A 115343-nucleotide genomic window follows, 5' to 3' on the forward strand; every position below is an offset into this window, starting at 1 on the left:
TGGGGGTGGCGCGGATCTGACGCCTCATTTCCCAGTCGAAAAAGACACTGCTGATTTTCATACCGCTATGCAGGGCGCGTGTGATCTTTATGATGAGGAATACTACCCCAAATATAAAAAATGGGCGGATGATTATTTCTTCCTTCCCCACAGGAATGAACCGAGAGGCATTGGGGGAATTTTTTACGATTATCATAATAGTGAAAATTGGGAGAATGATTTTGCCTTTACCCAAGATGTCGGCAAAGCCTTTCACCACATTTATCCTGAAATCGTAAGACGGCATGTTGAGCGCACATGGACTCCCGAGGAAAGATCTCATCAACTCAAACGTCGGGGTCGATATGTCGAGTTTAATTTGCTGTATGATCGCGGAACCCAATTCGGATTTAAAACAGGCGGTAACACGGATGCAATTCTCATGTCTATGCCTCCTGTGGCCGAATGGCCAGCGCCTTGAGATTTAAGGAAGCCTAGTAACAAGATTCTGTGGCGTTTATTGGGTGAGTACGCAGAGAAACGAGAAAACGGTCCCCTCTAGACGGACTAGACATCTCTAGAAACCAGTTGCAAAACCGCCGTATGCGACATCCCGCGTACGGTCGTATGAGAGGGAGGGGCAAACTTCCCCTCTCTACTCGATTTTCTGACAACTCGTTGCTAGTTTTGAGGGTATTGGAATTATGTTCTAAGTCTACTTTTGGTCGGCGGCGTTGCATTTGAAGTTTGTGACAGAGATTTAAGGAAATTTAGTCGATTTTCGAAGGGTTTTGCCAAAAAGTAGACGTGCGGAATCGTGCCAGTAGCTCCGGCTATGGGGTCGCGATGCTCAAAACGTCAGGTGTTTACTGGCAATAATGCCGTAAATTGATCATTGTATACGCGAGGAGCTTGAAGCCAAAGTGGTGAAAGCTAATGTGCTCAAAGCGGAGCAAGAGTCTCTTAAATTTGTCCTCCCAGGCAAATACACGCTCAACGGTAAAGAAGCGTTCTTCAAAGACATCTGGATTGTAGAGTCTTTTACGGCCACGCTTTGTGTATTTGCGCTTCCTCGGATTTTCCTTGATATTGGGGATCATTCCCGCATTAAAGACAAGCTTGCGATTGGCCTTGCTATCATATCCGGCATCAAAGCTGGCCATAACGCCTTTTAAAGACATTCCAATGGATTTCAAAAAGCCTTTCAGATCATCTAAGGCTCTGGGCAAAAGCTTCATTTCACTGGCATTGCCAGGGGCTGTGGTGAAAGGAGACAGAACATTGCAGTTGCGATCTGTAAAGCATACGACCTTTTCCCCTTTGGTTTTTTTGTGGCCATTGTATCCGATTTGATCTCCGCCTTTCTTTGCGGCCGTTGTACTTCCATCTCCATGGATAATGCTGATATCAAGTTTTCCATCTTGAAAAAGACGCGCGACTGATTCCCCAAAAGCCTTATGAAACACTGCCTCTTCAAGCCATTTTTGATAGGCCTTAAAAACACGGCTATAGCAAATCTCTCGGACTCCACGGACATCTTTTTCAATGGGTAGTGCCTTCCACTGACATCCTGTATAAATCACAGTCATAATGTAATTGAAAATCTTATAAGGAGGCAATTTACCCTGGGGTCCACGTTTCGGTTTTGGAATGGCGTCTAAGAAAAATTCATCAAACTGTTCCGGCGTCAACTCCACAGGAATGCTATGTTCTTTACGCTTTTGATCCTTATCTTTCATTTTCACACTCCTTATCCAACAACACAGTAAAGAGTGTTCAATGCCTTGTTTTACCTCACTTTTTCAACATATTTATTTCAAACAAAAACTAGCAACGAGTTGCGTGGCTTCTCCAACGTTAAAAACCTTTGCAGCCTCCCGCTTACGGCCGCCGCTCGTAATGGAGGAGATGACCTTTTTTCGCAGCTCTTCCGAATATGCTTTTGCCATACGCTCCTTATACCTAAACTTTTCCTAAAAATCTATCTATTTATAGGGGGATGACTATAGGATGATCAACTTACGTCATTACTGCAAATAAACAGCTGATGTTTTGAGCATCAGCGATCCTGTGGCCACATTGATGATCCGATCCAACACGCCTACTTTTTCGTCAAACCCTTCAAAAATCGACTAAAAATAATGAAATGCATGACAAAATCTTCACGGCCAACGCTGGCGGCCTATATCCACTTTATGACAACCATTCCAAATCCAAAAAACTATAAACGAGTTGACAGTATCAGAACCGAACAAAAATTGATTGACGTTAATTATTTTTCGATGATATTATTAATTTTTATAAATTATGTATATTGTAAAAAATTAAATTAAAATTGAATCAGTTATTATTTTTTAATTGTCAAAAAAATGTATAAAACAAAGAGGAAAACAAAAATGAATAAGAAATTTTTCCAGACATTGACACATTTCACCATTTTTTTGTGGGGAGTGATTATAATATCAACTGAAAAGGCAGATGCCGCAACTTATATGAGTTGTAGTAATTGTACTTGTACTCAAGTAAGAGGTGCGAAAACTGGAAATATTTACAACACAGACTGTTACTATACCTTTCAATTGCCAGATACAGAAAAAAAAGATGGTAACATTACTATTTACGTTACTTCTCCACAGCAGCAATCTCAATTATTTCCGAATCTCTTGGATTGCCTAGATGACCTTAGAAAAAAAAATTGTTCATTTAGTGGACAAATTGTACAAAAGAAAGGGCGATCCAACTGATTTTTGCCCTGAGAGACAGTCTGGAAAAGCGTTTCTATCACAAAGTTTAATACCGATGGAATGGAAGTTTTTAAACCCAAGGGTGGGGCGCGTTAATTTCTTGATAAAACGACGTTCTGGCTCAATGATTTGATTGAGAAATTTTCCTCGGCGAATTTCCAATCTTTTTTCCCTAAGTCGCCTCTTGATTGAAAGCGACAAGCGCAGCCTTCTTACTACCACTTTTATCAATGTTAACCTTATCTGGACGTACATTTTGTTGAAAAGCCTTTTTAAAGAAAGCCCAAAACTCCGCGCATTCATCTGATTCTCGACAGTGGACCTTACAATAGCAACAAGGAGACACGACAAACTGTTAAAATATGAAATTATTTTACATTATCTCACCCCTTACAACCCGAATTTAAATCCTATCGAGCGATTATGAAAAGTAATGAACGCGTACGTGCACAATAATCGTGTGTTTGGTTTTGCAGCCAAGTTCAATAGGACCATCATGCAGTTCTTTGCCCAGTGGCCTCTCATGGCCCGCTCCATGATCGATCGCATTAATGACAATTTTTAGATCCTCAATAAGGCATCTTGATGTCCAAGGGGTATAGACTCTTCAATATTCCCTCGTGGGAGTCGCATGACAAAGGTTGTGCCTTGCCCCGAAATACTTTCAACAGCGATGCTGCCACCCATCATCTCTGTATAGCGTTTGACAAGGGTGAGGCCCAGTCCTGTGCCACCATATTTTCGTGTAGTCGACGTATCTGCTTGAACAAAGGGATTAAAAAGTTTTTTAAGTTGTTGAGGGGTGATTCCACAACCCGTGTCACGCACAGAAAAAACGAGCCAATCTTCTTTTTTGTTTTTTTCAATCCGAATGCTAAGAGAAATTTTTCCATTCTCTGTAAATTTGGCGGCGTTACTCAAAAGGTTGAGAAGGTTTTGACGCAGTTTCACAAAATCCGAATTCATTAGACCTAGGTTTTGAGAATCTTCCAAAATAAATTCATTGTGGTTTAGTTTCATTAAGGGTTGAGCCATCCCATTGACATTGAAAATCAGATCATCAACGCTAAAAATCTCATGATAAATTTCCGTTTTTCCAGCCTCGAGTTTTGAGACGTCCAAAATATCATTAATAAGAGAAAGAAGATGTTGACCTGCATCTTTAATACGATTGAGATCACCTGCGGTTTGTGTTTGATTTTCGTCTTGGGCTTGTTCCGCCAATAAATCGCTATATCCAATAATGGCATTTAAAGGTGTCCTCAATTCATGACTCATCATAGCCAAAAACTCTGATTTTGCACGACTGGCCTCCAGCGCCGCATCTTTAGCTTTCCGGAGCTCCTCCTCTATCTTTTTGCGATGAGAAATATCCTTGACAAAACAATAGGTTCCCAACAATTTCTTGTTTTTGTCAAAAGAGGACACAAAGGTCATGCTCATATAAAATTGGCTTCCATCTGCCCGAACACCGCGAACTTCGCTTCGAATTTTAGATTGATTCAAAGAAGTTTTATAAAGGTTTTGCGCTTTTTCCAAATCATCGGGATAAACAATAATAGGAAGTGCTAAGCCTATCATTTCCTCTTGGCTCCAACCAGCAAGCTCAGCAAATGAAGGATTTACTTCCTTAAACATTAAATGGCGATCTAAAAATGCAATACATTCTGCAGCGTTTTGAAGGGCAAGGCTAAGTCTTTCAGCTTCTTGTTCTGCAATTTTACGAGATGTGATATCAAAAATCGCACCAATAATTTGTTGCGGAATTCCTGCCTCATCAAAAATAAAATGCCCTTGTTCAAATAACCATTTTTCAGATTTATTTCTGTCAATGAGTCGATATTCGCACGAAAACCGCCCTTGCTTTTCAAGATTTTCAAGGATTGCACGAATTCTAAATTTACGATCCTCAGGATGGATGAGTGTTGTAAAGTCACTGGTGGATTGTCCTATAAAGTGAGACGTGGGAAAACCAGTAATATCCTCTATAAAATCACTTAAAAAAGTAACACGCCTTTCTTCATCTGGTGTGCAACTATAGATGGCGCCTGGCGTAGTATCGATGAGCTGTCGAATCCGAAACTCTCTGTCTTTAATGTTTCTACTCATTTCCTGAGCAATAATTGTGGCATGATCTTTTGTTGAGAAAAAGGAGAGCATCAAGAGACCGGAAAGCAAACTTAACACGAGTTACGCAGTTTGCAGGAGAAGAGAGAAGAGATAAGGTGAGAGGGAATATTTATTAAATGAGAAGAAATGATGTCTCGACACAAATGCACAAAATCACTTTATCGTTCATTTTTACAAGCCAGCAGTGTGCGCTATTCAGGGTTGGCACTTTCGGAGGTGTCACCGATTCCATTGTCGCATGACAGCGTCAATCGATGGTTGAGTTCTAGTGCATTGCGTCCGAGCGGAGTGTGGAATCTTACTCAATCTCTTATTAACAAGAAAGAACCTTGTTTTTTAGTATGTGACGATACAATTTTGGATAAAAATCGGAGCGAGAAGATAGAGCTTGTGCATTATCAGTATTCTGGGAATGCCCATGATGTTATTGCGGGGATAGGTCTTGTCAATTTGGTATGGCATGGCCTGAGGAGTCATGACTCTATTCCTGTTGATTATCGTATTTATGATAAAGCCAGCGATGGCAAAAGCAAGAATGACCATTTCAGGGAAATGTTAAAGCTGGCTCAAGACAGAGGGATAAATCCGGATGACGTGGTTGCAGACGCTTGGTACTCGAGCTTGAATAATCTGAAGGCCATTGAATCCATAGGCTGGACATGGGTGATGGGGTTGAAGAAAAACAGGAAAGTGAATCGTGGAGAAACTCTTGAAAAGCTGGACATTCCAGATGAAGGACTGAAAGTTCACTTACGCGGATATGGATGGATTACTGTTTTCCGGTTTGTTGCCAAAAACGGTCGCACGGATTATATCGGAACCAATAGGGATAATCCCTCTCGTGATCATATTGAACTGGTCATGAAATCGCGTTGGAAAATCGAAGTTTATCATCGGGAATTAAAGCAAACATGCGGTCTTGAACGCTGTCAGTCTCGCACGGGACGAGCCCAAAGAAATCATATATTTCTTGCCATTTCGGCTTGGATTCAAAGATTTAAAAGACGACTTGCTGGAGGCTTCTCTTTTTATCAGCAGCAGTGGGATGTTATTAAGCATGATATCTCTAGAGAAATAACAAAACTCATGTCTTTCGCTTAGATTCCCACCCTTTTGCTGCAAACTGCGTAACTCGTGCTTAAAAGTGTTCCAAATCCCAAAATGAGATAGCCAATGAAATGTACGGAATCAATTTCATAAAGTGCGGAGGGTGCACTGTAAATGATTGACAATTGACTGTTACTCAAGGGCAGAGTGGTACTGTGAGAAAATACATTTTCAGAAGAAGACAGTGCATTTTCATAGATAGAATTTACCTTGCCCTGATCATGAAGTGAAATTTTGAGAAAGTGTTTTTGATCAGGGAAGAACGTGCTCACGAAATTTTCCATATTGAGAGTCAGAATAATCCACCCTTGTGTACGGGCGACTGTTTCTTTTTGATTTTGAGGGGGCGAACCCTCATCGTATTGCGGTAAAATAAATGTCAGATGATTCTTTTCATTGCTCCCCACATAGGGGCGGTTCCAATCAAACGGGCGCAAAAGTAGCTCGTGCATTTGAGGGTCAGAACAAACGTCAAACTCTAAATATTTTGAATTTGAGTTTTGAGGATAACTATAGATTCGAGGGCAAATAAGATCTGCAGCACCTTTGGAGGACACTTTTTGAATATAAGAAATATTATCAATTGCTGGAAAATCTTCATTATGGGAGAGGGTGGACTTGACAAAATTCCCCCATTTTTTTGAGTCTACAGAGGGATTAGCAGCGTAAAAGCTTTGAATCGCAAAAACAACATCTTCATAGCGCTCAAGTTTTTCTGCAAAGGTCGAGATAAATGTTTTAGCCTCTTTTCCGAAATGATCTTTAGCGTCCTTATTTTCAACATAAAAAAAACCTTGATAAAGTCCCAACGTCAAAATAAAGGGGATGATCACACCTATCCAAAAGGCTTTCTTCTTCAAAATTTTTGAAGAGCAAAAATTAAGATTATCCTTTTGTTCAGGGGGGGGCAATTCTTTCATACGTCGTAAGCTGCTTCTTGTGGCATTTAAGAATGAGATAAGTATGCTACCAAAATCCTTAATTTTTTGTAAATTTTTAGATTTCTCTAAATCACTAAAATGATCTTGGAGGCTCATAAACGGGAAAAAATGTGATAATGTTGAGTTTTTTAAAAAAGCTTGATTGGAAATTTTCCCAGTATGATCACTCTTGGGCATCTTTTAAATTCAGGCACCACCTTGAACCTTTTGGTTTGAGTGGTGGGCGATGACGGGATTGAACCGCCGACCCTCTCGGTGTAAACGAGACGCTCTACCGCTGAGCTAATCGCCCTTGACTTCTACATGCTATATAACGACCTTCTGAGATTCTGAAAAGGCCTTTTTTCAGTTTTTTAGAATTTTCTGACAATACGAAACTAAAGAGAGGGGAGATGATATTTGGAATCAAGCAAGATATCGGTTTGATCAGGGCATCAAAAAATGTTTCTGTCGCATTTGTTAAAAATGAACGAAAAATGAAAAATCTGAATATCAAAAAATGGCGGAAATTGTCGACTAAAATGGGCTCACCAAGAATCGTTGTTGCAAATTAAGCGAGCTCTAAGGCTTGGTTTTGCTTGAAAAAGTGGTATCCCGAGATGTCGAGGAAGGCTCTTTGAAAGAGGTGATTTAGGTTCCAAATGCCATAACAGCGACGCTTTAAAACTTTCAATTTGTTATTAATGCCCTCTACAAAACCACTGCTGTAGCGGTTTTTAAAATATCCCACAATCTCAGTCTGGTATTTCTTGAGTGTCTTGATAAATGTATTGAAACAGGTGAGTTCAGAAGCCTCAACAGCTTGGATCCATTGTGTAATCTGTTCGTGAGCCTCCTTCACACTTAAGTGGCTGTTATAGATTTTTGTAAACTCACACGTGAAGCGATGTGCGGCTTTCAGTGCTGGGGAATGTTTGAAAAGACGTTTTAAGAGCTTTTTTTCATCGGCAGACGGGAATGGATTCTTGCGACATAACACAGCAATGGCTGGTTTTAATCGCTGATACTCCTCCCGACTTAGCTCTTTTTGGAGGCGTTTGAGTTCAGATTTTCGAATCTGCACAAACCCTTTACGGTAAAGCTGCGCCACATGAAATCGATCGATAATCACAGGAATGTCTTGTCCCAATGCCTCCCGTGCCCCATTAATAAATCCTTCATACATGTCTGTACAGACTGCTGAGATTGTCCGGCGCAATCTCTTGGGCATTGTCTTGAGAAAGGCCGTAACTGTTGCTTTTTCACGACCTTTGAGCACGCCCAACATCTGGACCTCTGCCTCTGTTTTCGCGGTCAGTACCGTCACAAAATCACGGAATCCCTTTTTCAGGCTGATCTCATCAATCCCCAATAGACCAATCTTCTTAATTTGATCCCAGTTCACCTCTGTGACCACATGCCGGTCAATGATCCCTTGTACGGCAGCGCAGCTCAGATCTTCCTTGATGGCAACATCCGCAATCGTACTATGGATGAGGGAAATCACGGCGTGCTTTTCATAAGCTTTTGTATACTCGCTGTTGCGCTCATACCAGTTGGCTTGCTGTGTCGTTGTGGCGCCGCCATCACAATCTTCGCATTTCCCCCGTCTTGGTGTGATTTCGATGAATGTTGGCCTCCCACAAATTGGCAAGTGTTTCATTCGACAGATTACGCTGCGCCCATGGGGACGTGTTGACTTCCCACACTAACGACACGGAATCTTTTCAACAGTACTTTCTACACGAACAATGATACGCCCATTTCGGTCCATCTCTGATGAAACTACCCGAATATCAGAAATGCCCAACAGCTCTTCTGTAATGTTCAATTTGTTCGTATTTTGGGAAATCATAAAAACACCATTCTCTGTTTAAATACTTGTTTTCCATATACTTTTAAACATTTGTTTGCAACAACGATTCTTAAAGAGCCCGTGCTTTTTGCAGCCTATGGATCAACTCTTTTGAGCAACTACTTGTGGCTAGGCGTTGTGCAAAGAGTCACGGCCTCAACTGTAACTCCCTTTATGCTGTTGCTCCCCATTTTTTCGGTAATCTTGTCGTATCTCTTTATGGGAGAAATTCCCACAGGATTACAGATTCTGGCAGGTAGTGTTATTCTATTGGGCGTCATGGTTTCCCAAAATTTACATCTCCGTGCGTATCATTTCTTGGCGCATGCGCTGTTGTCGAAAACGCGAAGGTATGTCATAAAAGAAAATTAAATTTTTAAACACTATGGAGAATTCTCATGTCTTTATCTTTTATCTCTGATGCGATGGCGCAAGGCGCACCTGGAGCTGCTGGCGGATTTGACTTTATGTCATTGTTGCCGCTTGTAGCTATTTTCGTAGTTTTTTATTTCTTTTTGATTCGTCCGCAACAAAAGAAAGTTCAACAGCAAAAAGATATGATTGGGTCCTTGCGTCGTGGTGATCGCGTTATAACGACAGGTGGAATTTTTGGGGTTATCACTAAAGTTGTTAGTGATCATGAATTGGAAATTGAAATTGCAGATGGGGTGAAGGTTAAAGTTGCGCGTGCGATGGTGGCTGATTGCGTTTCCAAAGGCCAACCTCTGGTTGAAAAATCAGCCTCTTCTGAAGACAAACCCAGTGTTGTGGAACGCGCGACAAAAGCTGCAACTAAACCCAAAGCAAAACCTGCGGCAAAAGCCAAAGCTCCCGCCAATAAGAAATAAATAAGCTGACTCAGGAGTCCCTCTCGCTATGCTCTATATCCCCCGCTGGAAAGAGTTTTTCATTTTTGCCGTCTGTTTGATTGGCATATGGTTCTCTCTTCCCAATTTCTTTTCTGAAGACACCGTCAAAGAATGGCCCACGTGGATGCCTAAAAAACAGGTGGTGTTAGGGTTGGATTTGCGGGGTGGGGCCCACTTGCTTTTGGAAGTGGATTTGGCCACCGTTCAAAAAGAGCAAATGACCACCCTGATGGATGCGGTGCGTACAACTTTACGTAAGGATCGCATTGGGTATACGGGCCTTAAAGTTCAAGGGGAGTCAGTGATCCTCACATTAAGGGATTCCCAAGATGCGGATAAGGCCAAAAAGCTCATCCGTGAATCTGACCGTGACATTGAAATTGCTGCGGGCGAAAATGGACAACTGACATTAACGCTATCCGGTCAAGCTATTGCCATGCGGAAAAAAAGAGCGCTTGAGCAATCCATTGAAATTGTCCGTCGTCGTGTGGATGAAACCGGCACTTCCGAGCCCATGATTCAACAACAAGGTGATGACCGAATTTTGGTGCAAATGCCAGGTCTTCAAGATCCGACCCGCATTAAAAATCTTTTGGGACAAACCGCCAAACTTCAATTTCGATTGGTGGATCTTTCTGGATCTCTCGAAGAAGCTTTAAAGGGACACGTCCCCCCAGGATCTGAGCAGTTACCAGATCTTGAAAAAAAGCCAGATGGCACGCCTAAAACTTATTATTTGATTCAAAAGCAAGTCAAAGTTAGTGGTGAAAATCTCGTGGATGCCCGCCCTGGATTTGATGATTACAATCGCCCTTCCGTTAACTTTGCCTTAGACTCTTTAGGTGCCAAGAAATTTGCTGATGTGACCAAAGAAAATGTGGGCAAACCCTTTGCTATTGTTTTGGATGGAAAAGTGGCAAGTGCGCCCGTTATTAATGGCCCTATTCCTGGTGGACACGCTAATATCACCGGACACTTCACAGTGCAAGACACCCAAGATTTGGCCTTGTTACTTCGCGCAGGTGCACTACCCGCCCCCCTTAAAATTGTTGAAGAGCGCACAGTGGGTCCAGGACTTGGTGCCGACTCGATTAATGCGGGAATTCACGGAACCTTGATTTCCATTGCCCTTGTTGTGGTCTTTATGTTTTTGGCCTACTCCTTCTTTGGTTTTGTGGCCAATATGGCGGTTCTATTCAACCTCGTCCTTTTGATGGCCGCCATGTCAGTCACGCAGGCAACATTGACGCTGCCCGGTATTGCCGGTATTGCTTTGGCTATTGGTATGGCAGTTGATGCTAACGTTTTGATTAACGAGCGTATTAAGGAAGAGCTTCGCCTGGGGCGCAAATTCGTAAGTGCTATTGATGCGGGATATAGTCGCGCTATGGCGACCATTGTGGACTCGAATCTCACCACATTAATTGGAACCACCATCTTGTACCAATTTGGAAGCGGTCCTATCCGAGGCTTTGCCGTGACGATTTCATTGGGTATTTTGATATCCATGTTCACAGCAGTTTCTCTCACAAAACTCGTCGTGGCGTACTGGATTCGGTGGCGCCGCCCCACAAAAATTTCAATATAGCAGAGGCGAATCGTGGCGATTAACTTCATTCCTCATGGCACAAAAATTGACTTTATGGGCATGCGCAAATGGGCGTTTTCCCTAACTATTCTTATGGTGGCCATCAGTATTGCGACCTTCTTATTTAAGGGGCTGAATTACGGCATCGACTTTAAAGGTGGACTCGTTATGGAAGTTCGTTCTCCAGGCGCACCCTTTGATTTGGGGCAATTACGGTCAGAACTCCATGGGATTGTGAGTGGTGAAATTGCTTTTCAGGAATTCGGATCTGCCCAAGACATTTTAATTCGAATCGAACGTCAACCTGGCGGCGATGAAGCTCAAATCCAAGCCCTGGATAAAGTTAAAGCCGCACTGGGTTCTGCTGTTGAATATCGCAAAGTCGAAACGGTAGGGCCTAAAGTCAGCCAAGATTTACTGCACAATGGACTTTTGGCGATCTTCTGGTCCCTTTTGGCAATCATGGTCTACATTTGGTTCCGATTCGAATGGCAATATGGTCTTTGTGGTGTAATCTCTCTCCTGCACGATTGCTTCAGTATTTTGGGCTTTTATGCAATCTTCAATTATGAATTTAATGAAACCTCGATTATTGCGATTTTAACAACCGCCACCTATTCCATTAACGATACAGTCGTAGTTTACGACCGAATCCGAGAGAACTTGCGCAAATACAAAAAAATGCCTTTTAAAGACATTATTAATTTAAGTTTGAATGATACGCTTTCCAGAACGATTCTCACGTCTTCAACCGTCTTGATGTCCCTTTTGGCACTTTATTTCTTTGGGGGGCCAGTGATTGCGTCCTTCAGTCTTCCCATTTTCATTGGAATTACGGTGGGTACATTCTCCTCGATCTTTATTTCAGCACCACTTTTGCTTTATTTTAAGATCCGCCCGCAAGCTCAAGACGCCATTGAAAAGGCGTAACCCATTTCCCGCCAGTTAAGGGTCGGGGGACGCCCGTGGTCATGGGGAGACTTAAAGGCAGGCCTTTCCGTGACCGTATTGCTAGGTAGGCAAAAATCTGGGCTTCAAGAGCATCCCCATTCCATCCCAAAGCCTTTGCCGTTACCACGTTGCATCCTGGAATTTTTAGGGCAAGTTTTTCTTCGAATGTATTGAGTATGACGGGGTTTTTCCAACCCCCTCCCGCCACTATCCAAAGTTTGGGGATTGGTTTTCCTTTGGGTATAAAATTAAGACTAGTTAAAATGGTTTCGGCCGTAAACTCTTCTAAAGTCCTTACCACATCATGAAAATTCATCTCTTCACTTTGGAGAGACATCGCAAAATCTGCAATATCTAGGGATTTCGGAGGGGCTTTTTGAACACGAGTTACGCAGTTTGCAGCAAAAGGGTGGGAATCTAAGCGAAAGACATGAGTTTTGTTATTTCTCTAGAGATATCATGCTTAATAACATCCCACTGCTGCTGATAAAAAGAGAAGCCTCCAGCAAGTCGTCTTTTAAATCTTTGAATCCAAGCCGAAATGGCAAGAAATATATGATTTCTTTGGGCTCGTCCCGTGCGAGACTGACAGCGTTCAAGACCGCATGTTTGCTTTAATTCCCGATGATAAACTTCGATTTTCCAACGCGATTTCATGACCAGTTCAATATGATCACGAGAGGGATTATCCCTATTGGTTCCGATATAATCCGTGCGACCGTTTTTGGCAACAAACCGGAAAACAGTAATCCATCCATATCCGCGTAAGTGAACTTTCAGTCCTTCATCTGGAATGTCCAGCTTTTCAAGAGTTTCTCCACGATTCACTTTCCTGTTTTTCTTCAACCCCATCACCCATGTCCAGCCTATGGATTCAATGGCCTTCAGATTATTCAAGCTCGAGTACCAAGCGTCTGCAACCACGTCATCCGGATTTATCCCTCTGTCTTGAGCCAGCTTTAACATTTCCCTGAAATGGTCATTCTTGCTTTTGCCATCGCTGGCTTTATCATAAATACGATAATCAACAGGAATAGAGTCATGACTCCTCAGGCCATGCCATACCAAATTGACAAGACCTATCCCCGCAATAACATCATGGGCATTCCCAGAATACTGATAATGCACAAGCTCTATCTTCTCGCTCCGATTTTTATCCAAAATTGTATCGTCACATACTAAAAAACAAGGTTCTTTCTTGTTAATAAGAGATTGAGTAAGATTCCACACTCCGCTCGGACGCAATGCACTAGAACTCAACCATCGATTGACGCTGTCATGCGACAATGGAATCGGTGACACCTCCGAAAGTGCCAACCCTGAATAGCGCACACTGCTGGCTTGTAAAAATGAACGATAAAGTGATTTTGTGCATTTGTGTCGAGACATCATTTCTTCTCATTTAATAAATATTCCCTCTCACCTTATCTCTTCTCTCTTCTCCTGCAAACTGCGTAACTCGTGTTGAAGAAAATCTTTCAAAGATTCAAAAAGTACTTGCTTCAATTCAGGATGAAAACTCCCCTGAAGTCCATAATGACCATCTTCATCAAACGTCTCACGACCTTGGGTTTTGCGTTTAATGTAAAGATCAATAAGTCCATTTCCAGGGCCTGTGTCAAAGCCAAGAAGATCATCTTCACTCCCCCCCAAAACAAAGGTGACGTTAGAAATACCTCCACAATTGACAATGGCTACAGGAGCCAAATGATCGCGAATGGCAAGCGCTTGATGATAAAGCGGGGCAAAGGGCGCTCCTTGACCTCCATTCTCCACATCATTTTTCCGAAATTGGTACACAACAGGAATTCCTGTTCGCTCTGCCAGGCGGGCACCGTCTCCGATTTGAATTGTGATTTTCTCGGAGGGAGAATGGTAAAGGGTTTGTCCATGGTATCCGATGACATCAATGGAGTGAGCGTTCATTTCAGCAGTCTTCAAAAGATTTTCTATAAGTTGGGCATGAAGGTCAGTAGAGTGCTCAATAACTTGACTAAATGTTGGAAATGCCCCTCCAAAATAATCACAAATTAATTTGATAATTGTATCCCCATCATTGGGGGAAAGTTTTAAAGAATCTAGGACGTAGTTATGAATCTCAAAGGCATAAGTTTCTTCGGCTTTTATAAGATTTCCTTTATACTTTCGTGCGCTGTATTCAGCAATTTTTAAAGCATGATGAAAGGCTTTATCGTATGAAAGGGATGCATTTGTGATGTCTTTAATAAAGTGAATTCCATCTGTTTTTATAAGGGCCGCATCAATGCCGTCCATGGAGGTGCCACTCATCAGGCCAATTGAAAACTGGGGTGTGGTCATAAAAATGAAAGAACCTTTTATTTAAGGTGAATTCTCAAAAATTATCTTAAACGTTTGCGCCACACAAAGGCCACTTATTTTTAGAGAGGGGTATCATGAGGTAGTCCTAATTCACAATCTCTTTCCCCTATAAGAAAAGCGAGATATGATCACAAAAATGTCTGACGCCAGGACCCTATGCGGAAAAATTTATCTTTTAAAATTATGGCTTATGGTTTTTTAAGTCTCTTTACAGCCCTTTTAGCCGCGGGATTTTATATCTTGTTTGTCCCGAATCCCTATCTGGCGCCCTATCTTTTGGGATGGATTAACGGCCAAGGGTGGGGAAAATTTGAAGTGGGTCAAATTGTTCTTCATCCCACCAAAATTTATCTTGAAAATGTGACGTATCGTCCCTCCCCTGAGGGTCCTCCTCTCAGCATCTATTCTGCTGTTTTAACGCTTTCCTGGTCCGGATTTACCCCTGAAATGGAGGAGGTGACTTTAAAGGATCTCAAAATTTCAAAAGACATGATCCAAAATTTGATGGCAGGATCTGGTGCTGAAGCATTCACAATTCCGCCACTGACTTTTCAAAATGCGATTTTGATTGCGGAAGACCCCAATTTTCCTTTCATGCTTACCTTTGATGGAAACTATCTGGACAGACAATCCGTCATTGGAGAATTCCATCTTCTTTTTGAAGATGGTGTACTTTTGGGAGATCTGGATATTGAACTTAATCCTGAGATGAAAGCCTCGCTTTCTAACCTTTCGTTGGAGCTCAAAGCGTGGCCCGATCTTACTTTAAAAGGAGAGGGGGATGTTGTATTTCAAGGTAAAAGTCTTGCCACTAGAATTTCTGGCCACAATGAAAATTTAAATTTAAAAGCCCAATGTCAATATAAGCTGCCAGCTCAAAATGGAGAGTGCCAAATCGTTTACGAAAGTCAAAGAGTCCAAAATCTCGCTTCCCCCGAAGTGCTCAAAAATTTATCTGGATCTCTTAAGGGCAAAGCAACAATCCCTTTTCAAAAAGGAACTGTTATGCCATTGCAGGGAAGCGCTGAATTTTCGGATATTTTCTTTGAGCATCAGCTTGTAAAAGTTCAAAATCTCACAGCAACCCTTCAGTATGGCTTTGAGAAATCACTCTCGTTTCCGGCTCAATCTTTGCAAATTCTTATTGGAAAGGCAGATATAGGATTGCCGCTTTCCAATATTCAAGCAAACCTCAAATGGGATGGAAAAAATGAATTTCAAATCCTTGAGGCTTTGGCCTTTTTGGAAGGCGGTCAAGTTACTACAAAGGAAGTTTCTTTCTCCCTTCCTTTTTCTCAAATTCGACTGCCACTTCTTTTCAATCACGTTCCTGCTCAATTTTTTATAGATTTGTCCCAAGTTCCTCATTTGAAAGTGTCTGGTCATGTGAATGGAAAGTTGGATGTAGAATTTACACCTGAAAATTATGGCATTCATGAAGGCTCTACGCTTCAAATCCAAGATGCCCCCGGCACCATTCAATACCGTCCCGGCGAGGCTCCTGCCAAAGTTATCACATTGAAGGGGGACGAAAATCCCATGGATTTGGTTTTTCTGGCACTTTGGAATTTTCACTATGAAAAGCTCTCTCTTGACCTTGAAAAACCTCTTCAAGGGGGGCTTCAAGGGACACTCCATTTGAAGGGAAAGAATCCTGACTTGTTTGAGGGGCACCCCTTCGAATTTAATATTAAAGCTTCTGGGCAATTAAAAGAGTTGATTGAAAACGTGTTTTGGAGCATAAGAAATATATGATAAAATATTTATACAATTTTAGATTTTTAATAGGAATCGGTCTCGTGCTTGCGGGCTGTCAGCCGACTGTTCAACTTCAAGCTCCCGAAAAGCCTATTGTCGTCAATATGAATGTGGATGTAAAACTTAAGGTAGAACGTGACGTTCAAGAGGCTATAAAAAGTAAACCCGGTGTATTTTAAAAAGGATTTCTATCATGCGTTATTTAACCCTCGCACTTGTGACTTTTTCCGTATTTATAGGTGTTGAACTGAACGCGATCTCTCTTGATGCTGCGCGTGCGCAAGGCGTTGTTTGCGAAGGCAACAATGGTTTTTTAGTCGCTCAAGGTGCGGCCTCATCGGATGTTCAACAATTGATCAGCACTGTAAATGCGCAACGCACTCAAGAATACCAAAACATTCAAAGTAGTAATGGTTCAAGTCTGACTGATGTCATGAGCATTGCCGCCCAACAAATTGCAGGTTCTGTTCCCTCAGGGACTTATATCATGGATGCAAGTGGCAATTGCGCGCCTAAGTAAGACGCTTTAAATCTAAAAATCCCTGAAGAATAAAACTGGCGGCCATTTTATCGACATTGTCTTTGCGTTTTGCGCGAGACATATCGGCCTCAAGTAATGTGCGTGTTACGGCAACTGTTGATAAACGTTCGTCCCAAAAAACAAGAGGGATGTCCATTTCTTTTAAAAGATTGCGCGCAACTTGACGCACGGATTGGCATTTGGGACCTTCGCTGCCGTCCATATTCAAAGGCAACCCAATGACAATGCCATAAATTTGATACTCGGAAATGAGATTTTGAATAATCGCAAGATCTTGCGTCCATTTTTTGCGTTGAATGACAAGAAGGGGAGAGGCTACCATAAAAAGGGAATCGCTTAAGGCGACCCCAATTGTTTTTTCCCCCACATCAAAACCACCCAAGCGCAGGCCTTTGGGAATAGTGCGAATGTCAAATTCGGATGTCGTTAATAAAGGCATAAGCTCTCATTCATCATTTCTTAAGGGTCGTGAGTGTAGACTAATTTTCAGCTAAACATGAAATGGGAGGTTGCTGCAATGACATTAACAAGACAGTCCCTTGAAATTATGCTGGATCTCATTGAGATGAAGATCGCAGCCATTCAAATTCAAGATCGGGATGATGCCCGTGAGCTCAATCGCTTGAGAAAATGTCGCCAAGAACTTCTTCAAGAATTGGGCCAGTCCCATTCCAAACGGGGCTCTCTTTTGATGAAATCTTTTGGCGATTTTCCAAAAATCAGTAGCAAATCAGATCACCGCGCTTGACGAATTTAATTTAATCGAGAAATCGTCCCTTGATTGGGTCCCGCCATCTCCGAGGCGTTATACCCTTGAGAAAAAGTGCCGAGGTTCTTAAAGCCCAAAACAAGCATAAAGACTTTCCCAGGTTTAATGTCACGGTCTGTGTAGTAATTTTGTGTGACTGAAAAATCGAGAGTGAAGCATTCATCTATATATTTTATACCAGCACCCCGCGAGAGAATTCCGCCACCTTCGCGTTTGGAATTCATGTCATGTCGCGATAATAGTTGAAATGACCAATGTTGTGTCATTTGAGAAGAAAACTTTAGGCTAATTTGATTAAAATCAAGATTTGACATTGTTCCGGTCGCTTTGTCTAAGAAAATATAATCGGCGCTAATTTTAGCGATAGAAGGGCCAAATATTGTTCCCACTTCAGCAAAACGTTGATCCCAAGAATCCTTATCATAACGGAATCGATAATGTGTACTAAAGTACTCTGGGAATGGGGATATATCAACAGATCCAACATAGTCAGAGGCGCGGCTTCCAAGGCCTTGAAAGGCATTCTTTCCATGGGGATCTACAAAACTATAGCTTTGGCCAAACAAAATGGAATTTGTGCCCAAAACACTTCCATCAGTTCTTAAAAGGAGTCCATAGTTTGTACGACTTCCACTATCCACTTGGTCAAATCCGGGTATACGATCAATGGCAAAAAGATTACCATCTGTGAATTCAAACCCGCCACCATCTTGGTTCGGGATTGTTCGTGGATTAAGACCATTTGGTGTTCCCACAATTTGGCCAATGGGCTCAAGAATTAAAGATTGATCCTTAAACTTTTTCATAAATGGCCAACGCCAATCAATTCCGGCACGCGGGAATGTGCGAGAATACGTTCCGGATTTCACAGGAGGTGTAATAATATAATCTTCAACGTGGTAAAGATCTGTCCGTACATTGGTAAAAAATGTAAAGGCGTGTCCCCAAGAGTTAATATAGGGAACTTTGAATCCGCCATTCATAATACCACGTTCCATCTTTATACCGATATCGCGGTACATATTCAAGAAATTGGCATCGAAATTAAAACGGCTTCCATAGCGTAATGCAGGACTTACATAATGATAGTCTGCAATAGGCAAAATTGTTGGGATCGTACTGGATTTAATCCCTGTGTTTTGTGCCTGAAAGCTATACATTTTATTTGAAAAATAGCTGCGGTCAAAAAAGCCTTCTTGATAAACTTTTGAAGTTAACGCGGGATCACTAATGGTTCCAAAAATGTTATAGTACCTCAGATAAGTGGGATCACTCGAGCGTGCACCTTTAAACCCCCACCGCCAATCATCATTGATGCCATATTGACCGTCGCCCATGATGTGCCACCTGTTTTTTGGAATATCTTTTTCGGCAAGGTAATTTTTATCACCTGGATGGACGGTCTTTTTTTGGGTGAAGCTTCCATTAACTCCTAATCGACCATTTCCAAAGGCTTGACGATAACTTCCCTTTAAAAGGGGGGGTAGTTCTGTGAAAAAAACGGGAGAGAATGTGGCATCTTTATCCGGTGAAATGGCCCAGTAGTAAGGGACTTCAAAATTAAAGCCCGTATCTTTTGTTCCAAATCCAAAAAATGGCATCAAAAATCCAGAACGTCGTTCTAAAGGTTGGGTTAAATAAGGTGTATAAAGAAGAGGGACATCAAACATACGCAATTGAGCGTCTGTGAAGTGAATATCTTTGGTACCGTCATCTTTAACAGTTTTTTGGGCATTAATTTGCCAGACTGGAGGGTGATCACCGCAAAAATCGCAAGGCGTGTAAACGGATTTGTCAAATTCCTCAATATCACCTTTAAGGCGGGATTCAACGGCAACAATTTTTCCGTCATCGGCCATAAGGCCGCGAAGATGGCGAGCAAATCCATCCTTTAAGTCGCCTTTAAGTTCCATATATTCAGCCAAATAAATGTCACCATCGGGTTGGCGCAAACGCACATTTCCAGAGGCGGTTACAATATCTGAATTTTCATTGTAAGTTACATAATCGGCTTCAAGTACGCTGTCTTTTTGGGAAAATTCGACATTACCTTTAAGAATCAGAATTCCAAGTTCTGAGTCATAGGTTTTCTCATCCGCATAAAAAAGAATGGGGGTATCTTCGTCCACTTGCATTTTGGCCGGATTGATTGCCAGTGTCTCCCCTATCTGGAGAGATAATAGAGCGAGTGATACAAGTAAAGTTCGTTTCATCTTAGCCATCTTCCAAATGCAAGAGGAGTGCAAGCCCCATAACAGCGGTGAGAATGCAAGGTAGCCACGCCGCCAAAATCGCAGGAACCACACCTGAGGTTCCTAAGGCATATGTAAAATCACGAATAAAGTAAAGAATAAATCCTGACATCAACCCCGCAATGGCAAGAATCACAGATCCCCCACTTCGGATGGGACGAAAAGAAAAGGCCGCGGCCAAAAGAATCATTGCGCCCAACCAAAATCCACGGGCAAGAGTGGAATGCCAATACATTTCATATTTTAAAGCTGAAAGTCCTGATACCTTGAGAAGATGGATATAGCCCGGAAGTTGCCAGAAAGAGAGGACAGCGCGATGCACGCCTACATTTTCAATGCTGTCTTGACTCAGTGTTGTGTCAATTTGAAGAGAAGTCAACTTTTGTGGGGCCTTGCCCTTTTCAAGTTTCCACACATCTTCAAGCAGAAGTTGATGATTATCAAGGAGTCGTGCAGATTTCGCATCATATCTTTCCATAAACTCATTGTTTTCCAGGAATCCATAAACGGTAACATCAGAAAACATTTTTTGAGGTAAATCCGCTTTCCCCATCCGGTAAACCCATTGACGATCATGATGTCTTTCACGAAGCCATAACCCATTTTCAGAAACCTTGAGCGAATTTTCTTTTTGATGAAAATATTTATCCTCAAGTTTTTCATGTTTTTGCATCATTACGGAGGAAATCGGATTGATAACCCCAATGTCGAGGAATCCAACGCTCAAGGCTGCAATCACTACGGGAAGGACGAGTTTGAGGGCTGAGACGCCAGCTGCGCGGGTAACGACAACTTCATTCTGACGATTGAGTTTCCAAAAAATAAAAAGAGAAGAAATAAAAACAATGAAGGGCAACACTTGCTCAAGGATATAAAAGAGCTTGAGGAGCACAAGCTTTAATTTAAGTCCCAATAAAATATCAGGTCGTATGGCAGCACGTCTTTGAATTTCTGAAAAATCAAAGAACGCCACAATAAGGGCTAGGCAAATGAGCGTGATCAAAAAGCTTTTGAGAAAAGTGCGATTACAATAATTGGCGAGGGTTGAGAAAAAATTCATTTTGATTTTCTCCTCAAAGACAAGAGATCCAAATTATCAATGAGAAACACACCTCGATCGCTCATCATATAAAACGCTAAGGCCACAATGAGTGTTATTAATCCATACGCAATCCCCACGGTGAATTTTCCGAACTTCACAGAGTTCAAAAGAATTAACGTCATAATCTGTAAAAAACATGCAGCAACGCCTGCCATTAAAATCTTTCCAGACCGTCCTCGCCTATTGTAATGACCTGACAAAAGACAAGCTGCCCCAATTAACGTAAAGGCAAACGCATAAAGGGGTGTGATGATTCGGTTGTGTCCTTCAGCCCAAAGTTGCAATTTGCTGTTTTCACTAAGGGTAGGATCGAGAGGAGTAAAAAGATCTCCCAAAAAACGCTCATAGGGTTTAATCGCGCGGCTCTTTGCAGTGGATTCAGGCTTTTTCACGACGATGGTATATTTATCGAAATACAAAATAGAGGGCTTCCCCGTTTTAGGACTTTTTTCCTGACGATTTCCATTTTGAAGGATCATCCGAAAACCATCCTCTTCCTCAATGGCAAAGCCGCGTTCAGAGAGGAGTGTTGCAGGTTTTTCGGGGTTGCTGCCATCATACACAACAAGACCTTGTAACACGCCATTTGTAGTACGGGTGCGGGCAAAGAAAGTATATTTGCCAAAGGTATTGAACTCACCCGGTTGCATCATGCTGGCGCTGGTTTCATTTTTTAAACTGACTTCAAGATCTTTGAATTTGGAGAAGGAGAGCGGCAAGAGGTAAAGCGTAAAACCATAAAGCAAAATGGTCAAAAGAAGCGCCAAAAAAAGGGCTGGTTTTAAAAGTTGAAAAGCACTGACACCAGAGCCTTGCATCACCATCAACTCATGATCGGACGCAAGTTTGTTATAGATAAAAAGAACTCCAATAAGAGCTGAAATGGGCAAAACAATAATGATGAGATTGGGGAGAAGAAAGAATACCATCTGAAAAAAGAGTGTTGCTGAAACGCCTTTATTGGCCACCATCTCCACAAATCGAAGAGATTGGGCGAGCCAGACAACGCAGGTCAAGACAACCGCTACAGAAACACTGGTGAAAAACAATTGCTTGAATATGTAACGATTGAGTCTGTTCATGCTTTGAAAAAATGAGTGAAAATATACAGGACCCAACATCGTAGACTTTGAGTAAAATTTCAATAGAGGATTTAAGGAAGAACTGTTTTTTCGGTGGTGACTCTTCTGATATCTTCAATAATTCGCTAATGTGAGAAGACACGAAAAAGAATTTTTTACTGAAATTGACTTTTTCTCAAGAAAAGATCACAGTGTAAAAAACATAAGGGGTTTCACATGAAAATAATTCAGTCAGCAATTGTCCTATTGAGTTTTTCTAACTTTACTCTGAATGCAGAAGATAGATTTCTTGTGGAATGTCCCAATTCTAAGGTAAATCCGATTGCTTGTAATGACACAGAGTGCACAGCAAAAATCCACATAGAGCTTCCCAATCAAAAGGAGACTTTTGTTGTGGCACACAAAACCATTGAAGTTCCGCCTTCAAAGGATAAATCGGTTACATTTACACAACCTTCAGCCTCTCTTAATGAAGGCAATCTTCGCTGTACCGTAACGCGAAATGACAAAATTCCGTTGGAATTTGATTGGACATGGTCTGAAATTCACGCTGAAGTGACAAAAATAGATCCGAGCTCTCGTCCCATTCCAAAGTGCGGTGCTACTGCAAATGGGATGAGCTGTCTATTAAACTAAATCTGAGAATTGGCGCGCCCTGCAGGATTCGAACCTGCGACCTGCGGCTTAGAAGGCCGACGCTCTATCCAACTGAGCTAAGGGCGCGTTTGAAAGTAACTTACATAATCTTACATCTGAGGTAAAGCGTCGAATTGAAGGATCGTATGTTCAGTATGGCTTAAGGACGTCGTGCCAAATTGCATGCATCTCTTTGTTAAGAAATGACTTTATAAGTATTTATAAAATTTATCTAAAATTCTTTATTTTTGCCGCCTCTTTTTAGCAACCCACAGCTTTAGTCTTTGAGATTGTGGTGCAGCTCCAAAATCCTCACTTAATCAATTGAAATTTTGATTTTGTTTTTCATTTGAGTGTTGGAGTGGGTTTATGTTGCGTATTGTAACAAGCACGTTTTTAAGTATGCTATTGATTGAAATCCCTTCTCTTTTTGGAAATCCAACTGAAAATGATACAGAAAATACATCCTCCTCAAAAATACGTAAAATTTCCGAATTGGACGCTCGTGATTTAGAAGTTGTTGAACCTAAAAAAATTAAAGTCGACGCCTCTTTTTTAAGTCCTAAAAAGAGAAGAAATCAATTCACATGTGCATCTCCCACGTCCCTTAAAACACCTGAAGGCGCCCTTAAAAAGCATTTCCTTGGAGTGCGAAAAGAAGTGGCTAAAAATAAAAACAATAGAAAGTTCATTTTTGATAAAGAAAATTTAAATGGCTCAATATTTCAAATGCAGAAGGAAGTTCAAGGCCTAATAAAAACGCCTGAAGATCTTAAAGTTGTTTATCAAGAAAAATTTTCGTCTAATCATTTTACGCACTTTGGTGTATTCCAAGACGTTCCTTATTATTTAGATATGCGCTTGATGGATCCACAACAAATTGTGATTGCCAAGAAAAATGGAATCACAATTTTTGAGACGAACCTTGAGCGTATGGAAAAAGGAACGGCCCCTTTTACGTATAAAGTGACGCCCATCGTTGAGCGTTTCTTAAATGAGCCTATTGTTGTAGGAAATCCAGATTTACCTTGGGGTGTGGACTACCATGCCATGTTAATGAAAGAACAATCTCGCAAGAGGTTGGATATTCATCATCTTCTCAAAACCATGGAAGATGGTATCATCCCATTGCCCAGTGATTTTCATCATGGAACAGACGTGGGAATTGTCGTGAAAGGTGATCAAGTTTTAGCGTCCAATATTTCAAGAAAAGACGCTAAAAAAGAAGGTCTTCTCAAAGAGGGTAGTTATTATGGAGATTGCCTTCACCCCGATTTTGGAAAATCCAAAATTGATCGTAAAGTGTTTGCAAAATGGCGCTCAGACTTTTGGAAATACATTGCCGAACTTATTAAGGCAGAAAAAGCACAAGGAACTTTCGACCTTAATCCTGAGATAGTCCCAGTGATTAAGATTTTTGACAAAGTCCCTTTATAAGGCCAAAGGTCGCGGATCTTCTGTGTAGGTATTGTAAAGCCTTTCATCAGCAGGGGCGATTATGGGCTCCTCAGCGATGTGGGCGGTTAAGAAGATCACAAGCTCATTAACTTTGCGGTCATCATCTTTGCCCCGCCCCAATTCGCCTAAAACGGGCACGGAATCGACAACAGGAACAGAAGCGCTGGAATTTTCCGCCCTGTCCTCCATAAGCCCCCCTAAGACCACAACTTGCCCTGATTTAAGTCTTAAGACTGAATCCATCTCCCGAACTTGAACCACTGGAATTTTGGATGTGACGGTATTGGCGGATTTAATAGCGACTGCGGGGTCATCTACAAATTTCTCAACACGTGAGATTGTGGGGCGCAAAGTCATGGCAATGTCCCCCGTCTCAAGATTGACAGAGGGTTGAACCACAAGCAGCATTCCAATAGGGACGGTCATAATTTGACTTGAGATATTTTCTGTATCAGGTTTGTCATTTCCGGCAAAAACACGCTCAAAATCCACCATAAAGAAGACCTCGTTGGTAGCGACTTTCAGCATGGCCGGTTGATTATTCATGACGGTTAATCTTGGGTTTGAAAGGGCCCTGACCGTTCCAAATTTTTTGATCATATTTAAAACGGAGGAAAAGTCTTCATGTTGGAAAGCAAAAGTCACCAAATCCCTCGAGGAGAGCGTGCTTTTCTTATAAGGACCTGGTGTCGTTGTGCTTCCGAGGGCTGCTGAGAAATTAAAGGATCCCCCCAACTGGCTCCAGTTGATTCCCGTTTTGTATTGATTGTTCAGTGTCACTTCGATGATCTTCGCTTCAATAATGACTTGTGTCGCGGTGGCCCGTGCCAATTGATTAAAATAGTCATAAAGCTGTTTGTGTTGCTGTGCTGTACCCTTGGCAGTAATGAGTCCCCCTTGTTTGTGGATTGTGTAATCAAGGGACGGCGTTCCTTTTTTCAAAGTACCGTCTTTTTGACTCAAAATCATCATAAGGTTTTGCTCGAGTTCTGACCAAAAATCAGTCAGCGTATTGCCTTGTAATACCGTGTCCGAACCATTATCCGCGCGATTTTGTTTGTCTTGAAGGACGGTGAAAATATCCGTTGAAATGGAGCTTTTATTATCGTTTTTACGGACTTGGCTTACAGTATGAAGATCGTAAGTCACAAGGTAAGGCTCATCCATTTCAATTTTAATCAGGTTGTTTGTGATTTGAAAACGAAGACCCGTCAGTTCGCACAAATCCCGAATCACTTCGATGAAGGGTTGTTTTTGAGCCGAATAGGTAATGCCTTCCGCTTTTCCGGAAATCCCAGGACTTAAGGCCAATCCCACGCCGGCTTGTCGTGAGAGCTCCAGCAAAATTTCTTTTAAAGGGACATTATCTTGAATGATCAAAGACACAGGCTTTTTCATCTCAGGCGTCAAGACAGGTTTTGGTTTTAAGGCTTTGGGTTGAGGTTTGAATTCAGGAATCACTTGGGGAGACACGGGTTCCTTTGTAATTGTTTTGTAATCCTCAGCTCTGAGTTTTAAGCCCGGATCATGATATTCGCGGTGTTCGATCAAATCGCAACTAGAGAGAATACACAGTGAAAACATTCCAAAAAGACGTGATAATTTTTTCATAAACCCTTTTGTTTCCTTATGATTTTTGCTACTGTATTCAAAATATTTAAAAAAATCCAGAGCTCTTTTGTGAACTATTCCTATTTTATCCTCTTATTTTTAATTGGCTTTTGGGGAGCTTCCATTGGTAGTTTTGCATTGTGTACGGCACAAAGACTTGAGGAAGGAGCTTCTCTTTTTAAAAGATCTCAATGTGAGGCTTGTGAAAAACCACTGGGTCCCCTCCAACTTATACCCTTATTTTCTTATCTCTTTCAAAAGGGGAAATGTGTTTATTGTGAAAGTCCGTTCTCGCCAAATTATCTTTATGCCGAATTGTTTTTAACAATTTTTGCGATGTTAGGCTTTTGGAAATGGGGATTATCTTTAGATTTTATAATTTATTTCATTTTTTTGCATTTTTTCGGGATTATTATTTTTTCAGATCTGCTCATCAAAAAAATCCCAATGTTTGCGAGTCTTGGGGTTGGGGTTTTGGGATTGCTTAAAATAAGTCTTACGGGGACGTATAGTTACGTACTCTCCTCCGTTATTGCCGTACCCGTGGTATGGGTGATTCAAAGGGCTATTACAAAATTCAAACATCAAAAATCTTTGGGAGAGGGAGATCTTTTATTGATTGGTGTTTGTGCCATTTGGTTGGCACCAAAGGAGCTTCCCTATTTCGCAATGGGAATAGGGGGACTGGGTCTTATTATGGCATTCATATGGCATAAAAAATTCAAAGAGGCACGTTTTCCATTTGCCCCTGCCATTCTTTTAGGTATGGTTTTAACGAAAATGATTTGAGGAGAGACTTTCACAATGCATCAAATGAATGGCCCCAGGCTTCAGCATGCTCAAGGCACAACACCTCAAGGACTTGTTGTAATTTTTCACGGTTATGGGGCCAGTGGGGACAATTTGATTTCTCTTGCCCATGAATGGCATCAAGATTTCCCAACCCTTGATTTTATAGCACCCAATGGTATTGAAGCTTGGGAAGGTGGAATTCCCGGGGGGTATCAGTGGTTTTCACTCATCGATCGGAGCCTCAAACGCATTGAAAAAAGTTTGGATGAATTGCGCCCGACGATCATTTCCTTTTTGGATGCTGAACTGCAAAAACGGAATTTGGCTTATAAGGATTTAATTCTTGTCGGATTTTCGCAAGGAGCAATGTTGGCACTTGATTTGGGACTTCATGGTCAGAATCCGCCTGCCGGCGTTATTGCCTATTCGGGAGGATATATTTCCACAAAAGACATTGATCAAAAAAATGTGCCAGTCCTTTTAATCCACGGCACAGATGATAGTGTTTTGCCACCTGAAAATTCCCATGCATCTCATGTCCTTTTAAAAGACGCCGGTGTTGCATCCCAACTTCACATTTTGGAAAATCTAGATCACGCCATCGATCATCGCGGTCTTCGTTTGGGAGAGGACTTTATTCGAAAAACTTTGGGCGCACTTTATTAAGAATAAAAGTTAATTTTTATGACTGCACCCCATTGACGGGGAGAAGCAATCACAATAGGTTCGCATGAGTTAAATTGTCATTTTTACTGTTGCTGGAGAAATGTTTATGATAAAGTTATTGAATGTTTTGGCTGTGTTAAGCGTTTTTGTAACGGGATCTCTTATGGCAAATGAAGAGCCTCGAGTTTTAAGAGCCGTTACGATCAAAAATCCACCCCGTGATGCCTATCCAGATTTTGAAGGAGACTTTTGTCCGCTAAGGCATATCCCAGGCAATTTTGGGTTTGTCGATCACACTAAATTTAATTCTAAAATTTATCAGTTAACAACTCCTGTTGGAATTTTTTGGAATGAGCAAGCTACTAATGCTTTTCAGGCGATTTCAGCTCTTGGAATTAAAACAGATTTTACTTCTTTGTCAGATGGTGCATTGATTGAGAAGGAAAAATTAAAAAATACCTCTATTAAAATTTCAATGAAACAAGACAATACTTCCACTGAATATACAATATACAAGGTAAATCTTCTCGAGGCCTTGAAATCGGATCCAGTCGGCACCGATGGGGTGCTTTACATTGATCTTAAAAAGCATTTCCCCGAAATCCACTCTTAAAACTCTTGTTTCTCGCCCTGTTCTCCATGTCTTGGAGGACGGGCTGAGTAAATGGGCGGCGTTTTAGAAAGTCGTAAAGGACTTGCGACAAGCTTGAGGCCTTCCAGAGAAATGGAAAGTTCCCGGGCCAAGGCTTGAGGATGGGAAAATGCCTCTTTTAAGGAATTCACAGGTCCGCAGGGAATGTCCAGTTTATCTAAAAGTTCAACCCATTCTTGAACAGTTTTTTTGCCCATAATCTCTTGAATAAGGGGAATCAGTATTTCCCGATTGAAAACGCGTTCTTTGTTTTGAGAAAATTTGGGGCTTTGGATGATTTCTGGTCGCCCTACCGCCTCACAGAATTTCCGAAATTGATCATCGGTGCCAATGGCCAGAATTACATGTCCGTTCTGTGCCTCAAAAGCCCCATAAGGCACGATATTGGGATGGGCATTTCCTGTACGAGAAGGTTGTTTTCCTTCCAAAAGGTAAGATTGAGCCGCAAAAGAGAGCATCGCCATTTGACAATCAAAAAGGGCCATATCGATATATTGCCCCTCGCCTGTGCGTGCACGATGATAAAGGGCAGTCATGATTCCTAAGGCACTATAAACGCCCGTTGAAATATCTGCCAAAGAAATGCCCGCCCGCAAAGGCGCCCCCTCAGGTTCACCATTTAAGCTCATGAGCCCTGACATCCCCTGGACTTGAAAGTCATATCCTGGTTTTTCCGCAAAAGGTCCTGTTTGTCCAAATCCCGTAATCGAGCAATAGATAATATCAGGCTTTATTTTTTGCAAAGCCTCATAATCCAAACCATAACGCTTAAGAGTCCCTGTTTTAAAATTCTCCACAAAGACATCAGCCGTTTTAATATAGTCAATCAGCTGGGATTTTCCCTCAGATGTTGTGAAATCCAAAAGGATAGATTTTTTGTTCCGATTGCAGCTAAGGTAATAAGCGCTTTCCGATGTTGGATTGCCCTCTTTATCCAGCTCAAACGGAGGTCCCCAAGATCGGGTGATATCAGGAATTTTGGGGTGCTCGATTTTGATCACATCCGCGCCCAAATCCCCTAAAATTTGGGTACACGTGGGCCCCGCCAAAACACGGGTCAGATCAATCACACGGATATTTTCAAGGGCGGCTGTCATGTGGCACTTTTGAGTTTGGGGGAAAACATTTGTTGATTTAAACATAAAAAGACGCCGGATAATACGAGGGCGGCTGAGATCATTTTGTTGAGAGTAAATGCTTCCTCAAAAAAGAGATGTCCAAAAATAAGTCCAAAAATGGGGACTAAAAACATGAGAAAACTTGAGGCATTAGGGCCCATTTTTTTAACCACATCAATCCAAACAAGACCGCCTAATAAGCTGGATCCCAGTCCCGTATAAAGAAGACTATAGATCGTACTTTGATCAAGATGCGCCAGTTGGAGTTTAACTTCGTCTAAGCCCAAGTCGATGAGCGAAAGTCCAAAAAGTGGGATTACGGCCAACCCTGAAACCCAGGTTACAACAGAGAGGGATGCAGTGACATTAAATTTTTTTAAAAGTGTAACGCCCAAAGCAATGAAAAAATTCGAGCCCAAAAGAAAGCCCACGCCAGACAAATAATTCAGATCAAATCCTTTTTCATAAGCAATAAATCCCATGCCTAAAAATGCCAGAAATGCACCCACTGCTTGGGTTTTTGTCAAAACTTCTTTGTTGATGAAGAATGAAAAAATAATCACAAAGATGCTGGAGGTGACGTACCCCAAAGCCAAATAACCGGTGTCAATTTCTGATTCTATAGCGCGGCCGATGCAATAAATATTGAGGCCAATCCAGACAAAAGCTAAAATCAAAATCTTAAGAAAAGAGAGTGACGGCTTTTTTAAAAAGAAAATGAGCGGCAAAAGGAATAAAAATCGAAGTCCATTAAAAACCGACATTGAAATTTGCGTAGAGGCAAGTCTCATCACCACATAATTGGATGACCAGAGGAGGATGGGAATGAGCGAAAGAAAAAATAATTGAAACGAAATATTTTCATGATTTTTGATCATAAAGTCTAGTGTTGCCCCCATATAGTTTTTCTTATTCATAGAGGGTTATGGGTTGCATTTCTAGGGGTAAAATCGTAAGTTTTTCCTAAATTTCAAAATTGTGGGTTTTTAGAAGTATGCGTTGGGTTTTTGTCTGTCTTTTCGTTTTTAAGTCTTCTTTAGTTCAAGGTCTTGTTCTTGAGAATTTAATTCAGAACGATTCTCTTAAGGATACGTTTTCTTATAAGAAAATTGGTTATTATGTGGGGTCTTTTGGCCCTCTCCATTTGGGCCATCAGGACGTTGCCCAGTTGCCTATTCAAAAGGCCTTGTGGATTTTGTTCTCGTCGTGCCGTCTTGGGGCGGGGACAATTACAAGAAAAGAGTTCCTGTTGCCCATCGTTTGGATATGCTGTTTTCAGCTTTTGAACATCATCCTCATGTGATTGTGACCCGTCTTTCCCCATTAGAAATGCAAAAGTCTTTAATGGTTTTGGATGAGGTACGATTTGTTTTTGGAAAACCTGCCGTCAAATCCGCATTCCCAGGAACCCAATTTATTGGGATTGTCGGATCAGACACGGCTTATTCTTTGAGTCCTAATCCTGAGGCCCTTGAGAGTTTTATGACCGGGATTGAAATTCCCGAAAAGTACAAAGAGCATACGTTGGGAGGACTCATGGCTGCCCCTGTGGACTCTTTTATTTTAGCATTGAGAGAAGGCAATGATATTTCTGACTTGAAAGGGAAAATTGGAGAACGTCCGATTATAGCCACAATTGAAAGCTCTTCTCAAAAAGACACGTCTTCCACAAAAATCAAAAAGGCGCTTCAAAGTGGTAAAAGCATTGAAAATACAGTAGGTCCAAACGTTGCTAAAATCATTGAAAAGAATAAACTTTACCTCCCTTCGAAATGAAGAGGATATTAAAATTAACTTTTTTTAACGCTTTGTGTGAAAAGATAAGAAGATTTTTTTAAATGATCATGGAGAAAAAAATGAAAACATCACGTTATCTATTTTCCTTCGCGTTTTTAACGATTTTAATCCCGGGCATAAACCTTCGTGCAGATTGTCAGTCTAATGCAGATTGTCCAGGTCAACAGTGCTGTTTTAGCCAATTTGGCAATTCTTGTGCACTCATGTGCGGAGGGGAACTGAAGAAAAACGAAGCGCCAAAAAATCATTAAAACTCTCAAAGACTCAATACCTTTTTCATCAAAGTCGGCAGTGCGTAATCTTTGAGATTTTCAAAATCTACCCATTCTCCCTGATTGAGGTGGCGGGTTGCGCCCTCCCAAACTTTGAGGTTGAGATGAAAATGAGTGAAGGTGTGATTTACCTCTCCCCGCAAATTTAGGTGTTCTGGCAATGAAATATCCTGAAGCAACCGTTTTGGTAAAGTGAGGTCCCAGTCCGTTGTGGGCACTTCATAAAGCCCACTTATAATGGCGGCGTTGAGCGGAGAAATCGCACATTTTGGGAGGATTTTTACAAACAAAACAACCTTCTGGCTGATTCTATAGGTTCTATGCGTTTTGAGCTCTCTCAAGCTGTCTCAAAGTATAATACTTATCGGCCTCATCGCGCCGCGAAAGGCCTCACTCCTTTGCACTATATTCACTCTCATATTCTCGAGGCCTCTTGAGTCTCATTCTATATGAACTCGTACACGCGTACAAAAAAGCTTTAAAAAAATGCATAGAAGCATTATAATATAAGAGTCGGGTAACTGACTATGGCAATAAACGGCTTATGGAATAGGCGTTTCGGACCCGGGGGCAGAGCCCGGCACCTCCACCATCAAGGCTCAGGTTTTACGGGGGTGAGTTAGGATCGACGTGCGTAGTAAAGATAAAACTTTTGCTCGGCATTGTACCGCCGTTATCGGGCTATTAAAATAGACGCAAAATCTTACAATGCGTTCGGTGGCATGGTTGCTAATCTCAACTGTGCTAACCTCAATGGAGACAAAGTGGCCGCGTCAGCAGCTGCCTAATTCTAAGGTAACCGCGGTTCGGGGGCACCGGGCAACAGAAGCCCCCACTGAGTTTTATAAAAAGGGAGTTTGAGGCGTGGATATGTTTGATTATGAAGAGATGGTCCAAGATGGTTTGCGAGGCGTTGTTCGTGAGGCTTTAGCTTATGCGGCTGAAAACGGTTTGCCTGGCGCACATCATTTTTATATTTCCTTTAGAACCGATTATCCCGGCGTTGAAATTCCCGACTTTTTAAGAGAGCGCCATCCCGAAGAAGTGACGATCGTCATTCAACATCAATTTTGGGATTTGGAAGTGGATGAGCGCGGTTTTTCAATTTTGCTCAGTTTTAGCGAAGCGCATGAAAAAGTCTACGTTCCTTTCTATGCACTTTTAAGCTTTATGGACCCCTCTGCCAAATTTGGTCTTCAATTCAATCCCCCTCCTTATGATGAAGTATTTTTGGAGATTGACGAAAGTATCGTCGAGCCCACATCCGAAGATGCAGGCCCTAAAGATAACGTCGTGACCTTGGACACATTCCGTAAAAAGAAGTAGCACCATTTTGATGAAAGAGTAGCATCCCCATCAACTTTTCGGTTGAGTTGAAAGTTTTTTCTTTGCGGTAGAAACTAATTTCTTTTTAGGTGAACTCAACTTCTTTTGAGAGGGTTTTACAGCCATTTTCGCAATGACCTTAGGTGTGCTAACTTTCTTTTTTGAAGTTACTTTGGTTTGAAACTTGGCTTTTTTGTCAGAAGCGGAAGGAACGGTAGTATCTTCCATCTCAATACCAAAGAGGGCGGACAAATCGCCCGTCAGTTGTGAACTTTGAGCATCATGATTTTTTGTGAACGAAAGGGCTTCAGCTTTTCCAATCAGATCCATATGATTTGCATGACGCAGTAAAAACAAAGTCTCAGGAGAGTTGTCTAAGCGATTCCCAACGCCGTAAAGGGCTGCGGCCACATGTTTGCACATGCTTGCATAATCATAGCAATCGCAATTGAATTTCATGTCGTTTGGATGCGGAAATAATCCTTTTTCAGGAGCTGCAATGATTTCCATCACGCCTTTCGAGAATTTTCCTTGTAAAAGCTCAATTAACGATGAGATCTTGCCCGAGCAGCCCTCAACAAGACTTTTCCATTTTCCGGGATCAATGGCTGTGATGAAAATTGTGACCGTGTAAATTGAAGATCCACTGACCATGGCGTTGATTTCGCCAACCCCAATTTTCAGGTCAATCACAGAACCATTGCGAACATAAGTGCGACCACGGGGCAGACGATTCTCATAATCGCTATAAGACTCAAGATTTGTGCACCACGATTTGCCCCAAAACGTTTTGGAAATCGTGCGTCCCTCAATAACGACGGGATGAATACATTGCCCCTTCTTTTTTAAGGCTTTCACTTTGCGTTCGGCTTGTGCTTTGCGTTCGGCCACAGATACGTATGGCGCCCATCCTCCCCAACTCATTGTTTTAATATCCCTATTTTAATCATGCTGCAGTTTCTCCAAGGACGCGGTGAATATCAAGTGACATCATACTTAAAAGTTCACTATTGGTTAATTCCGTTAATGACGACTCTTCACCTTTTGCAAGAACTTCATTGGAAAGGTCCTTTTTGGATCCAATGAGGGCGTCAATTTTATCTTCAATGGTACCTTGGCAAATAAATTTATGAACCAAGACGTTTTTCTTCTGGCCGATACGATAAGCCCGGTCTGTGGCTTGATTTTCAACAGCCGGATTCCACCAACGATCAAAATGAATCACCTGAGACGCATTTGTGAGGTTGAGTCCTGTGCCTCCGGCTTTTAGCGATAAAATAAAGAACGGAAAGCGTTCCTCGCTTTGGAAAGCTTCAACCAATTTCATACGGTCTCTAACGGCCGTTTGTCCATGAAGGGAGAGACCTTCTTGTCCGAATATACCCTCAAGAAAATTCTTTAAAACGGGTATGATTTCCCGAAATTGTGTAAAGATAAGTACTTTTTCTTGCTTGGCTGTAATTTCCTCACAAATTTCTCGAAGGCGTAGGAATTTACCACTTTCAGCGGCTTTATAATCGCCATGACCCAACCATTGACTGGGATGATTACAAATCTGTTTAAAACGCGTAATGAAAGACAAAACGACGCCGCGACGTTGAATACCTTCCATGTTTTGATTAAGACTTTTTTGAAGTTCTTGGATCGCATGTTGGTAAAGTGCAATTTGTTGCTTTGAGAGAGAACAATACGCATTTACTTCAGTTTTGTCCGGCAGATCCGCAATGATGGATTTATCACTTTTAAGGCGTCTTAAAATATAGGGACTCACCAATTGGCGAATAGCGGCGTAAAATTTACCTTCCCCGCTTCTCTCATTTTCCTGTGCGGTTATTTTTTTGCCATAATTTGAAAAAACACGACTGGACCCTAAAAGTCCGGGAGCCACAAAATCAAACAAGGACCAAAGATCCAAAAGGCGATTTTCAACAGGCGTTCCGGTTAAGGCAAAACGCACGCATCCTGAGAGTTTTTTAATGACTTGCGTTTGTCTGGCCATAGGATTTTTAATATTCTGCGCCTCGTCAAGGACGATGGTATTCCAAGAAAACTGGCTCAACCAAGGCAGGCGCGTCACATACGAATAGGTTGTAATGACAAGGTCGATTTGAGACAAATCAGGAACGTCTTTTGCTGTTTTAATTCCTGTGCCTGAATGATGGGCAATCCACACTTTAAGATCGGGTACAAATTTCAGAATTTCAGCCTGCCAGTTTCCGATCAGGGAAGCAGGGACAATCAAAAGATTGGGCTGCACTTTTTCAGAAGAGGGATGATATTTCGCGAGCATTAAAAGGGATAAGACTTGAATTGTTTTTCCAAGACCCATGTCATCGGCAAGACATCCACCTAAGCGAAGCGTATATAGCCACCACAGCCATTGCACACCGGAAAGCTGATAGGGCCTGAGTGTGGCATGGAGATGGGCGTGTAATATTTTTTCAAGGGTTGGATTCCCTATTTTTTCGGGATGACGCAGGTGAGTTAACATTTCATTCAACCATGAACCTTCAACGACTTTGGACCATTCAACTACGCTTTCAGAAGTTTCGTCTTCAGTCTGGGTTCCTGAGGCCCCCGCCAAAAGGCGAAGGCCTTCTGAGAAGGAAAGTCCCTCTTTTTTCACCTGTCGTTCAATTCCAGTCCAATGGGATAGAACTTGCTGTAACTTGTCGTGATTCACTTGAACCCACTGCCCTTTAATTTGGACGAATTGCTCCTGTGACTCAAGAAGATCTTGCAATTCCTCTTGTGTCAAAGTCGTACCATCAGGAAGTGTATAGCTCATATTAAAGTCTAATAAGGCGGTGAGTCCTACACCACTCGTACTGGCATTTCCCACAGCAACAGTAATTTGAGGTCGGGGAGGACGTTTGGGATTCCACCAATTAGGAACACGCACGATAACGCCAGCCTCTTCCATGAGAGGAATATCTTTTAAAAATTGATGGGCCTCATGAGAACCCCATGCCTGAGGATGAAATAGGCTTCCTGTTTCTACAAGAGATTTAATAAAAAGACTTCCTTCAGAAGCTTTTTGAACTGGTAAAAGAAGGGAAAGTAATTGGGCCCTTTTGTCATCTCCCGCATATTCTTTTAAGGCGCTCCCCAAAGGCAAATGTTTTGCATCAGAGGCGCCGGAAAGACGGGTTGTATAGGTCGCTAAAAACGCAAAAGGCTTTTGGGGATCTGCTTTGTTTTCTGCCAAATGAAAGCACACACGACCCACCTTATTCCAGGCGGCATGATGGGCTTTAAGATAGTTTTGAAGATTGCCCTGAAAAGGCTTGAGTTCGTTAGTAAGAGTATGCCGCAGTTCTTGCCAAAGCTCCAACATCATATCTCGATTTAAATACTCCCCTCCACGCATGAAGGGGGCTTGAATCAAAAGCTCATCAACATCACTAATGACAGGAGAGAGTTTCGCCAAATCTTGAGAAGACACATGATCAAGGCCTGAAAGTTTACAAACTTCTGTCACAAACAATTTTGAAAAGCTTTGCCAAAATGAAAATGTGGGAGGTAATGGCGCCTCAAAATGCGTGACTCCTAAACGCAAAAGACCAATGGAGGCATTCTTTGAAAAAATCTCTTTAAGTTTTTCGGCAAGGGAGAAGGGGAAAATTTCTTGGTTTTTGGGATCATTATAAAGATAAAGATGACCTGATGGTAAAATCGAAAGAGACAAGGAAGTGTTTTCTTTAGAAATCACGGATAACATCAAGGTTCTAAAAATATATAATTAATTTCATATGATAAACCAAAATTTTTGACAAGCGTTCATAAAAAAACAATTTTCATACCACATTGCGAATGGATCACTTTTCTGACATTCTGGAGCTAATTATAAAAACAGCTCGGGGAATACGTGCTTCAAAATATAAAAAAATATTTATTAATAATAGGAATTATTATGGCTCATCAGGGACTTGCATTAGCAGACATTATACCGGCCACTGATTTGAATCTTGAAAATGTTACAGTTCCTGAAACTGTGGAAGGCAATAAAAGTGCCACATTGAATGGTACGGGTTTTATCACTTATACAATTTCGCCTATCGCCCAAATGTTTTTGGGAGAAGAATGTCAGCCAGGAAAGCACGTCATTGAAATTGGGGCCGGCTATACGAATATTCCAATTGAGGCCTTAAAGCAGGGTGTTTCTTATTATACGGCCAATGATATCGCACTCGAGCATTTGAAAATCTTAACATATCGCGTCAAAAAAGATTTGGGGGAGGATGCTCTGAAAAATCTGTCTTTAGCTCCTGGAAAAGTCCCCGAAGACTTAAAGGATGTCCCAAATCAATTCGATGGGATTTTGGCCGAAAAAGTCATTCATTTTATGACACCTGTGGAGATTCATAACTTTATGAATTGGGTTAAAAACTCTCTTAAACCAGGTGGGAAGATTTACATTACGGCAGCCTCCCCTTACTCAGACGCCTATCGTAAAATTCTTCCGGCGTATCAGGAAAATCTTAAAGAAGGTTTAGAATTTCCTGGATATCTCACCCATTTTCCAGAGCGATTTGCCGATAATTTTATTCAAAAAATACTCATTAAAATTATGAAGCATCATCCCCGTTATAAAGTTCCTGATTATGTAACGTTATTCAGTCGCAATGATTTTGTGAAATTATTTGAAAAATATGATCTGAAAATTATCTCTTCATACTCATTAATCAGCCCCACAAGTCTGCAAAAAGACTGGGCACCTGCCCCTGATCAGGAAAGCGAAATCTCGGGAATTATCGCTGTGAAAAAGTAAGGATCCTTAAAACTTCAATCCTTATTTTGATTTTAAAATTCCTGAAACCCGCTTCATTTCAGCTTAAAATTTCCCAAGGTAATGGCACTGTTTCTGATTTTCATGTGATCTTTTTATAGGCCAAAACAATGACTGAAATCAGGATGCCCCGCACATAAAAATTCATACAATAAAAGAGAGTGTTTTTTTAAAAAAAACCAAAATCGGCCTCATATATGAAATCTTAATGCACCCCAAAAATCGGACCAGTGAATAAGAGAGTTTTTCGCGTAAGATTAAGAAAGAAAGGATCTAAAAAATGCGAAAGAGCCATAGTAAAGATTTTAAGTTCAAAGTGGCATTGGAAGTCATTCGGGGAGAGATGACGATTGCGCAAATTGTCTTAAAGTACCAGGTGGCAGACTCACTCGTGCACAAGTGGAAAAAGCAGCTTTTGTCTGATTTTGGTCCGATCCACGGGGAGCACTTCCAGTGTCTGAAAGCTTTCAAAAAGGTGACCTCAAAACCCCTATGTCCATGAGGCCTTTTCTATTGAATCACAATTATCACCAACCAAACTTTTCAGGCGTGAGGTTATTCCTTGTAAGGGCCTCTTTAAGGAGTTCTTTGAGGGCGGGATAGAGAAAGCGTGCTCCTTCCTTGGACCCTCCGCGTGTATGGGGGGCTTCAGTATGGATAGCTAAGCGCTGGACAGTCCCTTTTGTACTACTTTGAGATCGAAGGCGATTGAATTCCAATTCCTCCACGAATTCAATTGTCCCCTTTTCTCCTTTTTTGAGGAATACGGCAAATTGGCGTGAAGCGCCCCTTGTTCCATAGATCTTTCCCTTAAAGGCGGTCTTCATGAGATTTTTTAGAGAGTCCCACGCGATCTCGGAGTTTTTATCAAAAAGGCTTTTGAAAAATGCTTTATGCTTTGGGGAAAAATGAGAAGTATCGTAGGTGATTTTGACTTCTTCCTTTGGCTTTGTTTGAAGTTCTTTCTTCTGATTCTTTTTCACTTGGTGGTTTTTGTGATTTTCTAGCGGATCAAAGATCGTCGTGTCTTCGTCCTGCAGTGATGTTGATTCTTCTTCGGCTAGAATTGAATGTGTGGCAGCGGGGGAGGTAAGGCTCTCTTCTTTGCCATTATTATTGGAGAGAGTGGTCTCCTCAGCCGTTGATTGTGACTCAGCGACCGAAGCTATAATTTTCCCTTCACCTTCTTCAGAAGGAAAGAGTTCTTGGTTTACGTTGGTTTTCTTTTTTCCTATTTTTTTATTTTTCTTTGAATCTTTTTTAGAATTGTCACTATTTTCATTTTTCTGTAATTCGTAGTTTTCTGGTGAGCATTTCTCCTTGATTTTCTGCAAACTGAGATCACTTAATATTTTTGTGCGTTCAGAAATGTAGTGATCTGCGTTTTCTTTAAATTGAGCGCAATCCATCAGATATCCCAATGACAAAGACCAATGAGGGCGGCTGGCTTCCGCAATTTTTTCGTAAAATTCAATTTGATCTTCCAAGACCTTTTTATTGAAGTCGGCGTGTGGCCAGGGTCTCCTCTCTCTTTCGGCTTGGCGGGTTTCTTCCTCGTAGTTTTCGAGTTCGTTGGTGTGGCTTCTAATTTCTCCATTCGCCCAAGCGCTCACAAGATAGGCTCCAAAAGTGTTCCTGTGAACGACGTACTCTCCCTGAGACAGTTTGAGATAGAGATTATGTTTAAATATTTCCGCATTTTTGACGATAAACTCTTGGTGCGTCTTGATGGCTTTGGCGTGAGTGCGAATTATCAATTTGCGCTCCATTAGTTCTTTTGTTTGGTTGTCTCCTTTTTGATTTGAAAAGTATTCGTTAAGTGGTCTGCCTAAGATTGTTTCTAGTTTTTCTTGAGATTTTTTGACATCTATTTGTTTTTTTGAACAGGAATCATTGATGATTGAATCAAGCGCATTAATCATATGTTTTTTAATTGCGATATGTTGCTTGAGATAATCGTCGATCTCCTCGATCAATTCCTCTATAGAATCGTTCAGGAAGGGGAGGGCGGAGCGTTTTTCCGAAATCTGAGTTGGAACTTGTTCTCCAGACTGTTTTGCGGGGGGGCGCGCAGGAGTTATGTTCTTAGCTCCCTTTGAGTTTGGATCTTCCATTGCTTTGAGAAGTGAGCCGTTCAGGAAAATGAGCGCTGACAGCAGAGTTGTCATGCAGAGATTTTTTTTCATTAAACAACCGATAGAGAAACAGCAACAACTTTTGCATTCTTATGTTTTTTAAATTGGTTTTGCAAGTGAATTTTTTCATGGAATATACCTCTCGCCAATGAAAAGGCCTTATAAAGGCAGGGGAAAGCCAAAATAAGCGTTGTAATTCAATAAAATTTATGTAGTTGGGTGGGATAGGGATGTCCGAGTTCAGATAGAAGTGAGACAGGGTTAAGGCAAAGAAGGATAAGCTGAGCGCGCCCCCAAATTGCGCTTTAGCAAAGCTTATCTCCATTGCCACACCCAAACCAGGCCTCAAGAATAGGACGGCTAACACCCTATGACTGGAGGGCTCAATGCAAATCAAAGGATTACATAAAAATATGCATAGGCTTTATGCATATGCGCGTACACAAGATTGTTTGGACGTCTATAGTACTTCTCCATTATATGGATAGATATTGGCTGAGGAGTTTATCAAGGAGTTGATGAAGGTTTTCTGGGTTTTGCTGGACGAGGGGGCGGAGGATGGATTTGATTTTGTGCCACCAATGTTCGATAGGATTGAGGTCAGGAGAGTCAGTTGGGAGAAAGAGGAGATGGCAGCCAAATTTCTCAATCAAATCTTTCGTTTTTGGCGATTTGTGAAAGGCGGCATTGTCCATAATCAGGGTGGTATTTTTTGATAAACCCGGCAATAAAACCTACTCAAGCCAAGCATTAAAAAGATCTGCATGACATCCACCTTGAAAGGTGAAAGGCGCCACGAACGCACCCTTCATGAGACCGCCAATGATACTGACATGCTCTCTTTTTTGGCCCGGGATCTCCGCGTAAACCTTTTGCCCGCGCGGCGCCCAGGCATGCTCTCGATAAAGGCGATTATCAATCCCAGCTTCATCAATCCACACGATTGTTTCAGGATCTATAGTCATTCCCCTATAAATAGATAGATTTTTAGGAAAAGTTTAGGTATAAGGAGGGAATGGTAAAAGCATATTCGGAAGACCTGCGGAAAAAGGTCATCTCCTACATTACGAGCGGCGGCCGTAAGCGGGAGGCTGCAAAGGTTTTTAACGTTGGAGAAGCCACGATCTATCGATGGATATGTCTTCATAAACAAGGGGATATTAAACCGAAAAAACGCACTTCTTATCCGCGTAAAGTCGATGAGCAAAAACTCAGAGACTACGTCGCTCAAAATCCGGATCATACGCTCAAACAAATCGCCGAAGCTTTGGGGTTGAGATTCCAAAACGTGAGTAAATGGCTTAAACGTTTAAACATTACACGAAAAAAAGACGACGCTTTACAAAGAACGTAACGAAGACAAGCGGGCCGAATTTATAAAACAGCTTGAGAAAATAGATCCTGAAACAATCGTGTGGATTGATGAAGCTGGGATTGATAATCGCCTTTATCGAGAGCATGCCTGGGCGCCGCGCGGACAAAAGGTTGACGCGGAGATCCCGGGCCAAAAAAGAGAGCGTGTCAGTATCATTGGCGGTCTCATGAAGGGTGCGTTCGTGGCGCCTTTCACCTTTCAAGGTGGATGTCATGCAGATCTTTTTAATGCTTGGCTTGAGGAGGTTTTATTGCCGAATTTATCAAAAAATACCACCCTGATTATGGACAATGCCGCCTTTCACAAATCGCCAAAAACGAAAGATTTGATTGAGAAATTTGGCTGCCATCTCCTCTTTCCCCCAACTGACTCTCCTGACCTCAATCCTATCGAACATTGGTGGCACAAAATCAAATCCATCCTCCGCCCCCTCGTCCAGCAAAACCCAGAAAACCTTCATCAACTCCTTGATAAACTCCTCAGCCAATGTCTATCCATATAATGGAGAAGTACTATATCATAAATGGCACTGTAGTTTACCAAAAATTAATATCTTTCTCTTGGCTTTCTCTGCTTTTTAACCCCTACCCTAGCGGGAATTGCTGATTTCCCATAAGAAAAGATGACTCCAAAATCAAAGAGGTGTATGAAGGCATAAGAAATGGAGAATTCTCATGAAATCTTATCTCACTTTAGATGATGTCAATACCAAAGGCCTCCGTGTTTTGGTGCGCGCAGATCTCAATGTTCCCCTTCATGAGGGCGTCATTACGGATAACAGTCGTCTCGTCCGCCTTCTCCCCACATTAGAAGAGCTCATTCAAAAAGGCGCTCAAGTTGTTTTGATATCTCATTTTGGAAGACCCAAAGGCACTCCAAATCCTGAATTTTCATTAAAACCCGTGATAGAAAAACTGAAGTCCCTTTTACCCCATGCAAATCTGATATTTTCAGAAGATTATGAAACGGTACCCCCCCTTAACTCAGGAGACATCTTGGTTCTTGAAAATTTGAGGTTTCACGCCGGCGAAGAAAAGAATGATATGGATTTTGCCAAAACATTAAGTGCTTTTGGCGATATTTATGTCAATGATGCATTTTCAGCCTCTCACCGGGCTCATGCTTCCATTGAGGCTATCACCCATTATTTGCCGAGTTATGCCGGACGCTTGATGCAAGAAGAGTTAGAGGCCCTGGGAAAAGCGTTGGGAAATCCTGAACGCCCTTTGATGGCGATTGTGGGAGGATCCAAAGTGTCCTCAAAGCTCGCCCTTCTTCTTAATCTTATTGAAAAAGTAAATATCTTGGCAATTGGCGGGGCCATGGCCAATACATTTTTAAAAGCACAAGGTCAGTCCATTGGGGCCTCTTTAGTGGAGGACAATCTTTTAGAAACCGCCCAAAACATCATGATCAAAGCCCAAGAAAAGGGATGTCAAATTTTATTGCCATTGGATGTCATTGTTGCTGAAAGAATCGAAGTGCTTACAACTTCTCGTATTGTCTCTCTACACGATATTCAGCCTCAGGATATGATTTTAGACATTGGTGCTTTGAGTCGGGACAATATCGCCGAATATTTGGGAAACGCCAAGACACTCCTCTGGAATGGACCTTTGGGCGTTTTTGAAGTTCCGCCCTTTGATCAAGGGACAACTATAGTAGCGCAAGTCGCAGCCAAGCTCACAAAAAGTGGATATTTATTATCTGTGGCTGGAGGAGGTGACACGGTTGCTGCTCTTAATCATGCCAAAGTCTTTTCCGATTTTTCTTATGTCTCAACTGCAGGTGGTGCCTTTTTAGAATGGCTTGAAGGACGAGAGCTTCCGGGCGTTGCGTCTTTAAAACGCTCTTTCGGAAGAAGTACAAACACGGTCGTTCCTTCATTCAATTGACTTTGAATTTCAAGGACGCCACCGTGAAGACTCACAAAAGTATCGGTCAGGTGAAGCCCCAATCCCGTACCTTCTTGTTGTTTTCTGGAGAAGGGATTTTCGATGCGCCCAAAAGCCTCAAGGACTTTTGGAATTTCTTCCTGGGGGATGCCACTTCCGGTGTCAGTAATGGCCAAAAGACCATCGCCCAAAGGTGTGCGCTCTAATTGTAAGTGAACTTTTCCTGAATCTGGTGTGAATTTCAAAGCATTCGTGACCAAATTTGTAACAATCTGGCGCATTTTGCGTTCGTCCCCATAAAATGGAACTTCTGTTGCGTAGGCTTCATAAGTTAAATAAATGCCGCCTGCCTCAGCACGCAAAAGGGATAGACGCATGACTTCTTTTACAATTTCACAAAGATCACACCAGTTTTCTCGCAAATCCAATTGCCCGACTTCAGCTTTGGCAACTTGAAGAAGATCATCTATAATTCCCAAAAGATGTTTCCCACTTTTGAGAATATCGGTCACATATCTCTCATAATGGGAATTGTTTAAGGGGCCAAAAAGAGATTTCGACATAATCTCAGAAAACCCCATAATCGCATTCAAGGGAGTACGTAACTCATGGCTGACATGAGCCAAAAAAGAACTTTTCGTGCGATTGGCAGATTCCGCCAAAGTTTTTGATTCAATGAGCGCCAATTCTCTCTGTTTATGGTACGTAATGTCGGTGAAGATTGTGACCAAATTTTGAGATTCTGTTCTTTTAGAAAATCCTCGAATATATCTTCCGTCTTTTAAATGATATTCAACAGGAACACCCTCATTTCGATATTTAGTCCGAAAATGGTACCACGTTTCATAATCCATTCCTTCGACAAAATAGTCACCATGATCGTACGCCCATTTCACGAGATCTCGAAAATAAGGTTGATCTTTAGCAATCTCAATGGTTGAGGGAAACATGCCTTCAAAAATTGGATTCACGAGGACCAATCGATCCTCAGGATCATAAATGGCAACTCCTTCATCAATATTAAGAAATCCCTCCATGAGAAGAAACTCAAGGTTAGGTTTGTTTTGATGTTCCATTTTGAAGGTTTTGGCCAACATTTCCTGCTCTCCTTTTTGAAGAGAGCATAGCAGAAATCATCTCCACCAAATAGGCAGCGTTTTTTGAAGCAACGCCAAGTTTAAAATAAATAGAATGAGTGCGCCTGCTTGGTGCGTCAAAGCGAGATCTTGGGGCACAACAAGGAGCAATGTGAAAAGCCCTAACGCAAATTGAATCGCGGCCATTCCGATTAGCGCTCTTAATATGTTTTTAATTGTGTGAGGAAGATCCGCATTCCAAAACCCAAGAGTCAACCCAAAAATCAATGTTACTGTTAGTGTTCCCATCCACCGATGAATAAATTGAACGGTTGTGGGGTTGGCTAAAGTATTTTTCCATTCTGGAGATATAAAAAATAAATCACTGGGAAAAAAATCGCCCCCCATCAGTGGGTACGTATTATAAATAAGTCCTGCTTTATGCCCCGCCACAAGTCCACCATAAAAAATCGTAAGGAGAACACATCCAAAAGAAATGAATGCGACTATGGAAAGTTTGCGGAGACTCTTTCTTGAGTATCCCATATAGACTTCCCGTGGCCAAGTTTTCTTCATCGCAATTAAAAATGCGAGACCCAAAATCAAAACCCCCAAAAGAAGGTGCGCTGTCAAACGATAAGGACTGACATGGGGACTATCAATAAGGCCACTTGCAACCATATACCATCCCATGAGGCCTTGTCCTGCAACAAGAAGGCTTAAGACAATAAGGGGGACTCTGTAAGATCTCAATTCATGTTTTATGAATGACATAATAATAGGAATTAATAAAACAACGCCAATGGCGCGCCCCCACAAACGATGAATAAATTCAAGCCAAAAAATTCCCTGAAATTCCTCTAACGTCATTCCGAGATTTACTTTTTGATATTCGGGGGAGGTTTGATACTTTTGAAATAAGGATAGCCAATCGGCTTCGTTTAAAGGTGGGAGAGCGCCCATTAAAGGCTGCCATTCCACGATGGAAAGCCCGGATCCCGTAAGCCGCGTGAAGCCGCCCAGAAGGATCATTCCAAAAATCATAACTACCAAAAGCCACAGAAATGTTTTAAACATATTTACGCCTAATTCCTTTTTTGTTTATCACAAGACCATAGTCCAAACGTCCCCATTTGAGAACAGGTCTTTTCGATCAATTTCCAATGTGTTACCGTCCTGAAAAATGCATAAACAAGACAGGAAGTGCTAATGACACAATCTCAGGAGACAACCATGCCTTTTCCACCCACATTAACTGATTTTACCCCGGTTTCTTGGAAAGGTGCGAGTCTGATTCCGTCATTCCTCATTTTAGCTTTTGCCACGGCACTTTGGTTTTTAACCCCTCCTGAAGGGCTGAGTGCCAAGACATGGCATCTTTTTGTCATCTTCATTTCAACCATTGCTGCGGTCATTGCAAAACCGCTCCCCATGGGAGCCTTGGCTATTATTGCCATTGCATTTTTAACAGGCACGCGCACCCTTACGCTTAGCGAATGTCTTTCGACGTTTAGTTCAAACGTTGTGTGGTTAATTGTAATGGCCTTTTTTCTTGCCAAAGGATTTAGTAAAACAGGATTAGGCACGCGCATTGCTTATCTTTTTGTCCGCGCGCTTGGCAAAAGTACGTTGGGACTTTCCTATGGCTTCGTTTTAACCGAACTTTTACTTGCTCCCTTCATTCCCAGTAATACAGCGCGCGGAGGCGGGACAATTTACCCCATCGTCAGCGCTTTGGCTTTAAGGCAAGGAAGTGATCCTTCCAAAGGGACTGAACGAAAATTAGGAGCTTTTCTTATCAAGGTGTGTTTTCACGCCAATACAATTACGAGCGCCATGTTCCTCACCGCAATTGTTGGTAACCCCATGATTGCAGGGTTTGCAGAAAGTGCAGGAGTTAAAATCGACTGGTCACGAGTTACGCAGTTTGCAGGAGAAGAGAGAAGAGATAAGGTGAGAGGGAATATTTATTAAATGAGAAGAAATGATGTCTCGACACAAATGCACAAAATCACTTTATCGTTCATTTTTACAAGCCAGCAGTGTGCGCTATTCAGGGTTGGCACTTTCGGAGGTGTCACCGATTCCATTGTCGCATGACAGCGTCAATCGATGGTTGAGTTCTAGTGCATTGCGTCCGAGCGGAGTGTGGAATCTTACTCAATCTCTTATTAACAAGAAAGAACCTTGTTTTTTAGTATGTGACGATACAATTTTGGATAAAAATCGGAGCGAGAAGATAGAGCTTGTGCATTATCAGTATTCTGGGAATGCCCATGATGTTATTGCGGGGATAGGTCTTGTCAATTTGGTATGGCATGGCCTGAGGAGTCATGACTCTATTCCTGTTGATTATCGTATTTATGATAAAGCCAGCGATGGCAAAAGCAAGAATGACCATTTCAGGGAAATGTTAAAGCTGGCTCAAGACAGAGGGATAAATCCGGATGACGTGGTTGCAGACGCTTGGTACTCGAGCTTGAATAATCTGAAGGCCATTGAATCCATAGGCTGGACATGGGTGATGGGGTTGAAGAAAAACAGGAAAGTGAATCGTGGAGAAACTCTTGAAAAGCTGGACATTCCAGATGAAGGACTGAAAGTTCACTTACGCGGATATGGATGGATTACTGTTTTCCGGTTTGTTGCCAAAAACGGTCGCACGGATTATATCGGAACCAATAGGGATAATCCCTCTCGTGATCATATTGAACTGGTCATGAAATCGCGTTGGAAAATCGAAGTTTATCATCGGGAATTAAAGCAAACATGCGGTCTTGAACGCTGTCAGTCTCGCACGGGACGAGCCCAAAGAAATCATATATTTCTTGCCATTTCGGCTTGGATTCAAAGATTTAAAAGACGACTTGCTGGAGGCTTCTCTTTTTATCAGCAGCAGTGGGATGTTATTAAGCATGATATCTCTAGAGAAATAACAAAACTCATGTCTTTCGCTTAGATTCCCACCCTTTTGCTGCAAACTGCGTAACTCGTGCTGGTTCACTTGGACAGTCGCTGCCATCGTTCCAGGCCTTGTGCATCTTTCACTCCTTCCTTATGTCATTTATAAAATTTATCCACCTCACATTAAAAAATCCCCAGATGCGGTAATTCACGCCCAAGACAAGCTCAAAGAAATGGGGGATCTCAAGTCTGAAGAGTGGATCATGTTGGTTACATTTTTAATGGCGCTTTTATTCTGGATGTTTTCTGAAAGCTGGGGGATTGAGGCTACAACCACGGCTATTTTTGGAATTTCCATTCTTTTGTTTACAGGCGTTCTTGATTGGAAGGATGTCATCAAAGAGCACAGCGCTTGGGAAACCATGCTTTGGTTTGCTCCCCTTTTGATGATGGCCACATTTTTAACAAAATTTGGAATGATGAGTTGGTTTTCTGATCAAATGCAGGCTTCTGTTTCAGGATTTCATTGGGGGCAAGCTTTTATCATATTATCCCTGGTTTACTTTTATTCTCACTACGGCTTTGCAAGTATTACCGCCCGCGTCACAGCTTTATACAGCGCTTTTTTAGTAACCATGATCGCACTCGGTACGCCCCCAATGCTCGCCGCCATGAGTCTTGCGATATTGTCCAATTTGGCGGGAACTCTCACTCATTTTGGGACAGGTTCTGCTCCGATATTTTTTGGAGCAGGCTATGTGAGTGTGGGGGACTGGTGGCGTCTTAGTTTTATCTTAAGCCTTCTTGGGCTCACCGTTTGGGGCATTGTGGGTGGCATTTGGTGGAAAGTTTTGGGGTATTGGTAAGGGTTATTTCGTTAAAAAATTTTCAAGGAAAAACTTGACGCATTGAATTGTAAATTCTATGTAAATTTTATCTTAGAAAACTTATATTGATGTTTAATTATGAAAAAATTTAATTATTTTATATTTTCAACTCTTCTTCTTTCCTCGGCTGTTACATACGCAGCTCCTCCGGAAGGGGATTTGGATGTTGCGATTATTGGCGGTGGATTTTCCGGTTTATCCGCGGCAATCAAAATCAAAAAAGATACAAAAAATTTCGTTATTTTTGAAGGAAGGGACAGGCTGGGCGGTCGCGCTTGGACTCAAATAATCAATGAAAAACCTTTTGATTGTGGCGCTGAGTATGTTGATAAAAAAGAACAAAATGAAATGTGGCAATTGATTAAACGATATGGGGTCAAGACCACGGATGTACGTTTACAAGACGAGATTAAATTTTTGGTGGGGGGTGAGGCAAAAGCATTATCTGAAATGAAGTCCGCAATTGACTCTCTTGAGGAAAAATTACATTCAAAATTAAAATCGATTCGTAATGAAGATTATTCTGAACTTAAAAATGGAGAATATATCTCCACAAATCTTTTTCAAGCCCTTGATCTTAATGAAAATGAAAAAGGAATTTTAAATGCTCTGATTCAGGATGAAAGTGGAATTAATGGTGACGAAGCTCCTTTAACATCTATTTCCGCATGGGCTGAAAAACTCAAAGAGTATAAGTCAATCACAACTGCAAAAAAATGGTTTAATCCATTGCTGTCTTTATACCATGAACAATCTCGTATTGAGGGGGGCACGAAAACGCTTGTTCAGGAAATGGCAAAGGAGATTGGTCAAGACGATCATATCGTAACAGGCAACCCTTTAAAGCAAATCGTTTGGCAGTCAGATGAGAAGCTTTTTAATATGACATTCCAAGACAATTCTACACGACGTGCAAAATCTGTTCTCATGACAATTCCATTTTCAGTTCTTTCGGAAAATACAATTTTGGAAGATACATCTCTTGGAATCACCAACGAGATGAGAAAATACATTGATTCGATGGTCTATGGAACGAATAGCAAGGTTATCGTTCCTGTCTCAACACCCTTAAAATTAACATATGGGATCGATCTCAATGGACCCACTGCTTGGGCCAATGCAAATCAAGACATGCATATTTTATTGGGTGGCACACCTGGAAAGAATGTCACACAAGAATCTGCCTCAATTCATATCGGTCGCTTTTTAACTGCTACCGGAAAAATAATGCCGCAAGGGCAACAGGCGACAGTGATCAACTGGTCTCAAGACCCATTTTCAAAAGGAAGTTATCGAGCTTGGAAATCAGGCGTTACTTTTAGTGAGTTTGACCACCCAAGTCCATTGGATAAAAATCTGAATGCCTTTTCAACCTCACTTTTTGAGAAAAAAATTCCATTGATATTTGCTGGTGAACATATGGTTTATAGAGGTGGTGGTACCATGAATAGTGCCGTAAAAACTGGATTTGCAACTGCGGATCTTATGAGCCAATTTTTAAAGAAAAAATAAAATGTTCAGTTAAATTGCTGCTAAAAAAGCCCCGCTCTTGAGGAGGGTTTTTTTATGTCCTCCTCACCAATTTTCCACTCTCGGTTTTATCACGGTACAAGAGAGTGTATTATCTTTGATATTGCGCTGAATGTAAGCGTCATAGGACCCGCATCTTTTAGGTGTGAGGAAAATAGGACAAGGTTGACTCCGTAAAACAACTACGGAGATGAAAATGATGAAGGAGAAAAGGACGGAGCAACGTCAAACGCGAGATGAAAGATCCGCAGGGAAGCTGAAATATTGGGAAGAGCAGATCGAGAGCTGGCGTAAGAGCGGATTGAGTCAGGAAAAATTTTGTACGGCTGGAGGACTGAGTTATTCGTCCTTTAAGTATTGGTTTCCCCGCGTGGGAAGAAGGCTATTTGAGGGGTCATCGGTCGGGCGCTTTGTGGCGACTGCTGTGGTGGGGCACGAGAGTCCAGAAACATTAGATTTATTTGAGAGTCCTGCCCTTCAAGCAGAGGCTCGCCAAGCTCCCGTGCCCCTTGAGATTCGCTTTATGTCCGGGGAGAGGATTGAGATTGTGCCGGGATTTGATGGGATTACGCTTCAGCGTGTAATTGCAATACTGCGGAGTTGCCATGTTTGAGCAGACGCGAGGGGAGATTCTGTTTTATTCCGCCCCGATGGACATGAGAAAATCGATTGATGGACTTGCGGCTTACGTGGCCTCTAGCTTAGGTCGTGTGCCGTGTGACGGAACGATGTATGTTTTTTGCAACCGGACCCTGACCAAGATGAAGATCTTGTATTGGGAGACGAATGGATTTTGTCTTTGGTACAAACGCCTTGAAAAAGAGAGGTTTCAGGTGAGTTTGAGGGGAGATGTTTTGGAGTTGACCTCCCAGCAATTGAGATGGCTGCAAGAGGGTCTCAATTATCAAAAGCTCAAAGGCCATAAGGCGGTCCATTTTCAAGAATTTTCCTGAGGTTTTTACCTGAAAAAACTCAGAAATACATTGACGTTTTAGGGGGTTTTGGGTAGAGTTCCTCATGAAAAATGAGCCCCAAACTTCACTCAAAATCTCCTCTGTTTTCGACGCTGTGGCGCTCTATAAAAACTTGCAAAAATCAGAAAAAGACAAGGCTATTCTAGCCACACAAAATGAACATCTGGTGCAAGAGGTTGATCGACTGACTCATTTATTGCTTCAGATGAAACAAAGCAAGTTTGGGCGGAGCTCTGAGAAGATCAAGTTCGAGGAATTTCCCAAGCTCCCCGGGTTTGAAAACGTCTTTGATGAGGTTTACGAAGAGCCGCCTTTAGAAGCAGAAAAGGCTGGGGCTGAAAGTGAAACAGAGAATGACTCTGGAAAGGACAAATCCTCCTCGACTCTTCTCAAAAAAGGACGTCGTCCGTTGCCGGCTCATCTGCCGCGCGAACGTGTCATCCATGATATTGCTGGTGATAAAATCTGCACCTGTGGACATCCGTTGCATCAGATGGGCGAGGAGATCTCTGAGCAGCTGGATTACGTTCCCGCACAGTTAAAAGTCATTCAAAACGTGCGCTTGAAGTATGCCTGTAAATCTTGCACCGAAGGGGTGCGTGTGGCTGAAGTGCCCAATGCGCCTCTTCTCAAAAGCATGGCATCTGCGAATCTATTGGCCCACATCATCGTCTCCAAGTACCAAGATCATCTACCCCTTTATCGACAATCTCAGATGTGGGAGCGGTTTGAAGTTGACTTAGGTCGGGCCACGATGAGCCGTTGGATTCTTCAAATAGGTGATCTCTTGAGCCCTTTAAAAGAGCTTTTAAGATCTGAGATTCTCAAGGAGACTTATGTACGGGCAGATGAAACGCGGGCTCAAGTTTTAAAGGAATGTGACCGCAAGGCGCAAACGCAATCCTATATGTGGGTGTATATGACCGGGTCGTCATCTCATCACGCCATTTCTTATGAATACACGCCCACACGCAAAGGTGAAAATGCCAAAGAATTCCTGAAGGGTTTTAAAGGTTACCTTCATACGGATGGGTATGGTGGTTACAAAGCCTTGGCGCAAAGTCAAGACATCACGGCTGTGGGATGTTGGGCCCATGCGCGGCGCAAGTTTGCGGACATTATTAAAAGTACAGGCAACACCACGGGCAAATCTGCCGAGGCGCTCACCATCATCAGAAGCCTTTATAAAATTGAAAAAGACGCCAAAGAGGCTCAATACCCGCCCGATAAGATCCAAAAGCTCCGACAAGAAAAAGCCAAGCCCATCCTTGAGAAATTCAAGGTCTTGCTTAAGGAGCACAAAAAAGTGATTGTTCCCAAAAGTCCCTTGGGGCAAGCGGTTGGCTATGTTTTAAGGCAATGGGGCCCCTTGACAGAATACCTCAATGATGGCCGCTTGGATATTGACAACAACATGGCAGAACGCGCCATCCGTCCATTTGCTGTGGGCCGAAAAAACTGGCTTTTTATGGGCAATGTCAAAGGTGCCCTCGCCTCAGCTGTCATCTATTCCCTCATTGAGACCTGCAAAGCCAATGGCGTCAATGCTTTTGACTATTTCCGCTACGTCCTCGCCAACATCAATTCCACACCAGAAAATAATTATTCCCTCCTCCTCCCCTGGAATCTCAAGCATTCCCTTTCTAATTTACACCAATAAGACGCTTACAAATCTCTTTTCACAAGCCTTCCCAAAAATATTTTTAAAGATATAAGACAAAGATAATTTTAATAAACTATGTCAAGGCAATTTAGAAATGTCCGCTTTGAGTTGAATTATTATCCACAAGTCCATAGCCCTCTCTCGCGCTCTCAAGCGCAAGAGAGACTTGGGGCTGTGGACCCTGTGGGTAATAAGAAGTCTGGGTTTATTTTGGGGAAGATTTCCTGGTCAAAAACATGATCTAAGTCCTTACGATCAGCTAGAATGGGCCCCCTTGTCACCCTATCCAGCGCCATCACGCTTAAGACTTCTTCTCCAAGCATCACCTCTATTGCCCCCGTATAATGTTGATAAATTGTGACTTTTTTATTCTGGTAGCGATAGCCTTTTCCAGGCACTTGAACTTGATAGGCCTGCCCTTCCAAAGAGAATTCAAGGTTTTTTGAAAGCTTGCGCGTGACGTGATGAGATAAAATTCGTCGCAACCTTTGCGCGTCGATAGGTACGTCACGGTGCAGATCTTTCGGGTTTGCCGCATCAACGGCGAACTTTTGGTTATACTTCTCGATAAACGCCGGCAAATAGGCATTGGCAGTCGCAATATCGCAGATACCTCTCAAACGCATCTCTTTGATTAAGCGATCTTGCAGCGTTTGATTCGCCCGCTCGACACGGCCCTTGGCTTGGGGTGAGTAAGCGCAAATCAACTCAATTCCTAAATCTTTCATGGCGCGATGCAGCTCAGTAGCTTGGTAATATCCGTCAGTTGTGCGCGTTGTTTTAAAAATGCTGTGCCGGTCACTATAATAGGCCAGAGGCAGACCATGCTGCTCGAGGTGTGATTCCATGGCTCGGAAATAGCCGGCAGTGGTCTCCGATTCTTCAAATCGCATAGATACGATGCGGCTGGTGGCATCGTCTACAAAGACGAGCAAACAACACTTTGCACGCCGTCCCTCAAACCAATCATGGTGCGACCCATCAATCTGTACAAGCTCACCAAAGCACGAGCGGCGCTGACGGGATTGATGCAGAGGCGAGCTTTTCCGAATTTTCCCGCTCCATAATGCATCGGCTATCATCCATTGTCGCAGAGTTTCTTTGTTGATCTTAAGCCCCTCATTCTCCAACAGTTTCTCGCTGGCTAGCGTCGGACCAAAATCCGCATAACGATTCCGAACTGCCTCAAGAACTCTGGCTTTGAAGCCCTCTGAATGCGCACGATTACTGCCCGATATAGCACGCCGTTTAATCCCGGAAGGTCCCTCAACAGAAATTCTCGCCTGCAAACGCCTCACTTGCCGAGCACTCAAACCTAACTCTGCCGCACCTTCACCTTGGCGCAGCAGACCTCGTTTTATGTCATCCAATATCTTTAGTTTTTCCATCTCGGCCTCGCTATACAATGTCTCCATTCATCCTCCTGCTTGCTGACTGCATCAGCATAAAACTTAAGGACAAATCCGGACATTTCTAAATTGCTTAACCGGACATTTTCAAATTGCTCCTACATAATTTTAATAAACTATTGACAAAAAGCCAAGACAAACTATATGAAAATGAGGTACTAAAAAGTACAGTATATAAAAATTTATTATTTATTAGTTCATATTATTGATTTGAGGTTATTTTAAAAAATGAAAAAAGTATTTTTAATGGCGAGTCTTCTTGCCTTCTCGTGCTCAACAAATTCACTCTTGCTCGGGGTCATAGACAAAAAAATGGAAACGAACAATACCACCACACAAACTGTAAATTATAAATTTGAAGAGTGGTTTGATGGAAATCTGTTTACGAAATGCTATCCAGAAATAGGACATGATCCTTTAAATGATCCTTTAATCTACCTTAAAACACTGCCTAAAGGAACGGCCGAGCCAAATGGTGATGACGTTGTTGTCAGCATGACATCGCACCCTCCCAGAATCAAAACGACATGGCTTTCACTACTTTCCGTCCTCACACAAAACAAAAAAGCCAATAAAGTTATTCTTTATCTTGCAAAGGAAGATTTTCCTGATGAGAAGATTCCAATGAGCTTGGAGTTTCTCAAGACAAAGGGACTCGAAGTTCGTTTTTCTGAGGTGAATTATAAAGTTGCCACAAAAATACTCCCCGCTATTAAAGATTTTCACAAAACCTCAGTTATTGTAACGGGAGATGATGATCGAATTTACGAAAAGCACTGGCTGGGATCCCTTCTCGGAGAACATACAAAACACCCCAAAGATATTATTTCTCCTGCTGCACGCCACATTCTTTGGAATAAAGGAAATACGAACGGACTTGAGTCTCAGAACGGCTCCTACGTTTATCCATACCCCTATCCTTATCCGTACTCATACTTACCTTCAACGGACCAAAACTCAGAAGTTGTACAAAATTCCCTCAAACAAGATAAGGGAATGGAGATCCCAACTCAGCAAGAGGTGACAAAGAAATTCCCACACATTGATTACCTCAAATCCTTATTTCTGTATGAAGACCCAACGCTGGGCGCTATTTTCGAAGGTTTTGCAGGTGTTCTTTATCCACCAAACTCGCTGCATAAAAACGTTCTTGATTATGATACGTTTAAGCTTCTAACGCCGGTAGCTGATGACGTTTGGCTACAAACGATGGCGTTCTTGCAAGAAACTCCTGTCCGAGGCCTTCCTAAACCCCTCAACGACGCTCTCCTTTCCCCAAAAGAAATTGAGGATACTCAAGATTCCGGATTGTTTCATCAACATTTACTCGCCAATGATTGGATGCTCTATCGTGCCTTGTACTACTACGGTCTCCTGGACAAGTTGGGATTCCCCTCTCGTACGGATTTGCAATGTCAAGATTGCCGTCGAGACATCTGGCTGCCCAACCCTAACAATCCTACACCAAAATACACAGGCTCATCCAAGCACAAGTGCAAAACCTGCTTGAATACGGACAAACGAAAAGTTCTTTCTATCGGCGCTTATCCTTACGGCAATATCGGGGACAGGCTCTACAAGGAAGTTCTCGGAAATGAGCTGGGTGAAGACTTCGAGATGCACTTTGTTGGTGATAACTACCGCATCAACGAACAAGATAAAGCTGTGGGTCGCCTTTCAAAAGACAAGGATTTGCCCTTTGATGCCCTCATCGTAGGTGGTGGTGGAATCCTCCATAACTTCCCTAAAACCGACTTTGTCCACTACTACATGACGCAAGCTGTAGAGAAAGGAAAACCTTTCTTCGTCGTCTCAACGGGCCTTCAAACAAAGATCAAAGAACCCAATGAAGACAATGCAAGAACGATTCTTGGGGACTCCACTGAGCTTCTTAAAAAGGCTTCTCTCATCTTCTTGAGAAGTGCGCGCGATGGGCAACTCGTCAAGTCTGTTTTGGGACGTGATGTTGATCACAAGCTTTTCGTGGCGCCTGACTTGGGGTATCTGTACCCCCAAATTATGCAAGTTCCGTCCAACCTTTCCAAAAAATACGTTACCGTGATTCAAACCGGGTTCTGTTCGGTGGAGAAGGAATATACCCGAAACCTCATCAATAAGGCATTCAAAGAACATTCCGATGCTGAGCTTGTTGTGATGAACTGGGGTGGCCCTGAAGATCCCCTGAAAGAAAAGGATTTCGGGGAATATGACCTCTTTGCGAAAAAAACAAAGGAATATTATCCCAATGCCAAAGTCTTTATGGGAGATTCGATTGCTCCTGAACTCAAGGAACTGAGATACAAGAACGAAAAAACACGTTCTTCTGACTTGACTCCTGAGCAAGCTGTTGGGATCGTTGCTCAATCCCACATTGTCTTCACGGGCCGTTACCATGGCTACATCATTTCCAAAGCCTTGGGAATCCCTTGCGAGGCATTGGACTCCACACATAAACTCACTGCTGAACAGGAAACGCCTCTGGATATCACAAAAACGAACGTGCAACTGAAGAAAATCAGAGAATTCGTCTTGAGAAATAGCGTCTCGCTTCCAGATCCATCCACATGGAGTGAGGATGCGCGAAACACCTCCATTATCAAGCTTGCTCAATTCTCAGGCTTTCCGGTGCAGACCATCGTCTCCTTCATCCAGACCAAAGGGAATAAGCAGCTTTGGAGGGAAATGGCCTACGGAGGAAATTTGGATAAATAATTGGGTTCGCCCTATTTGAAATAAAAAGAGGCCCGCGAAAGTGGGCCTCTTTTTTTACCCCAACATATAGCACGAGCAAGATAAATTTGATATGATGTGATATGAGATGACATACAGCATAGATTTTCGACGTAAGGCATTAGATGTTTAGTCCCATGGTGTGATGGTGTATTATTTCAAAAAATACCATCTAAGGAGGCCCTATGGGACAAATATTACACGGGAGCGCCCGCACGACTGAGGCAGTGCGTTGAACAATACAAAATAGTAAAGAGAGCATAGCACGACTTGCTAAACGTTATGACTTAAACCCTAAAACCATTGCTAAGTGGAAGAAGCGAGATTATGTAGAGGATTCTCGTATGGGGCCGAAACGGCCTCATTCCACCTCTTTAAGTCAAGAAGAGGAAGCCATCATCGTAGCTTTTCGCAAACATACCCTTCTTCCTTTGGACGATTCCCTGTAGGCTTTGCAAAGCAGTATTCCTCATTTAACTCGTTCTTCCTTACATCGTTGCTTGCAGCGCCATGACATTAGCCGTTTGCCCGAGGTAGATAAGGATAAACCTAAGAAAAAGAAGTTCAAAAAATACCCCATTGGTTACTTCCACATTGATATTGCGGAGGTTTCCACAGAAGAAGGGAAACTCCAATTGTTTGTGGCCATTGATCGTACATGTAAATTTGCTTATCTAGAGCTTCATGCCAAAAAAACAAAGATGATTGCTGCTGAATTCTTGAAAAATGTGATTCAGTCAGTCCCTTACAAAATACATACGATTCTGACTGATAATGGCATTCAATTTACGAATAGGAGTAAAGATAGGAATGCCTTTGCGCATATATTTGATCGTGTCTGCTATGAGCATGGAATAGAACATCGTCTCACTAAAGTGAACCATCCATGGACAAATGGCCAGGTTGAACGAATGAATAGGACTCTAAAAGATGCTACAGTTAAACGCTATCACTATGAATCTCACGATCAATTGAAAGAGCATTTATACAACTTCATCAATGCTTATAACTTTGCAAAAAGACTCAAAACTATCAAAGGGTTAACCCCTTACGAAACGATTATTCAATCTTGGACAAAAGATCCTGAAAAGTTTACCATTAATCTAAACCATCACACCATGGGACTAAACATCTAGGCTCCCACTCACTATATCTACGTAATTTGCTGCAAATATCTCACGAATCAGCTCTCTCGTCCGTGTCGCCACGGGTCCTGTCAGTATCCTGAAGCGGTATTTTGTGCAAAACACAACATGGTATTTTAAGTCGTATAGACTATGTGAGCCTCTTCGATATTCCATTCTCTTATTATACTAAAGTCTTCGCCTAAAGGCGAGGGTGTTAACCCTATCCCACAGGGCCACCTCATGAAAAAAAAATAGCTAAGAGATAGAAAAAATGAGAGCCTACCTCAAAAAAACAGGAGGTAGAAATGGGAATAGAAGTTGAAATTAGTTTTTTAGATCATTTTAAAGATATAGAAGATCCAAGGTCTGAGCGTAATCGAGACTACACAATGTCAGAAATACGCCTTGTCACTCTGTGCGCTGTAATATCTGGAGCAGAAGGATGGCAGGATGTTGAAGACTTTGGAAAGGCAAAGATTGACTACCTTCGTCAATTCTTACCTTACAAGAACGGAATTCCCAGCGATGATACCTATCGTCGATTTTTTAGAGCAATAGATCCCAAGGAATTTCAAGAGCTGTTTCGAAGTTGGGTCGAAAGTCTTAAATCTCAAATGCAAAAGAAAGTTATTGCTATCGATGGAAAATCATCACGGCATAGCTTTGATGAGGGAACTGATATGTTACATATGGTTAGCGCTTATGCGTCAGAAGCCAGATTGGTGTTAGCGCAGGAAAAAGTCTCAGAAAAAAGCAATGAAATCACAGCGATTCCTAAGCTTTTGGAATGGTTAGACCTGAGAGGAACAACAGTCACCATTGATGCAATGGGATGTCAATATGACATTGCCGATCAAATCATTCAGAAAGAGGGAAACTATATTTTTTCTTTAAAAGGAAATCAGGGAACTCTTTGCGAAGATGTAACAACCTGCTTGAGTGATAGCGAATTGAAAACAATTAACAATATCAGCTCTTTTAAGGATTACGATAAAGGTCATGGCCGCCTTGAGACAAGGCAATGTTGGGTCACACATGATGTGGCCTGGCTGCGAGAGCGGCATCCTCATTGGAGCTCAATTCATAGTATCATTCGTATTGATTCTAAACGAGAAACCAAAGATAAAACCACTTACGAAACACGATATTATATCTCTTCTCTCCAAGAAACTCCTCAGAAGGTCCTGGGGGCTATTCGAAGTCATTGGGAGATAGAAAATAATCTTCATTGGGTTTTAGACATGTCTTTTGGAGAAGATCAATCTCGCATCAGGAAAGAAAACGCCCCTCAAGTTATGGCTATTATTCGACATATGGCTTTAAATCTTTTACAGCTTACCAAAGATAAAATGAAGCGTCAGTCTATTAAAAGGCTTAGAAAAATGGCCGGTTGGGACGACAACATTCTTTCCAATATCCTCACTCAAAAATTTTCATGAGGTCGCCCTGTCAAAAAACTTGACTTTCTTTGGGTCGATGATTATCTAGAGTATGGAAAAAATTGTTTCTTGTAAATTTTTGACATTCATTTTTTTTTAAAGTATACTGTATATAGTATAAGGGTAATGTATTTTTACTGGTCATATGTTAAATATCCTGGTGGTCAGGTAATTATTAAGGCCGGTGTTGTTAAGGAGTAAGTGTTATGGCGTCAGCTGGTTTGTTAGAAACATTAAGTGCTGCATTTTTGAGTTTGCTTGGTGGTGACACCGTTCAAGACAATATGGAAAAAGCTGCAAGTGATAACACGACGGTCATTACTGACTTGGGATTAGTTGGTGGAGGTGACACATATTCGGCTTCCTCTCCAAGTTTGGTCGCAGGTAAAAATAAAAAAGCCACTCGAAATCTTTTAAATTCAACGTCTCAACATGCCGATCTTGATTCAAAGGTTTCAGAAAATACTAAGCAAGTGCTTTCTGCAAAGGGTATGGAACGTCCAACCGTTAGGGGCGGTAATAGTGCTGAAAACGATCAAACTCAAGATAATCGTGAGCACAAATTTTCAACACAATTTCAGGATTCCAACGCGCGTTCGATTGTAAACCTCGAGAACTCTTCAAACACAAATGTTCAATCGTTAGCTTCTGCAAATTCAATAAATGAAATGTCTAGTGGCATCTCTTTTTCCCGTCCTTATTCCCCCGATATCAATCCTGTTATCACAGGGGCATCTACCGATACGGAATATATGAAATGGATGACTGATACGCTCACCCAAGCTATCAAAAACTATCACGAAGATAAAAATTCAAAAACTACAAAAGACACTGATATCAAAAGCCCTTCACACTCTGAAGAACAATCAAACGTAAACAAGTCATCGTCTATTCAAAATCTTTTGGAGACATCTGAAGGACAAGAGCCTCTTGGAGACATCCCACCGCCACCTTCTTCTTTTGATGAAGCGTCATCTGATGGCTTCCCACCTCCTCCCCCTCCAGAATTCAATATTACTAAGCTTAACACTTCAAAGTCAGAGATTTCTGATAGTGAAACCCCGAGAGAGAGAGCGGTTACACAATATGAGAATACTGCGGCTGGAAAACTCAGTGAGCATGGCGTTTCTATTTCCTCCACAGGTGTCGTAGGAAAGCTCCTTGAGACGACTTTTAAAACTTTGAAAGTAAGAGATCGCACAAAATTTCTCTCCAATCTTGCAAAACAAACCGATAAAGGTATTGAAAAAATATTTGGAAGTCTTGAGTCTTTGCAAAATCAAATCATCAAGAAGGCATTTCCCATTTATTCAAAAACCTATGAAGATTTGAATGCAGGTGAAAAATTATTTGTTGATGATGTTGTAAACGCTGTCAAAGGGTTATTCCTTTCGAGCTTTGTCCAAGGTAGTAAAATCAATCTTGAAAACATGATCGCTTCGGCAAAAGATAAAGCCATTGATCAAGGCCTTTCCCGAATTGTAAAAGTATCAAATTTTTCAGAAGCGGCCATGGGAGATATAAAATCTCTTTTAGGTCAGGTGATCAAAGAAACTTCTTATTTTATAGAGCATTCTGATAATTTGCGAAACAAAGTATTGGCCGAAATGAAAACTGCATTTATCGTTTATTTTGATAACCATGCAGATTTTAAAATACCTAGCTATATTGATGGCAAAGGCGACACAAGATTAGATCGTGAAGCCGCTATTATAAATGTTTTGCCAAAAATATTTAAACTTGCACAAGAAATGACTCTCCTTCCTCAAGACCATATTATACCAAAAGCCGCAGTCGCAAAGCAGGAAGAGCTTGATGACTCTCGCGTTGCAAATCTTCTTGCAGGTAAGCTTGGAAAATCTAAGACACCACCAACGCAAGACGATTTGAAATTATTGGAAGAAATTAAAAGTGCTTTTTATGAAAAATTTGAAAGGACGCTGCTGGAAATTCCACAAGATCAATCAGTCGAAGATTTCCTTGCAGATAAAAATCCTTTAAATATTAAGCTTCAAGAATTTATTGATTTGTCTCCGGAAAACTTTAAACAGAAATTAGAGACTTCTATCAAATCTGCCTCCTCGGGCCTTAAAGTCAGGGGAATTGAGGTAACTGCTAATAAATTTCTTCAAGATATGTTCAAAGCTGAAATTTCTTCTGAGACAGGTTTTTCAAGATCTGGCAAGCTCAATCGTGACGCACTCAGACAAACTGTTTTAACCCCTGTGGAGTATTTTGAAAAAATTGCAACAACGAGTTCAGATGATGTGCAATATGTAGATCCTAATAATAATAAAAATAAGGTCATTGGAACAGCTGCTCTTTCCTTAGCCCACCATATTGTTGCAACGCACAATGCTATGAAAGTTCATCGCCCCAAACTTCAACCTAAAACAACAATCACTGCTCCAGTTCACGTGAACGCCGTCTCAACAAGCCTTCAAGGCCTCGTAGCCTTGTTCAATCCCTTACTTAATATTAATGACGTCTCGGCGAAAGTTGTTGATCCAAACGCGACAACAGGTTTGAAGACTTTGCTGGAGAGAGATGGGATAACAGGGGTATCTGACTCTGTTGCAGAAGAGCTTTTGAAACTCAAAGGAACAACAGTAAATTCAGTCTTTGTAAGAAACTTTATTAAAAAAATTGATGGAAAACTTTTTGGAACGGAAAATCCAGAAAACCTCGTCAAACAAATCTTTCAAAATATTGGAATCAATAATCCAAATTCGTCAATTCTAAGAGCTCTTACAAAGGCCATTTCTGAATCTCTGAGAAAAGACGCTTTTGCAAAAGTGCTCACCAATAAAATGCCAAATACCTTTGACTCTTCAAAGCTCGAGTCCTTTGAAGATGCTCTTTTCTCTCAAATAGACAGTGGAATAAAAGTAGCCTCCCAAATTGGAGTTAAGATACAGGACTTAAAAATTGCTTTTCGTACCATTATTAGGAATATCGGAAACTCAATTACAAAAGATCAAAAGCAAAAATTACTCACCAACGTATTGTATAAAATTTTATTGAAGCACGAAACCAACCCTGAAAATTATAAACTTCCTAAAACCGAATCGGGTGCTTTGGATAGTACTGAATTTTTTAATATGCTTGTTCCAGAAGTCAACAAAGCCTTTGTTCAGCTAGGAATGGGAGCTCAAGGCCCCCTTAAACTCATTGAAAAAGAGGTTGAGGAAAATCTGGATTTTTCACCAACACTCCCTACATTAGAACGGTCCGTATATGATATACTTATGGACTCCGAAACAGGTACAGATGATGACAGGAGAAGAAAACTTGCTATAGTAAAATCTGAAGACCTTCTCAGAAGAGTCGCATCAAGGATCTCAGGGACTACAATAGAAAACGTTACCTTGACGCCTAAAATTATGGAACAGGTGAAGATTTACCTTAAGGATCGTATGAAATTTTTAACAGATGAATTTTCTCGCAAACTGGTTGCAAAAAGGGTGTTAGAGTTGGATGAGACTCCCACTGCTATTGTTACTGAATTAAAGTCTGGAGGGTTTAGATATAAAGTTTTCGGGAAGTCTTTCGATGCTTCTCTTCTTGATACTACAGGAAAAGGAACTAAGGAAAATCAAGTTGTAACAGTCACTGAAGGGGACATTCTTTTGGCATTGCCAGACTTGTGGAAACGCGCTCAAATACTTCGTGCAAAAGACCTGGCGGATAAAGCGGCTGCGGAAAAATTAAAGTTGAATAATGAAGCTATGAAGCCTCGCCTTGAAGATTTGTTGGTGGGTAAATTAGACGCGTTAGAAGAGCTTCTTAAAGAGGAAATTCAACAGGCTGACTCTAATAATACACAACCCAGCACTGCAAAACTAAAGGCAAAATACACATTGTCAGACCTTGAAAAACGACAAAAAGATGCAAAGACAAAGGGTGATGAAAACATGAAAGAACACAACTGGAAAATGAAGTTACAGCCAGTAAGCAAAGACCCTAACCAGATAATCTAATAAAAATCAAAAATATTCACCCCCCTGAGATTTACTCTCAGGGGGTTTTTCATGAAATTTTCAATACTCAATCTTCGTCAGATAAAGTCCTGAGGGAGGGGCTGTGGGGCCTGCAGCTCTGCGGTCCTTAGCCTCAAGGATGTCTTTAATTTTTGAAATCTCCCAGCTTCCATCCCCCACACGTTTCAAAGTTCCCGCCATATTTCGGACCTGATGATGAAGGAATGAACGGGATTGAGTTGTGAGGAGAATATGATCTCCTTGCCGCTCAATATTTAAAAAATCGACCGTTTTCAGTGGTGAGGCCGATTGACATCGCGTGTCTCGAAAGGATGTAAAATCATGATATCCCACTAGATATTGTGCAGCCTCATGCATGCGTTCATGATCCAAAGGCATGGGTACCCACCAAACACGATTCAATTCAATGGCGGGTTTGGCGCGTCGATTTAAAATCACAAACGTGTAGGATCTTTTTGTGGCTGAAAATCGTGCGTGAAAATCCTCGCTCACTTTTTCCACATGGGTAATTGAAATCGGATGAGGACCCACCCGGCGATTAATAGCGCCTTGAATAGCGATGGGGCTGTAATCTTTTTCTGAATCCACATGGGCCACTTGTCCTGTGGCATGAACCCCAGTGTCCGTGCGACCTGCTCCATAAATCATTGTTGGAATTTTAAAAAGAGACTCAAATGCGCCTTCGAGAAGCCCTTGCACGGTGGGGCGCCCCGGTTGTCTTTGCCAACCTAAAAAGGGGGTTCCGTCATATTCAATGGTCAGTTTATAGCGTGGCATGGATTTAAAGTTTCGTCCCTTTGGGAATAGGATGCCCCCTTAAAAAATCCTCTGTCAAAAGGGGGCTACCACCTTCCACTTGAAGACGGGTAGGTCTGAAAATTCCCTCACGGGTCTGAATTCCCAAATGGGAGTCCACAATGGTGCCAGGAACCTGGGAAAAGGAAGCTCCCTCATTCTGTGCTTCAAAGACTTTAATACGTTTACCCTGATACGTAAACCATACCCCCGGCCAAGGGTTGAGTGCACGCACTTTGCGGGTGAGCACTTCGGCAGAATCTTCCCATGTTAAAAGCCCTTCTTCTTTTTCAATTTTTGCGGCATATGTGATCCCTTCCTCGGGCTGAGGTATGGGTTTGAAGACTCCTTCCAAATAAAGAGGGAGGGTTTCGATTAAGGCTTCTGCGCCCACTTTGGCCATTTCATCATGAAGCCCGGACGTCGTTGTTATGGGAAGAATGGGAATCTCACGCTTTAAAATCATAGCACCTGTATCCAGTCCCTCGTTCATTTCCATAATGGTCACACCGGTGACAGAGTCTCCCGCAAGAATCGCCCGATGAATGGGAGCCGCCCCACGCCACCGCGGCAAAAGTGAACCATGAATATTCAAACATCCGTATTTAGGAGATTCTAAAATTGTTTTGGGGAGGATCAAACCATAAGCCGCCACGACCGCAATATCCAAATTGAGACTTTGAAACTCCGTTTGAGCATCTTTTGTTTTGAGTGATGTAGGGGTCAGCACAGGAATTCCCAAAGACTCAGCCAACGTGTGCACGGGACTTTCTTGAAGTTTGTAGCCACGTCCTTTGGGGCGGGGAGGTTGAGAATAAACGGTCATCACCTGATATCCGGCATCCACAAGGGCTTTGAGGGCCGGGACCGCAAACTCAGGAGTTCCCATAAAAGCCACACGGAGGGATGCAGGATGAATCACAGAGGTTTTCCTTAAAGGTCAATTCTTCATATGAGTTAGATAAATTATTTGGTCTTTCGTCAAGAGATTCTCAAAGAAAAGACTATTTCCCACGTCCGCGTAATTTGATCGCGCGTTGCACAAGAATTTGACGTTTAAGAGGGGAGAGGTGGTCTACAAAAAGAACTCCATTTAAATGGTCGATTTCATGGTGAATACAGGCGGCCAAAAGCCCCTCTGCTTCAATCTTTTGAAGGACATCGTTTTCATCGCGGAATTGGGCTTTAAGGGCGCGCGGACGCAAAGTTTCAGCATATTGTTCAGGTACAGAGAGGCATCCATCTGGAGTGATTTGTTTTTCATCACTCGTCCAAATAATCTCAGGATTAATCATTTTAAAGGGTTTGTCTTGAAATCGCTTTTCCCCGATATCAATCACAGCAATGCGTTTGGGGACACCAATTTGAATTGCGGCCAAACCAATACCGTCAGTGGCATACATGGTTTCGAGCATGTCTGACAAAAGCGTGCGTGTAGACTCATCTATACCCTCAACATCATGAGCGCGTTGACGGAGACGTTTGTCAGGTAATGTTAAAACTTCTAAAAGGGCCATATTTTTAAATATAATATTCGAATCATAATAATAGACATTACCATATCAATAAAATAAATCAAGTTATTTGGGGTGTGAATTGCCCAAACATTTATAGGAATTATTCACCCCAACCATTTTTCAGGGATATCATAGTTTCCAGAAACGGTTTGAACGTCATCATTATCTTCAAGGGCATCAATGAGCTTGAGCAAAGATTTGGCCTTGTCTTCCTCTGTGATGTCAATGAGATTTTGAGGTTTGTAGGAGCAATTTGAAAATGTCCGGTTAAGCAATTTAGAAATGTCCGGATTTGTCCTTAAGTTTTATGCTGATGCAGTCAGCAAGCAGGAGGATGAATGGAGACATTGTATAGCGAGGCCGAGATGGAAAAACTAAAGATATTGGATGACATAAAACGAGGTCTGCTGCGCCAAGGTGAAGGTGCGGCAGAGTTAGGTTTGAGTGCTCGGCAAGTGAGGCGTTTGCAGGCGAGAATTTCTGTTGAGGGACCTTCCGGGATTAAACGGCGTGCTATATCGGGCAGTAATCGTGCGCATTCAGAGGGCTTCAAAGCCAGAGTTCTTGAGGCAGTTCGGAATCGTTATGCGGATTTTGGTCCGACGCTAGCCAGCGAGAAACTGTTGGAGAATGAGGGGCTTAAGATCAACAAAGAAACTCTGCGACAATGGATGATAGCCGATGCATTATGGAGCGGGAAAATTCGGAAAAGCTCGCCTCTGCATCAATCCCGTCAGCGCCGCTCGTGCTTTGGTGAGCTTGTACAGATTGATGGGTCGCACCATGATTGGTTTGAGGGACGGCGTGCAAAGTGTTGTTTGCTCGTCTTTGTAGACGATGCCACCAGCCGCATCGTATCTATGCGATTTGAAGAATCGGAGACCACTGCCGGCTATTTCCGAGCCATGGAATCACACCTCGAGCAGCATGGTCTGCCTCTGGCCTATTATAGTGACCGGCACAGCATTTTTAAAACAACGCGCACAACTGACGGATATTACCAAGCTACTGAGCTGCATCGCGCCATGAAAGATTTAGGAATTGAGTTGATTTGCGCTTACTCACCCCAAGCCAAGGGCCGTGTCGAGCGGGCGAATCAAACGCTGCAAGATCGCTTAATCAAAGAGATGCGTTTGAGAGGTATCTGCGATATTGCGACTGCCAATGCCTATTTGCCGGCGTTTATCGAGAAGTATAACCAAAAGTTCGCCGTTGATGCGGCAAACCCGAAAGATCTGCACCGTGACGTACCTATCGACGCGCAAAGGTTGCGACGAATTTTATCTCATCACGTCACGCGCAAGCTTTCAAAAAACCTTGAATTCTCTTTGGAAGGGCAGGCCTATCAAGTTCAAGTGCCTGGAAAAGGCTATCGCTACCAGAATAAAAAAGTCACAATTTATCAACATTATACGGGGGCAATAGAGGTGATGCTTGGAGAAGAAGTCTTAAGCGTGATGGCGCTGGATAGGGTGACAAGGGGGCCCATTCTAGCTGATCGTAAGGACTTAGATCATGTTTTTGACCAGGAAATCTTCCCCAAAATAAACCCAGACTTCTTATTACCCACAGGGTCCACAGCCCCAAGTCTCTCTTGCGCTTGAGAGCGCGAGAGAGGGCTATGGACTTGTGGATAATAATTCAACTCAAAGCGGACATTTCTAAATTGCCTTGACATGAGATTTTGAGGTTTCCAAACGAGGGATGCAGATTCGGGATCCCCAAATTTTGAGATTAAATGATCACGCACGGTTGCAAATTCTTCCATAGAGGATTCAATTTCATGAAATCCGTCTTCGGATTCAACATTGAGAGCGCCGGCCTCAAGGGCCGCCTCAAAAATAGCGTCATGATCGGCTGTGGAGTCGGGATAACGCATAAGGCCCACGCGATCGAACATAAAGCTTACGCTATTGGTTTCCCCTAAATTCCCTCCGAATTTTGTAAACGTAGAGCGAACATCCGCAGCGGTCCGATTGCGATTATCCGTTAAAGCTTCAACAATAATGGCAACCCCACTGGGACCATAACCTTCATAGCGCATCTCCACGTAATCCGAGTTATCTTCTCCACCAGCCCCACGTTTAATAGCGCGCTCCATGGTGTCTTTGGGCATGTTTTCCGTGCGCGCTGCCACAATCGCTTGGCGTAATCTGGGATTAGATTCAGGATCAGCGCCGGCTTTGGCGGAGACGGTCAATTCGCGGATGATCTTTGTAAAAACCTTCGCCCGTTTGGCGTCTTGAGCACCTTTACGATACATAATATTTTTAAACTGGGAATGGCCAGCCATGGAATCCTCAATTGCTTGCGAAAAAGATGAATTACTATATGTTGAGAAATCCGGAAAATTTCAAGGATAAAGTTGAAATGACATCACCCCTCATTCTTTGGTTTCGTCAAGATTTAAGGCTTTTGGACAATCCAGCCTTAGTAGCCGCAGAGCAGGAAGTACGGCCCATCATCCCTCTTTATATTTTTGATAATGAGGATCCTTGGAAACCGGGAGGTGCCTCTTCTTGGTGGCTTCATCGAAGTTTGGAAGCCTTTGAAGGGCAACTTGAAGCATTTGGATTAAAGCTCATTTTAAGATCAGGATCTCCGGAAACAATTCTTGAAGAGCTCTCCCGAAGTACGGGGGCGAGACTTGTCTATTGGAATCGTCTTTATGAACCTTATGCGCGTGCGCGTGATGAGAAAATAAAAACACATCTCAAATCTCAAGGTTTTGAGGTGAAAAGTTTCAACAGCGCTCTTTTGATTGAGCCCTGGCATCATTTGAAATCCAATGGAACGCCTTATCAAATTTTCACACCTTTTTGGAAAGCTCTCCTTTCCAAAGGCCCTCCCGCAAAGCCTTTGGCTCAGCCTGAAACTCTAAAATCTTATGCCAAACATCTTCCCTCTGAAAGTCTTCCCCCAATACCTCATTGGTCAGGAAAACTTAATGAATTTTGGAGTCCGGGGGAAGAGTATGCTTTGACGCGCCTTTCGGAATTTTTGGAAAAGGATTTGTCATCTTATTCTGAGGACCGTAATCGCCCAGATAAAGATAGTACTTCCCGTTTATCCGCACATCTCCATTGGGGAGAGATCAGTCCGCGCACCATTTGGTATCAAACACTCTCACAAATGCTGGGATGCGAGGCGGAAGGATTTGCGTTTTTAAGAGAGCTAGCCTGGCGAGAATTTTCCTATCATTTATTGTATTTTCATCCAAAACTCTCTGAAGAGCCTTTAAAAAAGATGTTTGAAAACTTCCCTTGGGTGAATAACCCCTCAGCACTTGAGGCCTGGCAAAAAGGAATAACAGGATATCCTTTTGTCGATGCAGGCTTGCGCGAGCTTTGGCATACGGGAGGAATGCACAATCGTGTGCGTATGGTGGTGGCGTCTTTTCTCATCAAAGATTTACTAATTCATTGGAGAGATGGAGAGCGCTGGTTTTGGGACACCTTGGTAGATGCGGATCTTGCAAATAATGCGGCCAGTTGGCAGTGGGTCGCAGGATCTGGCGCCGATGCCTCACCTTACTTTCGTGTTTTTAATCCTGCCCTTCAAGGGGAGAAATTTGATCCAGAAGGAACTTATGTAAAACGTTGGGTCCCAGAACTTCAAAACCTTACCCCCACATGGATTCACAAGCCCTTTGCGGCCCCGTCCTCTGTTCTTTCTCAAGCCGGTATTATTTTGGGAAAAAACTATCCCTATCCTTTGGTAGACCACAACAAAGCTCGGGAGAGGGCGCTTGCTGCTTATAAGGTGATTTCAAAAGCGACTTCATCTTAAGGCGTTGTTTTTGGAAAAAATCATGATACACTCGGGGCCCAAAAGAATAAAAATCGGAGGTTTTAAGAATCATGCGTTTTCCTTTGTCCATTTCAGTATTGATCTTTTCGTTTTTAATGATGAATGAACCGGCTGCAGCGGGTGGTTCTTTTAAATTGATGGTAAGCGTCATACCTATTCAACAAACTCCTACACACTTTTGCAACACCATTTTCATACCCTCCCGAACAAAGCCGCTTCCGGTTGTCCTTGTAAACAACTTATCTTATCACAAAATCTATCTTTAGTTAAGTGTCTCAGTTGATGTCGACTTATACGCTATATACCGTATCTATATAATATATCCTCTAAATTATGAATTGATTCCCAGCTTTCATCCCTAATAAGGTGTTTTTTATTAAAAATATACTGCAGCATGCAATCATTAATAAATTTGCTATAGTGTATTTCATCACTATAATTATCAAGATTGGATATTATATCTTCTTGATCCTGAAAATCAAATATTAAAACATTTTCTAATCCTAAAAGCATTTTAATGATGCTCTTTTTTTCCTAAGTTTTTCAAAAAAAATACCGTTCAATTCATCAATTTTATAGTGAAGAGCTGAGACAGGTGGAAAAAAATTAAGAACTTTATATTTTTATGGCTTTTTATTAAATGAAGTATATTATTTTCAATAAAATTTAATTGTTCTTGAGACGCATCGAATTCGCACTCTAAGCTAGAAATCTGGCTAGCTTTATTTTTAGAGTTTAATTTTGCTTCTTCAATACGCTGTTTCGAGTGTTTTAAGACGATGCTTTTTCCCAAAGGTAGAGAAAAGCCTCTTTCAATGGTATTTTTATTAGGACAATTTGTTAAGGTGTCAAAGTTAATTAAAATATCTATTGATTTTTTGAAAATATCAATATTAAAGAAATAGGGAGCTTTGTCAAAAATGGTTTCAGTATATAGATAGTAAGGAAATGGTCCATAACCCTCACCTTCTCTAACTTGCTTTCCTGGAGTATCTAAGTTAATCTCCCAAATTGTGGATTCAAGGATGAGGTGCAATGCCCTTATTGAATAAGAAGACAATAGCGCGATTCAGGTGGCTTGCCAATGACTCAAGTGGAGATTTTCCATTCAACACCTTCCTTGGCATGAGGTTATGTCCCAGCACAATTTGCTCCAGTTCCTCCTCAGGCATATTCAACAGATCGGTTTTGCGTGGGAGATCACGCCTAAATCTTCCATTCATATTTTCAATGCCTCCTTTCTGCCACGAAGAATAGACATCGCAAAAGTAGGTTGGAACTCCAAGCTGCTGTGTGATTTCCTTGTGTTTCGCAAATTCCATCCCATTGTCAAAAGTGACGGATTTTAAAAGGTTGTCAGGAAGACTTTTAAAGAAGCACAAGAGAGCAGCTATTGTCTCAGAGGCTGTTTTGCTTGCGAGCTTAATCGCAACAGTATAGCGTGTCACTCGTTCATGAACCACCAGCATGTGCTGTGAGTTTCCTCGAAAAGACATCAGGTCCGCTTCCCAGTGACCCACTTCTTTTCGAGCCTCCACGACCTCAGGCCTGTCATGAATAGAGGTGCGATCAGGTATACGCCCTCTATGGACTCTTTTCCGTCGCCCTCTACGCGCATGGCAGCAAGGAAGAAACTTATAAAGAAAGGCCATTGCATAATTAATAAAAATTCCAACTGAGGTCCTGAAAAGCTAATTTTTGAGTTTTTTAAATTGAGGGGGATGATATTTTTCTTCGTCTCTTTGTTCTTTTTTTGCTCAAATACTCACTTAACTCGCCTGATTTATCCATAAGCAACCTTATTTGTGGCCTTTAAGAGGTTAAAGGCTATGGCTTTTAGGGCCATTTGTCCTTGAACTTTGGGTGTTGTAAAATAGGATGCTCTCGTGAATTTGAATTTTCGTTTTAAGGTTCCAAATCCTTGTTCCACCCTATATCGAATCTTCGAAATCATCCGGTTAAATACTTTTTGCCAATGGGTTAAGGGCTTATTTCTTTTCGCTTTCTCCATCAACCCGTTCTTAATCCCCTTAGACCTCAGCAAGTCTTTGTTTCCTTGGGAAGCATACCCTTTGTCTCCATAAAGCCTCTTATCTCGACGCTTCTTCACAACCTCTTCCAACTCTCTCACTTCAGAGACATGCGCAGGCGTCACGTGAACCTGATCAATATATCCGTCCTCCTGGTCAATGACCATAAAGCCTTTGTACCCAAAATAGCTCCGTTTCCCCTTCTTAAGCCATGTGGCATCTGGATCTTTGGAAAGGGTTACCTGCTCTTCAACAGCATATTCCTTGTCTTCTTCACGATCAACAGCCATCCCCTCCATTTCTTTCCGAGGACGTGCCGCTGATTCGATAAGCGTCGCATCTATAATCGCTCCTTGGGATTCTTTCACTTTTAATCCCTTTTGTTCTAGTTGATAATTGATCATTGCAAGGAGGTATTCCCAAAGGTTTTGACTGATCAACAAGTTGCGAAATCGACAGAGCGTCGTATGATCAGGCACCTTTTCCAACCCCGTGATGACCATAAAGTCCAACCGAACCCTCAAGGCTTCTTCCAACCCCTCATCGCTTAAGCTATGCCAAGCCTGCAAAATCAACGCCTTCAGTAAATTGACTGGTACGTACCCATTGGGGCCATAGCCAGATCTTCCTAGTTTCCCCATATTTTGCTTTACACTCTCCCAGTCGATAAGGCTAAAAGCTTGGATAAGTTGACTGTTCTTTAAACGCTCTCTGGCTTCACGATTTAAAAAGGACATTTTCGATCACTCCTGCTTTTCGGACTTTCCTCAGTATATCCTTTCTCTCCTCATCCCTCAATTATGCAATGGTCTTTCCATTCAAGTTGATGGAGGATCTGAATTTATGGCGGAATTTGAGGAAGCCTGTGAAGAACTTGGAATTTCGCTGATTGTTCTGTCCCCCAAAAAGCCCACTTACAACGGCGGCGTTGAGCGGGGAAATCGAATATTCCGGGAGGAATTTTACAACCAAAACAACCTCCTGGCTGATTCCATAGCTTCTATGCGCTTTGAGCTCTCTCAAGCTGTCTCAAAGTATAATTCTTATCGGCCTCATCGCGCCGCGAAAGGCCTCACTCCTATGCACTATATTCACTCTCATATTCTCGAGGCCTCTTGAGTCTCATTTGATATGAACTCCTACACACAAAAAAAACCGGGTCATGTCTTCTGGAGCTTTTGGGTGTGTAATGCCACACTAAACAATAGTTGTGTGGAGGCTTGAGTAATTTGCAAGAGCGGCTCCGGTGTAAGTTATAGCTATCAAATCGATGGTCCCGATGAGATGAGCCGGATCATGCGTTGTTGACGAAAACATTTCAATCTTGGCATTTCCTGAACCGTCGTTTACTACATCAGTGAGCGCTAAAAGATCATGGGTATCAATAACGCCATCAGGACCTGATGTCCCATCTGTGTGAACAACATCCATCACATGTTGAAACTGAAGCGTATAATTGACAGCATTGGGGCCGAAATCTTTGATGGTATCATTGGCAGGGCCTGAGCTATTGAGAGTGGAAAAATTATAAATAAAGGTATCCGACCCTCCGCCACCCGTGAGGGTATTTGTGCCAGGACCACCTTCCAGGATATTATTATTTCCATCCCCTGTGATTGTATCATTACCCAACCCACCAACAACATTTTGAATATTAGAAAGTTTATCTACGATTCCTGTGCCTGAAGCAGAGCCGGAAGTGCCCAACGTCACAGTCACATCTGAAATATCCCATTGATAACTGACGGTGTTCTGATGGCCAATTCCGCCGGTGATAGTATCTTTACCCGTTCCTGCAACGATATAATTATCACCCAAATGGCTTCCAGTGATTGTGTCATCGCCTCCCAAAGTAAAAATCAAATTATTTGTCTTTGAGTTTAAAAGATTAATACTATCAGCGTTCGACGTTCCTAAAACGACGTTGTAGGAGGTAAAGGTGTTCGCCCCATAAGCCATAACCTCAAAAGGTATTGTGGTAATTATACTTGGACTAATATTAGTATACATACCCTTTCCAAAAGTCATGCCCCCTTCAATCAGGGAGAATTGAAATGCAGCTCCAAATAGGAGATCATGCCCTAACGTGGTGAGGCTGGCATCTGGCATATTGATAATTTGCACGGGTGTTGTGAGGGCCTGAACTAGGGGCAAGGATGTTGTTGTATCTGAAAGAAATTTGTTGCTAGGGTCCGCCACATTATGATCAAAGAGATAATTAGAAGGAATTAATGCGTTAATCGTAAAGGTTTCGTTTGTTTGCTGGTTGGAATCACTGACATCCGTGGCTGTCAGCGTAACTGTATAGGCCCCGGAAGTTGTATAAGTATGCGACGCAGATGTGGTTGTTCCACTGGTAGCTTGAGAAATGTTGCCATCTCCCCAATTAATTGAATATTTCACGCCAGCAGGGTCTGTGAATGAAAAAATGCCTAATAAATTCAGTGTTTCAGTTTTTCCCACAATCACATTTTGATCCGGAGTTTGATGTGCAAGAAGTGGCGCTGGAAAACTGGGTGCTGTCACGGACAAAGTCTCTCCATTCGACGTTGCATAAAGCCCGGTCACCGTATCGTGGACTCTTAATGTATAAGTACCTGCATTAGCAGTGCTGACATTAGAGAATGTCAGAGATGAGCTTGTGAAACCCTGTATGATAGTTCCGTTTTGAGTCCACTGATAAATGAGAAGATCATTATTGGGGTCAGTGACAGTTGATGTCAAAGTCACAGAATCGCCTACAATTGCTGACTGAGAAGAAAGGAGGGTCACCGTGGGAGGAGTGAGTGTTAACGTCACAGAATCTATGACAGAAGCGCCATGGGAATCCGTAGCCATGATTTCGTAAGTATAGGCTCTTGTAAGTCCTACTGGAGGGAACGTGAGGGTTAATAAGGGTGATGTTTTTACGAAGATGCCAATGCCCAGGCCATTGCTTACCAATCTCACTGTGTAACTTAAAACATCACCTACATCTACATCTGAAAAAACATTTGCAAGATTTACGGTTATAGTGCAGTTTGGAGCCCCCGACTGATTAGGGATTGGATTCACAATTGTGGGAGCGTGATTATTATCAATGGTAATGAAGTTTGACGTTCTTGCTTGGAAAGGATTTGTAAACGTATAGTTGTAACTGGTAATTGAATTGCTCCCTCCTACAGGTCCTGTGTAAAGAACGCTTGATCCCAAATCGATGGTCCCGATAAGGGTGGTGTGGGCGATATCACTAAACATTTCAATTTTAGCACCTCCACTTCCATTATTTGCCACATCGGTGAGGCCTATAAGATCGAAGATGGTAATCATACCATCACCATTAGAATCCTTGAGATTCTGAAAATCAATCTGATCCAGAACATTACCCGCATTAAAATTGAGGATCTTGTCATGTCCAAGGCTTGAGGCTGAAAAATTATAAACAAAAGTGTCCTGAACTCCACTTTGACCCACAAGAAGATCATTTCCCGGCCCACTTGTAAGAACGGTATCGGTAGAGGTTGCTACAAAAACAACATTATTGCTAGTGCTTGCATTTGGACCCACAACATTAATCGTATCAGAAACTGCTGGTGATAAAACATTGTTCTCTTGAATTGCATAATTAAATGTCAATGTGATGGTCTTTCCAGAAATTAGTTGATTTGGATTAGGGTTGATGGGTGGAGATAAAAATTCAAAAGCATTGTTTTTAATGAGGTCTACTGTGCCATCACTCAATACAAATAGGTAAGCGTCTTGATTGTGAGTCGTGCCTGTTAATACAAACTCATTATCTAAGTTTCCTGTACCTTTAATATCATATCCTGCAAAGACGGTAATTCCAGGGGAGAGGAAAAGGTTTGCCGTCTTAAGTTCTGCGGTAATATCATTACTCGTCATTGCGGTGACACTGAAAGATCCAATCGTAGAGGTGTATTCAGAAGGTAGTGTGATGGTTGGCGTGCTTACACTCGCAATTGTTGCGCCTGAAGTTGTGGTGATTAGACTTCCGTCAGGATTTAAATCATTGAAAAATAAAGTGTTATTAAGTATCAAATCATTTGAACTAAAATTAATAGAACTATTAGTTGTAGAAAAATGATCAGGAACAGAGATTGGGGTAGATGCTGGATTTAAAGTTAATCGAAAACTTTCTGAGGCTGAATTTCCACTGGGATCAGAAGCTTTTAATGTGTATATGTTATTAGTCAAACTTGCAGAGACAGGATTAAGTGAAAATGTCGAGCCAGAAACGGAGACAGGAAGAAATGTTATTAATCTTCCTTGAATTGAAGCAGATAATGTATAGGTGAGGTCATTGTCGGAATCTGTAAAAAAATCTGCTGCATTGATGCTAAACGTATCGCCCACCGTTGCGGATTGAGTAGGAATAGGTATTCCAACAGGAACAGAATCATTAACAGTAATCGTGAAGGCTTCCGAAGCTTTAGCACCAGTTGCACCCTCAACTGCGTTTTGGGCTGTCACTGTTACGGAATAGGATCCGGTGACTTCATTGCCATTCAAGTCAGTAGGTGTCCCAGAAATTAGGCCTGTATTTGAATCAATACTGAGGCCATTGGGAAGCCCTGTTGCAGAATAGAGCAAACCATCATCTGTATCTGCTTGAGAGAAGGCACTGGCCACCGAAAATGGCGTTATGGAAGTCCCTTCTGTTGTGGATTGATTTGTTGTTTGCGAAGACACTGTGATGGAATCAATCACATCAACAACCGTAACCGTGAAAGGATTTGAGGTCGCTGTATGACCATCGCTTGTTGTGACTTTGATTTCAAAGTTTGTAACGCCGACTTGTTTGTCTTGAGGAATTCCTGAAAATACTCCCGTTGAGGTATTAAATGTGATTCCAGGAATAGGTTGCCAAGCTGTAAAATCGCTTGAGCCTCCACTTTGTTCCAAAAGTGCAAAACTCAAAGGATCATCTGGATCTCCATGGGTCACCACATTGGCTAAACTCAGATCTTGAGTTGTAAAAGCACTTCCTTCATTTACTGTGATATTCGCAACAGGAATCCCTGAAGACGTGATTGTATCACTGGACTGATCTGTAATTTGAAGTGTGATTTTTTGGACATTCGATACAGCATTTTGAGAATCCAATGCTGTCACATTCAGGATCAGCGTATGATTGGAAATGGAGGGGTCTTCATAATCAAGGCTCACTCCAGACTTTAATTTCAATTGGTCATTCACAATTTCAAAACGATTATCGATAACGCCAGAGGCATTTGTAATGACGTAATGATGTGTATCCCCTGGGTCTGGATCAGTGACTGTGAATTGGATGGGGTTGCTAGTGGAATCAGAAATAGGGGCGCCTATTGTGTCATCTAATTGAGCTGTCGTAAGATTGACAGAAAGAGTGGGTGCATCATTCACAGGGGTCACCGTAATATTCAAATTCCCACTTGCCGTCCCCCCATGTCCATCAGAAACTGAATAGGTAATTTGGGAGATCGGACCATTGTAATTGGGCGCTGGCGTGAGTGTATAAGATCCATCAGCATGAAGTATAAAATCACTTATATGAATACTCTGAAGAATTGCTACTGCGGCTCCTTGCGATAAGCCTATAATTGAAAAGAAATCCTTTAAAGTTTTTTCGACTGGTAACTCTATAGAAGGGGGAAAAATAGATTGCAGGTCTGCTATCTTAAACCCAGTAACACTGAGTGCGTCACCATCGATATCCGTATCGTTCATGAGAACATTTCCTGTAATGGCGGTGTCCTCAGCTCCTGATTGTGTATCATTCACAGCCACAGGTGCATCGTTAGTGCCATTAATAATAACCGTAACAGTTGCTGTTGATTGCAATCCCCCCGAATCTTGCATTGTGTACTGGAATGTATCCGTTGTTGTTTTCCCCACCCCCAGAGACTGAAATAAAGTTCCTGGATTATAAATAACATTACCTGCTGCATCGAGAGAAACATGGGCCCCTGCCGCAGAGTTTGTGATACTCACAATTTGGTTTGTATCTCCAACATCAGGGTCTGTATCATTGGCCAAAAGGCGTGAGGCCAAAATCGTAATAGCAGGACCATCTTCTTGGGCTTGAGGATCCCCATTTTGATTCAATATGTCATTCACGGCTGTGGGGGCCTCGTTCACATTTGTGATTCCAATAGTGAAGACTTTATCAAATCCTGCCGTCCCATCATTAACGTGAACTTTGATCGCATAGCTAGATTTAGCTTCGAAATTAGGGGAATCATTAATCTTGAGCTGATTTCCTACAATTGCAAAAGCTGCATCATCTCCATATCCTGAAACCAGAGAATAATTTGCCGTCTTGAAGGCTGGGTTTGTGTCAGGGTCTGTATCGCTCAAAGTCCCAATTACAGTGCCGGCAGGAACATTTTCAGCAACAACTGCATTGGAAAGCGTAATGTTGGTGGGAGCCTCGTTCACATCGGTGACGTTGATGGTAAATGTTTTTGTAAAACTCAGCGCCGAATTTGTCTGATCTTTGGCGATAATATTAAGCGCATACGAGGATTGTCCTTCAAAGTTTAGGTTTTGTCCTGCATTCAAATAAAGAGCGCCATTGGCAATATGAAATTTTCCAGCATCTGCGCCAGAAAGACTCAGATCATTATTCTTAAAGGCTAGATTTGTATCAGGATCTGTAATTACGATATCTCCAATTTTAAGGCCTGAACTGGGGACAAGGGTGTTTTCAGCAACAACTGCATTGGAAAGCGTAATGTTGGTGGGGGCATGATTCTGAGGGGCGGGAGCGGCATCCGTAAATTGAGTCGTAATTTGGTTGATATGCTTGGCTTCGATATTCAGGCCTAGAATATGATAGGGTCTGAAATCAAAGAGTGTGTTTTTATTTGACACTGCAAATGCTGCAAGGGCCCGCTGAAGGGTCACCGAGTCTTGTGCATGGGTGACAAGCAACTCTAAAGTATTAAAGCCGCCACCCCCATCATAATAACCATACCCCTGGCCTCCTCGATCATTGAGATTTTGAGTAAGGCTATGAATTATGGTATCGTTACCCAAACCGGCTAATATAATATCATTTCCGCCGCCACCATTGATTGTATTTGTGTCCCTGGCTACCGAAATATAATCGTTGCCCCCACCTCCAAAAATGGTGGCATTTCCAAGAGCTACGATGTAAGAGTTTCCAGGGCCACCATATATTGTGTCTCCCAGACCATAGGCAAAAATCACATCGCCTGCTGTATTGCCATGAATAACCTTGCCATTACCAGAAATACGCTTTGCCATTTCAGTCACCACACCTTAAATAAAAACAAAAATACCTAATTATCCCATTATATAGATTATATGTTAATTATTTATTAATATATATAAGGTGATTTTTATTGCGCCATTACCACGGTTGAGTATTTATGATCTTTTATCTGGTAGTAAAATTGGTCTAGGAATTGGTCTAGGAATTGGTCTAGGATGTCAATCTGACAAAGCGAGGAGAACATTATGATTACAGGAAAATGCTTTTGTGGCGCAATTCAATATAAGGTTGAAGCTAATATCTTGAAATCTGGTGTTTGCCATTGTCATGCTTGCCAGCGCCTGACTGGTGGTGCGGCCTGGCCTTTCATTGTGATCCCTCAAGAATCATTGATTATACAAGGAAAAACAAAAGAATTTGTCAGGTTGGGATCAAGCGGCAAAAAAGCTCATATAAGTTTTTGTGGAACATGTGGCTCCACACTATTTGGAAGACCTGAAATCTGGCCCCATATTAGAATAGTTGCGGCAAGCAGTTTAGACGATCAAAATATTTTCTCCCCCAATATGCATGTTTGGACTGAAAATGCTCCAAAATGGACTTTGTTTGACCCGAGCATTCCCAAATTTGACCGTAGTGCGATTTAGAAAAGTGCTCAACCTTTCAAGCATCTTGAAGTGAAAGTTCTAAATTAAGAAAACCTGAAGGTTTTTGTCATTTTCAGGTGACCTTAACTTTGAGTCCTGATAAGATGGTCTTTATGATTGATGCATTTTTTGACCCGATAACTTATATAATCATGGGGGGAACGTACCTCATGGGGAGCATTCCCTTTGGACTGATTTTCACGAAATTCTCAGGGCTCGGGGATATTCGCAGTATTGGATCGGGGAATATTGGAACCACCAATGTTTTGCGCACGGGCAACAAAAAAGTGGCAGCCCTTACTTTTTTTTGTGATGCCGCAAAGGGAACTTTGCCCGTTTATATAACGTCAATTTTCAAGCCTGAACTTGCCCCTTTGGCTGGATTTTTTGCAGTCTTTGGACACATCTTTCCTGTTTGGTTGAAATTTAGGGGGGGGAAAGGTGTTGCCACTGCTTTTGGAGCTACTCTTGGATTAAGTTGGCCTCTGGCGCTCATGATGCTGGTTACATGGATCACGATTGCTGCCATAACCCGGTATTCGTCTTTGGCGGCCCTTGTTGCAACGGTGACAAGTCCGTTTTTTGCTTTTGTCCTCACAAATTTAATGACGACATATTATGCTTTGGGATTAGCGGTTCTTCTGGTATTTACACATAAAAATAATATAAGAAGATTAGTTCTTGGCCAGGAGTCCAAAATTGGCGACACAACCCCACTTCAAAATAGAGGCAACGACGTGTGACGATCTCACATCTTGGCTTCGGCTTTTGCGATCGGAAAATGTAGGACCTCTTACGTTTCATCGTCTTTTGAAGCAATACGGCTCTGCCCCTGCGGCTCTTGAAGCCCTGCCTCAATTGGCACGACAGGGCGGAAGACTCAAACATCTTCATATTCCAACGCTTCAAGATGCCGCACGGGAACTTGAAGCTCATGAAAAAATTGGGGCCACTCTGATTTCTTATTCAAATCCGCATTATCCTGCACCTTTAAAAGCCGTTGAAAGTGCCCCTCCACTTTTAAGTTGTCTTGGTAATCTTAATCTTTTCAATCGTCCCAGTTTTGGAATTGTGGGCGCCCGCAACGCGTCATTACCTGCCAAAAAAATGGGCGGGAAATTCTCAAAAGGTCTTGGGGATATTGGATGGGTCATTACTTCAGGACTTGCTCGAGGGATTGATACAGCTGCCCACGAAGGTGCTCTTTCCACAGGGACGATTGCAGTCATTGCTGGCGGTATTGATAATATTTACCCCCCCGAAAATGAGGGGCTTTATCGCCGCATTTCACAAGAAGGATTAATTATTAGTGAGGCCCCCTTTGGAGCCGTTCCGCAATCCTCTTTTTTCCCCCGGCGCAATCGCATTATCTCAGGTCTTTCTCAAGGTGTTCTGATTGTAGAAGCTGCTTTAAAATCGGGTTCACTTATCACCGCACGCTTCGCGCTTGAGCAAGGTCGTGATGTTTTTGCAATTCCGGGAAGTCCTTACGATCCCCGCGCACGTGGCACGAATCAGCTTCTCAAGCAGGGAGCTTATCTTGTCGAAACACTTGAAGATATCACCAATGTGATGACACCTAACCAAAAATACTTGCGTGAAATTGAAAATGAATATGAAACAGTTGATCAAATGGACTCATCTCAACTTGAAAAAATGCGGCAGATCATTCAAGAAAATTTAAGCATTGCTCCAATTTCTATTGACGAATTGGTACGAGAGTGTCACTTCTCAGCCCAAAACATTTGGCTTGTTCTTTTGGAACTCGAGATTGCTGGCCGACTCGTGCGCCATCCTGGAGGGCAAGTCTCACTTATGCCAGACTGGACAGAATAATGAACGTCGTCATCGTAGAATCCCCCGCCAAGGCAAAAACCATCGAAAAATACTTGGGCAAAGACTTTAAAGTCTTTGCAAGTTTTGGTCATGTCCGAGATCTTCCCTCGAAAAACGGGTCAGTTCGTCCCGATGAAGATTTTGCTATGACCTGGGAGGTTGATCCCAAATCTCAAAAGCACGTCAATGAAATTGCAAGTGCCGTTAAAAAAGCGGATCATCTTTATCTGGCGACTGACCCTGATCGTGAAGGAGAGGCCATCTCTTGGCATATTGCTGAAATTTTAAAAGAAAAAGGATTGCTTCCCAAAATCCCAACCTCGCGCATTGCCTTTAATGCGATCACCAAAAATGCAGTTTTGGAAGCCCTTAAAAACCCGCGTGAGATTGATCAAGAATTGGTGGATGCTTATTTGGCACGCCTGTCCCTTGATTATTTGGTGGGATTTACGCTTTCTCCTGTTTTGTGGCGGAAGCTTCCTGGAAGCCGTTCTGCAGGCCGCGTTCAATCTGTGGCCCTTCGTCTTGTTGTGGAGCGTGAGCAAGAAATTGAAGCTTTCGATTCCCAAGAATACTGGACTATTGAGGCGGATTTCAAAACGCCCTCCAATCGTATTTTCACAGCACGCCTAACCCATTTGAATGATAAAAAACTCGATAAGTTTGATCTCAAATCCAAGGAGGATGCGGAAAACGCTGTTCAAGAAATTTTAAAGCACGGGTATGCGGTTATTAAAATTGAGAAAAAACGCACAAAACGTCGGGCCAAACCGCCTTTTACAACTTCCACAATTCAACAAGAAGCTTCCCGCAAATTGGGGTTCAGTCCTAAAAAGACCATGCAGGTGGCCCAAAAACTTTATGAAGGTGTTGATATTGGGGGAGAAGTCACAGGTCTGATTACCTACATGAGAACGGACAGTATTCAGGTCGAGCCCGCAGCTATTGAAGAAGCCCGTCAAATCATTCGTGAGGATTTTGGTAAAGAATACGTTCCTGAAACGCCAACTTTGTATAAAAGTAAGGCTAAAAATGCCCAGGAAGCCCATGAAGCCATTCGCCCTACGGAATTGGCACGACGCCCTCAAAAACTGACCTCTTATCTTGATCGCGATCAAGCGCGCCTTTACGAACTGATTTGGAAGCGTATGATGGCCTCCCAAATGGCGCCTGCAGAACTCGATCAAATGAGCGTGGACATTGGAAACCCCAGCGAGAAAATTCTTTTCCGCGCCAATGGCTCTACTATTGCTTTTGATGGATTTTTAAAGCTCTATCGTGAAAGTGTGGATGAAGGTCAGGATGACGAGGAAGATCAACGTCTTCTTCCTGCAATGAATGAAAAAGATCCTTTAAACCGGGAAACCACAATTCCTGAGCAGCATTTCACACAACCTCCCCCCCGTTATTCAGAAGCAAGTCTTGTGAAAAAGATGGAAGAGCTCGGAATTGGGCGCCCTTCAACGTATGCGCGCATTCTTCAGGTGCTGCAAGAACGCGGCTATGTCAAACATGAAAACCGTCAATTGTCTCCAGAAGATCGAGGTCGTTTAGTCACAACTTTCCTCATGAACTTTTTCCATAAATATGTAGAGTATGATTTTACGGCAGACCTTGAAGAGCGGTTGGATAATATTTCCGCTGGGGACCTCCAATGGAAATCTGTTCTTCATGATTTTTGGGGTGATTTTTCCTCCGCCATTGATGCCACAAAACCACTTACGATTACAGATGTTTTGAAAGTTTTGGAGGATCATCTCTCCTCCTATTTATTTCCACAAAAAGAAGACGGTAAAAACTCGAGGGAATGCACGCAATGTAAAACGGGAACCTTAGGTTTGCGCGTAGGAAAGTTTGGTGCCTTTATTGGGTGCTCAAACTATCCCGAATGTAAATTCACGCGCCCCCTTGATGTAGGGGATCAAGGTGAGAGAGGGGGAGAGCTCACTTCAGATTTTGAAGATAAATTACTCGGGACTGATCCCGTTTTAGAATTGCCAGTTTACCTCAAGAAAGGGCCTTACGGATTTTATGCTCAATGGGGTGAATCTGCTCCCAAAGGTGAAAAGCCCAAGCGTGCCTCTTTGCCGCGCGGATATGCACCACAAGATTTTACGCTCGAGCAAGCGATTTCTTTGGGAAAACTTCCCCGCGAAGTAGGAATACATCCTGAAACCAAAGAAAAAGTTTTTGCAGGCCTTGGGCGCTTTGGTCCCTATCTTAAGCATGGCCAAGAATTCATCTCTCTTAAAAACGATGATGTCTTGGACGTAGGCCTTAATCGTGCTGTCACATTGATTGCTGAGCATGCCTTAAAGCCTAAAAGAAAATCGCCTCTCAAGGTTGCAAAGCCTAAAACGGCACCTAAGGCAAAAAAGGTCCCGGCTAAGGCAAAGAAAGCTCCTGCAAAAGCCAAGAAGGAAAAGTGATAACGCCTTCAAATCAATCCTAATTGCTTAAAAGATTTTGACTCGTGACGACCCACAATAATGTGGTCATGAACACGAATGTCCATAGTGCGCGCGGCTAGAATGACTTTTTGGGTAATTTGAATATCAGCTTCTGAAGGTGTGGGATCTCCTGAGGGATGATTGTGCACAAGAATAAGGGCTCCCGCGCCATGCTCAAGGGCCCGTCTGACGACTTCGCGCGGGAAAATGGGAGTTTGGTCCAGTGTTCCCTCTTGTTGGATTTCATCAGCAATAAGTTGATTTTTGCGATCTAAAAATAAAATTCGAAGTTGCTCGCGGTTTAAATGACCCATTTGATGTTGGCAATATTGAATGACCTTTTCCCAATTGTTCAAAACAGGTTGGTTCATAATTTCTTGAAGTAAAATGCGTTGTGTGAGTTCCTGGGCGAGTTTGATGGTGGTCACCGCAGCAGGCCCCATTTCAGAAACGTTTTGAAGTTCATGCGGGGGAGCTAGAAGAACTTGTTTTAAGCTCCCAAATTTTTTGAGAAGAATTTTTGCCAGAGGCTTCACATCACCTCGCGGTTTTGCTGAAAATAAGATCATCTCTAAAAGCTCATAATCTTGAACACCTTTTCCGTCCGTTTCTAAAAAACGAGACCTTAAACGTTCGCGATGTCCGAACCTCAAATCTTCCATTAAGGGAGAGCCTTTTCACTGAGGCCTGTGGGTGAAAGGGTAAAAATCTCATACCCTGTGGCAGTTACCCCCAGGCTGTGCTCAAATTGAGCCGACAAAGATTTGTCGCGAGTGACCGCTGTCCACTCATCGGCCAAGACTTTGGTATCAGGCTTTCCAGCGTTAATCATGGGTTCGATCGTGAAAAACATGCCTTCTTCTAAAACAGGTCCCGTCCCCGGTTTTCCGAAATGAAGCACTTCGGGAGACATATGGAAAACACGACCCACACCATGACCACAAAAATCGCGTACGACAGAAAATCCTTTGGGCTCGACATAGCTTTGAATAGCATGACCAATGTCGCCCAAATGAACGCCTGGTTTGACCATTTCAATTGAGCGCATCATCGCCTCAAAGGTAACCTCAATTAATTTTCTTGCACGAAGGGGAATTTCGCCCAAAGCAAACATACGGCTGGTATCGCCATACCACCCATCCAAAATGGTAGTTACATCAATATTGATGATGTCGCCTTTTTGAAGTTTTTTAGGCCCTGGAATGCCGTGGCACACAACATAATTAATGGAGGTGCAAATGGATTTGGGGAATCCCCGATACCCTAGAGGCGCTGGAATCGCACCATGGCTCACAATAAAATCATGGCAGAGGCGATCGAGTTCTTCCGTCGTAATTCCGGGCTGAACGTAAGGCGTAATAAAGTCCAAAGTTTCTGCAGCTAGTTTTCCGCTTTTGCGCATGCCTTCAAAATCTTGAAGGCTGTGGATCACGATGGATCCCCGTTGAGGTTCAGTTGCGTAAGTCATTTAAAATTCCAAAGGTAAAATGTGTGCCAGTGTAATGCCATTTGGGGTTAATTGGCAAGAATAGGCGAAAATTTCAACCCCATCTGAATGAGCTTTTAGTGTGGATTTAGCGTAATTGGGATCAATCTCTGAGGCCAATCCAAAGCCTTTGCAATCTGCGCGTTGAACAACATAAAGGACGGCACATTGGAATCCTTGGGACTTGAGCTCTAAAAGCTCGTCCATATGTTTGGCGCCACGAATAGTGACTGAGTCTGGAAAAAGGGCAAGACCTTCTTTTTTATAATGCACGTTTTTGACTTCTACATAACAGTCGGGAAGGCCTTCTTCTTTTAGCAAGAAATCCAGGCGGGTTTTATCATTAATTTTGGCTTCCCGTTTGATATTCGAATAAGACTGGAAAGGAATCAGTTGTTTTTGGAGAAGTGCTTCACCCACAAGAAAATTAGGACGAGCGGTATTAGCGCCCACAAGGGTGCCTTCGACTTCTGCCATCTCCCACGTATAAGAAAGCTTTCGGTTAGGACTGGGAGCATAAGAGAGATAAACGGGCGTACCAGGATCTTTAATTCCCAGCATTGCGCCTGTATTGACACAATGGGCAATCACCTCTTCTCCAGAATCCAAAAGAACATCGGCCAAAAATCGTTTGTAGCGTTTTAAAAGAATCCCTTTGTGAAGGGGAGGTGAAAATTCCATAAGGTTGTCTCTTTTCAAATGCGGTGTTTCTTGGATACTATGCGATAACTATTCATTGAGGCAACCATGACCCTTCCCAAACAACGCACCGCAGCTCTGATCATTATTGGAAACGAAATTCTCTCAGGGCGAACTCAAGATAAAAATCTCGCCTATGTGGCGACATTCTTAAATCAGCACGGCATTCGATTGATGGAATCGCGAATGATTTTGGATGATTTTGATGAGATTATTGAGGCCGTCAATACTTTGCGCAAACGCTATGATTTTGTAATCACAACGGGCGGCATTGGTCCCACCCATGATGATATCACCCCTGAGGCCATCGCGCGTGCTTTTGGCGTGCCTTACGAATATCATCCCGAATCGGTCATTGAGCTCAAAAAACACTATACGCCTGAAATGCTCAATGAAGCCCGCATGAAAATGGCCAAAATGCCACGAGGTGCGAGGTTAATTCGAACCCCACTTTCGGGAGCCCCTGCATTTGCCTATGAAAATGTCTACATTTTGGCAGGCGTCCCCAAAATCATGCAAAGTATGCTGGACTCTGTAAAGGAAGAATTTGGATCAGGGCCTTCTCTTTTGTCCCGTTCCATCACGTGCCTTTTGCCAGAAGGAAACGTGGCCGAAGGGCTCACCAAAATTCAAGAAAACCATCCCCACCTTGAAATTGGAAGCTATCCATTTTCTCGGGAAGGCATTTGGGGCACAGTTCTTGTGACACGGGGATTTTCCTATCCTGAAATTGATAAAGCTTGCGATGAGATTAAAACTATGGTGACGTCTTTGGGTGGCCAACTTATTGAAGAACAAAACATCCATGAAAATTGCCCTTACCACTGACGAGATATTTCCCATTCACCAAGTCATTTTTGACGAGTTGAAAAAGCGGGGTCATGACGTAGTCCTTTTTGGGGCCTTTCAAACTCAAAAGGAAGAACCGTGGGTGAAATGCGCATTGGAGGCAGCGCAAGCCATTCAAAAAGGAGACTGTGAAGAGGGGATTTTCTTCTGTTGGACTGGCACTGGGATTTCGATTGCGGCCAATAAAGTCAAAGGAATTCGTGCCGCTCTTTGCGGAGATTCTGAAACGGCCAAAGGCGCACGCATTTGGAACGACGCTAATGTCCTTTGTCTTTCTAACCGGCTTTTGAGTGAAGATTTGGCCCAAGAAATCTTAGAAGCCTGGTTTTTGGTTTGTGACGGAACTCAAGGAGAAGAGAGAGCTCTTGCGATTAACATGTTTGAAGAGCGCAGCTAAATTTATAGAATGCTACGCTCTTCAAGGTGTAGGATTAATTATTTTTTAGTTTGGAAGGGATGTCTCCGTCGATTTTTTCATCGCCTAAGACAACATTAAAGAATTTAGCCAAAGATGAAGAGGGAAGATCTAATTTATCAGTCACAAAGAAATTTTTAGTATCTCTTATTTCTTTAGTATCATTCTGACTTTTTACAAAAATATCTATTATTGTGGGGTACAATACCCTGGTCGTCAAAGATAATACAATAATTTGCTGATCTCTTAATTTTAAATTTCCAAAAGATCCCTTGTTCTTAAACTTACGAGGAAGACTCAATTGGCCTAATCCAAAAACATCTCCATCAAAAAGTGAGGTATGAAATAGCTCTCCTGTTTTTGTAACTCCAACCGTTATGGGGCAGTTTTCATATTTCCCAAGATCGGGGAGATTTAGATATTGTTCAGACCTAAAAAAACGAACCGCGATGTTATTTTGAGGGATTTTCCAGGTATCGCGCAGCCAATTTCTCACATCCATAATTTCTTGAGCTTGAGTTTTTTTACCACTACTCTCCGCATAACTCTTAAATTTTTCTGAACTTATTTCGCAAGAGTAAAGCTCTACATCAAGTGCAGATGGATTTGTGGTTCCTAGTTTATTATAAGAAGGTGTCAGACTTTCTAGTTTCTGAGAGCGGGACTTATGAAAAACGAGAGACTTGCCCGTTTGTGGATCCAATATACGCCCGAGCATGCAGGGCAATAGGGGAGACGTGACATAAGAATCGAATTGAGTGTTCGTAGGGTCGATAATTAAAGCTTCTCCCTCGAAAAAGAAACGTGTTCTGTCTGGATTTATTGTTTTATACGCATAAGTGAATAGAAACTGTGATTTTTTTTCCATTAACATTAAAATTCGTAGAGACTAGCTGTATTGTTTTTTTAATAGGTTGTTGAGTCTGTTCTACTTCTTTCTTCCCAGGTGCGGTAGAGTGTTGAGGTGACTCTTTTTCATTTTCTCCAACATTCATGGCGTTAAGTGTGGAAACACTTGACAAAAATGCACCACATAACATTAAGTTTAAAAATTTTTGATTATTTAGATATTTCATTATAGGATCCATAAAAATTAAATAATTTTTTTATAAAATATTACTATTTTTTAAAAAAAAGTCAATATTTTTATTTGTTAATTTTTTGCATAATACCTATGCGATTTTTGGATGATCTCGCAATTCCAAAAAAATCAAAATATTTTTCAAAACCTTAAAAAATGCGATAGGTGCTTTCTCAAAATTAGATGTATAAAATTTTATCAATTTTAGCTATAAAAAGATCTGATTAAATTTTAAGCACACAAAGGGAACGTGATCGCCACTCTCAGCATAACTCAAGACTTGTTTTTAGGCGGAAAAATTCAAGTTCTACAGCCGGTCCAAGGTTATAGGGCCGCCATTGATCCTGTTCTTTTGGCGGCAGCGACGTGCTTCAAGGGCAAGGGGCATGTTTTGGATGTGGGTGCAGGTGTAGGGGTGGCCTCTCTTTGCCTGGTTTCAAGAAAGACAGAGTGTCTTGTTTGCGGGATTGAGCTTCAACAAGATTTGGTAAGACTTGCTGAAAAGAATATTACCATCAATGGATATGAGGGGCGTGTCAACATTATTAGTGGAGATCTTTTAGACCCACCTTCTGCTCTTAAAGACAAACAATTCGATGCGGTCATGACCAACCCCCCTTATTATGAGGCCGACAAAACAAGAGCGTCCCCTGATGTCCAAAAAGCCATGGCCCATGTGGAGTCTGTGGACCTTAAAAAATGGCTGGCGTTTTGTATTCAGTCCCTCAAGCCAAAAGGTATCCTAACGCTCATTCACCGCGCCGAACGAATGGATGAAATACTCTCCTATCTTTATCCGAAAATGGGTGATCTTTCCGTTTTTCCCCTCTGGCCCTCTGCTGGAAAATCTGCGCGCCGTATCATTATAAGAGGACGAAAAGGGGTGAAAAGTGGGTTGACCTTTTGCCAAGGGCTTATTCTTCATGACGCTCAAGGGCAATTCACCCCTGAAGCGCAAGATATTTTACGATCTGGAAGACCACTCGTTTATTGACGTGTTTTTGATTCACACTCATCGGGGTTCACTGTACACCATCTTCTATTGATTGCATCACTTAAGACATCGGTGAGTCCTCTGTATTTAGCTTTTTCACTATTGTTTTTTTATGTTTATTTTCATCCGACGCGATTTTAATTTTAGGATCTTTTATTTTATTAATTTTATCCTGCAGAGTGGAGGCTGTGATTTTTCCTGTTTTAAGTTCTCCCTTTAATTCATCTTGGCTCACGGCTTCTTCTTTCTCAAAGACTTTTTTCATCTGTATTTGTAATGGGTGCCTCTTTATTGCTCCGGTAATAAAACAGATGACGTTAGGAGGCGTAGGTGACTTCTTTTTTGAGGAAATAGGAGCGAACGATTTCGGGGCAATTTTGGGTTCCAAAAAGATATTTTGTGATGTTGTTTTTGAGTTCCGTTAAGGATTTGGCACGTTTACGCCCAACGGCATTGCTTTTCACATCTTGATTCAAATAGCTCATCCGGATTCAAATCTGGGCTGTAAGCGGGCAGAAAAAATACCTCAATTTTTTCTTTGTTTTCCTTCAAAAATTCACCGACCACTTTGGCGTGGTGTACTTTGTGATTGTCCACAATGAGAAACACTTTTTTCTTGGAAGACTTGATTAACCTTTTGAGAAAATTAAGAAAAACCTCTCGCGTAAAATTCTCCTCAAAAAGCATAAACCGCAACGTGCCCTGATTCGTGACGCTCGAGATCATATTGATTCGAAATCGTTTTCCCGTTCCTGAAATCACAGGCGTCTGACCCTTGGGGCTATAAGTTGTGCCCGTCTGATGATCGGAACGAAAGCCCGCCTCATCTCCCCAATGAATCTCGGCATTTTCAAGGCGCGCCCGCTTGGCAATCGCCGGATAAACTGTAAGCGTCTTATTGGTGTAAATTAGAAAGGGAATACTTAAGATTCCAGGGGAGGAGGTGGGAATAATTATTTTCAGGTGTGGAATTGATGTTGGCGAGGACGTAGCGGAAATAGTCAAAAGCATTGACGCCATTGGCTTTGCAGGTCTCAATGAGGGAATAGATGACAGCTGAGGCGTGGGCACCTTTGACATTGCCCATAAAAAGCCAGTTTTTTCGGCCCACAGCAAATGGACGGATGGCGCGTCCTGCCATGTTGTTGTCAATATCCAAGCGGCCATCATTGAGGTATTCTGTCAAGGGGCCCCATTGCCTTAAAACATAGCCAACCGCTTGCCCCAAGGGACTTTTGGGAACAATCACTTTTTTGTGCTCCTTAAGCAAGACCTTGAATTTCTCAAGGATGGGCTTGGCTTTTTCTTGTCGGAGCTTTTGGATCTTATCGGGCGGGTATTGAGCCTCTTTGGCGTCTTTTTCAATTTTATAAAGGCTTCTGATGATGGTGAGCGCCTCGGCAGATTTGCCCGTGGTGTTGCCTGTACTTTTAATAATGTCCGCAAACTTGCGCCGCGCATGGGCCCAACATCCCACAGCCGTGATGTCTTGACTTTGCGCCAAGGCTTTGTAACCACCATACCCATCCGTATGAAGGTAACCTTTAAAACCCTTCAGGAATTCTTTGGCATTTTCACCTTTGCGTGTGGGCGTGTATTCATAAGAAATGGCGTGATGAGATGACGACCCGGTCATATACACCCACATATAGGATTGCGTTTGCGCCTTGCGGTCACATTCCTTTAAAACTTGAGCCCGCGTTTCATCTGCCCGTACATAAGTCTCCTTGAGAATCTCAGATCTTAAAAGCTCTTTTAAAGGGCTCAAGAGATCACCTATTTGAAGAATCCAACGGCTCATCGTGGCCCGACCTAAGTCAACTTCAAACCGCTCCCACATCTGAGATTGTCGATAAAGGGGTAGATGATCTTGGTACTTGGAGACGATGATGTGGGCCAATAGATTCGCAGATGCCATGCTTTTGAGAAGAGGCGCATTGGGCACTTCAGCCACACGCACCCCTTCGGTGCAAGATTTACAGGCATACTTCAAGCGCACGTTTTGAATGACTTTTAACTGTGCGGGAACGTAATCCAGCTGCTCAGAGATCTCCTCGCCCATCTGATGCAACGGATGTCCACAGGTGCAGATTTTATCACCAGCAATATCATGGATGACACGTTCGCGCGGCAGATGAGCCGGCAACGGACGACGTCCTTTTTTGAGAAGAGTCGAGGAGGATTTGTCCTTTCCAGAGTCATTCTCTGTTTCACTTTCAGCCCCAGCCTTTTCTGCTTCTAAAGGCGGCTCTTCGTAAACCTCATCAAAGACGTTTTCAAACCCGGGGAGCTTGGGAAATTCCTCGAACTTGATCTTCTCAGAGCTCCGCCCAAACTTGCTTTGTTTCATCTGAAGCAATAAATGAGTCAGTCGATCAACCTCTTGCACCAGATGTTCATTTTGTGTGGCTAGAATAGCCTTGTCTTTTTCTGATTTTTGCAAGTTTTTATAGAGCGCCACAGCGTCGAAAACAGAGGAGATTTTGAGTGAAGTTTGGGGCTCATTTTTCATGAGGAACTCTACCCAAAACCCCCTAAAACGTCAATGTATTTCTGAGTTTTTTCAGGTAAAAACCTCAGGAAAATTCTTGAAAATGGACCGCCTTATGGCCTTTGAGCTTTTGATAATTGAGACCCTCTTGCAGCCATCTCAATTGCTGGGAGGTCAACTCCAAAACATCTCCCCTCAAACTCACCTGAAACCTCTCTTTTTCAAGGCGTTTGTACCAAAGACAAAATCCATTCGTCTCCCAATACAAGATCTTCATCTTGGTCAGGGTCCGGTTGCAAAAAACATACATCGTTCCGTCACACGGCACACGACCTAAGCTAGAGGCCACGTAAGCCGCAAGTCCATCAATCGATTTTCTCATGTCCATCGGGGCGGAATAAAACAGAATCTCCCCTCGCGTCTGCTCAAACATGGCAACTCCGCAGTATTGCAATTACACGCTGAAGCGTAATCCCATCAAATCCCGGCACAATCTCAATCCTCTCCCCGGACATAAAGCGAATCTCAAGGGGCACGGGAGCTTGGCGAGCCTCTGCTTGAAGGGCAGGACTCTCAAATAAATCTAATGTTTCTGGACTCTCGTGCCCCACCACAGCAGTCGCCACAAAGCGCCCGACCGATGACCCCTCAAATAGCCTTCTTCCCACGCGGGGAAACCAATACTTAAAGGACGAATAACTCAGTCCTCCAGCCGTACAAAATTTTTCCTGACTCAATCCGCTCTTACGCCAGCTCTCGATCTGCTCTTCCCAATATTTCAGCTTCCCTGCGGATCTTTCATCTCGCGTTTGACGTTGCCCCGTCCTTTTCTCCTTCATCATTTTCATCTCCGTAGTTGTTTTACGGAGTCAACCTTGTCCTATTTTCCTCACACCTAAAAGATGCGGGTCCTATGACGCTTACTATGGCTTTAAATCTTTTACAGCTGACCAAAGATAAAATGAAGCGTCAGTCTATTAAAAGGCTTAGAAAAATGGCCGGTTGGGATGACAACATCCTTTCCAATATCCTCACTCAAAAATTTTCATGAGGTGGCCCTGTTTTGAGACAACAGCTGACCTTCTCCTCCAAATCTTGGGGGTACAATTTCCCAAAATTTGATATTTTGCCCTTGGGCATTGGTTCAGTTTTCATGGGTGACCAAAAAAAGGATGCAACCTTAATACCCTTTGCCGTTGCAAGGATTTCAGGAACTTCCCCAGCCTTGCCAAATAAATTGACCCCGCCGCGAGCGGCGGGGAATATGACCCAATGAGATTAAAATTAAATGTAAATTTCACCAGTCTTAATAAAGTGGTTAACTTCTTTAATATTGAAAATCTGGTGCAATTCTTGATTTTCTTGGGACTTACGTCGCATTTCAATAAATTTATTTCTATCAGAAATAAATTTTTCGCTTATTTTTTTGTGGTTCTCAACGTCTCTTTCAACTTCTTCTGTCTTGTTAAACAATTTAAGATATTCAGCTTCAATAACGTCCAATGGCTTAGGAGCATCCTTATAAATTTCACCAAATCCCAGATATCGATCTTGAGACATACAAATTACGTTATCTCCCATCCCATTCCCATTGGGCTTAAAGTACGGGTATAATGGGATATTTGTAATGTAAGTGAAGGATCCTGGGACTGACTCTCCTTGTTCATTTGTTATGAACTGAAGAGGTAATTCATGAAAAAATTGCTCGATGTCCCAACCTTGAGTTTCATTTAATAATTTGTAAAAGGCCTTTGCATAGCGATTAAAAAGTTCCTCGCCTAAAATTTCTTTTAAACAAAAAATCTTAGCTGTTGTTAGAGCTATTGTGCATTCAAGTTTCGCCGGTTTATCAAGTAAGTCCTCTAAAGCCGCTATAAGATTATCAGGTTCTGTTTTTAGCAAGAGCGATGGAATCTTTGTGTTTTGTTTTTCACCATCTACGATTACAGTGCCTTTAATCCACTTCGGCAGCCAAAATGCGGACTGCGTGCTCATCTGACATCCTGGCTCTACATAAGTCCAATTCTTATTAATCTTTTTATAAATTCTTTCTGTTGTAGCCACGACGGTACTATTGATGCCAAGCTGAGTGTCAAGGAAAGATTTTCTAACAGGAGAAACAGATGTCTTGGGAACATCTTGATACATACTGAACGCTTCTGGAGAATATCCAAAGCAAAAAAGACTAGATGTAAAGGAGACGACAATAAAGTTTTTCATATTCTACACCACAAATAAAAATAATATTTCTTCAAAAGCAATAAAAACACATAAAATCATATTCACGAAAATGTCAAGAATAAAATTTTGAGACACTTAACTAAAGATAGATAACGTGATAAGATGGCTTATTTAAAGGGGGATAGGCCATGGAATGCAAGAAATGTAATTCAGTTCAGTATGTTAAGAATGGAATGGTCAGAGGGATCCAACGCTACCGCTGTAAAAGCTGCGGCTGCAACTTCACAAATACACCTAAGCGCGGAAAGCCAGAGGCCATGAAAGCCTTGGCAATCCTTTTATATACATTGGGAAATGCAAGCTTTGGAATGATCGGAAAGGTTCTTAAAGTCAGTAATGTCGCTGTTTTGAAGTGGATTCGAAAAGAGGCAAAATCATTGGAAAGGCCTGCCGTTCCATCTGACCTTAAGCTCGTTCAAATCGACGAGATGTGGCATTACGTGAATGGAAAAAAAACAAAATTTGGATCTGGAAAGCCTTTGACCCTGTGTCAGGGCGAGTTATCTCCTGGACTTTGGGTCGCCGTGATGATCGAACAGCCAAAAGCTTAATCGACGAAATCGGCACGAGGGATCTCACTTTCATCACGGACGATTGGGAGGGATTTCATCGTCTAATTCCTGAACATCAACTTTTTACTGGCAAGGATTTAACCTACCCAATCGAGCAGGATAACAGCAACACACGTCATTATCTCGCGCGCTTTCGAAGGCGCTCCAAGGTCACGTCTCGAAGCCATGAAATGGTAGATCTTTCCTTACTTCTTCTTTACCATCTCTCCAATCCTGAAGTCTTCAAAAAATATCTGGACTCTTTCTTATCTATCTTTAGTTAAGAGTCTCAAAATTTTGAACTTTTTTTCATAATAACAAACATTTTAAAATATAAAAAATACTAAATATTATTTACTATACACAATTTCAAAATTCAATTTTTTTTTCAAAAAATATTTTTGTTTTATGCCAACCATGAATAAAAGTTGTGGATAAGTCTTTGAATAGCATGCAAAAAGTTGTTATCCTAAGACCTATCAAATCCCCCTCTTTTTGGATCAGGGCCCCTACCATACATCAAGGGAAAGGAGGAGATATGTCGAAAATTCGCGGATTGTCATTCACTATTTGCCCCCCTACAGCCCCAATTTGAACCCCATCGCGATTATGGAAAATTATGTGTGAATACGTCTCGAATAATAATGTTTTACCTTAAAGGAAGTGACTTTACCAACGTTGTAAAACACTTTTTCGAAAAAACAGTTCATGAAATTAAAGATCTTCTCCAAACTCGCGTCACAGACAACTTCGAACGACTTAACACCCAATTTTCATTTTGATTGAGTGTAGATCTCATAAAGCTTGAGATAGGAGGCCAAGTGACTTTTTCATCACAATACACATAGAAACCTTTATTAAAAAAACAAAAAAAATCGATTTTTTCAAAAATCGATTGTTAAGCTTTATTCCTTAAAGCAAGGAATATCTCATGCAACGATCAAAGCTTATCAGTATTATCATTCTCATTTTTGTAGCCCTTTGGTTTGCCGGAGGATACATTCGCAAAAGTTTCTCCACCCATGAGGATGCTAGTCAAAGTGCAGCACCTCTTGCCCGCGTCAAGGTCACGACATCGCACGCCAAACTACATCCTGTTTGTTTGACATTAAGGGGTGTGACAAAGGCCGATGTGAAAGTCACATTACGCGCTGAAACAGATGGGCCCGTCATGGAAATTTTGGCAAACAAAGGAAGCACGGTTAAAAAAGGAGATTCCATTTTAAAACTTTCTCCAAAGGACCGCCTTGCAAAATTGGAGGAAGCCAAAGCAACTGTCACATCTAAAGAGATCGAGTATCATGCGGCCCAAAAACTTTTTGAAAAAGACTTTACTCCCAAAACAGCACTTGCGAAGGCAAAATCTAATTTTCAAGTTGCAAAAGCCCATTTAAAGGAAATTGAAATCGATTTAAAAAATACGGATATCAAAGCTCCTTTTTCAGGGATTATTGATAGTCAATCAGTGGAGCTTGGACAATTTGTAAAATTAGGTGATGAGCTTGTGACCTTAGTGGATTTAGATCCGATTAAATCTGTAATTCCTGTGTCTGAAGAAAAAATAAATTTGCTCAAGCTGGGCGAAAAAACAAAAATCAAATCCATTAATGGATCGTCTTTTGAAGGTGAGGTCACCTATATTAGCCGAGTAGCCGATCCTGCAACACGGACTTATCAAATTGAGTTGTCCGCTCAAAACCCTCACCATGCTATTCCCGATGGGATGACGATTGAAGCCCTTATCCCCCTTGGAAAAGCCAAAGCCCATTTTATCACGCCTTCAATTCTCTCTTTGGATGAATCGGGCAAAATTGGGATCAAGATTGCAGATGAGAAAAAAATGGCTCATTTTGTTCCTGTGGAAATTGTAGACACAGATACCAATGGTGTTTGGGTCATGGGACTGCCGGATACAAGTCAGATTATTGTCACAGGACAAGCGTTTATTAAAGACGGTGAACTGCTTGAACTTGTAGAAGGCGTTGACTCAAAATGAATCAGATGCTGGAAGCCACCCTCGGACGTAGTCGGACGTTACTTGCCCTGTTCTTCATGATCCTTTTTGCAGGACTCTGGAGCTATATCACAATCTCACGAGAATCTGCACCGGATGTCAAAATTCCGCTGATCTTTGTGACAATAAGCCAAGAGGGCATTTCACCAGAGGATTCTCAACGCCTTCTATTAAGGCCCCTTGAACAGCAAATCCGAACCATTGAAGGTATTAAAGAAATTCGAGGGAATGCCTATGAAAATGGAGGAATGCTTATCGTTGAGTTTCGGGCCGGGCACAATGTGGACAAAGCGCGAAATGACGTTCGAGAAAAGGTGGACTTGGCCAAATCCAAACTCCCCACAGAAGCTAAAGAACCTATTGTTAATGAACTTAGCTTTAGTCAGTTCCCCGTCCTTGTTATTAAGCTCTCAGGAGATGTGCCCCCCCGAAAGCTCTATCAAATCTCAAAAGATTTGAAGGAAGAGATTGAAGCTCGTGTCTCCAGCGTTCTTTCGGCGACTGTTGTGGGTGATCGTGAGGATGTCGTTGAGATTCTTGTCGATCCTGCAAAACTTGAGACCTATAATATTACACTTGATGCGGTTATGGCCCTTTTTAATCGCAACAACCTTGTGGTTTCTGCAGGCACGCTCGATACAGACAAAGGAAAGTTTTCCGTTCGCGTTCCTGGCCTTATTGAAAGTGTCGAAGATATGAAGTCCGTTCCCATTACGGTCAATGGCGATGCGGTCGTAACTTTAGCAGACGTGGCAAGTTTAAGAAAAACCTATAAAGACGCCTCTACTTTTGCGCGAGATCGTGGGAAATCTGCCGTTGCCATCGAGGTGAGTAAACGTACGGGTGAAAACATTATTGAGACTGTTGCGGCCGTCAAAGCGGTGGTTTCAGAAATGCAACAAAAGTGGCCAGAGCAACTCCAAATTGCCTATGCCCAAGATCAATCTGATCAGATCGTGGACATGCTCCGAGATCTTCAAAATAATCTCATTTTTGCAGTCATTCTTGTCATGGCGGTTATTGTCATTGCTTTGGGGTGGAGATCTGCAGTTTTGGTGGGACTTTCCGTGCCGGGTGCGTTTTTGGCGGGCGTTCTTGTTCTTGATCTTTTGGGAATGACACTCAATATCGTCGTTTTATTTAGCCTGATTCTTTCGGTCGGAATGCTTGTGGATGGCGCCATTATTGTTGTGGAATATGCCGACCGAAAAATGATGGAAGATGTGCCCCGCAAAGAGGCCTTCATTCAAGCCGCACAACGTATGGCGTGGCCTGTAATTGTCTCTATCGCAACCATTCTTGTTGTGTTCTTACCCCTTCTTTTCTGGCCTGGGGTTGTGGGACAATTTATGAAATATCTGCCCATCACACTTTTAGCAGTTTTGACTGCCTCAATTCTTATGGCCCTTCTTTTTGTCCCGGCTTTAGGATTTTATTTAGGCGGAATTTCTAAAGAGCATGCCCAACACTACAAAGAGATGATTGTCACAACAGAAGAAGGCGATCTCACCCAATTAAAGGGATTTACAGGATGGTATTTCCAAATCTTGGAAAAATCTCTCAATCATTCAAAAGCTGTTCTTGCGGGCTCATTTGGCCTTTTGGTGGGTGTCATTATTCTCTATTCGTTCTTAGGCGTAGGCGTTGAATTTTTCCCCAATGTGGAGCCAGAACAAGCCGCCATTCATGTTCATGCCCGCGGTAATCTTTCTATGAAAGAACAAGACGGCCTCGTCAAATCTGTGGAAGACCGTATTCTTGATATGAAAGAACTCAAATCTATTTATACGCGCGTGGGAAAGCCAGACATGAGCAAGGGAGGAAGCACTGGTCAAGGGGGGGATGAAGCCGAAGATACCATTGGGGTAATTACGCTTGAGTTTTCAGACTGGCAAACGCGCCGAAAAGTAGAAGATATTCTGGCTGATATTTTGAAAAAAACAAAAGATATCCCTGGAATTTATGTCGAACCTCGTGCTGACAAACCCGGGCCTAGCCATGGCAAACCCATCGAACTGAATGTCTTTTCTTCAATTTCTGGGGAAATTCCAAAAGCCGTTGAGAAAATTCGAGCTCATATGGATCAAATGAAGGGACTCCGTGATATTGAAGATACGCGCCCCATTCCAGGAATTCGTTGGGACATGAATATTGATCGTGCGCAAGCCGCAAAATTTGACGCCACTGTCGAATTGGTAGGCGCTGGAATCCGTTTGGTCACCAATGGTTACAAAGTGAGTACGTATCGCCCTGACGATGCCATTGATGAAGTTGACATTGTTCTGCGTTATCCAGAAGCTTATCGCACTATTGAGCAACTTGATAAAGTGCGCGTCCGGACACAATTGGGTCTTATTCCCATTTCGAATTTTGTGACACGCACAGCCGTTCCTAAAGTTGGATTTATTCAGCGCAGCAATGGAAAAGAAGTCGACAATATCAAGGCTGATGTGGCGCTTGGGGTTTTGCCCAATGATAAAGTGAATGAAATCAAAACCTGGCTCAAGACTGCCGATTTAGGGGAGCATATCCGCGTTGAATTTAAGGGTGAAGATGAAGATCAAAAAGAGACAGGAGATTTCTTAATCAAAGCGTTTCTTTTGGCGATTGCTATGATTGTGATCATTCTTGTTACCCAATTTAATAGCTTCTTCCACGCGTGCCTTGTGATGTCTGCGGTCATTATGTCAACAGCGGGTGTTTTGATGGGACTGATTATTATGCAAGAGCCCTTTGGAATTGTGATGGGCGGAATTGGGATTATTGCGCTTGCCGGAATTATCGTGAGTAATAATGTGATTTTGATCGATACATACCAGCATCTTGAAAAGCAATTTACCGATATGAAAGTGGTGGTTTTGCGGACGGGCGTTCAACGTTTGCGCCCTGTGATCCTCACAAAACTGACGGTGATTTTGGGACTTCTCCCCATTATGTTTGCAATGAATATTGACTTTGTGAAGGCCGAAATCACAATTGGGGCGCCTGCCACGCAATGGTGGATTCAGCTTTCAACCGCTATTGTTTTTGGTGTGCTCTTCGCATCTCCGCTTACTTTGATCGTAACACCCTGCGCTTTATGGGCGCATGCTCAATGGCAGGAGAAGCGGGTAAAGAAGAAGCAAGCTCGTTCCGCTTAAGCGCTTTTTTGTAACTGATATAACTAAAGGGAATGCTGGCTAAATAAAGGAAGCCACCTGCCCCTAATGTTAACCAAGGTACGCTAATAAGCGAGGCCATAAGGACGGCCACAACAATCAAAATAAAGCGTGCAGATTTGGGATGCGCACGAATATTTTTGGGCACAAAGGTGGGGATCCGGCTGGCCATGAGTGCTGCGCTCATGAGCATAAATAAGGACATCACAAAAGGGTTTAACGAAAATTGAGTCCATCCTTGATGGTGAAGCCCAAATAAAAGCATAAGAGGTGTCATGGCAAGAATTGCCCCGGCGGGCGCAGGAACACCTACGGAATAATTCACCATCCATTCTGGTTTTTTCTGAGCCGCAGATCCTGCATGGGTATTAAAACGTGCAAGTCTTAAAGCTTGGCACGTCACAAAGAAAAGACACATGGCCCAGCCAAAGTTTCCCCACAATTGAAGAGAATAAAGATAAATCAAAATAGACGGCGCCACGCCAAAACTCACGAAATCCGCCAAAGAATCCAATTGAACGCCAAAATCACTATCCGCTTGAAGAAGGCGCGCAATACGTCCATCCATTCCGTCCAAAATGCCTGCAATAATGATGAGAGCTACAGCCTTCTCCCAGTCCCCTTGATAGGCAAAGCGAATGGCACTGAGCCCTGCGCACAAGGCTGTAACGGTGATCACATTGGGAATGACTTTAATGAGAGGAGATGGAGGAATACGTTTGCGAGCCATAAAATGTGTTCCTTTAAAGTCGTGCGATGACGGTTTCGCCACCAATCATATATTGACCGACAAGCACTTGTGAATCAACGCCCTTGGGCAGATAAATGTCCGTACGGCTCCCAAAGCGAATAATACCATAGCGATCCCCGGCCTTGACATCATCCCCATCTTTGGCCTCGCACAAAATACGCCGTGCGATGAGCCCTGCAATTTGAACGACGAGAATTTCTTGTCCTCCCTCAGTTTTAATTACAAGGGAATTACGTTCGTTAAATTCAGAAGCCTTGTCCAAGGAGGCATTAAAGAACTTTCCTGGATAATAATGAGCCTTGATAATTTTTCCAGAAACAGGAATGCGATTGACGTGCACATCAAAGACGTTCAAGAAAATACTGACACGCGTCAGTTCCCCTTCTTGCCAACGGAGTTCTTGGGGGGGCACCGCCTTTGTGATCATCGAAACATAACCATCGGCGGGACTCACCACAACTTGAGAATCTTGAGGGGTGACACGTTCAGGATCGCGAAAGAAATAAATACACCAAAGTGTTAAACCCACCCCCACAATGCCTAAAAAAGACGACATCAGGGAGAGTAAAAACGTGCCCACCGCAAAAATTGCGACAAAGGGCCAACCGGCTTTATGAATAGGTGCTAAAAATTGCCACATTGTGAAAACCATCCTTTTTGTATGTTGAAATAATTTTATATCAGGTCTTTAAACTGTTTTCTATGGTTTGAGAATCGTGTAAAGAGAATGTCATGAGAAATTAATAAAATAGGGAAGCTATGGACCATCCCTCAGCCATTTGTGTTTACAGTAGTTCTAAGGACGAAGTTGCCAGCGTTTACAAAGATTCTGCCATTGAATTGGGTAAACTTTTAGCCGACAAAAATATCTCCCTTGTTTATGGGGGTGGAGATAAAGGTCTTATGGGTCTTATTGCGCATAGTTGCATGGATGCAGGTGGCAAAGTTATTGGATTTATGCCTACTCATTTGCAAGGAATTGAAAAGCCAGATCTCGATATCACAGAATTTTATTTTGTGGAGTCCATGCATGAGCGTAAACAAAAAATGTTTGAGAGGGCTGATGCGTTTTTTATTCTGCCTGGAGGATTTGGAACGCTTGATGAAGTTTTCGAAATGATTACCTGGCGGCAAATTGGACTTCATGAAAAACCCATCATCTTCATCAACATTAACCACTATTGGGATCCTGTGAAGCTTTTGGCGGATAATATCATCTCGCAAAAATTTGCATCTGAAACGCACAGAACTTATTTCTTCTTTGCGAATTCTGTCGGGGAGGCTTTTGGGATTTTGAAAGGTCTTCCAAAGCCTTCTCACGCCGCCTGTGCGGAATGGATGTAGGCTTTTAGAGTTCATCTTCAGGAAAGTGGTGGCCAGAGGCGGAATCGAACCGCCGACACGAGGATTTTCAGTCCTCTGCTCTACCGACTGAGCTATCTGGCCCTGTGATGGATAAGACTGTCTATAGAGAAATTTTTCGTCCTTGTCCATATCCTCTATTGACCAAAGTCGAACTTTTTTTATGATGAGGCTATCCCGTATCTTTTTTGAGGCCTTTTATGGAATCGTTCACACGTTCAATCGGTTGGCTTTTTATTAATATTGATACACTTCTTTTGAGCTTCATTGTGTTCGGATTTATTTTATTGCTTTGCAAAACCAAAAGATGGGGTAAGCGTTTTTTTCTCACAGGGCTTTTGGGGCTGTTTTTTTGCGCAATTATGCCTTTAGGTATTTGGATGTTGGTGGAGCTTGAGAATCGTTTTCCGCAACCTCAAACGTTACCCGCCAATACCGTAGGCATTATCGTTTTAGGTGGAAGTTTTGATTTCATGACCATGGAAGGACGTCAAATGCCTGCTTATAATTTGGCGGGAGGTCGGTTTTTGGAATTCATCGCTTTTACTAAAAAGTATCCTCACCTCAAACGTGTTTTTTCAGGGGGTGGGAGAGATCTCCCCACAATTCATGGGCAAAAAATGGGGGAGGCGGATATTGCAAAAATGATTTTCTCGGACCTTGGATACGATACGCAAGGCATGATTTTTGAGGGTACGTCTCGAACAACTCTTGAGAACGCGACCAAAACAAAAGAAATTGTTCAGCCCAAGCCTGGGGAAAAATGGGTCCTCATGACCTCAGCCTTTCATCTGCCACGTGCTGTGGGACTTTTCCGAAAAGCGGGTTTTGACGTGCTCCCTTATCCCGTGGATTATCATACGTCGGGCCAATATGATCCCTTGTTCTTTTTAGGCTTAAGAGATGGACTTCTTTCACTTCATTATGCTACGAGAGAATGGCTATCGTTGATCCAGAATTATCTGTATGGACGAAGCGATGAAATCTTTCCTGGGATAAATTAAAGTGATGTTGGAAGTGGTGAATAAAAAAAAATGTAATCTTGATAGGATTCTTAGCGATAAACTAAGGTGTTCCGCGTATCAGGATCGTTTGTCGTTCCACTTTTTCCGTGAGAATCTTCTTAAAAAAAACCTCAAGGATCCTGGAGTGGCTTTGGGGCTCAAAGTTCACGATAACATGTTAAGATATTTCGCCCTTGCTCTTTTGGGGCTCATTTTGGCAGGTTGTGCCACAGGCCCTCAAGAACCAGAAATTCGCCTTCCCGATGGCAGCGTGACCAAAGCCCCAAAACGGGCCACCAGTAAGCCCTATCAAATTAAAGGGGTGTGGTATTATCCTCAAGAACACTATGAATATGAAGAACATGGTGTGGCTTCTTATTATGGGGGTGGGGATGTTTTCCATGGACGTCCCACAGCAACAGGTGAACGATTTGACATGAATGGTGTGACTGCTGCGCACAAAACACTTCCTCTGCCGTGCATTGCTGAAGTTACCAATTTGGAGAATGGCCGAAAGATCGTCGTCAAAGTTAATGATCGTGGACCTTTCGTTAATGATCGCATTATTGATGTTTCAAGACGGGTTGCCCAACTTTTGGGATTTGAGAATCAAGGCACCGCCAAAGTGAGAGTCAAAACTTTAGTTGAGGATAGTATGTCCCTCAATTCTCTTGAGGCCTCAAAAGTAGTCCTTGATGAAACTGTTGTGGAAACGCCCATTGCGGCCCCCACCAATAAAATTGCCGTGGGAACTCTGGCTCCGCTTGGTGCTGTTGCGGTTTCAACGAAAGCTCTTGCCGACACTCCCAAAAAAGCAATTGCAACGGCCCCCAAACCGAAAAAGGAATTCATTGCAGACGCAGATGTCCTTCCTGATATTTTGCCAGATGATTTTTTTAAATCCGTAGAACCCAATGCGGTGGCGTTGATGGAAACCAAACCTCTTATTCCTAAAGAACTCCCTCCACCACCACCTTCTCTAAAAGCGGTTGCAAAACCCGCGCCTGAGCCAAAACCTGGTGGTGGTCGTGGGATTTATGTGGATGTGGGGGAATATCCTCAAAATGAGGCCAATCAAGTGGCAAAAAAACTTCAGACCCTGGCCAAGGGACTTTATACGGATTTGACACAATCTGGACAAAATATGGTGGTGCGTTTAGGCCCTCTTCAAAGCGCTAAAGATGCCGATCTTCTGCTGGATCATTTAGTTGAAGCCGGCTATCATAAGGCCAAAATGATTTTTCGAAATTAGCAACAGTTAACTCAAGGAAAAGGACGTATGACAAAGCGACTGTCTTCTCTTATTGCATTTATTTTGTGTGTTTTTGTATTCGATCTTCGTGCTATTGAGACAGAAGCTAAACAAGTTGTTCTTTATGATTTTAACACCGGTGAGATTTTGTTCGAGAAAAATGGGGATGAGATTATGGTTCCCTCTTCCATGACCAAAATCATGACCGCTCACTTGGTGTTTGAACGCTTGCGTGATGGTCATTTAAAGCTCGCTGATGTTTTGCTTATTAGCGAGAAATCTTGGCGCATCCAAGGCTCAAAAATGTTCGTGGCGCTCAATTCCGATGTGTTTGTTGAAGATTTGCTTCAAGGCGTGATTGTTCAATCTGGAAACGATGCGTGTGTGGCCCTTGCCGAAGGTCTTTCTGGCAGTGAAGAAAGCTTTGCTGAGGAAATGACAAAAAAAGCCAAAGCTATGGGTGCCCAAAATACGGTCTTTTTAAATGCTTCAGGCTGGCCGGATGACGGACATTATACAACTGCAAAAGATCTGGCTTTGATGGCGTCTCATACCATACGCGATTTTCCAGATGAATATAAAAAATATTACAGCCAAATTGATTACACGTATAACGGCATCAAACAAGGCAACCGCAACCCACTCCTTTACAAAAATCTGGGTGCAGGGATTGTGGCCGATGGCATGAAAACCGGGCATACTGATGCTGGTGGATATGGTCTTGTGGGATCAGCCATTCAAAATGGACACCGTTTGATTTTGGTCATCAATGGTTTACCTTCGGCTTCCGCGCGGGACAAAGAAGCAACTGCACTTTTAACATGGGGATTTCATGAATTTAAAAATTACAAATTCTTCCAAAAAGGTGATGTTGTAGATCAGGTTGATGTTTGGGTTGGAAATGTCCCGAGTGTTCCTATTGTAGCAGGGGGGCAAGTCGAGATGGTGCTTCCCAGAACATCTACCAATGACATGGTGGTTAAAGCTAGTTACAATTCACCTTTAGAAGCGCCTTTAAAGGCAGGTGATGTGGTCGGAAAAATTGAAATTACTGTTCCTGGAAAGTCTCCCAAAGAGATTCCACTTTTGGCGGGACAAGATGTCGAAAAAGCAAGCTTTTTTAATCGTATTGGAATGTCAATTAATTACCTTCTTTGGGGAAAGCGCGGTTCATGAAACGCGCACCCTTTATTACCTTTGAAGGGGGGGAAGGCACCGGAAAGTCAACTCAAATCCGAAGGCTTCAAGAAGCGCTTTTGATTCAACAAATCCAAGTTGAGACTTTCCGTGAGCCTGGTGGCACCACAGGCGCTGAAGCCATTCGCAAGCTTTTGGTCGAAGGTGATCCTGATCGTTGGGACGGTATGACGGAAGCGCTTTTGATGTATGCCGCAAGACGGGATCTTACCCAAAAGCGTATTATTCCCACACTTGCCAAAGGCATTTGGGGACTTTGTGATCGGTTTTTTGACTCTACCATGGCTTATCAAGGATTTGGCCATGAATTGGGATATGAGACCGTCCGTGAACTCAATCATGCAGTCATGGGGGACTTTGTCCCCGACCTTACTTTCGTTTTTAATTTAGGAAGTGGTATTGGACTTCAACGTGCAGCCAATCGTGGGGGCATAGAAGATCGTTTTGAGCGTAAAGGCCTCACTTTTCATGAGCGGGTTGACGAAGGCTATGCTGAAATTGTCAAGCGCAATCCTGAGAGATGTGTTGTTATTGATGCTTTTCAAGATATTCATCAGGTTTTTTATGATATTGCTCAGGTTATTGAAAAACGGTTCGGGGTCAAAATTCCATGCTGATTCCAGATCATCTTCCCCCCATAATAGGGCATGAGGGTCCGCAAGAACTTATCTATAAGGCTTTTGAGTCCTCCCGTTTCCCCCATGCTTGGATTTTAAGAGGGGTCAAAGGGATTGGGAAATTTAATTTTGCACTTCATCTTTCTTATGCACTTTTTAAAAATAAAATCACTCTTCCTTTTCAGATTGATGTTGAGGATCCTCTTTTCAAACGCATGAAATCGGGGGGGCACGGGGATCTTATTATTCTTGCACTCACCCAAGATGAAAAAGGAAAAGTGGCCCGTGAAATTTCGGCGCAACAAGTGCGCAGCATTACGAGCAAACTCACACAGACGGCATTTGAGGGCGGGTGGCGCATTGTGATTGTGGATGGTGTTGAGAATTTAAATCGTCACGGCGCCAACGCTCTTTTAAAAACCCTCGAGGAGCCGCCGCATCAAACCCTTTTCCTTTTGGTGACCTCCTCTTTAGGACGACTTTTGCCCACAATTCGATCTCGATGTCAGATTTTGAATTTTGCGCAATTACTTGATTCTGAAATGAAATCTGTCCTTTTGAGTTTGAATCCCAACTTAAAAAGTCAGGATTTAGAAATACTCCTCCCCTTAGCCCAAGGTAGTCCCGGACGCATTCAGCATTTACTGGCCTTAGGTGGGCTCGACTTTTGCCAAAATATGGTCAAGGCCTTTGCACATCTGAAAGCGGGATCCTTAAAAGAGGTACTTGCCTTTGCCTATACCCACGGTGACGATCCTGAAATTTATGAAATCATCGAAGATTATATCCGCGCCGATTTAGTAGAAGGTCTTCTTGAAAAAGCACAAAACGATCTCTCTTCAGAGGCTACTCAAACCCATCTCAAACTTTGGGATGAAGTGACTCAGCTGTTTCAAGAGTCCCGCAAGGCCGACCTTGATCGTAAAGCCACCCTTTCGACAGTGCTTTCGACACTGTCTTTAAAAACTTCATAAGAGAAAACATGAAAACTCATTGAGATCAGTGAGAGATCCAGAAAATTTTAGACATTGTGAGCTGTCTTTTTTTGTATGCAATTTGCTCGTTTGAGAAATTTTGTCACGGGAACCTGCTGGTGCCCTAGGACTCCAGGGCCACCTCATGAAAATTTTTGAGTGAGGATATTGGAAAGGATGTTGTCATCCCAACCGGCCATTTTTCTAAGCCTTTTAATAGACTGACGCTTCATTTTATCTTTGGTAAGCTGTAAAAGATTTAAAGCCATATGTCGAATAATAGCCATAACTTGAGGGGCGTTTTCTTTCCTGATGCGAGATTGATCTTCTCCAAAAGACATGTCTAAAACCCAATGAAGATTATTTTCTATCTCCCAATGACTTCGAATAGCCCCCAGGACCTTCTGAGGAGTTTCTTGGAGAGAAGAGATATAATATCGTGTTTCGTAAGTGGTTTTATCTTTGGTTTCTCGTTTAGAATCAATACGAATGATACTATGAATTGAGCTCCAATGAGGATGCCGCTCTCGCAGCCAGGCCACATCATGTGTGACCCAACATTGCCTTGTCTCAAGGCGGCCATGACCTTTATCGTAATCCTTAAAAGAGCTGATATTGTTAATTGTTTTCAATTCGCTATCACTCAAGCAGGTTGTTACATCTTCGCAAAGAGTTCCCTGATTTCCTTTTAAAGAAAAAATATAGTTTCCCTCTTTCTGAATGATTTGATCGGCAATGTCATATTGACATCCCATTGCATCAATGGTGACTGTTGTTCCTCTCAGGTCTAACCATTCCAAAAGCTTAGGAATCGCTGTGATTTCATTGCTTTTTTCTGAGACTTTTTCCTGCGCTAACACCAATCTGGCTTCTGACGCATAAGCGCTAACCATATGTAACATATCAGTTCCCTCATCAAAGCTATGCCGTGATGATTTTCCATCGATAGCAATAACTTTCTTTTGCATTTGAGATTTAAGACTTTCGACCCAACTTCGAAACAGCTCTTGAAATTCCTTGGGATCTATTGCTCTAAAAAATCGACGATAGGTATCATCGCTGGGAATTCCGTTCTTGTAAGGTAAGAATTGACGAAGGTAGTCAATCTTTGCCTTTCCAAAGTCTTCAACATCCTGCCATCCTTCTGCTCCAGATATTACAGCGCACAGAGTGACAAGGCGTATTTCTGACATTGTGTAGTCTCGATTACGCTCAGACCTTGGATCTTCTATATCTTTAAAATGATCTAAAAAACTAATTTCAACTTCTATTCCCATTTCTACCTCCTGTTTTTTTCAGGTAGGCTCTCATTTTTTCTATCTCTTAGCTATTTTTTTCATGAGGTGGCCCTGAGATTTTCCTGCCCCAGAAAGTCCAGTTATCCAAAACACTTTATTTGATGTCATGATTAATCCTTAAAAAATATTTAAAAAACAGGAACAGCTGAGAAAGGGGCATTTAATTCACTTATTTCAAAAACAATTTCCCACTGGTTGGGTTCCACTAAAATCACACGGTCGTTACCAGTATCTGAAATTAGCCAGTAGCCTTTAAAATTGCCATGGTCAATCTCAAGAGCTGAGCCAGGAGATCTAAGCTCCCCCATAGGTGTCGATCTTAAAATTTTATTTTCTCTAAAATCAACTTCTAAAACTTCATTATTATGTTCATTGGCGACTAAAAACGTATCTCTAGGTGTTAAAGTGACATCGTTAGGATAATTAAATCCATTAATTATATTAGAAATTTCATGGTTTTTTATGCCCCAGACAATAATTCTATATTGATCCCCCTCTGCGAGTACTAATTTATCACCATAAACACATCCGCCACGGACATCACCAAAAAGAGGGGCTGTAATTGGGCTTAATACACCATCCTCAGGATTGAACTCATAGACCGCATAATGAGAAAAATCAGACGGGTTTTTGTTAATAATTTCTGTTTTTGCGGCAACCACAAAAACTTTTTTGTCATCTTTAAAAATTGCAGATACGCAGTAACCTTTAATATCATGCCTTACTGTATAATCTTTTCTTTCAATAACTTGCAAAGGCTCGTGACTTCCTCCTAATATTAAATATTTTTCAGTGGCTATAGCCGAATAATAAGGTTTATTGCTTCTAAATATTTTTTTTAACTTTCCATTTCCATCAAAGAAAAAAGCACTTAAGCCGAAATTTGATGCAACCAAAATATCAAAATCAACTGATTTAATCATTTTTGATTTTGAATTTGAATGGGTGTAATTAGCCGTTGTAGACTCCGAAACCCAAAGTGTTCCATCTTCATTTTTATAGATTTGAAAATTTAGTCTCGTTTTATCATGATAGTTTTCTGAAAAAAGCGTTGTAAATGAATAAGAAATTTCAGAAAGTATGTCTGCAACTTTTTGTTGATTCTGCGCATAATACGCCCACAATTCACTATCGGAAGCAATATTTACGCCATCATTTTTCAAATTTTCTTTCAATAAATTTAAGAAATATGCCGACTTTCGATCTGGAATTTGTAACGTGATTTCTTTATTTTGATTGATAGTAAAATCATACATTGAAAAAACGTAATAAAAACCTCCTAGAATTAATAATATTAAAAAAAAATTAAAAATATTTTTTTTAAAAAAACATGTTTTATATCCATTTTCAATTTGTAGGTAAATAATTAATGTAGTTCATAATCCAAAAAGTATAATGCTCCCCTCTTTCTTAAGGATTTCATCCTTTTTTGTTAAGTTTTTCTCAAGCGTTTTTCTCTCTCTTTCGTCTCACTTCTGTCTGAACTCACACAATTATAAATATTGACATGCCCCCGAAACATATACCAGTTAGGAGTAGAGCCTAAGATGAGAGATATCAGTTTGTTTGTGTGTTAGCAACGATTTGCATTCTTTGGTTTATACGCGCATAAAACCACGGAGCTTGCTCCGTGGAGGTTCACTTTGTTATTTACTCGTCGTCAGAACGAGGACGCGTGGGAACAACAGGCTCTTCACCAAAGTCGGCATCTTCTTCCAAAAGATCTTCTGCAAGGTCGGCATCATCAATCTCAACATCTACGTCGGGGATTTTAACTTCGAGCAAGATATCAAATTCCTCTACTTTGGGTTTGCTTTTTTGAGCTTCAGTCAAAGGGGGGCGACCGCGACGACGTTTTTGGGTCGCTTCAGGATCAAACTCTTGGTGACATTTTGGACAGTTAATGGGGGATTTGTTAAGGTCATAGAACTTGGCATTGCACTGTTGGCAGGTGCGTTTTGTGCCCCATTCGATTTTGCTCATGATTGAAAACTCCATTTTTAAAAAATATCTAATTCGCCTTTGCCATGCCTTGAAAAAATTGTCAAAGAGAAAAATCTAGAGAGGAATGATTTCTTATGGTAGGATGACAAAAAAGAGAAGAAACACTCATGGGGGATTGTGCCATGGATGAGAACTTTCAATCCTTTGATGATGTCATGAAAAAGGTGTTTCCCTTTCTGTTATTAGGAATTGTGTCCTGGATCATCTGGGCGAGTTTTGTGAACGAATTTATCACAGGAGGCATGATTTCTGAAGAAAAACATGCGCTTCAATATTATGCTGAGGCACACCAAACCTTATGTATTTTTCTTTATGGCGTTTTAGCGGTTTTATTTTCAGCACTCGCCTGGCCCCGCCTGTTTCTTCTGGCCCTTTTGGGAGGGTTTTTATTCGGCCCGCTCATCGGATCATTAGTCCTACTCCTTTCTGCCACGTTGGGATCTTCCCTCTTCTTTCTTTTGGGACGTGAAGCCTTAGAAGCCGGATTGAAAAGAGTTCATTTTCAAGGAATGGAAAAACTCAAAGCGCACGGGTTTTGGATTATTTTGTCATTAAGATTTCTCCCGCTTGCTCCTTTTCTCCTCACCACTCTTTTGGCCGCAACATTGAATTTGAGATTTAGGGACTATTGGATTGGGACATTTTTAGGCTCAATTCCTCAGGTGGTTTTCTTTACAATTTTAGGAAGCGCTTCGGATCACTATTTACAGGATCCGGAGCAAACGTTGGCGCTTGTTTTTAAAGAACCCACCATAACCTTCGTCTCCTTGTGTCTTTCTTTTTGTGCACTTATTCCCATAGTTTCCAAGACGTTGCGGAAACGGAATTTTTTTTCCGTAACTTCTTAATGCAACAGGTTGGAAAAAATTAATATTTTCAATTTTTAAAAAGAGAAAAATCTTCTCTATTATTGTTGAATCGAAAATATTCTTTTCAATAAAAAATAGGAGATGAAAATGAAAATTAAAAACCGCTCATTTTTCTTTTTACTTACTGCGACTACAGTGTTGTCGTGTCAAGCTTCAGCATCAATAGTTCATGTAATCAATACAACGGGAGATACGGTGCGTGTGTTTTTTAGAGGAGAACATAGTCCCAATCAACATACAGAAGTTTTACCAGCTAAAACCGCAAGCGTCTTTGCTATTGAAAAAACAACGATCAGCCATAAGCCTGTATTTCAGGCCATTGGGGCTTCTTGTTATGGAGGCGGCCCCGATTGGAAGCTCGTCAATACGCATTGCGGAACACTTCACAAGGACAAAAACTATGTTGTTCAGATTGAAGAGAGTGGGATAGGTGGGTTGAAAACCATCTGCACGGAATTGGCAACGTCCATTTAAAAGTGAGAGAAAAGAGGGTGGGAATTTCCTCTGCCCTCTTTTTTTAGGCGACCGAAAATAAGATCACGCGTTCAATGCCCTGGAGGTCTTTTTTGACGTCTAAGACATGATATCCAAGACCCTGAAAAATACATTGGACTTCGTAGCGTTGTCCCATCCCGAGCTCAAGAGCAATGAATCCCTGTTTTGAAACAATACGGAAAAGATCTTGGGCCAAGGCACGATAGCAGTCATACCCATCCTCACCGCCATAAAGGGCTCGGCAAGGATCATATTTTGAGACTTCTTCGGAAAGAGTTTCTTTGTCTCGATAAGGAATGTAGGGGGGGTTTGAAATAATAATATCAAAATATCCTGAAAGCGCTGCGGACCACGAGCCTTGAAAAAAAGATGCACGACCTTCCGTGCCTAGTTTTTTCGCATTGTGGCGCGCCATATTAATCGCCGAAAGTGAACAGTCCATCCCCACACCAAAAGCATTGGGAAGCTCTTTTAAAAGAGAAATGAGAAGGCATCCCGTGCCTGTCCCCAGATCTAAAATTTTGTAGGGGTTGGATTTGTGTTGAAGGAGCCCCAAAACCGTCTCCACCAAAATTTCAGAATCAGGACGCGGATCGAGTGTTTCATGATTGAGATCAAACTCAAGGCTCCAAAACTCCCGACACCCCCGAATGCGGGAAAGAGGTTCATGGGCGAGTCTTCTTCGCAAAGTTTCTTCAAGTTTTAAAGCCAAATCTTGCGGAAAAATTTCTTCCAGATTGAGCGTAATATAAGACGCTTCTTTTCCCAAAACATAGGCCAAAAGCCAACGCGCTTCATCAATGGGATTTTCAAACCCGGCATTATCGAGGGCGCCTGTAATTTCAAAACGAATGTCTTTAAGCGTCTTCTCCAAGGTTAGCAAGCCTCTCTGCTTGGTCTTCTGTTATGAGCGCATCGATGAGTTCATCCAAGGCACTCCCATCTAAGACACGATCAAGTTTATAAAGCGTTAAATTAATCCTATGATCTGTAACTCTCCCTTGGGGAAAGTTATAAGTCCGGATGCGTTCAGAGCGATCCCCACTTCCGACCTGATTTTTACGGGAAGCCGCCCGTTCATTGGCGAGTTTTTCTCGTTCGGCATCATAAATACGGGCGCGCAAAATTTTGAGGGCTTTTGCTTTGTTCTTGTGTTGGGATTTTTCGTCCTGCTGCTGCACCACAATACCTGTGGGAATATGGGTGATGCGAACTGCGCTATCCGTGGTGTTGACCGATTGCCCCCCAGGACCACTGGAGCGGAAAACATCAATGCGAATATCTTTTTCTTCAATCATAATATCAACTTCTTCCGCCTCGGGAAGAACGGCTATGGTTGCGGCTGATGTGTGAATGCGCCCACCAGCTTCTGTTTCAGGAACGCGTTGGACGCGGTGCACGCCGGATTCGTATTTGAGGCGCGCAAACACATTGCGCCCTATAATGGAAGCACTGGCCTCCTTAATCCCCCCAATTCCTGTATCGCTCACATCCATGATTTCAAATTTCCAACCGTGGATATCAGCATACCGTTGATACATACGGAAAAGGTCGGCACCAAAAAGGGCTGCTTCCTCCCCACCTGTCCCTGCCCGAATTTCAAGGATGGCGTTTTTCTCATCCGCCTCATCTTTGGGTAAAAGAAGAACTTTAATGTCTTGCAAAAGATGGGGCAATTTTTCAGTAGCACTTTCCAAATCAGATTGTGCCATGGCTTTGAGTTCAGGGTCATCTGCTGCGTCTTTGAGCATCTCCTCAAGATCCACTTTTTCTTGGAGGAGATTTTTATACTCCTCAATTTTCTCAACCACAGGCGTCAAGTCTGAATATTCTTTGGAGAACTTGGCGAATTCTTGTGGATCGCCAAAAGTACTTTGAGAAAGAATGTCCCTCAATTGTGCGTGGCGTGCCACCATTTGGGAGAGTTTGAGTTCAAATGACATGAGTTACGGTTCCTTGTGAGGAATTAAATTGAAAATATGCACAACTTTATCTCTTCATTTCTTTAAGATAAGTCACCAATTCCCCTTGGGGCACTGTGGATTGATCTCCAGAGTCAAGATTTTTAAATGTGATTACCCCCGATTGGGATTCGTCTTCGCCCAAAATCAAAGCCCCGAGAGCGCTAATTTTATTAGCGTATTTAAGCGCTTTTCCAATTTGCGTTTGATAAGACATGTCAACAATAAAACCTTCATGGCGAAGGAGATCAGCCAATTTCAAAGCGGATGCCATCAGGGGATCTGATCCAGCAATCATCACATAAGGACGAGGCATGAGAATATCCTCGAGCATCATTGCAATGCGATCAAGTCCGCCAGCCCATCCAACACTTGGAATTAAGGGACCACCCATCATGGGAAACAGTCCGTCATAACGGCCTCCAGCCAAAACCGTTCCTTGAGATCCGAGTTCTGTTGTCGTAAATTCAAAGGCTGTGTGGCAATAATAATCAAGGCCTCTCACCAGGTTTTCATTGCGCGTAAAGGGAACTTGAAAAGCCTCAAGCCCTTCTAAAACCCGTCCAAAAAACTCTTTGGAAAGATTGTTTAAATGCTCAGAAAATTTTGGGGCATTTTTTGTAATTTCTTTATCTTGAGGATCTTTGGAATCCAAAATGCGCAAAGGGTTTTTTTGAAGTCGAATTTGACTATCTTGCGATAACTCATTTTGAAAATCGGATAAATATTCGAGGAGTCGGGATCTGTAAGCATTTCGGCTTTCCACATCCCCAAGCGTATTAATTTCCAATTGAACGCGACTTTCGAGTCCCAGCGCGTTAAAAATGTTCCATGCCAAAAGAATAACTTCAAGATCTCCACGGGGATCTTTCACTCCCATTAATTCCACCCCCATTTGATGAAATTGTCGAAGACGTCCTTTTTGTGGGCGCTCATAACGAAACATGGAGCCCTGGTAGAAATATTTGAGGGGCAAGCTTTGTGTTAGGCCATTGGACATAACGGCACGTGCGGCCCCCGCGGTGCCTTCTGGTCTTAAAACAATATTACCCTCACCCATTCGATCATGGATTTCATACATTTCTTTGGTAACGATGTCAGAGGTATCTCCCAATGTTCGATCAAAAACGGAACGAAATTCCATTAAGGGGGTTGCCATCTCTTCAAAACCGGCGCGTTCAATCTCACCGCGCGCGACATTTAAGATGCGGGAATGCTTTCGAAATTCAGGGGGCAACAAATCATGCGTGCCACGAACGGGTTGCATGGGGATATCCTCATTTTAGTTTGTTAGTCTCTTCTGAGTTACTGGGTCTTGGGGTGTTGAGCAAGTAATTTTTCAGGAGTAAGAGAAATATTGCCCACCACTTCACCCGTATTGCCAATCGGACCCAAGTCATTATCATTGACAATCAAGCGAATTCCGCCAGCATTGCCTGTTTTGAGAATATAGCCTTCAGAATTTTTGAACTCATATTTTTCACCTGGATTGAAAGTACGATTAATCACGATCTGCCCTTGGAGATCTTTGACTTGAACCCAAGTTTTTTCCGTAAAATTCATGGTTACAGCATGTCCTTGAGGGGCGCTCGCAGGGGGCTCACTCTCAAAACTTACTTTTTTCAGAGTGGTTTCAGGGGCTGAAGGTGTTATCAATTCATTTGAAGCATCCGGAGAAGTCACAAGGGCAGTATTCGTTTCATGAGGAGGATTCGTTGCAGGATTCTCATTTTGTTGCAGAGGAGTTCCTACAAAAACTTCTGTGGAGACAGGCGCTTCAATGTCGGCCACTTTAATGACACCGTTCTCGTCCATAGAATGCGGAGCCATCGGCATACTATTTTCCGCAAGGGAAAGTTTTTTAACATCTAAGGAAGGCGTTTCAAGAGGGCTCATTCGTGTAATAGTTTCCCAACCTAAAAACATCATGAGTGCAAAGGCTAATGAAATGGAGACGACCTTGACGTGGGGGATGCCTCTTCTGGGTAATGGTTTTGGAAATACCAAAGTTTCATCATTTTGCGGGATTGAGGCTGAGGCTTTGAATTGACCCACAAGAACATCTGAATTGAGATCTAAAAAGCGAGCATAAGCACGGATAAATCCTAGTGTATAGACATCAATCGGCAAGGTTTCACATTGTGTCTCAAGGCGCACGAGAAAGGATTTGGTAATGCATAAGGCTTTGGAAACATCTTCAAGAGAAAAGCCTTTTATAATGCGGGCGTCTTTTAAAATGTCGCCCACAGTTCCGGAGTGAGCGGCCTCATCAAGAGTGAGATTGAGATTCTCTTCAAAATTGTCTTTTTGTTTCTTTGCCATCAGTCCGCCAAGAAATTACATTTAGTAATGAATTTTATTATTTATTAGTTAATTCAAAATAACAAGTTTTTTATGGGCTTGGCAATGCGCAAAAAAAAGAAAATTTATCAACTTTATTTTTCAGGAGCAAGGGCTCGAAACTGCACTTCTCCTCTTTTTTACCTTGAAGTTGAGGACTTAATCTCAAGGATTTGAAAAGCGGGTTGAATATTAGATCTCTCCCCTTTATGAATATAAAAAATAATTGTGAGCGGATTATCCTATGCCTTTTCCAAATATCGACCCCATCGCCATCCATATAGGGCCTTTTGCTGTCCATTGGTATGGTATTGCTTATGTCGTAGGGATTTTGGGGTGGTGGCGCTATAGTTTGTGGCTTTCGGATAAATATCCGAACCCCTCACGTAAAGACATTGATGACTTTATTGTTTGGGCTGTTTTTGGCGTCGTTTTGGGTGGTCGCTTGGGATATGTTCTTTTTTATAAACCTGACTATTATTTTTCTCACCCCTTAGAAATTCTTCAAACTTGGCATGGGGGGATGTCTTTTCATGGTGGTCTTTTGGGAGTTATTGTCACCATTGCCTTTTTTGCACGAAAGCGCGGGATGGGCTTTTTGGATTTTTCGGATGTGGCTTGCTGTGGCGTACCCATTGGCCTTTTCTTTGGGCGTATTGCAAATTTCTTAAATGGGGAGCTTTTTGGGAG

The 115343-nt window shown here is 42.3% G+C and carries 104 protein-coding genes, 3 tRNA genes, 1 other RNA gene and 8 pseudogenes (2 of these 116 running past the window's edge); 60 read left to right on the top strand and 56 right to left on the bottom strand.

The genetic code is table 11. The annotated features are described in order from the left end of the window. Positions 1-460 carry the 3' portion of an oxygen-dependent coproporphyrinogen oxidase gene (gene hemF, locus Bealeia2_RS02065; protein ID WP_331255498.1) on the top strand. Its footprint begins 389 nt before the window's first position, so the window shows 460 of its 849 coding nt (coding positions 390-849); its start codon lies beyond the left edge, outside the window; its stop codon occupies positions 458-460. Positions 461-845: 385 nt separating this feature from the next. Here the strand turns inward: hemF and Bealeia2_RS02070 are convergent, their stop codons facing one another. Both Bealeia2_RS02070 and Bealeia2_RS02075 read right to left on the bottom strand, forming a co-directional pair. Continuing rightward, entirely contained in the window at positions 846-1718 is an 873-nt protein-coding gene (locus tag Bealeia2_RS02070) for a transposase (RefSeq protein WP_331255499.1), read from the bottom strand. Positions 1719-1790: 72 nt separating this feature from the next. Beyond that, positions 1791-1928 carry an IS630 transposase-related protein gene (locus tag Bealeia2_RS02075; protein ID WP_331255500.1) on the bottom strand — a complete coding sequence of 46 codons (138 nt, stop codon included), beginning with the start codon at positions 1926-1928 and terminating at the stop codon, positions 1791-1793. Between the two features lie 447 nt (positions 1929-2375). Here Bealeia2_RS02075 and Bealeia2_RS02080 point away from each other — a divergent pair, with 447 nt between their 5' ends. After that, positions 2376-2723, top strand: coding sequence for a hypothetical protein (locus tag Bealeia2_RS02080; protein ID WP_331255501.1), 348 nt, complete (start codon positions 2376-2378; stop codon positions 2721-2723). 561 nt (positions 2724-3284) lie between these two features. Here Bealeia2_RS02080 and Bealeia2_RS02085 read toward each other — a convergent pair. Then, a complete protein-coding gene (locus Bealeia2_RS02085; RefSeq protein ID WP_331255502.1) occupies positions 3285-4910 on the bottom strand; it encodes a PAS domain-containing sensor histidine kinase in 1626 nt (541 codons plus the stop codon). Positions 4911-4982: 72 nt separating this feature from the next. Between Bealeia2_RS02085 and Bealeia2_RS02090 the strand changes: the two genes are divergently transcribed. Continuing rightward, positions 4983-5954: an IS701 family transposase gene (locus tag Bealeia2_RS02090; protein ID WP_422388038.1), complete on the top strand. Its 972-nt coding sequence runs from the start codon at positions 4983-4985 to the stop codon at positions 5952-5954. Here the strand turns inward: Bealeia2_RS02090 and Bealeia2_RS02095 are convergent. From Bealeia2_RS02095 to Bealeia2_RS02105, 3 genes and pseudogenes are all read right to left on the bottom strand, one after another. Continuing rightward, positions 5951-6880, bottom strand: coding sequence for a CHASE domain-containing protein (locus Bealeia2_RS02095; RefSeq protein ID WP_331255503.1), 930 nt, complete (start codon positions 6878-6880; stop codon positions 5951-5953). The genes Bealeia2_RS02090 and Bealeia2_RS02095 overlap by 4 nt on opposite strands. A gap of 238 nt (positions 6881-7118) precedes the next feature. Next, a tRNA-Val gene (locus Bealeia2_RS02100) sits at positions 7119-7193 on the bottom strand. A 258-nt stretch (positions 7194-7451) separates the two neighbouring features. Next, positions 7452-8576, bottom strand: a pseudogene (locus Bealeia2_RS02105) (ISL3 family transposase); the annotation flags it as partial. A gap of 210 nt (positions 8577-8786) precedes the next feature. On the opposite strand from Bealeia2_RS02105, the gene Bealeia2_RS02110 reads away from it, so the two are divergent. The 4 genes from Bealeia2_RS02110 to secF are packed head-to-tail and all read left to right on the top strand — an operon-like array spanning position 8787 to position 12122. Then, complete coding sequence (locus tag Bealeia2_RS02110; protein WP_331255504.1) at positions 8787-9107, top strand: DMT family transporter; 321 nt, start codon at positions 8787-8789, stop codon at positions 9105-9107. Between the two features lie 26 nt (positions 9108-9133). Further along, positions 9134-9583, top strand: a complete 450-nt coding sequence (gene yajC / locus Bealeia2_RS02115) for a preprotein translocase subunit YajC (protein WP_331255505.1) — start codon at positions 9134-9136, stop codon at positions 9581-9583. A 28-nt stretch (positions 9584-9611) separates the two neighbouring features. After that, positions 9612-11192, top strand: a complete 1581-nt coding sequence (gene secD, locus Bealeia2_RS02120) for a protein translocase subunit SecD (protein WP_331255506.1) — start codon at positions 9612-9614, stop codon at positions 11190-11192. Positions 11193-11204: 12 nt separating this feature from the next. Next, complete coding sequence (gene secF / locus Bealeia2_RS02125) at positions 11205-12122, top strand: protein translocase subunit SecF (RefSeq protein ID WP_331255507.1); 918 nt, start codon at positions 11205-11207, stop codon at positions 12120-12122. Here secF and Bealeia2_RS02130 read toward each other — a convergent pair. The 3 genes from Bealeia2_RS02130 to Bealeia2_RS02140 all read right to left on the bottom strand — a co-directional run bounded on the left by Bealeia2_RS02130 (position 12079) and on the right by Bealeia2_RS02140 (position 14462). Further along, a complete protein-coding gene (locus tag Bealeia2_RS02130; RefSeq protein WP_331255508.1) occupies positions 12079-12480 on the bottom strand; it encodes an anhydro-N-acetylmuramic acid kinase in 402 nt (133 codons plus the stop codon). The genes secF and Bealeia2_RS02130 overlap by 44 nt on opposite strands. Before the next feature lie 80 nt (positions 12481-12560). Further along, positions 12561-13532: an IS701 family transposase gene (locus Bealeia2_RS02135; protein WP_422388038.1), complete on the bottom strand. Its 972-nt coding sequence runs from the start codon at positions 13530-13532 to the stop codon at positions 12561-12563. A 30-nt stretch (positions 13533-13562) separates the two neighbouring features. Beyond that, positions 13563-14462 carry an anhydro-N-acetylmuramic acid kinase gene (locus Bealeia2_RS02140; protein ID WP_331255509.1) on the bottom strand — a complete coding sequence of 300 codons (900 nt, stop codon included), beginning with the start codon at positions 14460-14462 and terminating at the stop codon, positions 13563-13565. A 177-nt stretch (positions 14463-14639) separates the two neighbouring features. Between Bealeia2_RS02140 and Bealeia2_RS02145 the strand changes: the two genes are divergently transcribed. The 3 genes from Bealeia2_RS02145 to Bealeia2_RS02150 are packed head-to-tail and all read left to right on the top strand — an operon-like array spanning position 14640 to position 16761. Next, on the top strand, positions 14640-16238 hold the full coding sequence (locus Bealeia2_RS02145) for an intermembrane phospholipid transport protein YdbH family protein (protein WP_331255510.1): 1599 nt from the start codon (positions 14640-14642) through the stop codon (positions 16236-16238). Next, the gene (locus Bealeia2_RS10490; protein WP_414437824.1) at positions 16235-16420 is read left to right on the top strand and encodes a YnbE family lipoprotein; all 186 of its coding nucleotides are present in this window, start codon (positions 16235-16237) and stop codon (positions 16418-16420) included. The genes Bealeia2_RS02145 and Bealeia2_RS10490 overlap by 4 nt, the downstream gene beginning before the upstream one ends. Positions 16421-16434: 14 nt before the next feature. Beyond that, complete coding sequence (locus Bealeia2_RS02150) at positions 16435-16761, top strand: YdbL family probable chaperone protein (RefSeq protein WP_331255511.1); 327 nt, start codon at positions 16435-16437, stop codon at positions 16759-16761. Here Bealeia2_RS02150 and ruvX read toward each other — a convergent pair. After that, positions 16754-17221, bottom strand: coding sequence for a Holliday junction resolvase RuvX (gene ruvX, locus Bealeia2_RS02155; protein WP_331255512.1), 468 nt, complete (start codon positions 17219-17221; stop codon positions 16754-16756). The genes Bealeia2_RS02150 and ruvX overlap by 8 nt on opposite strands. 78 nt (positions 17222-17299) lie before the next feature. Here ruvX and Bealeia2_RS02160 point away from each other — a divergent pair, with 78 nt between their 5' ends. Further along, on the top strand, positions 17300-17530 hold the full coding sequence (locus Bealeia2_RS02160) for a hypothetical protein (protein WP_331255513.1): 231 nt from the start codon (positions 17300-17302) through the stop codon (positions 17528-17530). A gap of 5 nt (positions 17531-17535) precedes the next feature. Here Bealeia2_RS02160 and Bealeia2_RS02165 read toward each other — a convergent pair whose 3' ends face one another. Genes Bealeia2_RS02165 through lptF form a run of 3 tightly spaced genes read right to left on the bottom strand, consistent with a single transcriptional unit; the run spans position 17536 to position 21987 of the window. Beyond that, on the bottom strand, positions 17536-19764 hold the full coding sequence (locus Bealeia2_RS02165) for an LPS-assembly protein LptD (RefSeq protein WP_331255514.1): 2229 nt from the start codon (positions 19762-19764) through the stop codon (positions 17536-17538). Position 19765: 1 nt separating this feature from the next. After that, entirely contained in the window at positions 19766-20863 is a 1098-nt protein-coding gene (locus Bealeia2_RS02170) for an LptF/LptG family permease (protein ID WP_331255515.1), read from the bottom strand. Continuing rightward, positions 20860-21987, bottom strand: coding sequence for an LPS export ABC transporter permease LptF (gene lptF / locus Bealeia2_RS02175; RefSeq protein WP_331255516.1), 1128 nt, complete (start codon positions 21985-21987; stop codon positions 20860-20862). Before lptF ends, Bealeia2_RS02170 begins: the two co-directional genes overlap by 4 nt. 216 nt (positions 21988-22203) lie before the next feature. On the opposite strand from lptF, the gene Bealeia2_RS02180 reads away from it, so the two are divergent. Then, a complete protein-coding gene (locus Bealeia2_RS02180) occupies positions 22204-22623 on the top strand; it encodes a hypothetical protein (RefSeq protein ID WP_331255517.1) in 420 nt (139 codons plus the stop codon). Positions 22624-22633: 10 nt separating this feature from the next. On the opposite strand, the gene Bealeia2_RS02185 is transcribed toward Bealeia2_RS02180, so the two are convergent. After that, positions 22634-22710, bottom strand: a tRNA-Arg gene (locus Bealeia2_RS02185). Positions 22711-22992: 282 nt separating this feature from the next. Here Bealeia2_RS02185 and Bealeia2_RS02190 point away from each other — a divergent pair. Further along, positions 22993-24060 (top strand): hypothetical protein, encoded by a 1068-nt coding sequence (locus Bealeia2_RS02190; RefSeq protein ID WP_331255518.1) that lies wholly within the window; start codon positions 22993-22995, stop codon positions 24058-24060. On the opposite strand, the gene Bealeia2_RS02195 is transcribed toward Bealeia2_RS02190, so the two are convergent. Beyond that, a complete protein-coding gene (locus tag Bealeia2_RS02195) occupies positions 24055-25692 on the bottom strand; it encodes a hypothetical protein (protein WP_331255519.1) in 1638 nt (545 codons plus the stop codon). The genes Bealeia2_RS02190 and Bealeia2_RS02195 overlap by 6 nt on opposite strands. Before the next feature lie 69 nt (positions 25693-25761). Between Bealeia2_RS02195 and Bealeia2_RS02200 the strand changes: the two genes are divergently transcribed. The 3 genes from Bealeia2_RS02200 to Bealeia2_RS02210 all read left to right on the top strand — a co-directional run bounded on the left by Bealeia2_RS02200 (position 25762) and on the right by Bealeia2_RS02210 (position 27763). Continuing rightward, the gene (locus Bealeia2_RS02200; RefSeq protein WP_331255520.1) at positions 25762-26481 is read left to right on the top strand and encodes a prepilin peptidase; all 720 of its coding nucleotides are present in this window, start codon (positions 25762-25764) and stop codon (positions 26479-26481) included. 15 nt (positions 26482-26496) lie between these two features. Further along, on the top strand, positions 26497-27150 hold the full coding sequence (locus Bealeia2_RS02205; protein WP_331255521.1) for an alpha/beta hydrolase: 654 nt from the start codon (positions 26497-26499) through the stop codon (positions 27148-27150). Between the two features lie 163 nt (positions 27151-27313). Then, positions 27314-27763 (top strand): hypothetical protein, encoded by a 450-nt coding sequence (locus tag Bealeia2_RS02210; protein WP_331255522.1) that lies wholly within the window; start codon positions 27314-27316, stop codon positions 27761-27763. Here the strand turns inward: Bealeia2_RS02210 and Bealeia2_RS02215 are convergent. Together Bealeia2_RS02215 and Bealeia2_RS02220 are read right to left on the bottom strand one after the other, a co-directional pair. After that, the gene (locus Bealeia2_RS02215) at positions 27760-28944 is read right to left on the bottom strand and encodes a CaiB/BaiF CoA transferase family protein (RefSeq protein WP_331255523.1); all 1185 of its coding nucleotides are present in this window, start codon (positions 28942-28944) and stop codon (positions 27760-27762) included. The two genes, Bealeia2_RS02210 and Bealeia2_RS02215, sit on opposite strands and share 4 nt — an antisense overlap. After that, complete coding sequence (locus tag Bealeia2_RS02220) at positions 28896-29837, bottom strand: DMT family transporter (protein WP_331255524.1); 942 nt, start codon at positions 29835-29837, stop codon at positions 28896-28898. Before Bealeia2_RS02220 ends, Bealeia2_RS02215 begins: the two co-directional genes overlap by 49 nt. A gap of 271 nt (positions 29838-30108) precedes the next feature. Here Bealeia2_RS02220 and Bealeia2_RS02225 point away from each other — a divergent pair, with 271 nt between their 5' ends. After that, positions 30109-30696, top strand: a complete 588-nt coding sequence (locus tag Bealeia2_RS02225; RefSeq protein WP_331255525.1) for a hypothetical protein — start codon at positions 30109-30111, stop codon at positions 30694-30696. Between the two features lie 277 nt (positions 30697-30973). On the opposite strand, the gene Bealeia2_RS02230 is transcribed toward Bealeia2_RS02225, so the two are convergent. After that, a complete protein-coding gene (locus tag Bealeia2_RS02230; protein ID WP_422388041.1) occupies positions 30974-31207 on the bottom strand; it encodes an NUDIX domain-containing protein in 234 nt (77 codons plus the stop codon). Positions 31208-31216: 9 nt separating this feature from the next. Between Bealeia2_RS02230 and Bealeia2_RS02235 the strand changes: the two are divergent. The 3 genes and pseudogenes from Bealeia2_RS02235 to Bealeia2_RS02245 all read left to right on the top strand — a co-directional run. After that, positions 31217-31426 (top strand): annotated as a pseudogene (locus tag Bealeia2_RS02235) (integrase core domain-containing protein); the annotation flags it as partial. 36 nt (positions 31427-31462) lie between these two features. Next, positions 31463-31826, top strand: a transfer-messenger RNA (tmRNA) gene (gene ssrA, locus Bealeia2_RS02240). Positions 31827-31859: 33 nt separating this feature from the next. Further along, on the top strand, positions 31860-32315 hold the full coding sequence (locus tag Bealeia2_RS02245) for an SspB family protein (protein ID WP_331255962.1): 456 nt from the start codon (positions 31860-31862) through the stop codon (positions 32313-32315). Positions 32316-32345: 30 nt separating this feature from the next. Here the strand turns inward: Bealeia2_RS02245 and Bealeia2_RS02250 are convergent, their stop codons facing one another. Both Bealeia2_RS02250 and Bealeia2_RS02255 read right to left on the bottom strand, forming a co-directional pair. Next, positions 32346-33239, bottom strand: a complete 894-nt coding sequence (locus Bealeia2_RS02250) for an SWIM zinc finger family protein (protein ID WP_331255527.1) — start codon at positions 33237-33239, stop codon at positions 32346-32348. Positions 33240-33261: 22 nt separating this feature from the next. Beyond that, positions 33262-36003: a DEAD/DEAH box helicase gene (locus tag Bealeia2_RS02255; protein ID WP_331255528.1), complete on the bottom strand. Its 2742-nt coding sequence runs from the start codon at positions 36001-36003 to the stop codon at positions 33262-33264. A 225-nt stretch (positions 36004-36228) separates the two neighbouring features. On the opposite strand from Bealeia2_RS02255, the gene Bealeia2_RS02260 reads away from it, so the two are divergent. After that, entirely contained in the window at positions 36229-37086 is an 858-nt protein-coding gene (locus Bealeia2_RS02260) for a methyltransferase domain-containing protein (RefSeq protein WP_331255529.1), read from the top strand. Between the two features lie 545 nt (positions 37087-37631). On the opposite strand, the gene Bealeia2_RS02265 is transcribed toward Bealeia2_RS02260, so the two are convergent. After that, a complete protein-coding gene (locus Bealeia2_RS02265) occupies positions 37632-39272 on the bottom strand; it encodes a hypothetical protein (RefSeq protein ID WP_331255530.1) in 1641 nt (546 codons plus the stop codon). Between the two features lie 443 nt (positions 39273-39715). Then, positions 39716-40204, bottom strand: a pseudogene (locus tag Bealeia2_RS02270) (IS630 family transposase). Positions 40205-40254: 50 nt separating this feature from the next. Here Bealeia2_RS02270 and Bealeia2_RS02275 point away from each other — a divergent pair. The 3 genes from Bealeia2_RS02275 to Bealeia2_RS02285 all read left to right on the top strand — a co-directional run bounded on the left by Bealeia2_RS02275 (position 40255) and on the right by Bealeia2_RS02285 (position 42509). Beyond that, the gene (locus Bealeia2_RS02275) at positions 40255-40593 is read left to right on the top strand and encodes an IS630 transposase-related protein (RefSeq protein WP_331255234.1); all 339 of its coding nucleotides are present in this window, start codon (positions 40255-40257) and stop codon (positions 40591-40593) included. 22 nt (positions 40594-40615) lie between these two features. Beyond that, positions 40616-41116: an IS630 family transposase gene (locus Bealeia2_RS02280; protein ID WP_331255963.1), complete on the top strand. Its 501-nt coding sequence runs from the start codon at positions 40616-40618 to the stop codon at positions 41114-41116. 172 nt (positions 41117-41288) lie between these two features. Beyond that, positions 41289-42509, top strand: coding sequence for a phosphoglycerate kinase (locus Bealeia2_RS02285; RefSeq protein WP_331255531.1), 1221 nt, complete (start codon positions 41289-41291; stop codon positions 42507-42509). Positions 42510-42523: 14 nt separating this feature from the next. Here the strand turns inward: Bealeia2_RS02285 and Bealeia2_RS02290 are convergent. Next, a pseudogene (locus Bealeia2_RS02290) lies at positions 42524-43606 on the bottom strand (sensor histidine kinase); the annotation flags it as partial. A 36-nt stretch (positions 43607-43642) separates the two neighbouring features. After that, positions 43643-44662, bottom strand: a complete 1020-nt coding sequence (locus Bealeia2_RS02295; RefSeq protein WP_331255532.1) for a COX15/CtaA family protein — start codon at positions 44660-44662, stop codon at positions 43643-43645. 132 nt (positions 44663-44794) lie between these two features. Between Bealeia2_RS02295 and Bealeia2_RS02300 the strand changes: the two genes are divergently transcribed. From Bealeia2_RS02300 to tnpC (Bealeia2_RS02330), 7 genes are all read left to right on the top strand, one after another. Continuing rightward, positions 44795-45559 (top strand): SLC13 family permease, encoded by a 765-nt coding sequence (locus Bealeia2_RS02300; protein WP_331255533.1) that lies wholly within the window; start codon positions 44795-44797, stop codon positions 45557-45559. 13 nt (positions 45560-45572) lie between these two features. Beyond that, positions 45573-46544: an IS701 family transposase gene (locus Bealeia2_RS02305; RefSeq protein ID WP_422388038.1), complete on the top strand. Its 972-nt coding sequence runs from the start codon at positions 45573-45575 to the stop codon at positions 46542-46544. Positions 46545-46566: 22 nt separating this feature from the next. Continuing rightward, positions 46567-47355 carry a DASS family sodium-coupled anion symporter gene (locus Bealeia2_RS02310; protein WP_331255964.1) on the top strand — a complete coding sequence of 263 codons (789 nt, stop codon included), beginning with the start codon at positions 46567-46569 and terminating at the stop codon, positions 47353-47355. 99 nt (positions 47356-47454) lie between these two features. Next, positions 47455-48888: a flavin monoamine oxidase family protein gene (locus Bealeia2_RS02315; RefSeq protein WP_331255534.1), complete on the top strand. Its 1434-nt coding sequence runs from the start codon at positions 47455-47457 to the stop codon at positions 48886-48888. A 214-nt stretch (positions 48889-49102) separates the two neighbouring features. Further along, positions 49103-49519 (top strand): IS66 family insertion sequence element accessory protein TnpA, encoded by a 417-nt coding sequence (tnpA, locus tag Bealeia2_RS02320; protein ID WP_331255535.1) that lies wholly within the window; start codon positions 49103-49105, stop codon positions 49517-49519. Further along, positions 49512-49859 carry an IS66 family insertion sequence element accessory protein TnpB gene (gene tnpB, locus Bealeia2_RS02325; protein WP_331255536.1) on the top strand — a complete coding sequence of 116 codons (348 nt, stop codon included), beginning with the start codon at positions 49512-49514 and terminating at the stop codon, positions 49857-49859. Before tnpA (Bealeia2_RS02320) ends, tnpB (Bealeia2_RS02325) begins: the two co-directional genes overlap by 8 nt. Before the next feature lie 64 nt (positions 49860-49923). Next, positions 49924-51540: an IS66 family transposase gene (gene tnpC, locus Bealeia2_RS02330; protein ID WP_331255537.1), complete on the top strand. Its 1617-nt coding sequence runs from the start codon at positions 49924-49926 to the stop codon at positions 51538-51540. Positions 51541-51692: 152 nt separating this feature from the next. Here tnpC (Bealeia2_RS02330) and Bealeia2_RS02335 read toward each other — a convergent pair whose 3' ends face one another. Continuing rightward, positions 51693-52958, bottom strand: a complete 1266-nt coding sequence (locus Bealeia2_RS02335; protein ID WP_331255482.1) for an ISNCY family transposase — start codon at positions 52956-52958, stop codon at positions 51693-51695. A gap of 222 nt (positions 52959-53180) precedes the next feature. On the opposite strand from Bealeia2_RS02335, the gene Bealeia2_RS02340 reads away from it, so the two are divergent. Then, positions 53181-55664, top strand: a complete 2484-nt coding sequence (locus tag Bealeia2_RS02340) for a polysaccharide pyruvyl transferase family protein (RefSeq protein WP_331255538.1) — start codon at positions 53181-53183, stop codon at positions 55662-55664. Between the two features lie 257 nt (positions 55665-55921). Then, positions 55922-56818, top strand: a pseudogene (locus tag Bealeia2_RS02345) (IS481 family transposase). Here Bealeia2_RS02345 and Bealeia2_RS10495 read toward each other — a convergent pair. After that, a complete protein-coding gene (locus Bealeia2_RS10495) occupies positions 56807-56983 on the bottom strand; it encodes a transposase (protein WP_414437825.1) in 177 nt (58 codons plus the stop codon). The pseudogene Bealeia2_RS02345 and the gene Bealeia2_RS10495 overlap by 12 nt on opposite strands. A gap of 131 nt (positions 56984-57114) precedes the next feature. On the opposite strand from Bealeia2_RS10495, the gene Bealeia2_RS02350 reads away from it, so the two are divergent. Then, positions 57115-58248 (top strand): ISAs1 family transposase, encoded by a 1134-nt coding sequence (locus tag Bealeia2_RS02350; RefSeq protein ID WP_331255183.1) that lies wholly within the window; start codon positions 57115-57117, stop codon positions 58246-58248. Between the two features lie 206 nt (positions 58249-58454). Beyond that, a complete protein-coding gene (locus Bealeia2_RS02355) occupies positions 58455-62228 on the top strand; it encodes a hypothetical protein (RefSeq protein ID WP_331255539.1) in 3774 nt (1257 codons plus the stop codon). A gap of 60 nt (positions 62229-62288) precedes the next feature. Here the strand turns inward: Bealeia2_RS02355 and truA are convergent, their stop codons facing one another. The 4 genes from truA to Bealeia2_RS02375 all read right to left on the bottom strand — a co-directional run bounded on the left by truA (position 62289) and on the right by Bealeia2_RS02375 (position 64836). Further along, positions 62289-63026, bottom strand: coding sequence for a tRNA pseudouridine(38-40) synthase TruA (truA, locus tag Bealeia2_RS02360; protein ID WP_331255540.1), 738 nt, complete (start codon positions 63024-63026; stop codon positions 62289-62291). Between the two features lie 4 nt (positions 63027-63030). Continuing rightward, positions 63031-63966 carry a methionyl-tRNA formyltransferase gene (gene fmt / locus Bealeia2_RS02365; RefSeq protein ID WP_331255541.1) on the bottom strand — a complete coding sequence of 312 codons (936 nt, stop codon included), beginning with the start codon at positions 63964-63966 and terminating at the stop codon, positions 63031-63033. Positions 63967-64048: 82 nt separating this feature from the next. Then, complete coding sequence (gene def / locus Bealeia2_RS02370) at positions 64049-64561, bottom strand: peptide deformylase (RefSeq protein WP_331255542.1); 513 nt, start codon at positions 64559-64561, stop codon at positions 64049-64051. Between the two features lie 104 nt (positions 64562-64665). After that, positions 64666-64836, bottom strand: a complete 171-nt coding sequence (locus Bealeia2_RS02375; protein WP_331255543.1) for a YebC/PmpR family DNA-binding transcriptional regulator — start codon at positions 64834-64836, stop codon at positions 64666-64668. Positions 64837-64926: 90 nt separating this feature from the next. On the opposite strand from Bealeia2_RS02375, the gene Bealeia2_RS02380 reads away from it, so the two are divergent. After that, on the top strand, positions 64927-66165 hold the full coding sequence (locus tag Bealeia2_RS02380) for an ISNCY family transposase (RefSeq protein ID WP_422388042.1): 1239 nt from the start codon (positions 64927-64929) through the stop codon (positions 66163-66165). Here Bealeia2_RS02380 and Bealeia2_RS02385 read toward each other — a convergent pair. After that, entirely contained in the window at positions 66075-66854 is a 780-nt protein-coding gene (locus Bealeia2_RS02385) for a YebC/PmpR family DNA-binding transcriptional regulator (protein ID WP_331255544.1), read from the bottom strand. The two genes, Bealeia2_RS02380 and Bealeia2_RS02385, sit on opposite strands and share 91 nt — an antisense overlap. Positions 66855-66931: 77 nt before the next feature. Here Bealeia2_RS02385 and Bealeia2_RS02390 point away from each other — a divergent pair, with 77 nt between their 5' ends. Continuing rightward, entirely contained in the window at positions 66932-68350 is a 1419-nt protein-coding gene (locus tag Bealeia2_RS02390) for a cryptochrome/photolyase family protein (protein ID WP_331255545.1), read from the top strand. A gap of 580 nt (positions 68351-68930) precedes the next feature. Here Bealeia2_RS02390 and Bealeia2_RS02395 read toward each other — a convergent pair. The 3 genes and pseudogenes from Bealeia2_RS02395 to Bealeia2_RS02405 form a co-directional block, all read right to left on the bottom strand. Then, positions 68931-69407 (bottom strand): hypothetical protein, encoded by a 477-nt coding sequence (locus Bealeia2_RS02395; RefSeq protein WP_331255546.1) that lies wholly within the window; start codon positions 69405-69407, stop codon positions 68931-68933. Next, positions 69391-70014, bottom strand: a pseudogene (locus Bealeia2_RS02400) (IS30 family transposase); the annotation flags it as partial. The gene Bealeia2_RS02395 and the pseudogene Bealeia2_RS02400, both read right to left, overlap by 17 nt. Before the next feature lie 140 nt (positions 70015-70154). After that, complete coding sequence (locus Bealeia2_RS02405) at positions 70155-71138, bottom strand: IS5 family transposase (RefSeq protein WP_331255236.1); 984 nt, start codon at positions 71136-71138, stop codon at positions 70155-70157. A gap of 73 nt (positions 71139-71211) precedes the next feature. Here Bealeia2_RS02405 and Bealeia2_RS02410 point away from each other — a divergent pair. Beyond that, positions 71212-71520: pseudogene (locus Bealeia2_RS02410) on the top strand (integrase core domain-containing protein); the annotation flags it as partial. A 78-nt stretch (positions 71521-71598) separates the two neighbouring features. Here the strand turns inward: Bealeia2_RS02410 and Bealeia2_RS02415 are convergent. After that, positions 71599-77649 (bottom strand): Ig-like domain-containing protein, encoded by a 6051-nt coding sequence (locus Bealeia2_RS02415; protein WP_331255547.1) that lies wholly within the window; start codon positions 77647-77649, stop codon positions 71599-71601. Positions 77650-77862: 213 nt separating this feature from the next. Between Bealeia2_RS02415 and Bealeia2_RS02420 the strand changes: the two genes are divergently transcribed. From Bealeia2_RS02420 to topA, 4 genes are all read left to right on the top strand, one after another. Next, the gene (locus tag Bealeia2_RS02420; RefSeq protein ID WP_331255548.1) at positions 77863-78264 is read left to right on the top strand and encodes a GFA family protein; all 402 of its coding nucleotides are present in this window, start codon (positions 77863-77865) and stop codon (positions 78262-78264) included. Positions 78265-78377: 113 nt separating this feature from the next. After that, positions 78378-79007: a glycerol-3-phosphate 1-O-acyltransferase PlsY gene (gene plsY / locus Bealeia2_RS02425; protein WP_414437839.1), complete on the top strand. Its 630-nt coding sequence runs from the start codon at positions 78378-78380 to the stop codon at positions 79005-79007. Continuing rightward, the gene (gene dprA, locus Bealeia2_RS02430) at positions 78964-80100 is read left to right on the top strand and encodes a DNA-processing protein DprA (protein ID WP_331255550.1); all 1137 of its coding nucleotides are present in this window, start codon (positions 78964-78966) and stop codon (positions 80098-80100) included. The genes plsY and dprA overlap by 44 nt, the downstream gene beginning before the upstream one ends. Continuing rightward, complete coding sequence (topA, locus tag Bealeia2_RS02435; RefSeq protein WP_331255551.1) at positions 80100-82529, top strand: type I DNA topoisomerase; 2430 nt, start codon at positions 80100-80102, stop codon at positions 82527-82529. The genes dprA and topA overlap by 1 nt, the downstream gene beginning before the upstream one ends. An 8-nt stretch (positions 82530-82537) precedes the next feature. On the opposite strand, the gene radC is transcribed toward topA, so the two are convergent. The 3 genes from radC to sfsA are packed head-to-tail and all read right to left on the bottom strand — an operon-like array spanning position 82538 to position 84717. Continuing rightward, a complete protein-coding gene (radC, locus tag Bealeia2_RS02440) occupies positions 82538-83212 on the bottom strand; it encodes a RadC family protein (protein ID WP_331255552.1) in 675 nt (224 codons plus the stop codon). Continuing rightward, entirely contained in the window at positions 83212-84018 is an 807-nt protein-coding gene (gene map, locus Bealeia2_RS02445; RefSeq protein WP_331255553.1) for a type I methionyl aminopeptidase, read from the bottom strand. Before map ends, radC begins: the two co-directional genes overlap by 1 nt. Continuing rightward, on the bottom strand, positions 84019-84717 hold the full coding sequence (gene sfsA, locus Bealeia2_RS02450; protein ID WP_331255554.1) for a DNA/RNA nuclease SfsA: 699 nt from the start codon (positions 84715-84717) through the stop codon (positions 84019-84021). It lies immediately after the preceding gene. 66 nt (positions 84718-84783) lie between these two features. On the opposite strand from sfsA, the gene Bealeia2_RS02455 reads away from it, so the two are divergent. Both Bealeia2_RS02455 and Bealeia2_RS02460 read left to right on the top strand, forming a co-directional pair. Then, positions 84784-85563 (top strand): competence/damage-inducible protein A, encoded by a 780-nt coding sequence (locus Bealeia2_RS02455; protein ID WP_331255555.1) that lies wholly within the window; start codon positions 84784-84786, stop codon positions 85561-85563. Continuing rightward, positions 85541-85981 (top strand): RpiB/LacA/LacB family sugar-phosphate isomerase, encoded by a 441-nt coding sequence (locus tag Bealeia2_RS02460; protein ID WP_331255556.1) that lies wholly within the window; start codon positions 85541-85543, stop codon positions 85979-85981. Before Bealeia2_RS02455 ends, Bealeia2_RS02460 begins: the two co-directional genes overlap by 23 nt. A 34-nt stretch (positions 85982-86015) precedes the next feature. On the opposite strand, the gene Bealeia2_RS02465 is transcribed toward Bealeia2_RS02460, so the two are convergent. Next, positions 86016-86867, bottom strand: coding sequence for a hypothetical protein (locus Bealeia2_RS02465; RefSeq protein WP_331255557.1), 852 nt, complete (start codon positions 86865-86867; stop codon positions 86016-86018). Next, on the bottom strand, positions 86827-87075 hold the full coding sequence (locus tag Bealeia2_RS02470; RefSeq protein ID WP_331255558.1) for a hypothetical protein: 249 nt from the start codon (positions 87073-87075) through the stop codon (positions 86827-86829). The genes Bealeia2_RS02465 and Bealeia2_RS02470 overlap by 41 nt, the downstream gene beginning before the upstream one ends. 255 nt (positions 87076-87330) lie before the next feature. Here Bealeia2_RS02470 and Bealeia2_RS02475 point away from each other — a divergent pair, with 255 nt between their 5' ends. Further along, the gene (locus Bealeia2_RS02475) at positions 87331-88074 is read left to right on the top strand and encodes a tRNA1(Val) (adenine(37)-N6)-methyltransferase (protein WP_331255559.1); all 744 of its coding nucleotides are present in this window, start codon (positions 87331-87333) and stop codon (positions 88072-88074) included. A 61-nt stretch (positions 88075-88135) separates the two neighbouring features. Here the strand turns inward: Bealeia2_RS02475 and Bealeia2_RS02480 are convergent, their stop codons facing one another. From Bealeia2_RS02480 to tnpA (Bealeia2_RS02500), 5 genes are all read right to left on the bottom strand, one after another. Continuing rightward, positions 88136-88462 (bottom strand): hypothetical protein, encoded by a 327-nt coding sequence (locus Bealeia2_RS02480; protein ID WP_331255560.1) that lies wholly within the window; start codon positions 88460-88462, stop codon positions 88136-88138. Between the two features lie 50 nt (positions 88463-88512). Beyond that, the gene (locus Bealeia2_RS02485; protein WP_331255561.1) at positions 88513-89085 is read right to left on the bottom strand and encodes an IS630 family transposase; all 573 of its coding nucleotides are present in this window, start codon (positions 89083-89085) and stop codon (positions 88513-88515) included. Then, the gene (gene tnpC / locus Bealeia2_RS02490; protein WP_331255562.1) at positions 88970-90586 is read right to left on the bottom strand and encodes an IS66 family transposase; all 1617 of its coding nucleotides are present in this window, start codon (positions 90584-90586) and stop codon (positions 88970-88972) included. The genes Bealeia2_RS02485 and tnpC (Bealeia2_RS02490) overlap by 116 nt, the downstream gene beginning before the upstream one ends. A 64-nt stretch (positions 90587-90650) precedes the next feature. After that, positions 90651-90998 carry an IS66 family insertion sequence element accessory protein TnpB gene (gene tnpB / locus Bealeia2_RS02495; protein WP_331255536.1) on the bottom strand — a complete coding sequence of 116 codons (348 nt, stop codon included), beginning with the start codon at positions 90996-90998 and terminating at the stop codon, positions 90651-90653. Then, a complete protein-coding gene (tnpA, locus tag Bealeia2_RS02500; RefSeq protein WP_331255563.1) occupies positions 90991-91407 on the bottom strand; it encodes an IS66 family insertion sequence element accessory protein TnpA in 417 nt (138 codons plus the stop codon). The genes tnpB (Bealeia2_RS02495) and tnpA (Bealeia2_RS02500) overlap by 8 nt, the downstream gene beginning before the upstream one ends. 71 nt (positions 91408-91478) lie before the next feature. Between tnpA (Bealeia2_RS02500) and Bealeia2_RS02505 the strand changes: the two genes are divergently transcribed. Further along, complete coding sequence (locus Bealeia2_RS02505; protein ID WP_331255564.1) at positions 91479-91616, top strand: hypothetical protein; 138 nt, start codon at positions 91479-91481, stop codon at positions 91614-91616. 233 nt (positions 91617-91849) lie between these two features. On the opposite strand, the gene Bealeia2_RS02510 is transcribed toward Bealeia2_RS02505, so the two are convergent. Next, the gene (locus Bealeia2_RS02510) at positions 91850-92713 is read right to left on the bottom strand and encodes a hypothetical protein (protein ID WP_331255565.1); all 864 of its coding nucleotides are present in this window, start codon (positions 92711-92713) and stop codon (positions 91850-91852) included. A 221-nt stretch (positions 92714-92934) separates the two neighbouring features. Between Bealeia2_RS02510 and Bealeia2_RS02515 the strand changes: the two genes are divergently transcribed. The 5 genes and pseudogenes from Bealeia2_RS02515 to Bealeia2_RS02530 all read left to right on the top strand — a co-directional run bounded on the left by Bealeia2_RS02515 (position 92935) and on the right by Bealeia2_RS02530 (position 98511). Continuing rightward, positions 92935-93357, top strand: coding sequence for an IS1/IS1595 family N-terminal zinc-binding domain-containing protein (locus Bealeia2_RS02515; protein WP_331255242.1), 423 nt, complete (start codon positions 92935-92937; stop codon positions 93355-93357). After that, complete coding sequence (locus tag Bealeia2_RS10500; RefSeq protein WP_414437814.1) at positions 93294-93641, top strand: IS1 family transposase; 348 nt, start codon at positions 93294-93296, stop codon at positions 93639-93641. The genes Bealeia2_RS02515 and Bealeia2_RS10500 overlap by 64 nt, the downstream gene beginning before the upstream one ends. 190 nt (positions 93642-93831) lie before the next feature. Further along, a pseudogene (locus Bealeia2_RS10505) lies at positions 93832-93984 on the top strand (transposase); the annotation flags it as partial. 304 nt (positions 93985-94288) lie between these two features. Further along, the gene (locus Bealeia2_RS02525) at positions 94289-95353 is read left to right on the top strand and encodes an efflux RND transporter periplasmic adaptor subunit (RefSeq protein WP_331255566.1); all 1065 of its coding nucleotides are present in this window, start codon (positions 94289-94291) and stop codon (positions 95351-95353) included. After that, positions 95350-98511: an efflux RND transporter permease subunit gene (locus Bealeia2_RS02530; RefSeq protein WP_331255567.1), complete on the top strand. Its 3162-nt coding sequence runs from the start codon at positions 95350-95352 to the stop codon at positions 98509-98511. Before Bealeia2_RS02525 ends, Bealeia2_RS02530 begins: the two co-directional genes overlap by 4 nt. On the opposite strand, the gene pssA is transcribed toward Bealeia2_RS02530, so the two are convergent. Then, complete coding sequence (gene pssA, locus Bealeia2_RS02535; RefSeq protein WP_331255568.1) at positions 98423-99259, bottom strand: CDP-diacylglycerol--serine O-phosphatidyltransferase; 837 nt, start codon at positions 99257-99259, stop codon at positions 98423-98425. The genes Bealeia2_RS02530 and pssA overlap by 89 nt on opposite strands. A gap of 13 nt (positions 99260-99272) precedes the next feature. Then, positions 99273-99932 (bottom strand): phosphatidylserine decarboxylase, encoded by a 660-nt coding sequence (locus Bealeia2_RS02540; protein WP_331255569.1) that lies wholly within the window; start codon positions 99930-99932, stop codon positions 99273-99275. Positions 99933-100039: 107 nt separating this feature from the next. On the opposite strand from Bealeia2_RS02540, the gene Bealeia2_RS02545 reads away from it, so the two are divergent. After that, the gene (locus tag Bealeia2_RS02545) at positions 100040-100624 is read left to right on the top strand and encodes an LOG family protein (protein WP_331255570.1); all 585 of its coding nucleotides are present in this window, start codon (positions 100040-100042) and stop codon (positions 100622-100624) included. A 26-nt stretch (positions 100625-100650) separates the two neighbouring features. On the opposite strand, the gene Bealeia2_RS02550 is transcribed toward Bealeia2_RS02545, so the two are convergent. Continuing rightward, positions 100651-100726: transfer RNA gene (locus tag Bealeia2_RS02550), tRNA-Phe, on the bottom strand. A 278-nt stretch (positions 100727-101004) separates the two neighbouring features. On the opposite strand from Bealeia2_RS02550, the gene Bealeia2_RS02555 reads away from it, so the two are divergent. From Bealeia2_RS02555 to Bealeia2_RS02575, 5 genes are read left to right on the top strand one after another with little or no spacing between them, the layout of a single operon-like run. After that, positions 101005-101646 (top strand): YdcF family protein, encoded by a 642-nt coding sequence (locus tag Bealeia2_RS02555; protein ID WP_331255571.1) that lies wholly within the window; start codon positions 101005-101007, stop codon positions 101644-101646. A gap of 4 nt (positions 101647-101650) precedes the next feature. Continuing rightward, the gene (locus tag Bealeia2_RS02560) at positions 101651-102898 is read left to right on the top strand and encodes a septal ring lytic transglycosylase RlpA family protein (RefSeq protein ID WP_331255965.1); all 1248 of its coding nucleotides are present in this window, start codon (positions 101651-101653) and stop codon (positions 102896-102898) included. Positions 102899-102925: 27 nt separating this feature from the next. Continuing rightward, the gene (locus Bealeia2_RS02565) at positions 102926-104074 is read left to right on the top strand and encodes a D-alanyl-D-alanine carboxypeptidase family protein (protein WP_331255572.1); all 1149 of its coding nucleotides are present in this window, start codon (positions 102926-102928) and stop codon (positions 104072-104074) included. Further along, entirely contained in the window at positions 104071-104712 is a 642-nt protein-coding gene (gene tmk / locus Bealeia2_RS02570; RefSeq protein ID WP_331255573.1) for a dTMP kinase, read from the top strand. Before Bealeia2_RS02565 ends, tmk begins: the two co-directional genes overlap by 4 nt. Beyond that, positions 104706-105686, top strand: coding sequence for a hypothetical protein (locus Bealeia2_RS02575; protein WP_331255574.1), 981 nt, complete (start codon positions 104706-104708; stop codon positions 105684-105686). The genes tmk and Bealeia2_RS02575 overlap by 7 nt, the downstream gene beginning before the upstream one ends. A 143-nt stretch (positions 105687-105829) precedes the next feature. Here the strand turns inward: Bealeia2_RS02575 and Bealeia2_RS02580 are convergent, their stop codons facing one another. The 3 genes from Bealeia2_RS02580 to Bealeia2_RS02590 all read right to left on the bottom strand — a co-directional run bounded on the left by Bealeia2_RS02580 (position 105830) and on the right by Bealeia2_RS02590 (position 108967). Further along, positions 105830-106963 (bottom strand): ISAs1 family transposase, encoded by a 1134-nt coding sequence (locus Bealeia2_RS02580; protein WP_331255183.1) that lies wholly within the window; start codon positions 106961-106963, stop codon positions 105830-105832. Between the two features lie 149 nt (positions 106964-107112). Continuing rightward, positions 107113-108240, bottom strand: a complete 1128-nt coding sequence (locus tag Bealeia2_RS02585; protein WP_331255575.1) for a YncE family protein — start codon at positions 108238-108240, stop codon at positions 107113-107115. Between the two features lie 394 nt (positions 108241-108634). Beyond that, positions 108635-108967: a TIGR02300 family protein gene (locus tag Bealeia2_RS02590; protein WP_331255576.1), complete on the bottom strand. Its 333-nt coding sequence runs from the start codon at positions 108965-108967 to the stop codon at positions 108635-108637. A gap of 143 nt (positions 108968-109110) precedes the next feature. On the opposite strand from Bealeia2_RS02590, the gene Bealeia2_RS02595 reads away from it, so the two are divergent. Then, on the top strand, positions 109111-109836 hold the full coding sequence (locus tag Bealeia2_RS02595; protein WP_331255577.1) for a TVP38/TMEM64 family protein: 726 nt from the start codon (positions 109111-109113) through the stop codon (positions 109834-109836). A 108-nt stretch (positions 109837-109944) separates the two neighbouring features. Next, positions 109945-110331, top strand: a complete 387-nt coding sequence (locus tag Bealeia2_RS02600; RefSeq protein ID WP_331255578.1) for a hypothetical protein — start codon at positions 109945-109947, stop codon at positions 110329-110331. A 43-nt stretch (positions 110332-110374) separates the two neighbouring features. Here Bealeia2_RS02600 and prmC read toward each other — a convergent pair whose 3' ends face one another. The 4 genes from prmC to Bealeia2_RS02620 are packed head-to-tail and all read right to left on the bottom strand — an operon-like array spanning position 110375 to position 114635. Further along, a complete protein-coding gene (gene prmC / locus Bealeia2_RS02605) occupies positions 110375-111226 on the bottom strand; it encodes a peptide chain release factor N(5)-glutamine methyltransferase (RefSeq protein WP_331255579.1) in 852 nt (283 codons plus the stop codon). Continuing rightward, positions 111210-112295, bottom strand: a complete 1086-nt coding sequence (prfA, locus tag Bealeia2_RS02610) for a peptide chain release factor 1 (protein WP_331255580.1) — start codon at positions 112293-112295, stop codon at positions 111210-111212. The genes prmC and prfA overlap by 17 nt, the downstream gene beginning before the upstream one ends. Before the next feature lie 46 nt (positions 112296-112341). Then, entirely contained in the window at positions 112342-113580 is a 1239-nt protein-coding gene (gene hisS / locus Bealeia2_RS02615; protein ID WP_331255581.1) for a histidine--tRNA ligase, read from the bottom strand. A 38-nt stretch (positions 113581-113618) separates the two neighbouring features. Continuing rightward, the gene (locus tag Bealeia2_RS02620) at positions 113619-114635 is read right to left on the bottom strand and encodes a helix-turn-helix domain-containing protein (protein WP_331255582.1); all 1017 of its coding nucleotides are present in this window, start codon (positions 114633-114635) and stop codon (positions 113619-113621) included. A 262-nt stretch (positions 114636-114897) separates the two neighbouring features. Between Bealeia2_RS02620 and lgt the strand changes: the two genes are divergently transcribed. Next, a protein-coding gene (lgt, locus tag Bealeia2_RS02625; protein WP_331255583.1) for a prolipoprotein diacylglyceryl transferase crosses the window boundary here: on the top strand, positions 114898-115343 show its 5' portion. Its footprint extends 343 nt past the window's final position; the window shows 446 of its 789 coding nt (coding positions 1-446); its start codon is at positions 114898-114900; its stop codon lies beyond the right edge, outside the window.

This window comes from Candidatus Bealeia paramacronuclearis (assembly GCF_035607555.1).
Classification (GTDB): domain Bacteria; phylum Pseudomonadota; class Alphaproteobacteria; order UBA9655; family UBA9655; genus Bealeia; species Bealeia paramacronuclearis.

Excerpts from the sequence above, each read along its gene's own strand:
- Bealeia2_RS02070 (WP_331255499.1), bottom strand. The coding sequence starts at position 1,718 with ATGAAAGATAAGGATCAAAAGCGTAAAGAACATAGCATTCCTGTGGAG.
- Bealeia2_RS02075 (WP_331255500.1), bottom strand. The coding sequence starts at position 1,928 with ATGGCAAAAGCATATTCGGAAGAGCTGCGAAAAAAGGTCATCTCCTCC.
- Bealeia2_RS02080 (WP_331255501.1), top strand. The coding sequence starts at position 2,376 with ATGAATAAGAAATTTTTCCAGACATTGACACATTTCACCATTTTTTTG.
- Bealeia2_RS02090 (WP_422388038.1), top strand. The coding sequence starts at position 4,983 with ATGTCTCGACACAAATGCACAAAATCACTTTATCGTTCATTTTTACAA.
- Bealeia2_RS02095 (WP_331255503.1), bottom strand. The coding sequence starts at position 6,880 with ATGAAAGAATTGCCCCCCCCTGAACAAAAGGATAATCTTAATTTTTGC.
- yajC (WP_331255505.1), top strand. The coding sequence starts at position 9,134 with ATGTCTTTATCTTTTATCTCTGATGCGATGGCGCAAGGCGCACCTGGA.
- secD (WP_331255506.1), top strand. The coding sequence starts at position 9,612 with ATGCTCTATATCCCCCGCTGGAAAGAGTTTTTCATTTTTGCCGTCTGT.
- Bealeia2_RS02130 (WP_331255508.1), bottom strand. The coding sequence starts at position 12,480 with ATGTCTCTCCAAAGTGAAGAGATGAATTTTCATGATGTGGTAAGGACT.
- Bealeia2_RS02135 (WP_422388038.1), bottom strand. The coding sequence starts at position 13,532 with ATGTCTCGACACAAATGCACAAAATCACTTTATCGTTCATTTTTACAA.
- Bealeia2_RS02140 (WP_331255509.1), bottom strand. The coding sequence starts at position 14,462 with ATGACCACACCCCAGTTTTCAATTGGCCTGATGAGTGGCACCTCCATG.
- Bealeia2_RS02145 (WP_331255510.1), top strand. The coding sequence starts at position 14,640 with ATGCGGAAAAATTTATCTTTTAAAATTATGGCTTATGGTTTTTTAAGT.
- Bealeia2_RS10490 (WP_414437824.1), top strand. The coding sequence starts at position 16,235 with ATGATAAAATATTTATACAATTTTAGATTTTTAATAGGAATCGGTCTC.
- Bealeia2_RS02150 (WP_331255511.1), top strand. The coding sequence starts at position 16,435 with ATGCGTTATTTAACCCTCGCACTTGTGACTTTTTCCGTATTTATAGGT.
- ruvX (WP_331255512.1), bottom strand. The coding sequence starts at position 17,221 with ATGCCTTTATTAACGACATCCGAATTTGACATTCGCACTATTCCCAAA.
- Bealeia2_RS02160 (WP_331255513.1), top strand. The coding sequence starts at position 17,300 with ATGACATTAACAAGACAGTCCCTTGAAATTATGCTGGATCTCATTGAG.
- Bealeia2_RS02165 (WP_331255514.1), bottom strand. The coding sequence starts at position 19,764 with ATGAAACGAACTTTACTTGTATCACTCGCTCTATTATCTCTCCAGATA.
- Bealeia2_RS02170 (WP_331255515.1), bottom strand. The coding sequence starts at position 20,863 with ATGAATTTTTTCTCAACCCTCGCCAATTATTGTAATCGCACTTTTCTC.
- lptF (WP_331255516.1), bottom strand. The coding sequence starts at position 21,987 with ATGAACAGACTCAATCGTTACATATTCAAGCAATTGTTTTTCACCAGT.
- Bealeia2_RS02180 (WP_331255517.1), top strand. The coding sequence starts at position 22,204 with ATGAAAATAATTCAGTCAGCAATTGTCCTATTGAGTTTTTCTAACTTT.
- Bealeia2_RS02190 (WP_331255518.1), top strand. The coding sequence starts at position 22,993 with ATGTTGCGTATTGTAACAAGCACGTTTTTAAGTATGCTATTGATTGAA.
- Bealeia2_RS02195 (WP_331255519.1), bottom strand. The coding sequence starts at position 25,692 with ATGAAAAAATTATCACGTCTTTTTGGAATGTTTTCACTGTGTATTCTC.
- Bealeia2_RS02205 (WP_331255521.1), top strand. The coding sequence starts at position 26,497 with ATGCATCAAATGAATGGCCCCAGGCTTCAGCATGCTCAAGGCACAACA.
- Bealeia2_RS02210 (WP_331255522.1), top strand. The coding sequence starts at position 27,314 with ATGGCAAATGAAGAGCCTCGAGTTTTAAGAGCCGTTACGATCAAAAAT.
- Bealeia2_RS02215 (WP_331255523.1), bottom strand. The coding sequence starts at position 28,944 with ATGTTTAAATCAACAAATGTTTTCCCCCAAACTCAAAAGTGCCACATG.
- Bealeia2_RS02220 (WP_331255524.1), bottom strand. The coding sequence starts at position 29,837 with ATGAATAAGAAAAACTATATGGGGGCAACACTAGACTTTATGATCAAA.
- Bealeia2_RS02245 (WP_331255962.1), top strand. The coding sequence starts at position 31,860 with ATGTTTGATTATGAAGAGATGGTCCAAGATGGTTTGCGAGGCGTTGTT.
- Bealeia2_RS02250 (WP_331255527.1), bottom strand. The coding sequence starts at position 33,239 with ATGAGTTGGGGAGGATGGGCGCCATACGTATCTGTGGCCGAACGCAAA.
- Bealeia2_RS02260 (WP_331255529.1), top strand. The coding sequence starts at position 36,229 with ATGGCTCATCAGGGACTTGCATTAGCAGACATTATACCGGCCACTGAT.
- Bealeia2_RS02265 (WP_331255530.1), bottom strand. The coding sequence starts at position 39,272 with ATGACAACTCTGCTGTCAGCGCTCATTTTCCTGAACGGCTCACTTCTC.
- Bealeia2_RS02275 (WP_331255234.1), top strand. The coding sequence starts at position 40,255 with ATGGTAAAAGCATATTCGGAAGACCTGCGGAAAAAGGTCATCTCCTAC.
- Bealeia2_RS02285 (WP_331255531.1), top strand. The coding sequence starts at position 41,289 with ATGAAATCTTATCTCACTTTAGATGATGTCAATACCAAAGGCCTCCGT.
- Bealeia2_RS02295 (WP_331255532.1), bottom strand. The coding sequence starts at position 44,662 with ATGTTTAAAACATTTCTGTGGCTTTTGGTAGTTATGATTTTTGGAATG.
- Bealeia2_RS02300 (WP_331255533.1), top strand. The coding sequence starts at position 44,795 with ATGACACAATCTCAGGAGACAACCATGCCTTTTCCACCCACATTAACT.
- Bealeia2_RS02305 (WP_422388038.1), top strand. The coding sequence starts at position 45,573 with ATGTCTCGACACAAATGCACAAAATCACTTTATCGTTCATTTTTACAA.
- Bealeia2_RS02315 (WP_331255534.1), top strand. The coding sequence starts at position 47,455 with ATGAAAAAATTTAATTATTTTATATTTTCAACTCTTCTTCTTTCCTCG.
- tnpA (WP_331255535.1), top strand. The coding sequence starts at position 49,103 with ATGATGAAGGAGAAAAGGACGGAGCAACGTCAAACGCGAGATGAAAGA.
- tnpB (WP_331255536.1), top strand. The coding sequence starts at position 49,512 with ATGTTTGAGCAGACGCGAGGGGAGATTCTGTTTTATTCCGCCCCGATG.
- tnpC (WP_331255537.1), top strand. The coding sequence starts at position 49,924 with ATGAAAAATGAGCCCCAAACTTCACTCAAAATCTCCTCTGTTTTCGAC.
- Bealeia2_RS02335 (WP_331255482.1), bottom strand. The coding sequence starts at position 52,958 with ATGGAGACATTGTATAGCGAGGCCGAGATGGAAAAACTAAAGATATTG.
- Bealeia2_RS02340 (WP_331255538.1), top strand. The coding sequence starts at position 53,181 with ATGAAAAAAGTATTTTTAATGGCGAGTCTTCTTGCCTTCTCGTGCTCA.
- Bealeia2_RS10495 (WP_414437825.1), bottom strand. The coding sequence starts at position 56,983 with ATGGAATATCGAAGAGGCTCACATAGTCTATACGACTTAAAATACCAT.
- Bealeia2_RS02350 (WP_331255183.1), top strand. The coding sequence starts at position 57,115 with ATGGGAATAGAAGTTGAAATTAGTTTTTTAGATCATTTTAAAGATATA.
- Bealeia2_RS02355 (WP_331255539.1), top strand. The coding sequence starts at position 58,455 with ATGGCGTCAGCTGGTTTGTTAGAAACATTAAGTGCTGCATTTTTGAGT.
- truA (WP_331255540.1), bottom strand. The coding sequence starts at position 63,026 with ATGCCACGCTATAAACTGACCATTGAATATGACGGAACCCCCTTTTTA.
- def (WP_331255542.1), bottom strand. The coding sequence starts at position 64,561 with ATGGCCCTTTTAGAAGTTTTAACATTACCTGACAAACGTCTCCGTCAA.
- Bealeia2_RS02380 (WP_422388042.1), top strand. The coding sequence starts at position 64,927 with ATGGAAAAACTAAAGATATTGGATGACATAAAACGAGGTCTGCTGCGC.
- Bealeia2_RS02385 (WP_331255544.1), bottom strand. The coding sequence starts at position 66,854 with ATGGCTGGCCATTCCCAGTTTAAAAATATTATGTATCGTAAAGGTGCT.
- Bealeia2_RS02390 (WP_331255545.1), top strand. The coding sequence starts at position 66,932 with ATGACATCACCCCTCATTCTTTGGTTTCGTCAAGATTTAAGGCTTTTG.
- Bealeia2_RS02405 (WP_331255236.1), bottom strand. The coding sequence starts at position 71,138 with ATGTCCTTTTTAAATCGTGAAGCCAGAGAGCGTTTAAAGAACAGTCAA.
- Bealeia2_RS02415 (WP_331255547.1), bottom strand. The coding sequence starts at position 77,649 with ATGGCAAAGCGTATTTCTGGTAATGGCAAGGTTATTCATGGCAATACA.
- Bealeia2_RS02420 (WP_331255548.1), top strand. The coding sequence starts at position 77,863 with ATGATTACAGGAAAATGCTTTTGTGGCGCAATTCAATATAAGGTTGAA.
- plsY (WP_414437839.1), top strand. The coding sequence starts at position 78,378 with ATGATTGATGCATTTTTTGACCCGATAACTTATATAATCATGGGGGGA.
- topA (WP_331255551.1), top strand. The coding sequence starts at position 80,100 with ATGAACGTCGTCATCGTAGAATCCCCCGCCAAGGCAAAAACCATCGAA.
- radC (WP_331255552.1), bottom strand. The coding sequence starts at position 83,212 with ATGGAAGATTTGAGGTTCGGACATCGCGAACGTTTAAGGTCTCGTTTT.
- map (WP_331255553.1), bottom strand. The coding sequence starts at position 84,018 with ATGACTTACGCAACTGAACCTCAACGGGGATCCATCGTGATCCACAGC.
- sfsA (WP_331255554.1), bottom strand. The coding sequence starts at position 84,717 with ATGGAATTTTCACCTCCCCTTCACAAAGGGATTCTTTTAAAACGCTAC.
- Bealeia2_RS02455 (WP_331255555.1), top strand. The coding sequence starts at position 84,784 with ATGACCCTTCCCAAACAACGCACCGCAGCTCTGATCATTATTGGAAAC.
- Bealeia2_RS02460 (WP_331255556.1), top strand. The coding sequence starts at position 85,541 with ATGAAAATTGCCCTTACCACTGACGAGATATTTCCCATTCACCAAGTC.
- Bealeia2_RS02465 (WP_331255557.1), bottom strand. The coding sequence starts at position 86,867 with ATGGAAAAAAAATCACAGTTTCTATTCACTTATGCGTATAAAACAATA.
- Bealeia2_RS02470 (WP_331255558.1), bottom strand. The coding sequence starts at position 87,075 with ATGAAATATCTAAATAATCAAAAATTTTTAAACTTAATGTTATGTGGT.
- Bealeia2_RS02485 (WP_331255561.1), bottom strand. The coding sequence starts at position 89,085 with ATGCTTTTGACTATTTCCGCTACGTCCTCGCCAACATCAATTCCACAC.
- tnpC (WP_331255562.1), bottom strand. The coding sequence starts at position 90,586 with ATGAAAAATGAGCCCCAAACTTCACTCAAAATCTCCTCTGTTTTCGAC.
- tnpB (WP_331255536.1), bottom strand. The coding sequence starts at position 90,998 with ATGTTTGAGCAGACGCGAGGGGAGATTCTGTTTTATTCCGCCCCGATG.
- tnpA (WP_331255563.1), bottom strand. The coding sequence starts at position 91,407 with ATGATGAAGGAGAAAAGGACGGGGCAACGTCAAACGCGAGATGAAAGA.
- Bealeia2_RS02505 (WP_331255564.1), top strand. The coding sequence starts at position 91,479 with ATGACGCTTACTATGGCTTTAAATCTTTTACAGCTGACCAAAGATAAA.
- Bealeia2_RS02510 (WP_331255565.1), bottom strand. The coding sequence starts at position 92,713 with ATGTATCAAGATGTTCCCAAGACATCTGTTTCTCCTGTTAGAAAATCT.
- Bealeia2_RS02515 (WP_331255242.1), top strand. The coding sequence starts at position 92,935 with ATGGAATGCAAGAAATGTAATTCAGTTCAGTATGTTAAGAATGGAATG.
- Bealeia2_RS02525 (WP_331255566.1), top strand. The coding sequence starts at position 94,289 with ATGCAACGATCAAAGCTTATCAGTATTATCATTCTCATTTTTGTAGCC.
- Bealeia2_RS02530 (WP_331255567.1), top strand. The coding sequence starts at position 95,350 with ATGAATCAGATGCTGGAAGCCACCCTCGGACGTAGTCGGACGTTACTT.
- pssA (WP_331255568.1), bottom strand. The coding sequence starts at position 99,259 with ATGGCTCGCAAACGTATTCCTCCATCTCCTCTCATTAAAGTCATTCCC.
- Bealeia2_RS02540 (WP_331255569.1), bottom strand. The coding sequence starts at position 99,932 with ATGGTTTTCACAATGTGGCAATTTTTAGCACCTATTCATAAAGCCGGT.
- Bealeia2_RS02545 (WP_331255570.1), top strand. The coding sequence starts at position 100,040 with ATGGACCATCCCTCAGCCATTTGTGTTTACAGTAGTTCTAAGGACGAA.
- Bealeia2_RS02555 (WP_331255571.1), top strand. The coding sequence starts at position 101,005 with ATGCCTTTAGGTATTTGGATGTTGGTGGAGCTTGAGAATCGTTTTCCG.
- Bealeia2_RS02560 (WP_331255965.1), top strand. The coding sequence starts at position 101,651 with ATGTTGGAAGTGGTGAATAAAAAAAAATGTAATCTTGATAGGATTCTT.
- Bealeia2_RS02565 (WP_331255572.1), top strand. The coding sequence starts at position 102,926 with ATGACAAAGCGACTGTCTTCTCTTATTGCATTTATTTTGTGTGTTTTT.
- tmk (WP_331255573.1), top strand. The coding sequence starts at position 104,071 with ATGAAACGCGCACCCTTTATTACCTTTGAAGGGGGGGAAGGCACCGGA.
- Bealeia2_RS02575 (WP_331255574.1), top strand. The coding sequence starts at position 104,706 with ATGCTGATTCCAGATCATCTTCCCCCCATAATAGGGCATGAGGGTCCG.
- Bealeia2_RS02580 (WP_331255183.1), bottom strand. The coding sequence starts at position 106,963 with ATGGGAATAGAAGTTGAAATTAGTTTTTTAGATCATTTTAAAGATATA.
- Bealeia2_RS02585 (WP_331255575.1), bottom strand. The coding sequence starts at position 108,240 with ATGTATGATTTTACTATCAATCAAAATAAAGAAATCACGTTACAAATT.
- Bealeia2_RS02590 (WP_331255576.1), bottom strand. The coding sequence starts at position 108,967 with ATGAGCAAAATCGAATGGGGCACAAAACGCACCTGCCAACAGTGCAAT.
- Bealeia2_RS02595 (WP_331255577.1), top strand. The coding sequence starts at position 109,111 with ATGGATGAGAACTTTCAATCCTTTGATGATGTCATGAAAAAGGTGTTT.
- Bealeia2_RS02600 (WP_331255578.1), top strand. The coding sequence starts at position 109,945 with ATGAAAATTAAAAACCGCTCATTTTTCTTTTTACTTACTGCGACTACA.
- prfA (WP_331255580.1), bottom strand. The coding sequence starts at position 112,295 with ATGTCATTTGAACTCAAACTCTCCCAAATGGTGGCACGCCACGCACAA.
- hisS (WP_331255581.1), bottom strand. The coding sequence starts at position 113,580 with ATGCAACCCGTTCGTGGCACGCATGATTTGTTGCCCCCTGAATTTCGA.
- Bealeia2_RS02620 (WP_331255582.1), bottom strand. The coding sequence starts at position 114,635 with ATGGCAAAGAAACAAAAAGACAATTTTGAAGAGAATCTCAATCTCACT.